This is a genomic window from Gracilibacillus dipsosauri, assembly GCF_003176895.1.
GTDB lineage: Bacteria > Bacillota > Bacilli > Bacillales > Amphibacillaceae > Gracilibacillus > Gracilibacillus dipsosauri.
Map to the genome: position 1 here is coordinate 806,423 of NZ_QGTD01000008.1, position 115,343 is coordinate 921,765.

The following is a 115,343-nucleotide window of genomic DNA, read 5'->3' on the forward strand; positions in this document are numbered from 1 at the left end:
CGGCGTGCTCCCATGCACCAAAAAACGCCAGCTGAAGTGTATCATCATTGCCAATTATTGACTGAAATATCCACTGTTCTCGTGGGTGCAGAAAATCTGTCAGTCGTGGAATGAAGCTTCTGTTGATCTCATCTTTCCAAGACATTACCTGATCAACGAAAGGTGCTTCCTCCTGTCTAAAATGTTGATAAATATCCATCTCCATCACCTAATATAAAATACTCATAAATAAATAAGCCAATCCTTGTCTCGCAAAGTGAAGTACAAAAAGTGCTACAATTGGAGAAATATCAATCATTCCGCCAATCGGAGGAATAATTTTTCGAAACGGCTCTAGGTATGGCTCTACAATTTTTGCTAATACCTGTCCAATGGAGGAATCTCTTGCCCCAGGGAACCAAGACATTAAGATATAAATAATAATCGCATAAGTATAAATCTCCATGGCGATATCTATCGTTCTAAACAACCAAAACATTAAATTACCACCTTTGCTCTGGATCTACATCTTCCATTACTTCCGTGATACTACCAGTTATTTCAATATTCTCAGGCGTACAAAGGAAGGTCTGTGACCCTAATTTTTTTATTTGGCCTGACACGGCATAAACAGCACCACTCATAAAATCGATTATCTGTCTTGCCTGACCTGTATCAACTCGCTGTAAATTAATCACAACAGAACGTCTATTCACAACATGCTCCGCAATATCTTGAACCTCATCGTACGAACGTGGTTCACACAATACCATTTTTGCGCTTGATTGAACGGATTTTAAGCTAACAACATTTTTCTTGGAGCGTCTTTCCTTTTGTTCTTCATCTGATTCTTCCATTTCTTCTTCGATGATTTCATATTCTTCATCTAGTCCAAATAAGTTTTTGAATTTCCCCTTCATTCCCACCGTGCATCACCTCGTTTCAGTTATCATATGGTCCAACTAATTCAGAGCCTATTCTAATATGGGTAGCGCCTTCTTCAATTGCAATCATATAATCATTACTCATCCCCATAGACAAAAAGGAGCATGGGGCATGCTGCCAATTATTCGCCATGATCTTATCACGTAAAAGTCTCAGCTCTCGAAAGGTATTTCGAATAAGTGCTTCGTCCTCCGTAAATGGTGCCATTGTCATTAATCCAACGACTTGAATATGAGGATAACTTGCAAGTTTTTCGATAAAAGGAATAACTTCATCCTTGGTTAAACCGTGTTTAGACGTTTCACCGCTTATGTTTACTTGAACAAAACAAGGCGTTTGTTTAGATGCCCTTTTATTAATTTCTTTTGCAAGAGATTGACGATCAAGTGAATGAATGAAGTCTACTTTATCGATGATATCCTTTACTTTACGTGATTGTAATGACCCAATAAAATGCCAGTGTACATCTTGTTCCAACTCTGCTTGTTTTTCTAATAATCCTTCTAAACGATTTTCACCAAGATTTGTAATTCCAGCTGCGAACGTTTCTTTTGCCCTATCTATTGTAACATACTTCGTTACACCGATTATCGTAATATCGTTAGGGCTTCGATCCACACGATCACATGCTTGTTCGATTTTTGTTCGGATGCCTGCCAAATTTTCTACTACCTTCATTTGTCAAAACTCTCCCTCTGTCATTTATGCTTTATCTATTTTGTGATGTGATAAAACCAATCATTCTGCCTGTCTTATTATCGTCTCTTCGGTGAGAGAAGAATTGCGAGTCATGAGCTGTACAATATTTGGAAACATATATATTGGATGATTGGATTCCCGCTTCTATTAGTTGGGCATAGTTAAGTTCTTTTAAATTTAGGAAATAGCTCGAATCTAATCTAGAATATACACTGCTGTATGTATCTGGCACGTGTTTAATTACTTGCTCACTTACTTCATAGCATTGCCCACATATGCTTGGACCAATCACTACCTCGATCTCTTCTAATGGAATAGATTGGTTTTGAAATGCTTGAATTGTTTTTGCTGCAATATTTCCGACAGTACCTTTCCACCCAGCATGAGATATTGCAAAGGTTAAATTCTTTTTTGCTAAAAAAAACAGAGGTACACAGTCTGCAAACAATGCAGCAATTAAAATATTTGATTTATTCGTGATTAGTCCATCCGTATTTCGTATAGCATCATTAAGTTTGTAGCTTCCTTTACCACAGTCAGAATCATCGACCACTTCCACATTGTTTCCATGTATTTGGTCGGCCAAAACCCAGCTATTAAGAGGCACATTTAGCTCTTTTGCTAAGATTTCTCTGTTTCTTAATACATATGCCGGATTATCATCTACGTGAAAACCAAAATTAAAGCTATTGTATGGACTTTCACTAACTCCACCATTTCTGGTTGAAAATCCTGCTAAAATATTAAATTTCTGTCTCCAATGATCTATATATAAAATATTATTATTTTTTCCAAGAAGAAATGGCTCTTTCATCGTAATCCTCCTATTTTTCATCATTTTACCACATTTTCTGAAAACATAACAATTTCATGTACATTACGAAGAGGAAAACGAATCAGACGCATGAATCAAGCAAGCTACTCCTTCACTCGGATCTGATTTGGTTCGTGGAAGGTATAGTTATCTTTTTTAACTAAAATAACATCTTGCCCTATTTTCATTACATTTTCCCAAGGGATGATAATTTCTCTTGATTCTCCAAAAACACCAAAAACTTTTGATTTTGTTGCGACAACTAAATTCGTTATACGCCCAATTTCAACATTAATTTCTATATCCGTTAAATTTCCTATTTTTGTTCCATCCTCTATAAACACAATATCCTTCATCTGCATAGCCGATAATGTAATCATTTTACCACCACCTTATAAACAATATATGTTGCTATTGATAAAATATGGTGAACCTTACAACAGATTTTTTAAAATTCATGAAAAAAATCGTATGACAAAACACTCACTGCAAATAATGATAAGGAGACTTTTACTTACTAGGATGGTTTGGGTAAAAGGCTTGATAACTAGCTTTAGGAGTTGATTAGATTGGGTAAGGATGAACATAAATTAAATAGTAATCGAAATAAATTAGCACAAACACCTAAAAATCAAATCGGGGATGGGTTAGATATTGAATTCTCTGAAGAGGTAGCAGATATAGAGGACAAACAAGCACAAGCACGTAGTAGAGCTGCTGATAAGCGTGTAAAAGGAGCTGCTTCTAGAAGTTAGTAAATAAATACAAAACCCTGTTTCATTATCGAAACAGGGTCGTATTTTTGTTACATTTTCACGAATCAAACATCTCTTTATTCATTTCTTTGATTGCGGCTTTTTCAAGTCTTGACACTTGAGCTTGGGAGATGCCGATTTCATCAGCAACTTCCATTTGGGTCTTACCTTGGAAGAAACGTTTATTTAAAATCATCTTCTCCCGTTTATTCAGTCGTTGCATTCCTTCTTTAATAGATAAGTAATTAATCCAGTCATTATCTTTTATGGAATCATCGCTTACTTGATCCATTACGTAAATCGGATCCCCTCCATCATTAAATATTGGTTCAAACAAGGACACAGGATCTTGTATTGCATCAAGCGCAAAGATTACATCTGTTACTGGAACATCTAGTTCTTCAGCGATTTCCATTGGAGAAGGATCTTTTGCTGTTTTACTCATTAACTTTTCTCTTGCATGTAATGCTTTATAAGCGATATCGCGAAGTGACCTTGATACTCGAATCGGATTATTGTCTCTTAAATAACGTCGAATCTCGCCAATTATCATTGGCACAGCATAAGTAGAAAATTTTACATTTTGACCAAGATCAAAATTATCAATGGATTTTAGCAGACCGATACATCCAACTTGGAATAAGTCATCACCGTATTCACCGCGATTGTGAAAACGTTGAATTACACTTAAGACCAACCGTAAATTGCCATTGACAAGCTTTTCTCGCGCTGTTTGATCTCCTTCATGCATTGCTTTAAACAGCCTTCTCATTTCTTCATTCTTTAATACTGGTAATGTAGATGTGTCTACCCCACAAATTTCAACTTTATGTCTTGTCATCATGCACCCTCCCGATTGGAGATCCTTCTCAAAAATCAGTATCACCAATCAGGGCGTTTTTATGCATACATAACTAGACCATCTTATTAAATTCCTTTTGCAATCGCTTGATTATTTTCTTCTCAAGCCTTGATATATATGACTGTGAAATACCTAGCATATCTGCTACATCTTTTTGGGTTTTTTCTTCATTATTTACTAGACCAAACCTAAGCTCCATTATTTGTTTTTCCCTGCCATTTAATTGATCTAAGGCATCCTTTAGTAGTGATTTATCAACACTTTGTTCTAAATCCTTAAATGTTACATCATCATCCGTTCCAAGCACATCTGATAATAAGAGCTCATTGCCATCCCAGTCGACATTTAACGGCTCATCAAAAGAGACTTCTGTTTTTAATTTATTATTTTTGCGTAAGTACATGAGAATTTCGTTTTCGATACACCGTGAAGCATAAGTTGCTAGCTTAATCTTCTTTTCTGGATTAAAAGTATTGATTGCTTTTATAAGTCCAATCGTTCCAATGCTAATTAAATCTTCTATATTGATTCCCGTGTTTTCAAATTTTCTTGCAATATAAACAACTAAACGCAAATTTCGTTCGATTAACATAGCGCGAGCAGATTTGTCTCCATTAGGTAATCGGTTAATTAATTCAAATTCTTCTTCTTTTGATAAAGGAGGTGGTAATGCTTCGCTACCACCAATATAAAAGATCTCCTCTTCAATAAAACCGAGCTTTTTTAATACCTTATAAAGAATCATTTTATATTTGTTTTGTACAATTAGCATTAATTCCACTCCTATCTCTATTTATCCTGCTTTTTTAAATAATCTGGGGTGAAGTAAGCATTGATAGCTGTTATCACCAACTAACCTCCCAAATTGAATACCAATAAGCACGTCTTCAATAAGCAAAGGATTTTGTTTATTCATATGTATTTGAATGTAATCAGGCTTAAATGCAAGTAACCACTCACTCTGACCTCCCACCCCTTTGAAAGGAATGATTCGAAAGAAGGGATAAGGAAATTCTTCTGCTTCACCATCTTTGAATTGTTGAAAGCTATCTTTTAATTCTTTGAATGATTGCTTATCGAACCATGTTTGCATTAAATATTCATCACCTATAATGACGGGTAGTTGTGAAATTGGTTCCACAAGCTGATTACCACTATCCATGTAGCCCTTGACATTACTGGTCTTTTCTCGCCAACAGACCGAAACCTCATAGAGATGATCTTTCTTAAATTGATAGTACTTGTGCTTGTCCATTCTCCACTTTGTAAACAGAAAAATTATTGGAAAGCCAACCCCTACAAAGACGACATGAATTTGGGTTGGTTCTAATTCGACATTTAATTGAGTAATGTCATAAGTAAACATATAATGTGCAGCCAATAAGCCACCACCTATTGCAAAAGTCATAAAATAGAAGGAAAAAAGCCTTTTGAGAAATACCGCTAAATTATGAAAACCAAATGCAAGATAGACAATGACGAAAGAATGAATGATTTTTATATACCAAGCACCTAAAGAAAGGTCTGGAAAAAGAATGGTTATTGGAACAATAATGGAACCAAAAAAGCCCGCAAAACCTATTCGGTACCATTTCGAGCTTGTAAGATTTATGGATTGTGTTAATAAAAGGATCATCCAATCAATTAGCCAATTTAGTAACCATATCAACTCAACATATATAATCACCTTTTCTATCTCTCCATTATAGGGATTTGTTAATCTTGTTTACCTAGTATAAATGACAAGCTGAAAGAAGTCTGTCAGAATTCGTATGCAAAAAGCCGCTTTTTTTTAGAACTTTTCACTTATTTTGTAGAAGCTTCTTTCTTGTAAATTGTGAGGCTATAGTGAGGCTAGAAACAGAGGATGGAAAAAAAGCAAAAGACCGGGGAAAATCCCCGGTCTAGTTGTTATCTTCTTCGGTTTCGGTTTCGTAAAAAGGTTGGTATGTCTAAAGTATCTTCTTGTTGTTTCGATCCTCTTGAAGAAGAGGAAATGCTAGCAGTAGATTGCTCCTGTGGCTTTTCTTGTACCTCACGTTGTTGTGGGGTATTTTGCTGTAACGAAGATGGCTTTGGTTTAGACTGTGCATTGCGAAGTTGCGATTCATCAAAGCCTGTTGCGATAACCGTTACGACAATTTCATCCTTGAGATCTTCATTAATGACAGAACCAAATATGACATTCACCTCTTGATCTGCTGCAGATGTAACAATGTCTGCAGCTTCTTGTACCTCATAGAGGCTTAAATTAGTTCCACCTGTAATATTCATCAATACCCCGTGAGCACCATCAATAGATGTCTCCAGTAATGGAGAAGAAATTGCTTTTTTGGCTGCTTCAGCTGCCCTACTCTCACCTGTAGCAATACCGATACCCATTAATGCCGAACCTTTATCCTGCATAATTGTTTTCACATCAGCAAAGTCTACGTTAATTAAACCCGGTGTTGCGATTAAATCAGAGATACCTTGTACACCTTGTCGTAATACGTTATCTGCTTCACGGAAAGCTTCTAGCATTGGGGTGTTTTTATCAATTATTTCTAGTAATCTATCATTTGGAATGACGATTAAAGTATCTACATTACTTTTTAAGCCTTCAATTCCAGAGACTGCTTGTGTTGCCCTTTTTCTCCCTTCAAAGGTAAAAGGTCTTGTAACCACACCAACAGTTAAAGCGCCTAATTCCTTCGCTACCTGTGCGATAACAGGAGCAGCACCAGTACCTGTTCCACCACCCATACCAGCTGTAACGAAGACCATATCGGCTCCTTTTAATACTTCTTCAATCTGTTCCTTGCTTTCTTCTGCAGCCTTTCTACCAACTTCTGGGTTTGCACCTGCACCCAATCCTCTCGTAAGTTTTGTGCCAAGCTGCATTTTCACTTCAGCCTTAGACAAATTTAATGCTTGTGCATCTGTATTAACAGCAATAAAGTCAACGCCCTGAACACCATGCTCAATCATTCGATTGACGGCATTACTTCCTCCACCACCAACACCAATTACTTTAATTGATGCTAGTTGATCCATATTCGTATCAAAGTCCAACATTTTATTTCCTCCTAATTTTGCTAGTTTACAGGTCTGTCTCTTTCTACGTGTATTATTTTCCAAAATCTACATTTCTCTTATTTTATGTAAGAGGCATATTCACATATAGTTATTGGAAAACAAAGCATTCCCTATTAATCAAAGAAATACTTAAATAAGTTTGCTAGCTTAGGTTCCTTTTTCTCTTTTTTCTCTTTTTCTTTTGGTTGTCTTGTTTTTACTTGTTCCTGTTGTCTTTGTTCAACAGGTTGTGAGACCTCTACTTGCTCTGAAACAGAGCTTGAAAATGCTTTCCCTTGTATTTTCGCATTCTTATAAGCAAATTTCAAGATACCAATTCCAGCCGTATATTGCGGATCTCTAACACCAATGTAATCCGGGATTGCAATTCGAATATTACTCTGAAAAAGTTGCTGTGCTAAATCGGCTGCACCAGGCATGCTCATAGTACCGCCAGTTAAAACAAGCCCACCAGGTATTTCATTATAGCCCATTTTTTGAATTTCTCTAGCACTATAAAGAAAAATTTCTTCTAATCTAGCCTCAATGATCTCTGCAAGATGCACTTGATTATAGACTTCTTTTTGGTTACTACCAATTATATTAACTTCAAAACCTTCCTCCTCATTGGCATCATCATAAAAAGCATAACCGTGATCTAGCTTAATATCTTCTGCTTCTTGAGTCGTTGTTCTCAGACCAATCGACAAATCCTTCGTAATGTTATCTCCACCTAATGGAATAACACTCGTACCTGTTAGCGTATCATCCTCGTATACAGATACAGTTGTACTGCCACCACCAATATCTAGTAAAGCAACTCCTAGATTCTTCTCATCTTTTGATAAGGCAATTTCACCAGTAGCAAGAGGGTGTAAGCATAAATCTAAGACATTTAATCCAGCTCTTTCTACACATTTTAACACATTATGTAGCATCGTTTTAGAGCAAGTGATAATCGTCCCTTCCATCTCCAGACGAACACCAATCATTCCCCTTGGATCACGGATTTCATCTAAACCATCCACGATAAATTGTTTTGGAATTACATCCACGATTTCACGTTCTGGTGGGATCGAAATTACTTGAGCTGCATCCATCACACGATGGATATCCTCCTCTTTTATCTCCTTGTCTTCACTAGAGACAGCTACCACTCCATGACATGGCTGTAATTCCACATGATTCCCATTAATTCCGACTACTACACTATCAATATGTACATCAACCATTCTTTCCGCTTGCTCTACTGCTGAGCGAATGGAATGAACGGTTTCATCAATATCTACAATTGCACCCTTTTTCATCCCTAGGGATTTCGCGGATCCAACTCCAATAATATTAAGTGTTTCTCCTACAACTTCGCCGATAATTACTTTAATTTTTGATGTACCTATATCTAAGCTGACCAAAATTTCATTGTTGTCCATGAGGCACCTCCTATTTCATACATTAATTAGTCTTATAGTGCATATAGTAAACTATGTTAAACACTATTATAATAAATGTCACGATATTTTTCATGATTTAATGAAAAAAATATCAAGAAAATTGAATTCTCCAAGATAATTCTACACTTTTTGACAAAAAACCGTTATTTTTTTATAAATCGGTACTTTTCCAATAGTAATCTTCTAATTATTGCCAAGTTCTGAAACAATCTCACACCAAATGCAAAAATGGCAGCAAGATATAAGTCAATTCCAAGCTGAACTCCTAGGAATGCTAAGAATGCAGCAAGTGAGACATTGAAGAAGAAGCCTGTTATAAACACCTTTTGATCGAATTTATCTTCAAGTTGTGCTCTTATACCCCCGAATAGAGTATCTAGTGCGGCTAATACAGCAATGGATAAATAATTGGCATATATATCAGGAATCGTTATATTTGTCAAAAACCCTAGAATTAATCCCAAAACTAAAAACAATGCAGGCAGCCACATCTATTCTTCACCTTCTTCAATGGAATCCAAAACCTTAAGCCCATCTAAATTAATAGGAGCGTCATATGCTGGTAATACAAGTTCGGTTACTTTTTTAATTTCTAATCGTATATCTTCTAAGGCAAAATAATCTCTGAGCTCACTAACTTCCATATGATCCATTAAATTATTGCTATCACTTGTTAGGACATAGATAGTTGTCGGCAAATCTCCGATTGAGCTTCCATTTACATACACATTATTATTGACATCACGTATTGGGGAAATATTGATGATTCGCTCATTTCCTAACGCAATATCAGTCGCTCCATAATCATTGAGTTCGTTAACTAAAAGCTGTAGTAACTCTGCATTGAGTTGTGGGTATTCAAGATTATTTTCCTTATTACTAAAAAGAGGTTTTAAGCTGATGGTTATACCTTGTCCCTTCTTTTCAGTCAAACCAGCATTTTCCTTTAAATCACCAATGGATTCTTTCAGTGAGGAAATTTGTTGATTTTCTGATTGCCCATTATATTCTTGAAGAACCTTTTCAGCTGTAGCAATTTCATTGTAAAGTGCTTCTTGTGATTCCTGTTCTTCTTTAATACTTGTACGAATTTCCCAAAGATCTCGAGTATCCCTCTGATCTGTTTGTTGATTAGTAACAAATAGGATGGCAATCATAAAACCAATGATTAGACAGATAAAACTAATCCATAGTTTTTCTTTATTTTTCAAGCGATTCATTTTCATCACGTTTCCCTTGCTAGCATCTCAATATTTGATTTTTTTTCAAGTTTCACCTCTACATTATCTTGCACAAGATTATCCACTACACCGTTCTGAAGATTTAAACTCACCTCTAAGGTGTGCTGATCTCCAATTGCTGTTATGACAAATGGTGCTGGGAAGTTGTTTCCATCAATAGAGATTACTGGTCCAACACAAGAGATAGAGCTGTGACGATAGATTCTTTGTCCATTTATCGCAATGGCCTTTGCACCTGCACTATACAGTTCGTTCACAACCTGATGAATGTGCCGGTCATGCACAATGTATTGATTGGCATGCTCTTCTTCTGGTATATAACTTGAATCACTTAACGTAACTGCTACCCCATCACCTGAAACAGAAAGCTCACCTACAAGCTTTTGTAGATTAAGCTTCTGGTCAACTAGATCCTTTAAAACATCCGCTTCATTAGCCAATTCCTGCTCTTGTGTCTGTATTTCTTGTCGGATATTAGCAAGCTCGTTTCTTAGTTGCTTATTTTTATCCTCTAATTCGATTAATTGTTGTCGATAGTAATAATCCTGCTCCCAATCTTTTTCACTTAGTTGCGTTACTTCATTTTTGGATTTAGTATACTGATAACTAAATGTTAACAAAAATCCAAGTACAAAGAAAACAAAAGCAAAAATAAGCTTCCTACTCTTCATCTTTTTCCTCCAACAATTTTTGTTCCTCTTCATTCACATCATATGGAGTAAAGACGGCACCTCCATCATCTATCTTAATGACCCCTTTCTTGTCGCCTTCTAATTGACTAACGATAGAAGGATAGGTTTTCAAGTTTGATGCAAAGTCTCTTGCCGTTGTTTCTACTTCGTAGCCATCATTCATATATAACCTTATAATATATGGATTAGTATCAGATGGTTCACTATGTATTTCTGAAATAAGTGTTCTAATATACCTCGGCAGCTTACTCAATTCATTAGCTAAGCTTTGAAGATTGTTCGCATCTTTAAACTGAAAAATCATAGGGACGCTGCCATCAATCACTTCTTTATTTACTTGCTCCAGAATAGTTCCATCCTCCAGTACAGGATACATCACTTGTTCAACTGTCATATAGCCTATATGTGTTAATTCAGTCACTTCAATTTTAATCGTGCCCGGTAACTTTTTTGAAACCTCTGCTTCTTTTATTTGAGAATGATCACGTAATGCTTCTTCTACTTTATTCGATTGTGTGCCCCAGAAATTGGTATCAAGATCTAATTTACTTGTTTCAATAATTTCGTCCTCTGTTAGAAATTGCTCACCCTCTACTTCAATTTTACTTATATTACTCAATGGAGACTGTAAGTAAATACCCACCAATATTAGAATGAAAAATATTACTATGTAAATAATTAATTTTCGATTTGCTTTTTTTCTACGCTCTTGCTTCAGTTTCGGAATACGATCCTCAATCGAAACTACCCTTTTCTCTTCCATTTTTGAACTTCCTTTTTTATCATTCTTTTTAATAGAATGGTATTTAACAATTATAGCTATCACAAAAATTATAACACATCCTCGTACACATGAAAGCATCCAAATTAATCAAATAGTATTTTTTTCAAAACATTCTCTCAAGGTAGTGAAAACCATCAAAAAAGCATTTGTCAAGAATGTTGACAAATGCTTTTTTCGCTTTATTTCCTATACTTGCTAATATTAATTAATATTCCTACTGAGCATAAGGTAAGTGTCAAGGAAGATCCGCCATAGCTTAAAAATGGCAGAGTAATTCCTGTTACTGGGATTAAACCAATTACAACACTAATATTGATCATAACTTGAATGGCTATCATTCCAACTATTCCAATAGCTAACAGTCTTGCAAATAGATCTGGAGCATGTATAGCTACTAAAATTCCTCTCCAAATAAATAAAAAGAATAATGAGATGACAAACATTCCACCAATAAACCCTAACTCCTCAGCTACAATAGCAAATATAAAATCATTATGAGGTTCAGGTAAATAGAAATACTTTTGAAGACTATTCCCAAAACCAACTCCAAATAACCCACCAGGACCAATTGCATAGAGTGATTGAATAATTTGGAAACCATTTCCTAATGGGTCCTGCCAGGGGTCTAAAAAGGCAGTAATTCGGTTAATACGATACGGTGCAGAAATGATTAGAAGTAAAAATCCGATCAAACCAAAGCCAGCTAAAAATACAAAGTGGAATATACGTGCTCCTGCAACAAACAATAATAAAAAGCTCGTAAGTACAAAAACCATACCTGTTCCTAAATCAGGCTGAAGCATAATTAATAAAAACAAAAGAATGATCATCGTAAGGGGTGGAATAAAGCCTTTTCTAAATTGTGTTAAAGTATTCTGGTGATGAACAAGATAACCACTTAAAAACAAAATCATACCTAGTTTCATAAATTCAGCAGGCTGGATACTAAAAGCACCTATTCCTATCCAGCTTCTAGCTCCACCTCTAACCATCCCAATACCAGGGATCAATACTGCAATAAGAAGAAGGATACATCCAATAAAGATCAATTTGCGATACTTGACCCATTGAAAATAAGGAATGTTAGAGACAATAAACATAAAAATAACGCCAATACCCGCAAACAGTAATTGTCTTTTTAAAAAGTAAAAAGAGTCGTTAAATTTATACTCCGCCCAAATGGAGGAAGCACTGTATACCATAAGAACTCCTATCGCTAAAATGGCTAAAATGACAATAATAAGAAAACGATCACTTGACTGTTTATTTGCTTGGACAGTATTTTGCATAAAAAAACCCCCAAATCATTATAGATCTTGGGGCTATGTTGATTGAAAGTCAATGAAGCTTAATTATAGTAGACATGCCCCTACTATAATTTATGCACAGACTCTACAAACATGTTTCCTCTCTCTTCAAATGTTTTGTATTGATCCCAGCTAGCACAGGCTGGTGATAATAGAATAACATCTCCTTCTTCTGAAAGCTTGAACGCTTCCTTAACGGCTTCTTCCATATTATTTACAGTTACAATACTTTCCAGACCAATTTTCTCAGCAAGTGCTTTTAATTTTGGTGCTGTTTCTCCAAAAAGGACGAAACTTTTTACATTTTTTAAATAGGGTGTCAAATCATCAAACTCGTTCCCTCTGTCTAATCCACCTGCTAACAATATTGTAGGCTGTTGAAAAGACTGTAATGCTTTGGAGGTTGCAAGGATGTTCGTTGCTTTAGAATCATTGTAAAAAAGTCTACCTTCGATATTGTCTACAAATTGCAATCGATGCGATACTCCAGTAAAGGTAGTAAGTACAGATTTTATTGCCTCATTAGAGATACCTTCCAGCTTTGCCACTGCTATTGCTGCCAAGATATTTTCAATATTATGCTCACCAACCAATGCTATTTTCTCAATCTCTATTATTTTTTCATTTTTATAATAAAGTGCTATCCCATCACTATATGTACCATTATCTAATTGCTCATTCGTACTGAACGGAACTAAGTTAGTCTCTGCCTGTTGAACCATTAATTCTACCAGTTGGTCGTCGGCATTGTATACAAGAAAATCACCTGTTGATTGGTTTTTAAAAATGTTCGACTTTGCCTCCATATAATGATCTAGCGTATGATGATAATCTAGATGTGCTTCGAAAAGATTTAGCACAACTGAAATACTAGGTTTAAAACATTGAGTTCCTAACAATTGAAAGGATGAAAGCTCTACAACTAATGCTGCACCGTCCTCTATGGTTTCTGCTACCTCTGATGCTACCAGTCCAATATTACCAGCAACCTCTACTTTACGACGATCTTGTTTATACATCTCGTAAATCAGGGTCGTAGTCGTCGTTTTTCCATTCGATCCCGTAATTCCAACTAATGAATCCAGTTCAAAATAATAGAGTAATTCAATTTCTGTAAGAACAGGTAGTCCTTGTTCCGTAGCTTGACGAACTAGGGGGTTCTCATATGGTATTCCTGGGTTTTTTATAATTACGTCAATACCATCTAATAAGGAGAGAGGATGCTCTCCTAAGATGATTTCCATACCTAGATTTTGTAGTTCTTGAACATGGGCATCAGATTCTACTGCCTTTAAATCATTTACTATCGTCTTTATGCCATTTCTATTTAGTAGTTTTGCAACAGCAGTACCACTTTTAGCTAATCCTAGTACGAGCACACTTTGATAAGGGAACTTTTTTAGTTTTCTCATGATGTCAACACCTCAATATAAATACCTAATATAGCAAATAGAATTCCAACTGCCCAAAATGTTGTAACAACTCTCCATTCAGTCCAGCCTTTTAATTCATAATGATGATGTAATGGGCTCATTCGAAACACACGCTTACCAGTTGTTTTAAAAGAAATGACTTGAATGATAACAGATAATGTTTCAATAACGAATACACCACCTATGATGACAAGAAGGACTTCCAGTTTTAGCAGAATTGCAATTGCTGCAATAACTCCACCAAGTGCTAATGATCCAGTGTCTCCCATAAATACTTTAGCTGGATGGGCATTAAACACAAGAAATCCTAGCAATGCGCCCACTGCACTTAGAGCAAACAAGGTAACCGTAAGATTTGGTGTACCATACCATGCTAAAATGGCAAAAGCTCCGAAAGCTATTGCCGCTGTACCTGCAAGTAAACCATCTAACCCATCTGTTAAATTGACGGCATTAGAGGAACCCACTAACATAATAATAATGAAAACAGCATAAAACCAACCTAGTTCAATATTTAATTCTGTTCCTGGAATAGAAATATTTGTCGGAAAATCTTGTTGTTTTAACACCACATAAAAAATGATCGAAATGATAATTTGCCCTAATAGCTTTTGCTTAGAGTTAAGACCTAAATTTCGTTTCATAACCACTTTAATAAAATCATCCAGAAAACCTAATAGACCAAACCCTAATAGCACTAAAAGTAAAAGGCTAATCTCGAAGTTCCAACCACTATTTACCTTTAAGGTTACGATTATACTTGTAATTGCAATACTAAGAATAATCATTAATCCACCCATTGTCGGTGTTCCCGATTTCTTTTGGTGTGATTTAGGACCTTCCTCTCGAATGCTCTGTCCGAATTTTAATCTCTTTAAAAAAGGGATAAAAATAGGGGATAGTAAGACTGTAATCAAAAATGCTATAGCTATTGTAATTAAAAAAGTATATTCACTCATCTATGTTCTCTCCAATCCACTTACATACCCTACAAAAGCATCATCATTCCTGTTCATGAATAATGAAACCCTTTAGGATGTTCCCAACTAAATTACTAATTAATCGAGGAAGTTAACCACGTGTAAGATTTGTCAAAATACGCTGTGCTATTTCTGCATCATCAAAATCTAATACCTCTTCACCGATAATTTGATATGTTTCATGTCCCTTACCAGCTATGAGAATGACATCACCTTCATTAGCAGAGTGTATTGCTTCTTTTATTGCTTCCTCTCGATCAACAACCACTTGATAATTGTCAGCATTTAATCCTTTTTCCATATCTTTAATAATCGCTAGTGGATCCTCCGAACGAGGATTATCTGACGTAAAAATAGCTTGATCTGCTAATTGACATGCAACAGAAGCCATTATTGGTCGTTTTGTTCTATCCCTGTCGCCACCACAGCCTACCACAACATAGATCTTCGCTTTACTGAATGATTTTATGGTTGTTAAAACATTTTGCAAAGAGTCTGGAGTATGAGCATAATCAACAATGACACCAATACCTAAATCATTCTCAATTGGTTGAAATCTTCCATTTACTCCATTTGTTTCTGCTAATACCTCTTGAATTAGTGGTAATGGTACCCCACTGTAAAAAGCAGCTGCTGAGGCAGCTAGCATATTGTAGACACTAAATAATCCCATTAGCTTACTATTTATTTTAACGATACCTTCAGGTGTTTTCATGTCAAAGCTGACACCATTTGCTCGAAGTACGATATTTTCAGCCCTAAAGTCAGCTTGCATCTCAATACCATATGTTACAACTGGCTGTGCTGTTGCTTTGATAATAAATTCACTATTTTTATCATCCATGTTGATAATGGCATATTTGTTTTTATCTACCTCATAGTGATTGCCTAATTGAGCAAATAATAAGCTCTTTGCGAATAAATAATGATTCATCGTTGGATGGTAATCCAGATGATCTTGCGTTAGGTTTGTAAATACTGCTATATCAAATTCTGAACCGTGCACTCTACCTTGGTCTAAAGCATGTGAGGATACTTCCATGATAGCCGTATCTACCTTTTCTGTAACCATTTGATGAAAGCTTTTTTGTAAAAATAGTGCATCAGGTGTTGTATTCTTCACTGGGTAAACTTGATCGTTAATTCGCATCTCTATTGTTCCAATAATACCCGTTTGTTGCTGATTTTTTTTACATATTTCATCAATTAAATGTGTAACAGAGGTTTTTCCATTCGTGCCAGTAACCCCGATTAATTTCAACCTTTGTGTAGGGTGTTGAAAAAAAGCATTGGCAAGTATTGGTAAAACCAGATCCGTATTTGATACTCTAACTACAGGTATGTCCACGTCTAGTTCTTTTTCTGCTACAATTACAGTAGCTCCATTTTCTACTGCTGATTGAGCAAAATCATGTCCATCAACCGTAAAGCCTTTTATACAAACAAATAGTGAACCTTTCTTTACCTCACGATTGTCCTTCTCCACACTTGTTATCATTATTTCATCGATATTATGATTGCATGTATAATTAGGTACATTTTTAAGTAATGCAGTTACATTGATCATCATTTGTCACCTTACTTTCTATTCCTTTATCCACAACTATAATATTATACCAAAACTTCTGTCACATATCGATAAATCTTTGTAACTATTTATCCCCAAGCACTATACGTATTTTACTACCTTCCTCTACCTTTTCTCCTGCATTTGGTGCTTGATCAATAATATAGTCTCCTTCCCCTAAAGTTTCAATTTGAAGAGATATCATATATTCTGGAAGCTCTGACTTTTTCATACCAATTAACTCAGGTACTTCAATCTTTGGATTTTCTGGCCATTGGTATTTTTTCTCGACTCCATTCTTTTGCTTTGGAACATCTAATGCTCGTAAGCTGTCATCAATTATCGTTCCAACTATTGGTGCAGCCACCACTCCACCAAACTGAACGGCTCCTTTAGGATTATCAATGGCAACATATACTACAATTTCTGGATCATTCGCTGGGGCAAACCCTATAAAGGATACAACATAATTATTCTCCATATACTGTCCGTTTTCCCCTACTTTTTGAGCAGTACCAGTTTTCCCTCCAACTCGGTACCCTTCAACATAAGCATTTCTACCAGTTCCTAACGCTACAACATGTTCTAAGGCATTACGAACTTCCTTGGAAGTCTCAGTGGAGATTACTCTTCTTTTTAATATTGGTTCATTTTCGTCGAGAACTTCCCCCGTTACTGGATCTAACAATGCCTTTGCAACGTATGGCTCATATAAATAACCTCCATTAACCGCAGCCGAAACGGCCATAACCTGCTGAATAGGAGTGACGGATACTCCTTGCCCAAAGGAAGTTGTCGCTAATTCTACTGGTCCTACATTTTCCAGATCAAATAGGATCCCACTTGCTTCTCCCTGTAAATCAATACCTGTCTTACTACCAAATCCAAAATCTTCAATGTAGGAGAATAGCTTCTCTTTGCCTAATTTTTGTCCGAGAACGATAAATCCAGGGTTACATGAGTTTTGGACAACCTCCAAAAAGGTTTGATGACCATGCCCGCCACTTTTCCAGCAATGCAAGTGAGTTCCACCAACCTCAATACTCCCATCATCGTTATACGTATCCTTTAATAGATCTACCTTTTGTTCTTCCAACGCCGCTGCAAGTGTTATAATTTTAAAGGTAGATCCCGGTTCATAAGTACTCCATATCGGTAAATTACGGTTGTACACCTCTGGATCGATTTCTTGATAGTTTGCTGGATCAAATGAGGGTCTTGATGACATACCCAACACACTTCCATCATTCGGATTGACGGCAATTGCAATGGCGCTATCAGGATTAAATTTTTCAACAGCAATATCTAATTCTCTTTCTATGATAGTTTGAACACGGTCATCGATTGTTAGCTGTAGGTGAGCCCCATCCTCAGGAGGTGTATACTTATCAGCCATTTGAGGCAAACGCATCCCCTTTGCATCACTATAAAATGACAAGCTACCTTCTTTACCACTTAGCTGATCATCATAGAATAGCTCTAATCCTGTTAATCCCTGATTGTCTATCCCACTAAAACCTAAGACGTGTGATAAATAATCACCATTAGGGTAGTGTCTTATGGAATCTTCGGCTATATAGACACCCTCTAAGTTAAGTGATTGTACTGCGACAGCTTTTTCCTCGGATATTTTTCTACCTTCCGGAATTTTTACGATTCTCTCCATTTTAGTAACATAATCCAATGCAGATTCATAATCCATATCTAACACTTTAGCAAGCTCTCTTGCCGTTTTTTCTGGTTCCGTTACTTGCCGAGGCACAACCATTACTGTGGGCGCAGAAACGTTTTCTGCTAACACTTCCTTATTCGTATCTAGAATTTGCCCTCTTTCTGGCTCAAAGACAATATCTCTGCTCCATAGCTCCTCTGCTTGTCCGATAAGAAAATCGGACCAAATAAACTGCACGAATCCTAGGCGAAATAGGATGATTAATAAGACGATAATCGCAAAAAGAAACACAGTGACAATTCGCTTTTGAACCACCATATTGGTAATACGCTTCATAGCAAATCTCCTTTAGCAAAAAGAAACTTTTTGTCCCAATATATGTGTGAATCAAAATGAATAGAACACTGTGATCATTCTCAATTAGCTTTCTTCTTCTTTATTACTACTTTCTTTTTTTGGCCCCGATAATTCTATCGTTAAAGTATCTTGACTCGTAATAGGTTTCCCTTTAGCTATACTTTGTTTCACGACATAGCCCTCACCGGACCAATCTAAATTAAATCCTAACATATCACGAAGTACTAAAACTTCTCTTCTTGACCAACCTGTAAGATCTGGTATTTTAGGTTGATCTGTAACAATAAATATTTTTTGAATTGGTGTAATTTGTTCACCAGCATTAACACTTACATCCATGATTTTGTTCCCGTCTCCAATTACCTCATAGGTTGCACCAAGGGAGTCAAGACTTTCCGTCAGCTCACTTGTTGACTTATTTTTCCATTCGGGCACTTCTATTACATTAACAGGATCTGTTTTTTCTTTATCTGCGTCAATATTTAAGTACCGCAAACTATTTTCCATTACATTTCTAAATATAAAGGAAGATGGTGCAGAATCTGGTTCATCATCCTCTAGCTCTGGTTGCTTTACAGAAACATACATCATAAGTTCTGGATTATCAGCAGGAGCCATACCTAAGAAGGAAAATACATAGTTTTCTCTTCCCGTTAAATATCTACCTGTTTCAGGATCAGGGATTTGTGCTGTTCCTGTCTTTCCTGCGACAGTATATCCATCCAAGTTGTATCGATTATAACCTGTACCTACTTTTGAAGTAACGACTGTTTCTAAAATTTTCAATGTCTTTTTTGCTGTCTCGCTTGAAATAGGCTGTCCGACGACCTCGCTTACACCTTTCGAAATCGTTTCACCTGATTCCGCATCCTTTATTTCTTTAATAATGTACGGTTTTAACATTTTTCCATTATTAGCAACCGCAGTAGCAGCCTGCATTAGTTGTATAGGGGTTGTGGTTGTCCCTTGTCCAAATGCTGTCGTTATTTGTTCTATCGGATAGTTATACAGAATGCTCCCGGAAACTTCCCCAGGAAGGTCAATTCCAGTTTTTTCTCCAAATCCAAATGCCTTTAAGTAATGTAAAAACTTTTCAGATCCGATTTTTTCATAGGCTAATTTAGCAGCAGCTACGTTAGAGGATCGCTGAATCCCCTCTAAATAGGAGATATTTCCCCACCCAGTCCAGTTATGATCACGAATCGCAGTAATATTTTCTCCACCTTTGTATTTTCCTGACTTAAATTTCTCATCTGGATTCCAAACACCTTCCTCAATAGCTGAAGCCAAGGTGAATATTTTCATTGTTGAACCAGGCTCAAATGGATTGGCTATAGCGTCATTGTACCAATTTTGGACATCGCCTAGATTATTTGGATTAAAGCTCGGTCGATTCCCCATTGCCAAGACCTCACCTGTTTTTGGGTCCATAACAATTGCTGTCACTCGTTCAGGATTATATTCTTTTACTACTTCTGTTAAGGAGTCCTCTAGTAATGTTTGAATTTTTTGATCCAAAGTTAAGTAAACATTGTCTCCATCATCTGCTTTATTAATAATCTCATTTGGGTTAAGAAGTTTCACGTTGAATTTATCTCTTTGGTAAGAAATACTTCCACTTTCCCCTGTTAAATATTCATCCATGGACCCTTCTACTCCACTAATCCCGATAATATTATTATCTTGTTTGTCTGTTAACCCAATGGTATGGGACGCGAAGGTTCCATTTGGATAGAAGCGAATCGGTTCCTCCATAAAATATATTCCAGGTAGATCTAGTGCTGCTATATCATCTTTTTGTTCTTGATTTAACTCCCTAGAATTGGAACCAAATTCAACCTGAAACCTATCATCTTCTTTTCCATTTTTTAAGATTTTAGCAATTTCGCTAGCTTCCAAATCAAGATGTGGAGCTAACTTCGCAGCAGTAGTCTGGATATCTATGACATGTCTTGGCTCGTCTTCATTTGTAGTATACTTCTCATCCAAGACTGCATACAAACGATAGACAATATGCTCCTGTGCTAAAGCCATTCCTTTTCGATCATAAATCGTCCCTCTTTTAGCAGGAATTGTATATTCATTTGTTCTCTTCTCAGCAGCTAATTTCTTAATATCTACTCCGTTCACTTCACCAGTTGCTTGGATATACACAAATCTCCCTACAATAATCAAAAAGGCAATAGAAAATAGACATATCCAAAGAAGAGGCATTATTTCTGTACTCTTTTTTTTCATATTCTTTTCACCTATTCTGCTACTTCACTTGCTTGCTTCACTTTAGCATTTTGAATTTCCAGGCCGTGTTTTTTGGCATTAGCAATGATGCGATCTGGTTGACTTAATTCCTTTACTTCATAAGATAAATTTTGATTTAAAGAAGTTTGTTGACTTATCTCCGTATTCATTGTTTGGATGTTACGGTTTAATTGATCGATGTGTGAGCTAAAATAAACCATGTAGGCAAGTCCTAGTAATAATCCGAAAGCAAATAAAGAGTACAAAAACTTTTCCCCACGAGTAATCCATCGCTTCTGAACGGCTACTCTTTTGCGTACAATATTGGGTTGCTTCGTCTGTTGATGCTCTTTCCAAGTTTCGTGATTTTGAAAATTTCTTGCATGTTGTGTGCTCATTTTTGTTCCACCCTTCTCCTAAATAGTTTCGAATTCAACTACTTTATTTTTTCTATAACCCTAAGCTTTGCTGATCTAGATCTTCTGTTTTCTGTCAATTCTTCATCTGAAGCTATAATTGGCTTTCTAGTCACTAATCGAAAAGAAGGCTGATGTTCCTCTGGTATTATAGGTAAATTTTTTGGAAGATCTGGTGCCTTACTCCACTTTTTGAAAATTTGTTTGCAGATACGATCTTCAAGAGAATGAAATGTAATGACCGATATTCTTCCGTTTACTTTTAATAGCCTGCCAGCTTGTTCGATAGCTTCATGAAAGGCAGTAAGTTCATCATTCACAGCAATTCGAATAGCTTGAAAGATACGTTTGGCAGGGTGACCGCCTTTTCTTCTTGCAGGTGCTGGTATTGCTTCTTTAATAATATCCACTAATTCATATGTAGTCTCGATTGGTTTTTCTTGTCTTTTTGCTTCTATTTTCCTTGCTATTTGCTTTGAGAATTTCTCCTCACCGTATCGGAAGAAAATAGAAACAAGTTCTTCATAGCTCCATTCGTTTACAACGGTATATGCATCTAATCCATGCTCTCTATCCATTCTCATATCTAATGGGGCATTGTGCTGATAACTGAAGCCTCTCTCTTCCTGATCCAGTTGCGGGGAGGAAACACCTAGATCAAATAATATCCCATCTACATTTGGTATAGCTAATTTGGATAACTCCTCCTCCAAAAATCTAAAATTACGTTTCACAAAAGAAATTTGATTTACAAAAGGTTGGAGCCTTTCCTTTGCAGCAGCTATTGCCTGTTGATCTTGATCAAAGGCGATCAATTTCCCTTTTTCATTCAGCTGTTGTAATAAATATTCTGAATGTCCACCGCCACCTAATGTACAATCGACGTATGTTCCATCAGGTTTAATATGTAAGCTATTCACTGTTTCCTTTTTTAGCACGGTATAATGTTCAAACAAAAGGTCACCTCTTTCTTGCTTTACATTTCGAAATCCAACATGTTTTCTGCTATTTCCGCGAACGACTCTTCTGATTCGTCAACAAATTCATTCCATTTCGATGCAGACCAGAATTCTACACGATTGGAAACCCCAATAACAGAACATTCTTTTTCAATTTGTGCGTATTTTCTTAAAGGTGCAGGAATATTTATTCTGCCCTGTTTATCAATCTCGCATTCCACTGCCCCTGAGAAGAAGAAGCGCGTAAAGGCCCTTGCATCTTTTTTGGTGAGGGGTAGTTTTTTTAATTTCTCTTCAAGCAGGCGCCATTCGTCCATTGGATAGGCAAATAAACATTGATCCAGTCCACGAGTAATCACAAATTGTTCCCCAAGGTTATCTCGGAACTTGGAAGGAACGATAATTCTACCTTTATTATCAATGTTATGTTGATATTCCCCCATGAACATGTTAGGCCACCCCACCTTCTTACCTTATCGTACCACAATCCCCCACTTTGTACCACTATTATTTCAAAAATTGTCCTTCCAATTTTTTATAGTCGTAAAATCCACTTTTGAGCAATAAAAAATAGAGCTAGCAAAGGCTAGCTCTATTTTTTATTGAATACCTATATATACACAATATAATGCTGGTCATTTACTTTGATCTGATTCGTCGTTAGTTCAGATATGATCGAATCTCCATAATGATTTAGAAAATAAATAATATTCCATATTCGTTCTTGTAAGCCATTTTGTGGACGTACATGTAATTGAATATAATCATACTCTTTAAGATTAATCTCATACTTACCTGCAATTTGCTTTTCTATTCGATGGGTCAATTGGTCAACATGATCAAACAGATATTGTAAATTCTTTTCTGCATACATTCCTAAATCATCTTGAACAGTTTTAGCATAACTCCTAATTGGTTGGTGCGCCTCAGCTATGACAGATTTTAATTGCTCTCCTAATAAGGAAACGGGAGGGTTTGCTTGTTGGGCTATCCAATTTTGTTTTTCCTTAGAGATACCGTACTCTATCGCGCTAGAGGCAGATATGCCATATTTATTTAATAGCTTTTGTACTTTTCGTTCCATAAATGTGATCGATACACGTGGTAAAACGGGAGGCATTTTTATTGCCACTGAATGGAAAGCTGGCTTCAGAATAGACCAATAAGCCACCTCACTTGGTCCGCCTAGAAATGCTAATGTAGGAAAGAGCTTTTCCTGCATAATAGGTCTTGTTACAACATTATTGCTTAGCTTCTCTGGATTAGAGTGCGCAATTTCCAAAATTTCAGCTTCTGACAACTGATATTCATAATTTTTGCCTACCCAATCTTGGTTTTCCCGTTTTAATAAAATCCGTTCATTTTGGTTGTGAAAGAATAGATGCCCATCATTCGCTTCAACATCAACAGAGATTGGATAGCCTTTTTGTCTAAGCTGGTTTAAAGCAGTATAAACCCCTTCACTTATAGGAGACTGTTGTTGAATAAGTTCTTGAAAATAACGAGACTCTAGCTTTCTAACTAAAGCATCACCAGAATCAATCAACACAATTCCCGAATCTTTAAATAAATCATGAATGAAATTCGCAAAAAAGTCTACAAGCGTGACAGATTTTTCTAAAAACGATACTAGTCTTGCATATAAATCCTTCGTATAAGCAGTCTCATCAAGAAAGTGGAACACCTCATCGAGCCAACGTTGGGCTTCTTGTTTGTTCCAGTTTCGATGAGAAACCGAAGCTTTTTCAGAGCCTTGATTGTCTAAAACAACTTTGTTCCATTTAAGGTGATCTGCTAAAAAAACATGATTCACTTCATCATAATCGTGATCTTCTCCCGCAATCCAAAAGACGGGAATAACCGGTATATTCAATTTTTGCTCTTGTTCTTTAGCGAACTGAATGATTGAGATAATTTTATGTATTGTGTAAAGTGGGCCTGATAATAGTCCCGCTTGTTGCCCCCCTATAACGACAACACTTTCTTCATTTTTCAACATTTCGATATTTTGAAAGGTAGCATTAGATCCATTCCACCTTTTATTAAGCGTTTTTAACACATTAGCTAAACCATCTCTATCGAACGTTCTTTCTTTCAAATCTTGGACACGTTGTGTATATACATCCTTATCATATGGTAAATAATCAAAATATTTCATCAATTCATCAGACTGTTTCTTGTAGTCTTGGAGGAATTTATTATTAGAATTGAGTCTAATTGGTTCGATATGCATCGATAACAGGCTCCTTTTATTATCATTATAAACTGTAGTAATTCATTAGTATTTTACATAATCCATTCTCTAAACGCACACATTTTGTTTTAGAATAGGGTTTTAAAATTCGATAAAGGAATAAGAACCTCATCCAATAATCAGATGAAGTTCCCTACTTAACGCATACCATTACATATTTTCTCAAGAATATTCTGCTACATTGTAATTCTTCACTTGCTATCATTTATACTTTTCTGAATGAAAATTAAGCTTCCCACTCATTGCCTTCTATTAATCAATGATTTTTCCCTTTTTTTCTCCATTTGTCCATAATGGCTTCAATCTCTTGAAACACTTGATTACATTCTTCTAATTGTTCCTTCAAGAGATCATTTTCCTTCTTTAGCAATGTAAGCTTTTCGGTAATGTCACTTTTTTGATAATAGGAAGATAATTTTTCTAATGAATGAATTAATGCGGAAATATTCGGTAAATCAGTTTCTGCCTTATCAAAAAATGGTTCTTCAGACATGGAAAGCTTTTTACGGTTACTCTTAGCTAGTTGGATCGCTTCCTCATAATGCTTCCTCAATGTAGCATTCCATCGAAAGCCACAAGCTGCAGATGTCCTTGATAACATATTACCTACCTTCTTAAATGCCTCTAATTGTGTTTTCCCCTCTCTTATATAGCGTAAAACAGTTTCTGCTAGTAATATGTCCTCATCCTTTGTCCACGCATCCTGACGATGTCCTTGCATTCATCCACCTCCTCTATATTTCTGCTATCAATGTATGCAATTAATAGAAGAGATAGACTCGAATCGATAAAAAAATAGTGTGAGCAACTTATAAAGTTACACACACTATTTTAGGAATTATTATTGTTCTACAACTTGTTTTCCATCATAATGTCCACAAGATTTGCATACATGGTGTGGCTTTGTTAGTTCACCACAGTTAGAACATTCAACCATACCAGGTACGAATAATTTTTTATGAGTACGTCGTTGGTTTTTAACTTTTTTTGAAGTTCTGCGCTTAGGTACTGCCATGCATTACACCTCCTTTAAGCAAAGCAAGGAACTATCCTTTACTATCTTCATCTTTACTGTTGTCATCTAATAAGGCTTTTAACTTCTCCAACCGAGGATCCACCTTTTTCGTTTGTTCCTCTTCTGTAATCAGTGTCCAGCCGTCACCTTCTTCTATCGTATTTGCTTCCAGCTCATCTCTGCTAGCAAAAACCCGAAAAGGTGTTTCTAATAATACATTTTCCTTGATGTATGGTACTAAGTCAAGCACCTCTGAGTCAATCACATGTACCTCATCATCTTGCTGATAAGGGGAAGTTGAAAAATTTTCAATAACATGAATAGAAAAATCATATGGCACATCCACTAAAGTTCTAGCACATGGTAAAATCATCTCACCTTTGATCGTAAAATCACACATTACTTCTGTGCCGTCTAATTTAGCAAAACCTTTCACTTTTACAGGGGTTATTTCTCTAATATCATTATCTAATTGAACGATATCTGAAATATTCACAACTTCTTCAAACTCCATTGGTTCACCATGGGATTGCTTTAATTTTTGTAAATAAATTTTGATATGAATCACCTCAAGGCAACAAGAAATATTTTAAAAGGAAATTACTAATTTGTCAATGTTTTTTCTTTACACAACAGGAATCTAAAAAATTCACGTACCCGAATAGAGGGCGTAAAGGGCCACCACCTCGATGCTTGGCGGTAAAAAGTTTTTCCAACAGACTTCCCTCTATGATATACTATCGACAAGAATTATCTTAATTCCTATATATTCCACTTTAACAATATTGAGTGGTTATTGCAAAAGTTTAGGGAGGTTATCATGAAGGCTTGTGGTTTGATTGTAGAATACAATCCTTTTCATAATGGTCATCTTTATCATGCGCGAAAGGCGAAGGAAATATCCAATGCAGATTGTACGATTGCAGTCATGAGTGGAAATTTTCTGCAACGGGGTGAGCCTGCTATTATCGACAAATTCTCGAGAGCAAAGATAGCTGTTGAACAAGGGATTGACCTTGTTGTCGAATTGCCATACTATTATGCAGTTCAGCATAGTGAATTATTTGCAAAAGGAGCTATTACGTTACTAAGTGCACTAAAAGTCCACTCTGTTTGTTTTGGTAGCGAGCATGGTGACATTGCAGGATTTAACCAAATACTAGGGCTTCTGAGCAACCATCAAGATACTTATATAACCTATTTCAAACAAGCCTTAACAGAAGGAAATTCTTATCCTAAGGCTCACGAAAAGGCCTTCTATCGGATTGGTGGAAAAGATCTCCCTGTTGATATTGCGAAACCAAATAATATACTCGGGTTTCAATATGTACACAGCATTAACGAAATTGATCGCTCTATTACACCACTTACCATTCAAAGGATCCAAAACGACTACCATGATCAAGTGATTTCGGAGCCAATTGCTAGTGCAACAAGTATTCGTAACGAATTGTTAAAAGAGAAGCTCCCTGACAAAATATTAAAAACTACCATTCCTAATACAACAAGAAGGATTTTATTAGAATATAAAAAAGATCATAGCTATTGGCATGATTGGGAAAAATACTTCCCGTTGTTAAGATATCGAATTCTAACAATGACGGCTGACGAAATAAGCGGAATTCATGGTGTGGTGGAAGGTCTCGAGCATCGATTAATAAATGCAGCGAAGGAAGCTATATCATTTGAGAGCTTTATGAAAGCAATAAAAACGAAGCGTTATACTTGGACAAGTCTTCAACGGGTTTGTACACATATACTTACCAATACCACAAAACAAGAGATTATTGCAAAGATCCATACCGAAATGGAGCCAATTCGTATATTAGCCATGTCTTCTGTAGGACAGCAATATTTAAATCAAAATAAAAAGCAAATCTCGGCATCTGTTTACACGAGTATAAAGAAGCCATATCCTAATCATTTGCTTGATGAGCGATTAGCAGCCGCTTATTACAGCATATTGCCAATACAAAGCCAACAAGAACAAATAGCACAAGATTACATGCCTCCTTATCGGCTGTAATCTTGTGTAAAAATATCAATTGGAGAGATTTTCTAAATATTCTACTGCATCCTTGAAGTGATCAACTGGAACAACTTTCATATCTGTACCTATCTCTTCTGCAACTTTTTTTGCCACTTGATAATTGGAGTTATCTCTGCCATTTTCATTTGGTGCAAAGAAAATATCGCTATTGGCACGATCGGCTGCTACCACCTTTTTGTCAATTCCGCCAATTCTCCCAACATTGCCATCATAATCAATCTCACCTGTTCCTGCGATTTGGAAGCCATGTGTCATGTCCTCCTCTGTTAACTGATCATAGATTTCCAAAGAAAACATTAATCCAGCACTTGGACCTCCTATATCTCCACTTGAGAAGTTGACTGCTGGTTTTTCTGTGACTTCTCGATTAGTGACTAACTGAATTCCAATTCCCGGTTTTCCATCTAGCTCTTCCATTTTTACTAATTCTATATTCTCGTTAAATTCTTTTCCATCTCGTTGAATTTTTAACTGTATAGTATCCCCAGGTTGTTTACTAGTAACAGCTTGGATAAGGTCATCCGCTTCTTGGATTTGATCATGATCGATTTCTATGATCTTATCTCCTGGCTTTAATATTTTTTCAGCAGGCATTCCTTCTAACACGGATACGACATACACTCCCTCATATTCAATATCGATCTCACGATTTGCTGCTTGATAAGCAACTACGGTAGCCGCTTCTTGGGAGCTTTCCATCATCATTAATTGTAGCTGATGATAACTATCATTAGACATCCCTTCTGGCAACACTTCCTCAATTGGCAGAATTTCATGATAGTCTCTCACTTTAGCTAATAAGTATTGAAAAGGAGTAGCTTGCCCTCCTTGAATTGTCACAAGATGCATATCCCCTTCACTTTTATATCCATCTGTTACTTGAACAACTGGATTCAAAGCGTCCGCACTTCCAGGTTTATGTATATAAAACGGTAACTGATAGCTGAAAAATAAAAAAATTGCTACTAAGGCTACGATATAACCAGTAAATCTAAGCGTCTTTCCCTGCATGAAATCCCTCTTTCTTTTTTTAACTTCCATTATCTCCATCAATATAAAAGTATATATTTCTATCGAGAATCATATATCTTGAATGATGGTTGTCCTAAAATTAGCCGGATACAATCCATGCTCATTTTACTACTTATTCCATTTTACGTACAGAATATTGTCGAAATAAGGAGGAAGCAATTTGAAGCAAAAAATCATCTCTATTATTTATGCTTCTTTTATTATATTTATTGCAGCATCCGTTATTTATTTTCCGCAGACTGTGTTAAGTGCTAGCAAACGAGGTTTAGAAATGTGGGCAGGTGTTGTTTTTCCCTCATTACTCCCGTTTTTTATTGTTGCTGAATTATTTATAGCATTTGGTGTCGTACATTTTATCGGTGTACTATGTGAACCGTTCATGCGACCATTATTTAATGTACCAGGTGTTGGTGGCTTTGTTTGGGTGATGGGTATGGCAAGTGGTTACCCGTCAGGTGCTAAATTCACAGCAAGATTACGTCAAGAAGGACAACTATCCCAAATTGAAGCAGAGAGACTAGTTAGCTTCACTAATTCATCTAATCCATTATTTATTATTGGTGCTGTAGCAATCGGTTTTTTTCATGATCAACAGCTAGGTATACTCTTAGCATTAACCCATTACATCAGTAATTTCTTTGTAGGTATCTGTATGAGATTTTATAAGAAAAATGAAAGGGAACACTACATAAGAGAGCCGTTTTCGATTAAACGTGCCTTCCAAAAACTCCATCAAACGCGAATGAAAGATAAACGCCCATTTGGAAAAATACTAGGTGATGCAGTTATTCATTCCATTCAAACATTACTATTAATTGGTGGTTTCATTATTCTATTCTCTGTTCTCATTAATATTATCCAGGAAGTAAAGCTTGCACTATTTTTCTCTCATTTTATCGGAGTTATTCTCAACTTTGCTGATCTTCCAAAAGAACTAGCGATTCCTGTCCTCTCAGGGTTGTTTGAAATCACCTTAGGAGCTCATGAGATTGCACTTGTCGAAAAATCCAGTATGTTAATGAAGGCAATTGTGATGTCTTTTATTTTAGCCTTTAATGGGATGTCTGTGCAGGCACAAGTAGCAAGTATTCTTGCTGAAACGGATATTCGTTTTCGCCCCTATTTCTTTGCACGACTCATTCATGGATTAATTTCTTGTATAGTAGTCATCGTATTATTTCAACCAATTTATCAACAAAAAAGTGCGATCCATACATTCTCCCAACAAGGAGTTAACTATTTAGAAAGTTCACTTGATTTACTACAAGCTACTGGTATTCCACTTACACTAATGGCATTGGTTATATATTTCTTCCTTATGTTTCAACAAAAAAACTAGCTAAATTTAGCCTTCAATGCTTTATCAACTGGGGGTGGAACAAGATCAGAGACATCTGCATGATACTTAGCTACTTCCTTTACCATACTTGAACTAAGAAAAGAATATTGATTATTAGTCATCATAAAAAATGTTTCAATTTCTTCGTTTAATTTTCTGTTCATTGAGGTTATTTGCATTTCATACTCGAAATCGGAAACGGCACGTAACCCTCTTAGTACAGCTTGAGCGTTCTTACTTTTGGCATAATCCATTACCAGTCCTGCACAGGAATCTGTTGAAACGTTCTCGAGGTGGACAGTTGACTGTTTCAATAACTCCACTCTTTCCTCTACAGTAAATAGAGGGGTTTTCGATTGATTATTAAAAACTGTTACGATTACTTGATCAAAAATCTTTGCACCTCGTTGTATAATGTCTAAATGACCATTCGTAATTGGATCAAAACTTCCTGGATAAATAGCTAGTTTAGTCATATGTTTAGTCATCCTTTCTTAAAATGGTAATTGCCGTCGTATTGCCATAATTATCTTGTTTCTCGACTTGATATCCTTTTATCGGTAATGGGAAGGAATAGTTAACGTCATGTTCGCAAACGACGATACCTTTATCTTTTAACAGGTTATATAAGTTTATTTCGTTTAAAATCTTTTCATATGGTATTTTTTGGTATGGTGGATCTAGAAAAATCATATCTAGCTTTAATTCCCGTTTCTTTATTGCCTTAAGTGCCCGTAAGGCATCGTTACGATAAATCTCAACTTGTGAATCGATTCCTAGCTGTCGAACATTTGTATGGATAACAGAAATCGCTTTAGGCTGTTTATCAACAAAAATAGCCTTTTCCATCCCTCTACTTATCGCTTCAATACCAAGTGCTCCACTACCAGCGAAAAGATCTAAACAAATTCCTTGATCGAAAAATGGACCAATTATCTGGAACAATGCTTCCTTTACTTTATCCGTCGTTGGACGTGTTAACTTATTTGGAACTGCTTGAATACGGTGCCCTTTATATTTTCCTGCAATAACTCTCAAATTATTACCTTCTTTCTAGCGTGAATCTATCTTACTATAGCACGCATTCAATCTTTTACTCAAATACTGATGTATATTTTTAAAAAAATTGTCCAAACTTTTAGTAGAGCAACTATTGGTTGCTTAATTCGGAGAAGACTTACATTTCCCCATAAGTTCTTCCTCCGGTTTCTCCTCTCCCTTTTCTTTTTATTTTCTGATAGAAAATAAAAAGAACCTGCAACAGTTGGTTGCAGGTTTTTTTTATTCTATAGGTATTAAATACCCATCTTATAATCATATTCTTTAGCCTTATCAATTGACGTACTCTCGAACTCTGTTTTGATAAAAGGCTTATATGATGGTTCTACCTCTGTAACGTAAGATAATTTCAATAATGCAGCCATTACTTCGTCTAATTCTTCTTGATTAACATAAATAATGGCATATTTAAGCTTTTTCGATACATGAATCAAATGACCATATCGTTTTAAATGCTTGACATGTTTCATTTGGTGGAACCATACAATGACTGCTTGGCGTTTTACTAGCATGATTATCCTCACCTTTTTGAAGATTTACCCCACAAATAACTACAATTAGACCTAGATTAAAAGCAAAAATCAAATAGAGTAAACTGTCATACCCTTTTCTCTAATCCATTAAGAAGCTCTACAGCCACAGCCTCCACTTCCAGAGCCACAACCACAGCCTCCGTCAGTTAATAAAGCTCCATCCTTTGGCACTTTCACTTTATCACTAACACTAAAGGCAACGATTTGACTAATTTCATCCAGTAATCCTTGAAGATTCGTTTCAGCAACTTTATATGTAGCAATAGTCTCGTGCATGTCCATCTCTCTTTTTGCTACACGCATCTCTTTCATAATTTTACTATAATCAGGGTGGTAACGACCGAATCGCTCTACTTCCTCATATAATTCTTTCATTTTATTAAATTCTTTTATTAGCTTCTGCGCATCATTATCTTGCTCCATGCGCTTTTTTGCCTCGTCATAAGCTTGTTTTACTTCAGATTGAAGTACCATTTGGCCTAAAGCCTCGGATTTATCTAAAATATCAACAATTTCCATTGTTGCTATCATCAAAACACCTCCATATTTGTATCATATCAACTTTTGGGCAAAAATAAAAGAGGCAGCATTCAATTAATCATTCATTGAACCTGCCATCTGCATTAGTAATTGCACTAATTGAATATTTTGCTGTGTCTTTTCAAGCCTCTGCGGAAGTGTCTTTCCGTAATATTGCTTCGATGTATATTCCAGTTCACGCAAACGATTCTTATCCCTTGATAAATAACGATACCATTCAGGATTTTTTCGAATGAAGCTCCACAAGTCTTCTCTTTGTTGCAAATAATGGTAAGTTTCTGGCTCCAATTTTATACCTCCTCTAATCTCGCGTTCTAAATGCAAATGGATCTGGTCTATTGGTTACGTCTTGATTAGAAGAGTTGGTATAATCCTTATACTGACCAATTAGACCGACAACCTGGTTAATGGCTCCACTCAAATCATTGATATGTTTCTCTACCTTGTCAAGATCTAATTGGCCTAGCTGCTTTAATATTTTGGCATGTAGTGAATCGCTTTCTTCCTTGTTATGTTCTGATTTGTTCTCCTTCCAAATGGGATCATCTTCACCAAGTAATACAAACTGCTCGTAAAGTTCCTGCCAAGTCGATTCCCCACTCCGAACTTTTTTCACCAGCTCAGGATGGTCTTTTATAAATGCTTTAAATTGCTTAACAGATGGATGGAGTGAATCAGTCATGATCGGACTTCCTTCCTTTTACTAGTATCCACTATAGTCTATGTTGAAAATAGTGACATGTGTCAATCCGTATTATTTTTGTAAAAAGTTTTGGGTATAGTAAAGGTGGTAGGCACCTGCTCCAAGATGGGTATATTCTTCTTTTAATAAGGCATCTCTATGACCTTCGCTATTTAACCAGCCATGAATGACTGCAGGTACATCAACATAGTTTGCAGCAATATTCTCTCCCGCAGATAAATAATAGGCATCTGCATTGGTTAAACGCTCCTTTAAACCGTCACCATTAAGACTATAATGAGAAAAATAATTCTGCTCGAACATATCCTTACTATGATCCTTGGCTGCTTTCGCTGCTAAATCATCCCAAGATAATTCACTCACGTTATACTGAGCTCTGATAAGATTAGTTACATCCAAAATCTGTTTCTCCATCCCTTGCTCAATCCCTTTCCATTCTTCCTTAGAAGGGTTTTCTGGCTCTGTTATCGTTCCAGCATAATAAAGCTCATAAGGCTTTTGTATCTCCATCAGTTCCTTGTTCATATACCGTACACCTGCTAAAATTTGTTCATATTGGTCAAAATATAATTGAACATAGTTGTTATCGGATAACTTTACAACAGGTCGTAACTTTAAATCCTTGTCTGATAATTTAAATCGCAAATTATCAAATTCTATTTCATTCTTTAATTCGTATGAGTCTGAAATTTCCTGATAGGCTTGACCAATTTTAAAGGGTTGGATGGAGATAGGTTCAGATGGTGTATAGATCGAAACTATCTTGTTTTCTTTAACACCTATCTGAAAGTATTGGTCTTTCTCTTTATAGATCCACCACTCGTATCCATAGGGTGTTGGATCTATTCGATCAGCTTCACCATAATTATCTATTACTTTTTGCACATCTTTGTTCATATATTTCCATATAACATGTTGATAGGCCATAATTGGATGATCTTTCGCTAAATTTTCCTTGTTCGATGGACCTTTGTTTGACACGACATTTTTTTCTGCACGAATTTCTACCATTTCCTCTTTCGTTAAATAAAAGCAAAGAAATACTACAACGGGGATGCCTATGATTAATAGTATCTTGATTCTTGTTTTCATCTATTACTTCCACCATCCTTTTCTATATTCCTATATTAAATATATAGAGGAGAAAAAGTTTTTATACTGATTCTTCAATATAAATTGCATCTTCCTGCAATTCATACTATTATAGTTTTAGTGATAATTTTAGATGGGGTGAATGTATGAAAATTCAAGACACAGGTTTAGAAGAATTATTGATTGATTTAAAACCATTAGATGATGGGATGGAACGCGCTAATTTTGTTCGTGCCGGTCAATGGGATTATGAGCGAGTTACATATGATTATAAAATTGGATCACCAGAAGAAAATGTAACCTATTACATTAGAATGCAAGGATATGCAGTAGAAGGAGATGTGGATCGTGGAGATGCGGTTATTAAACTACTTACTCCTTTAATCGGTAAACATTATTACCCACATGGTATTGAATATGGAGAAGAAGAAGACTTCCCAACAACTACTGTAGAACGCGCGAAAAAAATATTGAAAAATGTGAAGGAAAATATTCAACCATTTGCAAAATGATGTATGTAGTAATGCATATCCGGCTGTATACCTAATTATACAGCCGTTTTTTAGCAAAACTGATAAATAGATTGGCATCTAACACTGGGGCAATTATCCTGTGAAAGGAGAAATTGGTTTATTTTGATAAAAAATATTACAAAACAACAATGGAAGTTAATTATTTCGTTGATCATTATTGTCATTGCAGCTTTCTTCATTTTGCCTGTTTCCATACCGTTAATTATTGCTTTTATTACAGCACTGGTGCTAAATCCACTTATCCGCTGGTTCATGAGAGTAGCTAAAATGAATCGAAAACTTGCCGTAACAACTGTGTTTATTTTATTTCTACTCTTAATCAGTACAATCGGTACATATGCTGTTACAAAATTAATTACTCAAGTAATCCAATTCACCGAAAATTTACCTGATTATATTGTTCAAATAAATCATAAATTAGCAGAATGGGAAGCTAACCTAGAGCATGTTACAGAGGATTTGCCTGATGAACTGATGGATCAAGTAAAATCAGAGATTGAAGGTACATTACTCACTTTAAGCAATCAGTTACGAGAAATTCTTAACATAGAGAAAATCGCAAAAGCTATTAGCCTAGTTCCTGAATATCTTGTAAGCTTGCTTGTCTACTTAATCGGCTTATTTTTGTTTATGCTTGAATTACCAAAATTAAAATCGATCGGATATTCCCATTTAACGGAGAGAACAGCTGAAAAAGTAAAATTTATGAATGCACGTCTATCCTATGTGATTTTAGGATTTTTCAAGGCTCAATTTTTAGTTAGTGTGATTATTTTTATTGTCAGCTTAATTGGATTACTGATTATCGTTCCTGAATATGCGCTTATCATGTCCTTAATTATTTGGATCATCGATTTTATTCCAATCATTGGTTCTATCGTTATTTTAGGTCCTTGGGCTTTATATATGTTTATTGTTGGTGATCTATTTGTTGGGATTCAGCTATCTATTTTAGCTATTATTCTACTGGCTATCCGAAGAACAGTGGAACCTAAGGTGATGGGGAAACATATTGGCTTATCACCACTTGCCACATTGATTGCGATGTATGTAGGATTAAAATTACTAGGCCTGCTTGGTTTTATCGTCGGTCCGTTAATTGTTATTGCATTTAATTCAGCAAAAGAGGCAGGGATAATTAGATGGGATTTTAAACTTTAAAAAGAGCTACCCGCAGGGGTAGTTTTTTTATGTGTGGCTGGGACAAAAGAATAGTAAAGAAAGAAAAATCCGAACATTAATATTTCTGCACTGAAATCGCTCCGTCAAAATACTCCGCTTAGTCAGAGGATTGTTCGGATTCTCATTCGCTTTAATTAGTTATCTCCTAACCACTTTTATGTTCCTAAAATGGCTTTTATTAAACTTGTCGTTTTACCGCCATCATATAAGACGTATAGTAATAAATAGACCACAACTCCTGTAATTGCGGAGAAAAACCAGATTACACTTGTTATTGGTCCAATTTTCTGATGTATGGCAATTTTTCGCTTCAATGCTAAAATGATCGTTACAACACCAAAAACGGCACCTGTTGTGGCTAAAGTAATATGAAATATCAAAAAAATCGTGTAGTAAATTTTTAGATCATCTGGTCCACCAAAGCTTGTGTTTCCTAGAAATATCGTACGTGATACATAAATGATAAAAAACGCGAGTGCACTAAATGCCGCTGCCAACATTGCTTTTTTATGAGCTTTATACTTCTTTTTTATCACTAGTCTCCAACCGATGGCCACGAAAATAGCACTTATAATAATAAAAAGTGTACTAATTGTTGGTAATAGCTCCATGACAACCTACCTTTCCAATACATTAAGTTTGTTGCTCCGTTGGAAGTGGATCAATTTTGTCCGCACCACTTCTAAACCATGGGAAGAAAATTCTGGCAAGAATAATTCCGTAGATAATCTCCTGTGAAATCTTCATTAAAATACCGCCCAATTGCTGATCCTCCACGAGTTTAAGTGGTGAGAACATTTCAGGTCCACTTAATTCTAGCCCGCTAAGTACATTTGCTGGAACACATAGTGCCAGAGCTTGTATCCAACCACCGCTTGCCCCGTAAGTTTGATACAGTGCGTTTGGTGCGAAAATGATCAATGCACAGGCTGGGGTGATCAGAACACCATTTGCGACTATGTATCCAATTTTGAGAATTGGAGACAATGTATCCATTTCTCTAATCGGTGTAAAAACTGGCCACCACATTAAAAATGCTGCAATCAAAATGGTTACCGTAATGAAAGCATGAGCAAACACATCCGCCTTGGCGAAATCAAAAATGACTGGAATATGGTAAAAAGAAAATAAACCGTTAAAAACAATTAAAGCTATCAATGGTTTAGTGAGTAGTCTCAAAATATTCCGAAGAACTGGAACATTGAAAATACGCTCCCATGCCCATTTTGGAATCCCTTTAATAATTAAAATAGGGAAAAACAAATAATACAATGCCATTTGTACCATATGTGCTGTAAACATAATATGAGATAGTAGATCAATTGGAGACCCCTTTATAATGTATAGAAATAGCATTCCAATGTGAAAGTAAATGATTTGGTTTTTGGTTGCTCTCTTTTCCTCTCTTCGTTTAATAAAAAGAAGAAAATAAGCGAATATTAAAACTCCGATAAAAATTAAGTAATAGGGACTCCATAATGCTCTAAATCCAAAAATTTGTAGCTCTTGCCACATTTTTATCACTCCAATTTAAGTCGTCACACTAATGCCTATTATACCGAATATGAATATAATTAAAAAGCAGATAATCTGATTATTTTCTACAATTTCATGAACAAAACATCATACCCATTCTTCTTTGGTCTTTCCCCGTAATAGAAAGAACCTGTGAAATGTGTTGATCCACTTCACAGGTTCGAATGATTACCACCAAACTAATACAACTAACGCCAAAATCGTTAGAAATGCGGCAAATACTCCACCATAGAACATAAAGGCAGGCATCTCGTGCCCTTTATGACTCATATGCATGAAATAATAGAGTTGAAAGCCAACTTGTACCGCAGCAAGAACAATGATTACTGGAATAACGAATAACTTACTCATTTCTGCCATTACCATACCAAATGCAATAATGGTAAAAATAATCATTAAGGCAAAGGTAATCACTTGTTGCTTCATTTCTTCTTTTCTTTTTTGCTTTTCATATTCTATTTGTGCAGTAGTTGCAGATACTTTTTCCGCCATCGCTTAAAGCACCCCCATTAGGTAAACTACCGTAAAGATAAACACCCATACTACATCAATAAAGTGCCAGTAAAGACTTGCAATGTAAAACTTAGGTGCATTATAAAGATTAAGTCCTCTTTTCGCATTTCTAATCATTAATGAAACAATCCATAATAACCCGAATAGTACGTGGCCACCGTGAAAACCAACTAAAGTGTAGAAAGCAGATCCAAATGCAGAGGATCTTAATGTAAATTCATATTCATGAATATAGTGTGTAAACTCGTAAATTTCTAATCCAAGGAAAGAAAAACCTAATACTACAGTAATACCTAACCAGATTTGCATCTTTTTAAAGGCATTGTTTTTCATGTGATACATAGCATAAACACTAGTTAATGAACTTGTTAAAAGTATCATTGTCATGATAAAAACTAATTCTAATCCGAATAACTCTTCAGATGTTTTTCCACCATTCACAGAGTCATTTAAGGCCAAATAAGTTCCAAATAAGCTTGCGAAAAGAACAGTTTCTCCACCGAGAAAGAACCAAAACCCTACAAATTTATTTCTTCCTTCTAAAGTTCCCTTTTCAGGATTAAGAGGCATTTCTTTTGGATTTAGTACATCGTGTTCACTCATTTTATTCAGCCTCCTTTTCTAAATCCTTTTTGTGAATATGGAATCCTAGATCATCCTTTAATGAACGGATTAACATGGAGCCGAGAGTGATACCCATTCCAATAAAGAGGACCCATAGCCATGCAAGGTTATCTTTTTGATAAATAAATCCGAATCCAGCGATAAATAGACCAACAGACATAACAAATGGTAGTATCGTACTGTTTGGCATGTGAATATCGTTTACTGGTTCAGCAGGAGTCATGCCTTTTCTACCTTCTGTTTTTTCAATCCATAATGGATCTAAACCACGTACTAAAGGTAATTGTTTAAAATTATAAAATGGTGGTGGTGAAGGAATAGACCATTCTAATGTTCGCCCATCCCATGGATCTCCACTTACCTTCTCCCCTTTAACTTGTGTTACAACAATATTGTAAAGAAGGACAATGGTCCCGAGTCCCATTAGGAATGCTCCGGCAGTACTTATAGCATTCCCCAAATCTAATCCTTGATCCTCTAAATATACCCAATATCTTCTTGGCATACCCATCAAACCTAGGAAGTGTTGGATAAAGAAAGTAAGGTGGAACCCTACAAAGAATAACCAGAAGGTTAATTTTCCTAACTTATCACTTAATACTGTTCCAAACATTTTTGGCCACCAGTAGTGTGCCGCTGCAAATAAACCGAAGACAACTCCACCGACAATTACATAATGGAAGTGTGCGACAACAAAGTAACTATCATGATACTGATAATCGGCAGATGCTGCTGCGACCATTACCCCTGTCATTCCACCCATCGTAAAGGTTGGAATAAAACCTAATGCCCATAACATTGGAGTAGTCAATTGGATGCTTCCACCCCAAAGTGTAAAGAGCCAGTTAAAGATCTTAATACCTGTAGGAACCGCAATGGCCATGGTTGCAACCGCAAAGATAGAGTTAGCTGCTGGACCCATACCAACCGTAAACATGTGATGAGCCCACACCATAAAGCCTAAGAATCCAATTAATACAGTGGCAAATACCATTGCCGAGTATCCGAAAAGACGTTTCTTAGAAAATGTTGAAAAGATTTCACTAAAAATACCAAAAGCAGGAAGTGCCAGAATATACACTTCAGGGTGTCCAAAGATCCAGAAAAGGTGTTGCCAGATAACAGCATTACCACCCATATTCGGATCAAAGAAGCCTGAACCGAATAATCGATCAAACATCATTAGGAACAACCCAACTGTCAATGCCGGGAAAGCGAATAAAATTAGTGCGCTTGCGACAAATGCAGACCATGTAAATAATGGCATACGCATATAGGTCATACCTGGTGCTCTCATATTTACAATCGTTACAAGGAAATTAATTCCCCCCATTAATGTACCTGCACCAGATATTTGTAAACCTAGAACATAGTAATCGACACCTTCACCAGGTGACGTAGTGGATAATGGCGCATATGCTGTCCAACCAGCATCTGCTGCCCCACCTGTAAACCAACCAACATTAAGCATAATCCCACCGAATAAGAACAACCAAAAACCAAGTGAGTTTAAAAATGGAAAGGCGACATCTCTTGCCCCAATTTGTAAAGGTACTACCGCATTCATAAATGCAAAGATCAATGGCATTGCTGCCAAGAAAATCATGGTCGTCCCATGCATAGTAATAAGTTCATTGTAAAACCCTGCACTAACGAAGTCGTTCATAGGTTTTACTAATTGCCATCTTATTGCTAGTGCTTCTAATCCACCTAGAATGAAAAATAATCCACCAGCAACTAAATACAGAATAGCAATTTTTTTGTGGTCTACTGTCGTTAAGTAATCCCACAACACTGAGCCAAAGCTTCTTTTTTTCGTTGCTACCATTGTGCTCACGTTAGGTTAACCTCCCTTTATTTCTATCGTCCGAATCCTTTATTTTGCGCTTTCTGGAGTAATTTCAGAAGGCTTTAATTGCATTAAATAATCCGCAATCTTTTCTGCCTCTTCTTCACCAATTGTATCTTCATTTAAATAAGGTGCTTCAAGCATTCCGTTTCCAGGTTTCTTTTCTGCTGGATCTAGAATCCATCCGACTAACTCCTCTTTAGTATGCTCTAATACTCCAGCTACCATAGATCGGTCACCAAAATTGGACAAATTAGGTCCTACTGATGGAGTATTGTCAAGTGCATGACAGGATAAACAACTTTGTTCAAAAAGCGCCTTTCCTTCTTGAGCTGTCGTAGATTCAGGGGTTGCTTCTGGGTCTACATTTTGCATATCCTCCACCCATTGATCATATTCATCTTGACTTACTGCAACAATTTTGAAATCCATTAATGAGTGAGAATCTCCACAGAATTCCGCACATTTCCCCCAATAAACGCCCTCTTCATTCGCTTCAATATACATGGTGTTCTCATTGTCAGGGTTTACATCCATCTTACCAGAAAGTGCAGGCACCCAAAATGAGTGAATCACATCACTTGATAGCATATTCAAATAAACTTTTTCTCCAACAGGGATATACAAATCCTGACTTGTTTGAATTTGTTCCTCTGCATACTCAAAATGCCACCAGAATTGACTCCCCGTAACATTAATATTAATGCTATCCTCTTTTTTTGACTCGTCAGCTAAGTCATATGTAACGGCTATAGTCGGTACTGCAATTATGAGCAATAGTAAGATCGGAATTGTTGTCCAAACAATCTCAAGTGTTTTGCTACCTTCGACTTGTTTTGGAATTTTGTTTTCCTCACCCTTTTTCTGACGGAACTTCATGATGACGTATACGTAGATAATCATAACGATTAAAAATACTACAATCATCACTAAAGTAGAAATAATAATGACTTTAAATGATTCCTCTGCCCCGTATCCTTTTGGCATCAATGCAGTTAAATTATCTTTACCACAAGCCGAAAGAACTAACACCATCAATGAAAACAAGGACAGAGTTCGGATTTTTCCCATCCATTCTTTCATCTTTATACCTCTCTTTCTATAGATACATACTAAATTATTATTTAGAAAAACTTGATAAAAATCAAGTTCTACTGACAATAAATTGTGATTTACAATAAATTATTTGGCAATGTGAATAGTATCAATGATAGAAACATTACCGTAAGATAAATCAATGAATAGACAAACATCTGATTTGCCCATTTTTTGTCATCTTTCACAAAAAAGCCTTTTACAGATAACAAAAACCAGCCTATCGTTAGCAATGCTGCAAGAATGACAAACATATAACCAATACCATGTAGAAAAAATGGAATTGGTAGTAAGCAGGTTACATATAGTATCATCTGTCGTTTCGTGATCGCAAATCCATGAACTACTGGGAGCATAGGGATGTTTGCGCTTCGATAATCATCCACCTTTTTCATTGCGATAGCTAGAAAATGTGGTGTCTGCCATATAAATACTAATAAAAATAAAATCCAAGCAACTGGATGCAAATTAGGTTCCACACATGCCCAACCAATTAATGGGGGTACGGCACCAGAAAGGCTTCCTATCGCTGTATTAATGGTATATTTCCTCTTGGACCACATCGTATACAAGATAACATAACTAAACCATCCAATAAAACCATAAAGCGCGGCCTGAAAGGATGCTAGCGATAATGTTAATAGTCCTATTAGAGAAAAAGCTGTTCCTAATATTAATACATGCTGTAAAGAAACAGTGCCAGTAACAGTCGGCCTATTTTTTGTACGAGCCATCACCCGATCAATATCACGGTCATAATAGTTATTTAAAACACAGCCACCAGCTATCACAAAAGCTGTTCCAATCACACAAACTAACAGTAGATGCCAATTCGTCTTTAAGGAGGTTCCAGTATAATAGAGAGCTAGCCAAAATCCAGCAAATGCAGTCAACGTATTAGAATTTATTATGCCTATTTTTAATAAAGCTTTGAGATCAGACCATTTAAAAATATACTCACTAGACTTTGTTACAAATACGGAATCATTTGTCGATAACTCCATCTTATCCATTATAGTATTCCCTCCTTTCTACCATTACAAAACAAAAATAATCAATTATATCCAATGATATTGTATCACGGATTTAATCAGTGTGCTATTTAACTTTCATTTTCCATTGTAATTATGACATTTTTGTGAACTTTAACAGTTTCCTCCTAACCATGAACAAATCTATATCATTATTTGATATAATAATGATTCATGACAGGGTTTACTATAGGAAAATGGTGAGTTACAACATAATCTCACACACTATATAATTACTAGCATAATCTTTAAAGACTTTGCAAGAATTTTATGTCATTTTTTGTATCATTATGCTATGATGCCATTATAATCCATGCACAGGAGATTGGAAAGAGTGAATTTATGAGTAAACAAATGATTAAGTCATTAAAAGTTTTATCTATTATTACTACATTATGTATGATTTTCGTATTAGTAGGTGGGGCATTAGTTACGAAAACAGAATCAGGAATGGGCTGTGGGGCGAATTGGCCATTTTGTTATGGGGAATGGTCGAAAGAAATGTTCATTGAATTAAGTCACCGACTAGTTTCAGGGCTTGCTGGAATATTGGTATTAGCTTTATCGATTTTGTCTTGGAAATTTTACGGACACATTCGTGAAACGAAATTTTTAGCCTTCATATCCTTTTTCTTTTTAGTACTTCAAGGGTTAATTGGTGCCGCTGCTGTCCTTTGGCCTCAATCGGATTTTGTCCTAGCATTACACTTTGGAATATCACTAATATCCTTTGCTGCTGTCTTACTTCTGACATGTTTAATTTTTGAAATTGATCAAAAATTTGATGCGGATTCGTTACATATAACACCAGTTTTTAGACGTCAGTTTCTATATTTAACTATCTATATTCTAATTGTTGTATACACAGGGGCACTAGTAAGACATTTAGACTCAAGTCTAGCATGCCCGAGCTGGCCATTTTGTGACAACAGCACTCCCTTTTCCATTGATTATCACCTTGGTCAATGGGCACAAATGATTCATCGTGTGTTAGCTGGGGTTGCGTTTATTTGGACTTGGGTATTATTATTTTCTATTTTGAAAAAATATTCAGATTTTAAAGTAATGAAGCAAGGATGGATCATTCAGACTACATTCATCACTTTTCAAGTATTGCTTGGTGCATTCGTTATTTTTACAAGAGCTAACCTTATGATTGCTCTCTTACATGCTCTAGTAATTACTTTATACTTTGGATTTTTGTGTTACTATCTACTTCTATCTTACAGAAGCACAAAAAAAGGCGAGACCAATTAAGGTCTTGCCTTTTTTGTATTGATTCTTCTCGTAGATTGAGCTATTTTTCTTTTATTTTTCGTTTTAAAAGGATTAGCAGATGGTTGTTTTTCTTCTTCTGTTGTCAATTCCTTAAGATTTCGGTTATAGTTTACATGTCTTGCTATATTGTTTAGAATACCAACCGAAAATAATGATACAACCAATGATGTTCCACCATAACTAACAAATGGTAATGGCACTCCAGTAATTGGTAATAATCCACTTATTGCTCCTAAATTTATAATGGATTGAATGGCGAACATGGATGAAATACCAATTGCTATCAGAGCTCCAAACCTGTTTTCACATTGCTTTGCAATAAACAGTCCTCTTAGTACAATGATAGCTATGTTCACTACTACAAATAATACTCCAAATAAACCTAGCTCTTCGGCGATGACCGCCATGATAAAATCACTTTCCGCTTGAGTTAAATATCCTAGCTTCTGAATACCTTGTCCTATTCCAGAACCTGAAATCCCACCAGTAGCTATCGCGATATAGGATTGAATGAGCTGGTATCCACCATGATCTGGATCGGCAAATGGTTGGTAGGCTCCGGTAAATCGTGATATTTTTTCATCTGTTAACATATGGATTCCAAGCGCAATTAAAACTGTAAATCCTATGGAAATTAAGACAAACAGATGGCGAAATTTAATCCCTGAACTAAAAATAACGGAACAAGCAATGGCGAATATGATCGCACCTGTACCGATATCTGGCTGAAGCACTACTAGCCCAACTAATAAACTAGTAATAATAAGAGGTGGTAAAACCCCTTTAAAAAAATCACCTATGTATTCCTGCTCTTGTTTTTTCGTGTAAACAGATGCAAGATAGATAATGATGCCAATTTTAACAAATTCGGATGGCTGAATAGAAAATGAACCGATATATATCCATGATTTTGCGTTATTAACAGTCGCACCAAACAAAAGTACTGCGAATAAAGAAATAATCAATAATAAAACAATCCATTTAGTCAGCTTATGGTAAAATTTATAATTAAAAAAACAGGCAAATAGAAATCCTGCTAATCCAATTACAAACCACATTGCTTGTTTTAGCATTAATTCATAAGCTGGCTCTCCCTCTAAATAAGAAGTTACCATACTCGCACTATATACCATCACTATTCCAAATCCAGCTAACAATAGGGGTGGTAACATTAAGATAAAATCAAAAGTTTTCCGTTTTGGCTTCATAATGAATACCTCTTATATTTTAAATATAGTAGTCTACTGATTTACTACATACTCTATTCTATCATAAAATATAAAAACCTTGCCAATATGGCAAAGTTCCTAATTAAAAATATTATACTTTTTGTGATGCTTCATGCAATACATTCAATTGTCTCTCTAGATTCTCAAGCAATTCTTTTCCGTCTTTTTCATCTATTAGATTAAGTCTAACGGCAAAATCAATTTCTCTAGACAAACCAAACATTTGTGTATCTAATACTTCTTCGTATAGAGGACATTGCGGCATCGTTAAATTATCTATTTGAACTTTGATCAACTGTAAAATTTTATCTGCATCAGCCTTTAGAAGTGCATATGCCTGCTCTTCTTTACTAACCGCCACATCAGGTATCAAAAAAATCCCCTCCGTCAAAAACTTACTTCTATACTTTATATTATCGTGAATAAAGGAAAATTGCAAGATAATACAAGGTTGTTTACTAATATTCTATTCTATTAATTCACATTCATGCATTTTTTATTCCACTCTGCTATTCTTATATAGGGGTGATAAATTTGATTATACAAATTAAGGGAAATGTAAAATATCCAATTACATTGGACCCTAGTGTTTGGATTTTTGATGATCGAAAAATTCTGTTAGAAGATGCGTTCAAGGATAAGGTTATAGAAAAAAATGAGGAAGAATTTTCTGGACAAGATAGTAATCGAGTCAAGCCACAAGTACACAATAGTATTAAGAAATATAATAAAGATGAATTATTACATAGATCTTATGTAATGCCAATATACGATTTTATTGGTAATGCAGAAATAAATGAGGAAACTGAATCTGTTCAATTAGAAACATCAGAAGAAGTCATCGATATTACGATTGATCAACTGAATTCTGGCTTGCTTCTATTCTCGATCGAAGGTAAACAAATTAAAGAAAATGGACCTGCCTATTTCCTATTCGGTGATGGGTCTAATCAAGAGGCTCCCATAAAAGGACTTAAAGTCATCCACATACTATAATATTTAATATAACGTATCTACAGCTTTTAACTAAAAAGCCATTATCATCTGACAACCTTCTCTAAAAGTGTATGTATATTTTCAAACATAAAACGAAAAATATTCATATAAAGAGGAGGTTATTTTTTATGGTGAAATATATAACAATTGCTTTCGTTTTATTTTTTATGGTAGCCTGTGGTCAGCAACAACAGGAAAGTCAAACGAATGAACAAAATGATTTAGGAACGGTACAGCTACAAAATTCTGATCCAGCTCAACAAGAAAATATGAGTAACCAAGATAAAGCGAAATACCTAGCAAATGTGGCAAGTCAAGTGCCCGATGTCAATGACGCAACAGCACTCATCACTAATCGCGGCGTAATCATAAGTATTGACGTAAATGAAGACCTTGATCGCTCCGAGGTAGGTTCCATTAAATTTTCGGTGCTAGAAGCTATACAGCATGATCCATACGGAGAAAATGCCATTATTGTTGCAGATCCAGATATGCATGAAAGATTGAAAGGAATTGGAGATAAAATACAGCAGGGCCATCCAATTGAGGCAATTACTGAGGAATTATCCAATATTACTGGTCGATTAATTCCTGAAATTCCATTGAACGAAAAACAGTCCGAAAAAATAGATCAAAATAAGCAAAAAATGGACGAAGAAAAAGATCAGGAATTAGAAAATATTACAGATGAGCAATCTAATCATCAAAAGGATCGTTAATGCTAACGATCCTTTTTCCTTTCTTATTGTTTTGCTTTATTGTAATAGTTTACACCATATTGGGAACCTTCAGAAACCATTTCTGCATTTTCTAAGCTAGAATCCTCTGGATGTCCTGCAGAATTAATCGGCAAATCTGTATCCTTCTTTCTTAGAGAATCAGATATTTTTTGGAATTTATTTTTTATTTGAGCCCTTCTCGATTTTCCCATCAACGCATAGGATAATGTGACAACAGCTGCTCCACCGAGTGCACTTGTGATTTTTTTATTCATTTCTCTCACCCTCTCCTTACCTTCTGTTATAAGTTATATACCCTATCAAAACTAACTAAAACATTTTAGGTCTGACAAAATATGTTACAATAAAAAAAGAAAGTTTTATAAAAGTGACCAGAGGTGATTGAATGAGGGTAAAATGTGTCATCTGTGATAAAATCAATCGAATCGATAATGACTGCCCACAAGCAAAAAAGCTTAGAAATAGATTAATTCATACGTATATGTGCCCATCATGTCATGAGCGAATTACAAAAAAGACAAAAACAAGAAAACAATCAGGAAATTTTCGTCTATACCAAAATAAAAAGGTAAAGGATGAATTTCTCTCTTAAAGATAGCTATAGCTAAAATAGAAAAAGCCTGGGAGTCCCAGGCTTTTTCAAGTCGTACATTAAGATGGATTAATGATCATTTTGTGGTTGATGTTTCCGCTCTTGATGGAGTCTTAAACGATAAACTCCCATCACAATCGCTATTATAAATAAACTTTCTGCTAATGGTAAATTAAGACCAAAGATCAGCGTTAAGAAGAACATTCCAATAAACAGTAGTATATAAATGATCAATGATTTTAAAGGTGATAGTTTCTTCGCAAATCCGAACTTATATGCAATAATTGCGAATACGACAACAGTTAAGTATAAAAAGAAAAATCCTCTAATTAAAAGGCCCATCTCTTCATCATTGGCCATATTTACTTCTGTCCCTAAATCTCTCATAAAAAAGTCTGCAATTGGCCAAAGATTGTTAGGTACTTCGATAACCATATCCGTCTTCATTGTTAACCTCCATTATTTCTCTCCATAATCTCTATCATACTAAATAAGAATATGATATGCTAGTAAAATGAGAATATTGTTAAGGTTGGTGTGTCGAAATTGTCTACGATTCAATGGTCAAAATTATTTTTAGCAATATTTGTTATCCTATCTTTCTCTGCAGCAGGGGTTGGAATTGCCCTAAGAAATATTTGGGTTATTGTTGGATCCATTATTCTCGGCTTTTTGCTAATGGGATATGGTATAGCCCAAAAGAAAAAAACAAATGCTTAAAGTTAAAGAAAATTCGAATTAGTTCATCAGGATATGATCTAATTCGAATTCTTTATGTACAATATAATTTGCCTTATTTTAATTCAATGTAATCATTCATCAAACGTTCGTATATCTGTTTATTACAGGTTAAAATTGTATTATTATGCAGTAAATCTATTGGATTACCGTTTGCCTGAACGGTAATGCCACCTACCTCATTAACTAAGATAAATCCTGCTGCAAAATCCCAAGGCGCGAGCTGCATCGTTAAATATGCATCTATAATCCCTTCTGCAAGAAAAGCAAACTCTAGCGCCGCTGAACCATAGGATCTCGTTCCCCTACTATCAATAATCAGCTGTTGTATTTTCTTTTCATTGATGCGTTTATTTTCACAAGCTATTATACTGTTCATGGCAATAATACTTGTTTCTAAACGAACCTCATCATTCAGCGGTTTTAGTCTAGTATCATTTCGGTAAGCCCCTTGTCCTTTAACAGCGGTATAAAGCACATCATCCATTACATTATAAATGAGACCAATTTCACCAATACCGTCATGATAAATCCCAATAGAAATAGCAAAATTTCTTTTTTGGTGAACAAAATTCATCGTGCCATCAATTGGATCTATAATCCATACAATGCCATCAAGTGATTCCACCTTATCACCATAACCCTCTTCTCCTATTAACTTATGATCTGGGTAATTGGCTTTTATGTTCTCCACAAAAAATTGCTCAGTAGCTCTATCAACATCTGTTACGAGATCATTTGCATTTGATTTTGTATCGATTTTGAAGGCTTGCTCCATTTGTTCACGAATGTTATCTCCAGCTTGGTATATCCATTTCTTTGTATTGATTAGTAGCTCTTCTCGGATGGCATCATTCATTGCATTTCCTCCGTTCCAAAATATCAGTAGCTTCTATTTTAGCAAAAATTCAGAAAAATTGAAAATAGAACAGTATTAGTTGCAATCAAATTAGAATTAATATAAAATTATAATTATGTTAAATTAATCAGGAAGGTGACAGATATGACTTTTTCAGGTTTCGAAGCAAAGGATTTTGATACATTTACAATAGAGGGACTAGATGAAAGAATGGAAGCCATCCAAAAGCGAATTCAACCGAAATTCAAACAGATCAGTGAAGAAATTATTTCTGACCTAGAAGAAGCGGTTGGCCAAGATATGTACCTTCATATAGCCCGACATGCTCGTAGAACAGTTAATCCGCCAAAAGACACTTGGTCAGCTTATGCACATAATAAGAGAGGCTACAAAAAACACCCACATTTTCAAGTTGGATTGTGGCATGATCATGTTTTTGTTTGGTTAGCCTATATCTATGAATTACCACACAAAAGTGAAATTGCCAAGAAATTTTTGGATGAAATAGATGATATAAAAAGCACCGTACCAGTAGATTACCAAGTCTCTCTCGACCACATGGAAAACAAAGCAGAATCATTAAAACACATAAATTTAGAAAAGGCCCTGCAAAGATTTCAGAATGTGAAAAAAGGTGAATTTTTAATTGGACGACAATTTAAAGCAGATGACCCGATTTTAAGAGACGGAAAGGTATTTATTCAAGAAGTGAAAGACATTATTCAAACATTAGCTCCGCTATACAAGTCATCTCTGCTATAAATTAACGATCTCATGCTGCTCCAATGTCTTCGCCTTTTTTATGACGCGAAACGGGACATAACCTGATTGCTTTTCAAATTGTCGATCTAATTGCTTCTCTTCCGATTTTGATGGAACAATTTGTTTAAAGCGATGATAAGCAAGCATCAAATCCTGTTTCGCTACACCTTTTTCATAGACTTTTTCAATAATGGAATAATAATTAACAACATCAATAATTTCCTCTGTTGACCAACTTTCATTAAGTGGATAACTATAATTCATAAAAACACCTCTTTAACTATATCTATTCCTATTTTAGCATAATTCATAAATTTATCATAAAAGCTAGCTATTGCACGATCAATTTGCTATAATACATTTTGTTTTATTATTTTTCCGTGTAAAAGGAGCAACAATCATAGATGTTAACCCAAAATGAAACACCACTATTCAGTGGTTTAAAAGCACATATAGAGAAAAATCCACGCGCTTTTCATATCCCAGGTCATAAACAAGGAAAAGGGATGGATCCCAAATTTCGCAAATTCCTGGGTGAGAATACGTTATCACTTGATTTAATAAATATTGAGCCATTAGATGACCTACATCATCCTCGTCATATTATAAAAGAGGCACAAGAGTTAGCTGCAGAAGCTTTCGGAGCGGATCATACTTATTTTTCTGTACAAGGTACAAGTGGTGCTATTATGACGATGATTATGAGTGTTTGTTTGCCTGGTGATAAGATCATAGTACCAAGAAATATTCATAAGTCCGTTTCTTCTGCTATTATATTTTCTGGAGCTGTACCGATATTTATTCATCCCGAGCTTGACCATAAATTAGGAATTTCACACGGGATCACACCGAACGCTGTTCAAAATGCATTAGAAGCACACCCAGACGCAAAGGCTGTATTAGTAATTAATCCAACTTATTTCGGCATTGCTGCTGACCTAAAAAAAATCGTAGAAATTGTCCATCAATACCAGATCCCTGTACTAGTAGATGAAGCACATGGGGTGCATATTCATTTTCATGAAAGGCTTCCATTATCGGCAATGCAAGCAGGAGCAGATATGGCAGCAACAAGTGTCCATAAATTAGGTGGATCTTTAACACAAAGCTCTGTCTTAAATGTGAAGGATGGTTTGATTAATCATGAAAGAGTCCAAACAGTCATGTCTATGCTCACTACCACTTCCACTTCCTATATATTGCTTGCTTCATTAGATATTGCCCGTAGGTACTTAGTACAAAATGGGATGTCTTTATTATCTGAAACAATCGAAAATGCCAGATATCTTAGAAAGGAAATAAATAAGATACCTACTCTCTATTGCCCTGGCAGTGACTTACTTGGAACAGAGGCGACCTTTGATTACGATCCAACCAAGATTATTATCTCTGTCAAAAATTTAGGAATTACTGGGCATGAAGCAGAGATATGGCTACGCTTGAATTATCAAATCGAAGTGGAATTATCGGATATGTACAATCTTTTGTGTATTATTACACCTGCTGACAACCTAGAGGATATGAAGTACCTTCTTTCAGCTTTAAATCATTTAGTGGACACACATTATTCTTCAGCAAACGATACAACTGTAAAAGCACAAGTTCCCGATATTCCAATTTTAGCAGTAAGTCCTAGAGAGGCGTTTTATGCGGAATATGAAGTCATACCTTTGAAGAACTCCGCTGGTAGAATCAGTGCTGAATCGATTATGATATATCCTCCAGGAATACCTATATTTATACCTGGTGAAATTATATCTGAAGAAAACCTACAATATATTTATCATAATTTACAGTCGAATTTACCTGTTCAAGGTCTTCAGGACGAAAGCTTGCAAATGATAAGAGTTTTAAAAGAGCATAAAGCATTTAAATAGAGCTGTAGTTTTCTACAGCTCTTGATTTATGAAGTGATAGGACGTTAAGGAGTTTTTATAGTGGCAGGATCAGCTATTTCATATCCTTTATCCCTTAAGCCTTTTACAATATCAGCGAGTGCTTCGGAAGTCCAAGGTCTGTCATGCATTAATAGATTTGCACCATTTCTTAACTCTGGAGCATTTAACATAATCTCTGTTATTGCCTGCTTTGACTGGTATTCACTTACCCAATCATATCCATAGCTCCAGTTCATTAAAAGCATTCCTTCTTTTTCAACTAAGTTCTTCACAAAGTCTGTGTTGGCACCATTTGGCGCTCGGAAAAATTGTGGTTTTTCTCCAATAATTTCATTAATTAGAGCATTGAGTGATAATATTTCTTCTCTTTGTATTTCTTCATCTACTTCTGTTAAATTTTGATGATTAAACGTGTGATTCCCAATTGCGAATCCCATCTCGTGAATTTGTTTTAAAGTATTCTTTTTCTTTTCTGTTTCAAGGAAATGGCCATTCACAAAAAAAATCGCAGGTGCTTCTAATTCACTTAAGGTTTTTGCCATTTCTAGTGCATGGTCATCTGGTGCATCATCAATCGTCAAAAGAACGACCTTTTCGTTTGTTCCTTCCTTAATTGGCTCTAGAAACCAAACATCATTTATTATGTATAGTGGTTCTTTTTGAACAAGGTGATTAGACTCTTCTACTGAGTCCTGAGCAGAATCTGACTTTACAGGTGGATCCTGTTCATCTTTGTTGTTTTCTTCTGTTTTATCCATTACCTCTTCGTTTGAAGAAGCTATATTATCTTGTTCCTTTTCAGACGATTTATTTTCATTACTACAGCTACAAAGAAGCATCAAAACAAATACGATTATAGCTAAAAAGATTCCCTTTTTCATAAAGATCCCTCACTTTACAACAATTTACATAAACGACTAGAAAAAAGAGTCTGCTAGGCAGACTCTTATCCATTTATTTTACGATATGAATTGGTGAACCAATTGCTACTTCAGCAGCTTCCATCGTAATTTCACCTAGTGTTGGGTGAGCATGAATGGTTAAAGCTAAATCTTCAGCTGTCATGCCTGCCTCAATTGCTAGACCAATTTCAGAAACCATATCACTAGCATTTGGACCTGCAATTTGACCACCGATGATTAAACCATCCTCTTTACGAGTGATTAGCTTCATAAAACCATCCCCAGCATTTAACGAGAGTGCTCGACCATTTGCTGCAAATGGGAATTTAGATGCTACCACATCATAACCTGCTTCTTTTGCTTCTTCCTCTGTATAGCCAACTGATGCTAATTCTGGATCAGAGAATACAACAGCAGGAATCGCATTGTAGTCAATTTCTGCATTTTCACCAGCAATGGCTTCCGCAGCAATTTTACCTTCATAAGAAGCTTTATGCGCAAGCGGTGGACCTTCCACAATATCACCAATTGCATAAATATTTTCTACATTTGTGCGACATTGCTTATCGATTTTAATAAGTCCTTTTTCAGTCATTTCAATTCCAACTTGTTCAAGGCCTATTTCAGCTGTGTTAGGGCGACGTCCAACGGTTACTAATACATAATCTGCTTCAATTGTTTCTTCTTTTCCTTTTGCTTCATAAGTAACTTTCACACCATTATCGGTTTCTTCTACCCCTTTAGCTGTGGCACTTGTAATAATTGTTGCACCTTTTTTCTTCAATTTCTTCTTCACAAGTGCACTCATTTGCTTTTCAAAACCATTTAAGATATCTCTTAAACCTTCAATAATGGTTACTTCTGTTCCAAAGCTTGCATAAGCTGAACCTAATTCGGTACCTACATATCCGCCACCAATAACGACTAATTTTTTCGGTACTTCTTTTAAATTCAATGCTCCAGTAGAATCTAGCACACGATCAGAGAACTTGAATGTTGGTAATTCAATTGGTGTAGAACCTGTTGCAATAATGCAGTTTTTGAAGGTATAAGTTTGAGAATTTTTGTCATCCATTACCTTTGCTGTATTTTTATCAACAAAGTACACTTCACCTTTTACAATGTCTACCTTGTTACCTTTAAGAAGTGATTCCACTCCACCAGTTAATTTTTTAACAACAGAGCCTTTCCATTCTTGTACTTTGGAAAAATCAACGGAAACATTCTCTGTTTTGATGCCCATTGTTTCATCACCTTGAGCATATTCAGCACGGTGTCCTGCTTGGATTAGCGCTTTGGATGGGATACAGCCTACATTTAGACAAACTCCACCAACATTGCCTTTTTCTACTACAGTAACCTTTTGACCAGTTTGTGCTGCACGAATTGCTGCAACGTATCCTCCTGGTCCCGCTCCAACTACTAACGTATCTAGTTCAATTGGGAAATCTCCAACAACCATTATTACCCCTCCATCATAATTAATTGTGGGTCTTCAAGTAAACGTTTAATTTGATTTAATGCTAATTGTGCTGTTGCACCATCAACGATTCGATGATCAAAGCTTAATGATAATGCTAAAACAGGTGCAACAACAATTTCGCCGTCTCTTACAACAGGCTTCTCTGCTATACGACCTATTCCGAGAATGGCAGCTTCTGGATAGTTAATTACTGGAGTAAACCACTGTCCACCTGCAGAACCGATATTAGAAATAGTACAAGAAGCACCCTTCATTTCATTTGGAGCAAGTTTTCCTTCTCTTGCTTTAACTGCGAGCTCATTGATTTCTTTAGAAATACTGAAGATAGATTTAGCATCAGCATTCTTAACAACTGGTACTAGTAAACCTTTCTCTGTATCTGCAGCAATTCCAATATTGTAATAATGCTTTTGCACAATCTCATCAGTGTCATCATCAATGGAAGCATTTAAGATTGGGTATTTAGATAATGCAGAAACTAAGGCTTTTACTACGTATGGTAAGTAAGTTAACTTAATTTCTTGCTCTGCTGCAACAGGCTTGAATTTTTTGCGGTGAGCAACAAGTGCTGTAACATCAACTTCATCATGTAATGTAACATGTGGAGCTTTGTGCTTAGAATTAACCATCGCATTAGCAATTGCTTTACGAATTCCACTCATTTTCTCACGTGTTTCTGGATATTCACCTTCAGGCTTAGCAGCTGGTGTTGTTGTTGCTTTTGCTTCCTCTTTTGGTTGATCTGCAGATGCTTCTGCTTTTTGATCACCATTAATGAAGGCGTCAATGTCTTCTTTTAAAACACGATTATTTTTGCCTGTTCCAGAAACTTCTGCAATGTTAACATTGTTATCACGTGCATATTTTCGCACAGATGGCATTGCAATTACTCGATTATTTGGATCCTTACTAGACGCTTCAGTATCTGGTGATTCTTCTTTCTTTTCCTCTTGTTGCTCAGGCTTTTCCTCTTTTGGTTCATCTGGTTTTGATTCTTCAGCAGAACCTTCTTCACCCTCATAGCCTTCTGCATCAATAGTAATAATTGTTTCACCAACTGTAGCGACAGATCCTTCTTCAAAATGTACTTCCTTCACGGTGCCGTCCACTGGTGATGGAATTTCGACAACGGCTTTGTCATTTTGCACTTCACATAGCACATCATCTTCTTTAATTTCTTCGCCAGCTTTAACAAACCATTTTACGATCTCACCTTCATGGATACCTTCTCCAATATCAGGTAATTTAAATTCAAAAGCCATTCTATTGACCTCCCGTCCAGTATTAATTCATTAGAAATTGATGACTTTGTTTGCTTTTTCGATAATATCATTATAATTTGGAAGCCATACTTCTTCTGCTTGTGTAAAAGCATATACAGTATCTGGTGCAGCTACTGTCAAAATCGGAGCTTCTAAATGTAGGATTGCACGTTCTTGTACATTTGATACAATATAGGACGCTAATCCTGCTTGTCTTTGTGCTTCTTGCACCATTACCATACGGTTTGTTTTCTCGACGGATTGCACAATTGTTTCAAAATCGATTGGCATGACTGTGCGTAAATCGATAACTTCCGCTTGAATTCCGTCTTTTTCTAGTTCTTCTGCTGCTTTCAATGCAGAATGAACCATTGCTCCATATGCAACTAATGTTACGTCAGTACCTTCGCGTTTCACCTGAGCTTTTCCTAATTCGATTGTATAATCTTCCTCAGGCACTTCTTCACGGAAGGAACGATATAACTTCATGTGTTCCAAGAATACTACTGGGTCATTATCTCTAATAGAAGAAATTAATAAACCTTTCGCATCATATGGTGAAGATGGTATGACAACTTTTAAACCAGGTTGTTGTGCTACCAAGCCTTCAAGAGAATCCGCATGAAGCTCAGGTGTATGAACCCCACCACCAAATGGTGAACGAATCGTAATAGGAGCATTCATCGTATTTCCAGAACGATAACGCAAACGTGCCATTTGGCCATTGATAGCATCCATTGCTTCATAAACAAAGCCGAAGAATTGAATTTCAGGAACAGGACGGTAGCCTTGTGTTGCTAAACCAATCGAAATTCCGGCAATTCCTGATTCTGCAAGTGGTGTATCAAATACACGTTCTTCGCCAAATTCTTTTTGTAGACCTTCTGTAGCACGGAAAACCCCACCGTTTTGACCAACATCTTCTCCAAACACTAATACATTTTCATCATTTTTAAGTTCAACTCGTAAAGCATCAGTAATTGCTTGAATCATTGTCATTTGAGCCATCGTTTACTTCGACTCCTTTGCTTCATATTCTTCTAATTGTTCCTGCAAGTGTGCTGGAAGCTCTTCGTACATATTATTGATTAAATCAGATACCTTTTGTTTAGGCTGTTCATCTGTTTTCTTAATCGCAGCTTTGATTTCTTCTTTTGCTTTTTCAATTACTTTGTTTTCTTCCTCTTCTGACCATAATCCTTTTTCCTCAAGGAACTTACGGAAACGAACGATTGGATCCTTCTTCTCCCATTCGTTGTCCATATCTTCCGTACGATAGCGTGTTGGATCATCCCCAGCCATTGTGTGTGGACCATAGCGATAAGTTAAAGTCTCTATCAATGTTGGGCCTTCACCGTTTACCGCACGTTCTCTAGCTTCTTTCGTAGCAGCATAAACAGCTAGAACGTCCATTCCGTCAACTTGAATACCATCAATGCCAGCTGCAACTGCTTTTTGAGCTAATGTCTTAGCAGCGGATTGTTTTTCGACAGGCACAGAAATTGCAAAACGGTTATTTTGTACAACAAAAATCGCTGGTGCTTGATAAGCCCCGGCAAAATTAATTCCTTCGTAGAAATCACCTTGTGATGTACCACCATCACCCGTATAAGTTATTGCAACTGATTTTGCTCCACGTTTTTTCATTCCTATTGCTACACCTGCAGCTTGTGTATACTGTGCACCAATAATGATTTGTGGACTTAATGCATTAACACCTTCAGGCATTTGATTACCATGATAGTGTCCACGAGAGAATAAAAATGCTTGATAGAGTGGCAGCCCATGCCAAATTAATTGTGGTACGTCACGATATCCTGGCAATATAAAATCCTCTTTTTCAAGAGCGAATTGGGTACCTAATTGTGATGCTTCTTGTCCAGCAGTAGGTGCGTAGAAGCCTAAACGACCTTGACGATTCAACGCAATAGAACGTTGATCAAGGATTCTAGTGTAAACCATTCGATACATAAGTTCTTTTAATTCTTCATCTGATAAATCAGGCATTGCATCTTCGTTAACAACTTTACCTTCTTCATTCAGAATTTGAAACGTTTCAAATTGTTCTTCGATATTTTCGACTGTACGCTTCAAAAAGATTCACCTCTTCCTTTCTATAACCCCAAAATGTAATTTATCAAAAATAGCTTTCCCAAAAGATTAAAAAATCTGTACCAAAGTCATCATTATTGCTTTACCCGCTATCGTTACTACTAATCAATTTTGGGTCAAGAACATCTGTTACATATGATTTAAAAAATCAAATTGGTACAATTTTTATTCATGTATAGTTTAGCCTATTGAACGAAGATGGTCAAACACTTTGCAACAATTAATATAATTTTTTTGTGTTTTTCTATGTTTCGTTAACAGAAAAAAGTATCTCACTTTTTTAAAACTGTTTCATTATTAAATTATATCTGTACTATTTTATTCGTGCAAAATAAAGGCGATATAAGCAATTTTTTAGTATCCGCTTACATTGCTGCACTAAAAAACATCATATTTTTTCAATACTTTGGAGTATAAATCATAGCTTCGGCAAAATTTTTCTCTACTGAATTTAAAAATTCCAAAATGTGCAAAAAAACCTTCGAGTTAACTCGAAGGCTTATTCATACACAACATTCATTTCAGTTTCTTCATAAAATTGCTTTTTTAATTCATTATATGTATCTGTCTGTTTATTAAAGGTTTCATTTAATTGAATTACTTCTTCATACGTTTGATTTACTTTATCTATTTGGCTTCGCAATTCCTCTTCGGTCAATTCTTCCTTTGTAAATAGTTCATATAGCTTCTGATCTTCATCTAATGAGGATTGATAAGCTTTATTTAAATTTCCATAGCTAGCATATCTTTCCTCCATAGCTTTCACCATTTTCTCTGCCGTTCCTTGAAGGTCATCCTCTAAATCCTTGACCAATTCTTTTGCTTTAGAGAATTCCTTTTCTCCTGCATCAATGCTTTCTTTTTCTTTTTTTAATAGCTCTCTTCTTTCATTAATATTCGTAATTGCCTGCTCACTTAAGTCTGTAATTTCGTCCATCTGGTCTGAGGAAAGTTCAATGATTTGATTATAAACTTCTTGTTCTTTCTCTTCTAAATCTGCAAACGATTCTTGTTGTTCTGCAAAAGGCTGCTCTAATTCTACTGATTTTTCCAAATGCTCATACATTTTATTCGCAACTGAATCCCCACTACAAGCAACAAGTATACATGCAGCCAAAATGAATAAAAATGATATTTTTTTCATCTACTAAAACTCCTTTTAACAATTCTTCTCCTCTAATTACAACTATATTATTATAACATAAATAGTTTCCAAAAAAATTACTTTCTGGTGATTATTTATTGAAATCACAAGTGATTACTGTTTGTTTTTCTATATTTTTTTCCTGACATTATGTATTATATAGGATAAGATGAAATGTAAAGAGGTGTTATAATTGATAACAATGAAGGATATTATACGCGAGGGAGATCCCATCCTCAGAAAAGTAGCATCCGATGTAGAGCTTCCTCCAACAGCAGAAGAAAAGAATATCTTGGAATCCATGCTTGAATTCTTAAAAAATAGCCAAGATGAAGAATTAGCAAAAAAATATGATTTACGTCCAGGAGTGGGGCTTGCAGCACCACAAATCGGAATTTCTAAAAGAATGTTTGCTGTCCATTTTCAGGATTTCGATGGAGCTGAATATAGCTATGGTTTATTTAATCCTAAAATCGTCAGCCATTCTGTAGCAAAGACCTATTTATCCAATGGTGAAGGATGTCTATCAGTTGATAGAGAAGTACCAGGTTATGTGCCTCGTTATCAAAAGATCACATTAAAAGCAACTGACTTAAATGGAAATGAAGTTAAATTAAAACTAAAAGGCTATGCTGCAATTGTGTTTCAACATGAGCTTGATCATTTGAATGGAGTGATGTTCTATGATCACATTAATAAAGGCGATCCATTCTTCATTCCAGATAATACTATAGCATGTGACCAATAAGGTAATAGCTATCACTTAAAGCTCTTACTACGAGCATTTAAAAGCTTGTTAAAAAAGGTTCTTTGATGGGGAGTGGTTAACCCCCTCCCCTTTTAACCAAACGTTTTCTTTTTATCCCCTCTGTTATAACCTTCTATATAACCCATTCAGTATTTAAAAAGATAATTCCTTCAAATCGTTTATTTCTTTATTAGAACAAATATTCTTCAAAATCTCTCCATTGCCATTCTAATCCAAGTATACCTTGCTCACTAGTTTCTATTTATGACAATTACTATTTAGCCATTCGGAAGCTCTATAGTACAGCAAAAATAATTGGGTCGATCCTATTTATCAGTTGTTTACAGGTTGTAGAAAGAGGAAACACTTATATAAGATAATAAAGTAATAAAGGAGTATAAAATGGCTATTAAAAACGAAAACGACAATCGGTTTTATTACTCAAATCGTAACCTGTGGGCTGGAATTTTATTTGGAATCGGTATTGTGGCTTTTTTAGATGAAACAATTTTTCATCAACTATTACGGTGGCATCACTTTTATGACAAATCCACAACCGATATTGGACTGATTTCCGACGGTTTTTTTCATGCTTTTAGTTGGTTTGCGACTATTGGTGGCTTGTTTATCTATGCTGATCTTCGAAGGCGGAACGGACTATGGATCACTAAGTGGTGGGGAGGAGTATTGATCGGAGCAGGTGGGTTCCAGTTATATGATGGCATTATTCAACACAAATTGATGCGGATACATCAGATTCGTTATGTGGAGAATGTCATCATCTATGACCTGATATGGAATGTGCTAGCTGTTGTAATGATCGTAATAGGACTCAGTCTCATTAAAAGTAATAAACAACAGGCGAAGGAGGTTTCAGATGAACCTCAATAACTACATTCTTCATATCGATGGAGCTTACTTCTTTACTCAAGAGCAGTTGATACCTCAAATATTATTGGCGCTACCGTTTGTTTTAACTTTGGTTATGTATATCTTGGCTGTCATAGTCTCCAACCGGCGTCACAAGCGTTGGCCGTTATATCGCACTGTTTGTTGGATATTTGGCGTTCTTTTCGCAATTATTTCCGTTGCAGGCCCTTTAGCTAACCGTGCACTTGTAGATTTTACAGCCCACATGTTTGGTCACTTGTTTTTAGGCATGCTTGCCCCATTGCTGATGGCGCTTGCTGCACCGATGACACTTATGCTAAGAACACTCACGGTTCCCATAGCAAGAAGACTTTCCAAAATGCTAAGAAGTAGACTCTCGCGAATGCTTACCAACCCGATTATTGCTTCCGTTCTGAATATAGGAGGACTCTGGTTGTTATATACTACTAGTCTATACTCGCTTATGCATGATTATTTTCTATTGCACCTAATAGTGCATGTCCATGTTTTCTTAGCTGGCTATTTATTTACAATATCCATGTTCTATATCGATCCAATGCCCCATCGTGTTCCTTTTTTGTATCGCGCGATTGTATTATGTGTTGCCTTAACTGGACACGGTATTCTATCAAAATACATCTATGCACATCCACCTAACCATGTAACTATAAATCAAGCAGAACTTGGGGGCATGGTCATGTATTATGGAGGGGATATCATCGACATTGTTATTATCTTCATCCTCTGTTTACAGTGGTTTAGAGCAACCCGACCTCGAACTAGACTAGCTATATTCAGTAATTGTTTCATTTCATATTAACTTTTTTCGATTCAAAAAACTCTCCCTAAGGTAGGTACAGATTTTATTTTTCAATCTGTCCACCATAAGGAGAGCCTGTTATAAATGTATGTTTCTTCGATTATGCCAATTTATGGCCACAATTACCGCAGAAATTCATGCCACTTGTTTTATTACCACAATTGGGGCAAAAATTAGGGATCGCGTTATTTCCATTATTAGCGGGAGATGATTGTGGTGTGCTTGAATTATTTTGATTCATCCCTTTGACCATTTCCTGTGCCATGTTCATCCCCATCATCATACCTGCCATGTCTGTTGCAGTATTACCACCTTCTGATTTACCTTCTGAAATCGCATCAGTGAAGGCTACCTCTTTATAACGATTCATATCACCAATCATACTATGAGATGCAGATTTAGTAATCATATCTTGAATTTCTTTTGGATAATTAAAGCTCATAATAGTAAAACGAGTAATTTCAAATCCATCACTATTTATTTGCATATCTAAATCTTCTTGAATTCCTTTGCCTATTTCAAAGGAATTAGCTTGCAGGTTAAACATATCTTTTCCTTCTTTTGTAATCCACTTCATTAATAACTGATCTAGAATACTAGTTATTCTTAGACGAATGTCCTCCACTAGATAATTATCTTTTACTCCAGCTATATTATCGATTAATTTGACATAGTCAGTTACTTTGAATTGAAATGTTCCGTTCGCTCTAATTGGCATTCCGCCAGGTAATTGCTGTGTTGGAATATTTATTGCACTTTTCGTTCCCCACTTCACCGTAAACTCTTTTGTATTAACAAAAAGCACCTCTACACGCATGCCACTATTAAAACCAAATTTGAAGCCTTTTAATGTAGACAGAAAAGGAACAATTTCGGATTCGATTTCATATTCTCCTTCGTCCTTGAAGACACCTTCAATTTTCCCTTGATCAAAAAAGATGGCATCCTGACCAGGACGAATAATCAGTTTACTTCCTTTTTTTACTTCATCATTATTCCATTTCCAAAAAATCATATCCTCACGGAATTCATTCCATTCAATGACATCTGAAAGTTGCCCCTTAAAAAAATCAAACATGTATAACACCTTTCCTTTCTATTGTTCTATTAAAAGCCTCCACGACTTCCTGTATGAGAGTGACCACCACTAGTCACCCCTCCACCACCATTACCACTGCTATTGTTTTTCTGGATTTTCGTCTTAGAAACTGTTTTTCGCAAATATACATCTTTCCTGTTTACCACTCGAGAGTTTTTCGGATCGACATAGGTTTCATGCTTCACTGTAACACGACCACCCATATTAAAGATCATTGCACCTACAATAACTGCTCCAATTAAAACAGCAAGCAATAACTGAAACCAAGTTTTTAGAAAAATACTATCAGGACTAATGATCGGATTTACTCCAAGGTAAACTGGCACCTCACTAAAAAATTGCTTGGTTGCTTCTAAGAAGTTGTCTGCACTAAGATATGGCGTAATTTTTTCTCTTATTTCATCTAATCTCGAATCAGAAAGATATTTCTGTTTATCTCCAAAGCCAGATAAGTAAACCTCACTTTTGTTCATATCGATAGTAAGAATAACCGTATTTCCATGTTTTTTATCATATCCTGGTGCATTTTCATCATAGAAATCCTCTGTGTATTGTACTACGTCTCTTCCACCAAGATCATTCTCTGTTAAAACAAGGAATGATAACTCATTTTCTTCACTGTATTGTTTCGCAAGCTTCTCCAATTCCTCTTGTTCATCAGCATTAAATAGATCTGCTTCATCATAAATATACTGTTCTTCCGCACTGACAGGAATTGTTAAAAAGGAGAACAGTATTAAAAACAGAATAGATATTAGACCTTTTTTACTTATTCTCATATTAGATCACCACCTAACAGTAACGCAATCGTTTTTAAAACGACAAATGATCCGCCAGCAATACTTGCAAACCAGATCGCGGCCTTTTGATAGCTAAGTGGTGGTTTACCAACAATTTTACCTGTTTGACCATTCATTGCAAATGTATGCTCTTGTTTATCAAAATCATAGTAAACCATCCAAACTGGCAACAATACATAGTAACTATTTCTTTGCGTTGTGCGAATATTTTTCTGGTGGTAATCAACAGAAGAATATCCTGTAATGGTTGAGGAAATATAGGAGTCTATAAATGTTTTTATTTTATCTTTAACTCTACCAAATAATTCTTTATCTGTGTAATTATATTTTTCAGCTAAATATCCAGCTAAATAAGGTGTTTTAAATGCTTTTAATTCCTCGTAATGATAAGGTTCCAGCTTATCCATTAAAGTATCATCTAATTTTTCAGAAGCATCAACTGGTACCTTTAGATAGCTAACATCAATATCTCGTTCTACCCTGTAATAATGGGTTTCTGTATAGCGATATTCTCCACGCGTATAAGTATTAACTTTTGTTGCAGTCGCCTTTACCTCAACATCATTGTCTAAATCATACATCCAAAATGGAACATACATACCAGTGATGCCTTTCACTCGATCTGCAGTCATAAAACCTTTTGGGGTTAATCTTCCGTTTTTACACCATTTTCTAAAAGCCTCCATTGCCTCTTCCTTACTTATAGTAAACGGTATAACTTTAACAGGTGCTAAATCCCCTGACAACCTGTCTGCAAGCACTACCCCAGCACCACAGAAGCTGCAGGAGGTTGCCGTAGTATCCTTGTCTGTTAATACAACTGCACCACAGTTTTCACACTGGTACTCTTTGGCTTCATCTTCCTCGAACGATCTTTCTATATAAATATCATCATATGTATCAACATGCTCTTCTCTTCCACAGCTGTCACAGCTCAAATGGCCTGTTTCACTGTCAAATGCCATATCTGAGCCACAACTAGGACATTTATAATGTACTAGCATCCCTTTCATCCCCTCTAATAATTTGTATCCTTTCGTAATTCAAGCAATGCTTCTGCTTCTGCTAGCTCTCTTCTCACTTGGTTTTCATAACTTTGCATTTCATTAGATAAATCAGCTATTTTTTTCTTTGTCTGTGCTTCCGTACTCAATGTCTTTAAGTATTGCATACTTTCACTCTGGCGATATTGAAGTCCCTGGAAAGCTTTTAATAAGTTATCATGCTTTTGCTGTAATTCTGTTCGCTCTATCAGCAGGTGGTCAAGTTTGCTTTTGGCAGTCTCTTTTTGCATACGGAAGGAAGCCTCCATCGAAGCATCTGTTGCCTTTTGTTCATAGCGAGTAAATTTAGCAATGTCTTTCTCAAGCTCCAATACTTGTTGTTCTGTTCTGCCTAACTGGACTTGAGCAGTCTCTACTTTGGCTTTTAGCTCACGTATTAATTGATCCATATCTTTTTGAACCTCGATCATCTTATTCTTATCGGAATGGATATTACTTTTTAAAATAGTGCCAATTCTTTTAAAGATCCCCATACCTCTTTCACCTCTCTGCAGTACTATCTCTAGTATATACGAAAAAGATAGAAATTTGTTTCATTTTTCAGAAATTCCTGACAGCTGCTTTTAGCATAATTCTTCCAAAAGTTTTGCATAGTTATATTTTTGTTTGTAAATGCTAATAATGACCACTATGCAACGCCACTTATTACACCCTATTTTGAACCATATCACAAAATTATTTTTAGAGATTTTAGCTTTTTTGTTTCAAAATAACTGAAATCATACTATACTAATAAGTAATAGGGATTGGATCGGTTCATTGAGTACTTGCTTTTCTTTTCTAATCAATTAGGAAGGAGTTGGAAGTGACTATGCTTAAACGTTTGAAGGAAAAACTAAAAAAACGATGGCGAGATGTCTTGAGAAGACGTGTACCAACTACAATGCAACGTTCTAAATTTGATACAAAGCTTAAACGAACTATGGATTCGAAAGAAAAATAATACAAGTATGTAAAGTTGAAGGAGAGATAAAATGGTATATAAAGTACTATATCAAGAGAACGCAAGTGAAATACCCGTACGCGAGAATACGAAAAGTATATACGTACGTGCAAACAATGAACGTGAAGTACGTACGTTAATAAAAGAAAGAAATTACAACATCGAATTTATCCAATTATTAGATGATGAACACCTTGCATATGAACAACAATCAGAATTCTTCCAGTTGGAGAATGCCTAAAAATGAAGTTTGTTAAGAATGATCAAACTGCAGTTTTTGCACTTGGTGGTCTTGGTGAAATTGGTAAAAACACGTATGGTGTGCAATTTCAAGATGAAATCATTCTCATTGATGCAGGGATTAAATTTCCTGAAGACGAGTTATTAGGGATTGATTATGTCATACCGGATTACACATATCTTGTGCAAAACCAAGATAAGATTAAAGGGCTGTTTATTACACATGGTCATGAAGATCATATTGGTGGCATCCCCTATCTACTAAGAGAAATTAATGTTCCTATTTATGCAGGGAAATTAGCAATTGGATTAATTAAGAACAAATTGGATGAACACGGATTACTCAGAAGGGCTAAATTACACACCTTTCAAGAAGAAGACATTATCAAATTTAGAAAAACAGCTGTATCATTTTTTAGAACAACACACAGCATTCCAGATTCCTATGGCATTGTAGTAAAAACACCTCCTGGAAATATTGTTCATACGGGAGACTTTAAGTTTGACTTTACTCCTGTTGGAGAACCAGCTAACTTAACAAAGATGGCTGAAATCGGGAAAGAAGGCGTACTATGTCTCTTGTCGGATAGTACGAACAGTGAGGTACCAGATTTTACACTATCAGAAAGAGTAGTCGGGGATAGTATAAATGATATCTTCTCAAGAATTGATGGCAGATTAATATTTGCAACCTTTGCCTCTAACATTCATCGTTTACAACAAATGGTAGAAGCTGCTGTCAAGAATAACCGAAAAGTCGCCGTTTTTGGTAGAAGTATGGAAGGGGCCATAAAAATCGGACAAGAATTAGGATATATCCGTGCCCCTAAAAATACGTTTATTGATGCAAATCAAATTAATCAACTACCAGCAAATGAAGTAGCCATTCTTTGTACTGGTTCACAAGGCGAGCCAATGGCAGCATTATCAAGGATTGCAAATGGTACCCATCGCCAAATACAAATTATACCTGGTGACACTGTTGTATTTTCTTCCTCACCAATCCCTGGGAATACACTTAGTGTCAGCAAAATTATTAATCAGCTTTACCGAGCTGGAGCAGAAGTCATCCACGGTAAATTGAATGATATTCACACATCTGGACATGGTGGCCAACAAGAGCAAAAGCTTATGCTGCGCTTAATTCAACCTAAGTACTTTTTACCAATTCACGGTGAGTATCGTATGCTTAAAGAACACACGAGATTAGCTGAAAGCTGTGGAATCTCTATAAAAAATAGCTTCATCATGGATAATGGTGAGGTCTTAGCACTCGGAAAAGACTCTGCTGGTCTTGCTGGTAAAATTCCATCAGGATCTGTTTATGTAGATGGTAGTGGTATTGGAGATATCGGTAATATTGTATTACGAGATCGACGAATTTTATCAGAAGAGGGACTCGTTATCGTAGTTGTTAGTATCAATATGAAGGATTTCAAGATCGCATCAGGTCCTGACATTATATCTCGTGGGTTTGTTTACATGCGAGAGTCAGAGGATCTCATAAATGAAGCTCAAAAAATTGTCTCTAAGCATTTAAATAAAGTAATGGAGCGTAAAACAACGCAATGGTCTGAGATCAAGAATGAAATAACAGACACTATCGCACCATTTCTATATGACAAAACAAAACGTCGTCCGATGATATTACCTATTATAATGGAAGTATAAACAGGGACTTCCATCAGGAGTGATTCTTAGATCGCCTCTGGAATAAAGCAAAGGCACCTTGGGTATAAAATCCCAAGGTGCCTTTCTATTAGTTTCCAGCTAAAAGAACGATCATTCATCAAGGACTAATTGTTTTTCAAATCTAGAAATATCCTTGTCTGCTCCAATTACGATGAGAACATCATCCTGATCTATTATTTGGTCCGCCATTGGAGAAACATTAATTTGTTTATCATTTGCTTGTTTAATGGCAACAACGTTACAACCAAACTGTGCACGTATATCTAACTCTATCAAGGTTTTTCCATGCATTCTACTTCCTGCCTTTACTTCCACAATACTGTGATCATCAGACAATTCGAGATGGTCTAAAATATTGGTTGAAATAATATTATGAGCAATTCTTCTTCCCATATCTCGTTCAGGATGGACAACATGGTCTGCCCCTATTTTATTCAATACTTTCTCGTGATAATCATTTTGAGCTTTTACGGTTATTTTTTTTATCCCTAATTCTTTTAACATCAATGTAGTCAAAATACTTGCTTGAATATTCTCGCCAATAGCAACAATAACATGCTCAAAATTTCTAATTCCTAATTCTTTTAACGTATTTTCATCTGTAGTATCCGCGATAACAGCATGAGCAACAATATTTTTATATTCATTAATTTTTTCTTCATGGATATCTATTGCTAATACATCCATACCTTCTTCACTTAATTCACGGCAGATACTTCCACCAAATCGACCTAACCCGATCACTGCAAACTCTCTCTTCATGACAAATCCTCCAAAAAAATCTTTATATCCGTTATTTTAGCATACCATGTAACTCTATTGCATTTTTTTATTAGACATTCTAATAGATAAACTCGCATTCGCTCTTTCTTTCTAAGTCGCAAAAAAGGCAAGCCATCATGTAGCTCACCTTTTTTGAATTATAATGCATCAAGCATATCAAATTGTGATTTGACTAATTCGTAATATTCCCCTTTGCTTTGCATTAATTGTTCATGATTTCCTTGCTCTAGAATTCTTCCGTGTTCTAAAACAATAATATTGTCAGCTTCTCTAATAGTAGATAACCTATGGGCAATCATAATGGCAGTTCGCCCTTCCAGCAATTTTTTAAGTGCAAGTTGAATTTTGACCTCGGTTTCTGTGTCAATACTCGCTGTTGCTTCGTCTAAGATTAATATTCTCGGGTTAGCTAGCAGTGCTCGAGCGAAGGAAAGCAGCTGTCTCTCTCCAGCAGATAGAATATTCCCTCTTTCTTCTACCTCTGTCTCATAGCCATGAGATAAGCGCTTGATGAAGTCATTAGCTCCAACTACTTTTGCAGCTTCTTTAACCTCTTCGTCCGTCGCTTCAGGTCTTCCAAAGCGAATATTCTCCATGATTGTACCAGAAAAAATGAACGTATCCTGGAGTACGACGGAGATATTTTCGCGTAGGCTAGTTAAATTCATATCTCTCAGATCGTTGCCATCTATTTTCACTGATCCTTTTGTCGGATCATAAAAACGACTGATGAGATTGGCAATAGTGGATTTACCCGAACCTGTATGGCCCACAAGTGCAACTGTTTGGCCTTGCTTCATCTCAAGTGAAATTTCATGTAAAGCTATGCGATCCTGATCATATGAAAATTGAACTTTATCAAATACAATGTTTCCTTTCATATTTTCAAATTTCTTCGCATGTTTCTTTTCCATTACGTTTGGTTGTTCGTCCAAGAATTCAAAAATACGTTCTGAGGACGCCATTGCTACTAAAAGCTGGTTATAGATCTGGCCAAGTCTAGAAATCGGCTCCCAAAACATACCTAGATAAAAAGCAAAGGAAACGAACGTACCAACGACAATATCACCTGTGATGATGAGATGCGCACCATAGGAAATTAATATTACCGTACCTATTGCATTACTCAATTCTACAAAGGGACCAAAGTAAGCACTTTTTTTCATCGCTATTCGTTCATTTTCATAATTATCCGTGTTTACTCCATTAAAAAATTCAGTATTTTCCTTTTCTTGTGAAAAAGATTGTGTTATTCGAATGCCCTGCATGCTCTCATTTAAATGGGAGTTTAACCTCGATTTTTGGATACGAACAGACTGCCAAGCACGACGAATCGTCCTTCTTAGTTTTGTTGAAATAAGAAACATAATTGGTAGAATGACGAGAACTGCCAGTGCTAGTTTCGGACTTAACACAAACAGTATAACAATAATTCCTGATAACATGATAATATCCATTAATAAGTTAATTATCCCGTTCGTAAACAATTCCTGTAAGGAGTTAACATCATTTAGAATTCTAACTAAGATGGATCCTGCCGAACGTTTATCAAAAAAGTTATGAGATAGCCGTTGAACGTGTGAAAATAAACTTTTCCGCAGATCATATATCACTCTTTGACCAAGGATATTCACTAACTTTATGCGAAACATATTGGCAATATAACTTATTAAATAGAGAATCGATATCCCAATAATTAAATAAGTAAGTAAGCTAACATTCTCATCCTTTATCGCCATATCTATTACTACCTTACCAATCAAAATCGGAACAATTAAACGAACAATCGTGGAAAGTAGCATCGCAAGGATCGCACTAGGTAGTAAATTTTTCACATATGGCTTCAAATAATGTAATAATCGAAGCATTTGCTTCCAATTAAAAGGTTTCTCAACGGCCTGGTCTAATGGATAATAGAATCTTTTTAAATGTGGACTATCCTTTTTCATTTCTTTTGCAGTCAATGACTTTGCCAAATTTTCTCCCTCCCTTTCTATAATGACTCCATTACAATATCCTTATCTTTGTATTGAATATCATAAATTCTGCGGTAAGAGCCATTCTGCTGGATTAACTGATGATGAGTTCCTCGCTCCACTATTTCTCCTTCATCTAAGACGAGAATTTCGTCTGCATGTTTTAGAGAAGAAATTCTGTGGGCAATAATAAAGGTCGTTCTATCTTTCATTACTTCTTTTAATGCTTTTTGTATTTGAAATTCAGTTTCCATATCTACTGCTGATGTTGCATCATCTAACACTAGAATGCTCGGATCAATTAAAATAGCACGTGCTATCGCAATTCGTTGCTTCTGTCCACCAGATAGACCCATACCTCTTTCTCCTAGCATGGTGTCATATCCATTAGGCATTTCCATGATAAAATCATGTGCTTGTGCTCGCTTAGCTGCTGCGATAATTTCTTCCATGGATGCATCAGGATTCCCATAAGCGATATTGGCTTTAATCGTTGTAGAAAATAAGAATGACTCTTGGAGTACAAAACCAATGTTCTTTCTTAACCATTTTAAAGGATAGCTACTTGTAGGTTTTCCATCTATAGTAACTTCTCCTTGGTCTGGTTCATAAAATCTAGTCATTAATTGAGTAATACTCGTTTTCCCTGCACCTGTTGGTCCTATTAGACCAATTACCTTTCCAGGTGGTGCATCAAAAGAAACATTTTTTAATGCGGCATCATCATCTTCAATATAAGTTAATGAGACATTCTTAAAGGTAACATGTCCTTTAAGTTCTTTTGGCTGAACAGGATCCTTTTCATCCATAATATCTTCTTTTGCTTCTAAAATTTCCAGTAGCCTCTCCCCAGATGCTTTCGCTTGTGAAAACATATTCACAACAAACCCTAATTGCATAAGTGGTCCGAGTATATAAGTTACTAAACTAAAGAAGGCGACAAGCTCCCCTAATGCTAATTGATTATTAATCACTAAGTAACCACCATAAACTAGTAAGGCTACCATACTAACATTTCCAATAAACTCCATTAGCGGAAAGTACCTCGCCCAAATATTAGATGTATGAATATTTACTTCACGATAGTTGGTGTTATTTGTTGTAAACCGATCAATTTCAAAATCTTCCTTTGAAAGTGATTTAACAGTATTCATTCCACTAACATTTTCTTGAATTCTAGTATTTAACCTACCTAATGATTTTCTAATGCTACGAAAAGCGGGATGTACCTTTCGATCAAAACGAAATACTACGACCGCCAAAAATGGCATTGCCGCCATAGTAACAACGGCTAATGGAACCGAATAATAAAACATGACACTTAAACTAATGACAATTAACAATAGAACACGAATAAGTTCTTTAAAACCTGCTGCAAGGAAAAAGCGAAAGCCTTCTACATCCATTGTTAAACGTGACATCAAGTCCCCTGTTCTCGCATTATCATAGTAAGTAAACGAAAGCCTTTGCAATTTTTTGTACAATTCATCCCTTAACACATAAACTGATTTAATGCCAAACAAATCACCTAAATACTGTTGAAAAAAGTTTGCAAAACCCTTCAATATCATCAATCCAATAAAAGCAACGGAAAGATATGGAATCAATTGATATTCAGCCGGTGTGACGACATCATCAATTGTTATTTGAAGGATAATTGGGTATACAACAGTGATAGCGGTTACGATTAATACAAAGATGACTGACAAGAAGAAGTATGACTTAAAAGGCCAATAGAATTGCTTCAATTTTTTAAATGTTTCCATTTTAGATTTGCACCCCCTATTTTTTTACGTAAATATAAATATAACGGTATCCGAAATAAATTTCCACCTTTTCGACTTAATTTCTAATAATTTTTTTTTGCTGGTTTGTCTAGCATGGGATGACAAGGTCACGTATGCAAGAAAAAATAAAAAAATGCCCTCAGAGGAGGACATTTTTTTATTTTTCTGTTATTCCCAATACTCTGTTAACTCGTTTGCGAAGCATTTTCATACCGCCACCGCCAGCTTGGAAATGTCGTAAATTTCCCTCAGCATCAAATACATAATATGCTGGCACATATTGGTTTTCAAATGCATCCGTCAATGTATGTTTATTATCAACGAAGATTGGTTGCGTAATATCGTGTTCACTTGCTACTTCTTTAATTTGATCAATGTCTAAATCCTTTTCAGATCTTGGCATATGCACCGCAATGACGTTAAGCTCATCTTTATATTCATCACGGAATTCATTTACGTTTGGCATTGCTTCTTTACATAAGCCACAGCTTACCGACCAGAAATGGATTAAAGTAGGCTTATTTCCAATTAAGTCCTCTCGTGTCACCTCACCATTTAACCATTCTGTCGCGCCATTTAATTCTGGCATTGGAGCTCTTAATTTCATCCTAAAAATCCTCCTAGGTTTATCTTTTTGGCAAAATACTACTTAGTTTTTTGCACGATGTCCAAAAGTCAAAGCAATAATTATATATGTCTATCTAAACATAGACAAAGGTCTAACAATGGTTAGACCTTTTGGTTAGACATTATAATGTTTCTTGACCAGGCTTCCAGTTAGCTGGGCAAAGTCCACCAGTTTGCAGTGCTTGTAGAACTCGTAATGTTTCATCTACATCACGACCGATATTATTATGATTAACAACTTGGTATTGAAGTTCACCCTCAGGACTAATAATGAAAAGACCTCTTAATGCTACACCTTCGTCTTCAATTAATACACCGTATTCCTTTGAAATTTGGTGATTTGTATCTGCTGCTAGTGGATAATTTAGATCTCCTAAACCATTATCCTCTCTTGCAGTCTTAATCCAAGCTAAGTGTGTATGTATTGTATCAGTAGAAACACCGATTACCTCTGCATCTAAATCTTCAAATTCATCATAACGATCAGACAAAGCGGTTATTTCCGTTGGACATACAAAAGTAAAATCCATTGGATAAAAGAATAACACTGTCCACTTGTCATTTTTCATATTCTCTTCTAATGATACTTTCCCAAACTCTTTGTTAGCAAGAACTGCCTCCATTTCGAAACGAGGTGCTTGCTTTCCTACCATACGTTCAGCCATTTAAATTATCCCTCCGTACATTTTTCTTATATCTCTACGAATAAAATTATAATTTAACTGGATGAACTAGTCAACTAATCTACTAGTTACAATGAAAAGGAAACAATAAACGAATGGTGAGAGATAAATCGCTTTTAAAGACTTCTAATCATTTCTACCACTGAATTTACCCCTACTTCTATTGCTCCTTCCTTTGGATTGAGCATACTATGATGCAATCCATATGCCGAGTCCACGCCTAACCAAAACATAAATCCCGGGTATTCCTTCAGAAAATATCCGAAATCCTCACCAGTCATAGCTGGATTTGCATCAATGTAAGAATAGCCTAGGGATGTTACGACATTTGAAAACTGCTTGACATACCGGTCTGTATTTTCAACCTGATAATAATTTGCCCCATAATCAACATCTATTTTGCAGTCAGCACTTATCTCAAATCCTTTTATGAACTGCTCAAGCTGATTTTTTATTTGATTCATTGTTTCAGGCTTTAAAGTTCTTATTGTTCCCTCTAGACGAGCAGTTTCTGCAATAATATTTTGAACAGAACCTGCTGTCATCTTCCCAATGGTTATCACACCACTATCTAGAGGATCGACCCTTCGTGAGATAATTTGCTGTAGCTGTGTAACAAAAGCACTTGCTGTTACAATCATGTCTTTTGTTAGATGTGGGTATGCAGCATGTCCACCTTTACCTGTGAAATCTAAATACAACTCACTAGTATTGGCGAATAGAATTCCAGATCTACACGAGATCGTTCCTACTGGAAGCTCTGGAGCAATATGAAGAGCGAAAATCATGTCTAATTGCCATTTATCGAGCAGTTTTGAGGCAAGGATAGGTTCTGCCCCACCAGGACCTTCCTCAGCTGGTTGAAAAACAATTAGAACATTTTCTTCGATTGGATTATGCGCTAATCGATCTAAAACTCCTAATGCAATTGTCATATGCAAATCATGGCCACATGCATGCATATTACTTGGGTGGATAGACGTATAAGGTAAACCAGTTTGTTCTTGGATTGGTAGCCCATCCATATCAGTTCGATATCCAATCGTTCTGGAAGGATTTTTTCCTTTTACTAGAACAAAAATCCCTGTTTTCCATTGTTCAATTTCTAAATTCGATTGATCCATATTTTTAATCACATTTAATAGATATTCTTGTGTTTTAAATTCTTGAAAACCTAACTCAGGAATTTGATGAAGATCTTTTCTAACCTGGAGTAATTGATCCGTATTCATCTATATCCCCCTTTCACTACCATAATGACATTCTCTAATAAAAAGGCTGTAACTCATATCTGAGACAGCCTTTTTATCCTTACTCGTCTAATTTTCTTAAAGCTTCCATAATTTCTGTTTTAGATTTCGTTTGATCATCGATTTCTTTTAATACTTTGGCAGGAACACCCGCAACTACTGTATTCGGTGGAACGTCCTTTGTCACAATTGCACCTGCAGCAACAACCGCTCCTGCTCCTACACGCACTCCTTCTAAAACTACGGCATTTGCTCCAATTACAACACCGTCTTCAATGATGACAGGTTGCGCTGAAGGGGGTTCTATAACTCCAGCAAGGACTGCACCTGCACCAATATGGCAATTCTTTCCTACAGTTGCTCTTCCACCAAGACAGGCATTCATATCGATCATAGTTCCTTCACCAACAACAGATCCAATATTGATCATAGCACCGAACATAATGACCGCACCATCACCAATTTCGACCTGTTCTCGAATAATCGCACCTGGTTCAATTCTTGCATTAATATCTTTCATATCTAATAACGGAATAGCTGAATTTCTACGGTCATTTTCAATGACATAATCCGTGATATCATTCTTATATGTATCTAATAATTCTTGAACTTCCTTCCACTCACCGAATACTACACCATTTTGATCATTTAGAAAGGTTTTCACATCGCCTGTAGCTTCAATTTTATTTAAGTTTTCTCCTTTCACATATACTTTAACTGGTGTTGATTTTTTACTATTTGAAATAAATGAGATTATTTCATTTGCATCCATCATTTTCATAAATCCGACTCCTTCATAAAATTTTACTTACACAATTTATCAAAAATCTGAATAAATGTCCAAGGTTGTTATCTAAAGATACATGGATTTATTGACTTCTTTTAAAATAGCTCGACGTGTAATGATGCCAACGAAATACCCACCCTCGTCCACCACACAAGCGAAAGCATGATCAATGACAACCTTTAAACAGGTTAAAAAATCGGTATCTTTTGTTATGGTCGGTTGGTCCTTACGCATAACATCCTCTACCTTTTTCTCTGATAGTATTTCCATCTCAAAACGTTCTATCCCCATTACACTTTTTAAGATAGGTGTTTTTCCAATTGTTCCACGATATTTATAATCAATATCTAATACCGGAACAGAAGAGTATCCTGATTCTACTAAAACCAATAAAGCGTGTTCGATAGGGTTTCCTATTTGTACATGTGCTACCTTTTCAGCTGGTATCATGAAATCACGGACCGTTAAATCTTCAAGATTGCGCTTTATTACACTAGACATGTTGACACTCCTTTTGTAATTGGTGAAGGAGTTTGAAATAATCACCTCGTTTATTTTATCATAAATTTAAAAATTATGTGTACTTTATCGTTCCGTGCAGATAATCGCACTATATCATGTTATAATAGAGGCCAATATCGTGAGAGAAAGGTTATCTTATAATGAAGCGTCGTACTTTTATAAAAAGATTACTCGCAGGTATCGTATCAATCTTCGGTTTGGGTGGAGGAACCTATTATTATGCCCGCGAGATGGAACCAAAAATGTTAGAAGTTCATCGTATAGCAATAGAATCTAGTAAAATCCCAAACAATTTTGATTCTTTAAAAATACTACAATTTTCAGATACACATATCGGATTTCATTATACAGTGGAGCAATTACAAAAATTAGTACAGAAAATAAATGCATTAAATCCTGATATTATTACCTTTACTGGTGATCTAGTGGACAATCCACAAACCTATAAATGGAATAACGATATACCAAATATATTAAATCAATTATCCGCTAGACACGGAAAGTTCTGGGTTTATGGTAACCATGATCATGGAGGCTATGGTACAGATATTGTGAAACAAACGTTTGATCAAGCAGATTTTCAATTGTTATTAAATAATAACCATATCATCGAAAGAAATGGTGAAAAAATCATGATTGCAGGTTTAGATGATTTAATATTTGGTAAACCAGATTTAGATAAAACCTTACAAACATCATCTAATCCAGATTTCACTATACTATTGGCACACGAACCAGACATTGCTGATAGAGTAAAGGACTATCCGGTTGATGTCCAAATTTCGGGACATAGCCATGGTGGACAAGTACAACTACCATTTTTCGGCTATATTTATACCCCTTATTTAGCTGAGAAATATGTAGAAGGGAGTTATCAAATTGGTGTAAAGCCACTTCAATTATTTGTCAGTCGAGGGATCGGAACAACCAGATTGCCTTATCGATTTTTTTGCAAGCCAGAAATAACATTATATGAACTTAGAAAGGTTGAATAAAGTGAATAAAAATTACCGTTTATTATTATTGCTTATATCACTCGTCACATTATTAACAGCTTGTGGGAATAAATATGAAGGAGATTTTTCGTTTGAAATAGAGGATTTCACCTACACAAATCAAGATGGGGAAGAATTTTCGAAAAGTGATTTAGAAGGAGAATTTTGGGTAGCGAGTATGATCTTTACGAATTGTAATACAGTCTGTCCACCAATGACTTCTAATATGGTAAGATTACAAGGAATGCTAGCAGATGCTAATATAGATGCACAGCTTGTATCATTCTCTGTTGATCCTGAGGTAGACACACCGGAATTGTTGAAGCAATATGCAGCAGAAAGAGGTGCAAGCTTCGACAATTGGAACCTCTTAACAGGCTATACTTATGAGGAAATTAAAGAGTTTGTTAAAAAATCTTTTAAAGCCCCACTAGAAAAACTAGAGGACGATCAATATATGCATACAACTAGATTTTACATTGTTACACCAGAAGGAAATGCAATAAAAGCATATGACGGTTCCAAGGCTGCGAATATGGAAAAAATAGTTGAAGATATCCAAGCAATGAATTAAAGTATTGGTAGAAGCACATTGTGCTTCTACTTTTTACTTGATGAAAGGAAGTGAACTAATGATGACAAATCATACTGAGCAGATAGGACAAGCCCTCTTCGTTGTTAATCGTCATGCGAAAACTGCGATCGATCCTTCCTTCTTATATCAACTGAAAAAGGAAACAATGAATAAGCTTTTAAAGGAACAAAAAGCCGTAAAAGTAGGCTTACATTTTTCGAATAACCCAAAAAATAGTAAACAACATTCCGTCATGCTTATAAAAGTTGGGGATTACTACTTTCACTTACCTCCTTCCAAGGAGGATATGAAACAACTTGAACATTTAGGTAAACTAGATGAATCCTATCGTAATCCAAGACCGAATCTTTCTTTAAATAAAGCTAAAAATATTTTAGCACATTATATAAACAGGAAAATTCCTAAAAATAAGGTTAAACCTACCTCTGCATTCCATCGTTCTCCTATATCCAACCATTCACGTTTCTTTCATAAGAAATAATAGGAAGGTAATTGGTCAGCAGAAACTCATCTTTTCCAGCATAGTAAGCCCTACTCCTAGGTGTGTATGAGTTAATGATGCTATCTTTTTGTTGACCTTGTCACTAAAGAAATTGGCACAACGTAAGAATTCCTATATTTAGTCTTTTTTAAGTAAAGCCACACTTCTGCGAATTGCTATATAGATGGAGAAAGCAACAATTGTATATATCAAGTACTCCTTTTCTATCATAACTGGAAGTCTTTGCAAGATGAAGACACTTAGAATAATCGCAATAAAAAAGGAAAGGAACAATTCCCATTCTAGCGCGATTAATAATCGTATAATAGGTTTGATAACTAGATAGATAATGAGAATAAATAAAAATACAGTTAAGAAAATGAATAATTCCTTTCTCATTGTTAAAAAAATAAAATCACTTATACGAACAAATTGATTCCAAATAGTTTCCCACATTTTTTCTCTCCTCTTTCATTTATGATAAAATATCAGACAATACTATTCGCATTATTTCCAAATTATTATTTTTATATAAGGAATGATCGAATCTATGGAGGTTTGGAAATGGAACATAGAATCAACAATGAGGTAAAGTCAATAGAAATCTCAGGTATAAGAAAATTTTTTAATCTAGTTAATGACTATGATAATATGGTATCTTTGACAATCGGGCAACCAGATTTTCCTACACCCGAGCATATTAAAAAAATGACGATAGAGGCCATACATCGTAATCATACAACATATACCCATAATGCGGGAATATTATCTCTCAGAACTGCAATATCTAACTATGTTAAAGAAAGATATCAACTTGATTATCACCCAGAAGAGGAGATTTTAGTTACGGTGGGAGCATCAGAAGCGATTGCCGCCACACTAAAAACGATTCTGGATCAAGGAGATGAGGTTATCTTGCCTGGACCAGTTTACCCAGGATATGAACCGTTGATCACACTTAATGGTGCCAAGGCAGTTTATGTAGATACACGACAAAGTAAGTTTAAATTAACAGCTGAATTGATCGAGCCTATGATCACTAGCAGAACAAAAGCAATATTAATACCCTATCCGTCTAATCCTACTGGTGTAACTTTGTCTGAAGAAGAACTGAAGGCTATAGCTTCATTACTCGATGATAAAGACATATTCCTTATTGCAGATGAAATCTATAGTGAATTAATTTACGAAAAGGATCATTTCTCGATTGGAAGATGTAGGAAAATCAAGGATAAAACAATTATAATTAACGGAGTATCTAAATCACATTCCATGACAGGTTTTCGTATTGGTTATATTTTAGGTCCTGCTTGGTTAATTCAACATATCCTAAAGGTCCATCAATACTATGTTTCGTGCGCAACATCAGTTAGCCAATATGCCGCCTTAGAAGCATTAACAAATGGCAAAAATGATGCAGAAGTTATGCGTGATGCATACCGAGAAAGAAGAGATTTTGTCTATAAGAGGTTAGTGGAAATGGGTATCTCTACTTATTTACCCGACGGAGGATTTTATTATTTTATTCCTCTATCATCGAGTTCTAAGTCTTCATTAGAGATCGCTCTAGAGCTCGTGGAAAAAGAGAGATTAGCACTCGTTCCTGGAAGTGCCTTTTCAAAATATGGGGAAGGATATTTAAGATTATCCTATGCCTATGATTTGGATACACTAAAAAAAGGTTTAAATAGATTAGAGCAATTTTTAATAGATTTTTAATAAAGCTAATGAAAGAACTTAAATATTAAGTCACAAGTGAAAGAAAGGTATGTGCCTTATACAAGGTATGATTCCTTTCTTTCACTTATTTTCATTCCTGTCGTTTTCGTCTGCAGCTTTCTTTTGTTTTTTACTTTCATAAATATTTAATAACTGATCAAGTTCCTGACTTATTCCTAACGATTCCTCGCTTGTTATCCCTTTTTTTAGAGCAACATCGGTCATTTGCTTTCTAAGTCTTTCAATTTTGTACATTAAGGATTGATTAGACATAGTACCGTGTTACCCCCAAACCATTATCCATTATTTTTTAGCTCCTTACAGAAAACGTTAAGCGATTTTGATTATCCCAAAAATTAGAACAATTGTAAAGATAAGCGCAAAAATAGACAAAGAAGGATAAAATTCATGATAGAAAAATCCACATTTCCATTTTTTTCGACATTTTTCATTTTTTTCAATCATGGAACAAAAAAATAACTACTCCCCCAAATAGAAAGTAGTTACCTCCTCTACCATTATACACGGTCGAAAATACTAAAGCCCATCAATGCAATAAGTAATATTATAGAGACTATACCAAAAATTTCACCCATGCTTAACACTCCTTATTTCGTTCATTTCTTTCCTATATTATACCGAATATTTTATAATTAACAAGTGAACATTTCGTCAACTAACAATACGGGCGAATATTAGTATTCGTCTATTCATGATATAATATAGCTAGATATTACAGAAAGTGAGCGATTCCCATGGCATTTTGTCCATATTGTGGAAAGAAAGTACAACAAGACGAAAATTATTGTGCAAGTTGTGGAGAATCTCTTCCCCATGATTTACTTGATCGTGCTCCCAAGCGAAAAATAGCCAAAAGATTGATTTTTATTCCTATATTGGTCACTTCTTTATGCTGTTGTTTTTTATTAGCGCTCTTTGCTTTTTATCAATATAACGAAGGTAAGGCTAAAACCTTATTTTCACAAGCGGAAGAGATGGCTTTAATTGGAGACTACGAGCAAGCAAGCCAATTATTAGAAGAATCCATCCAAGTGAAGGATAATTTCCCTGCAGCAAAAACTGCACTTCAATTTTTTAACAAGGTTTCCATTATTCAGGATAACTTTAAACAAGTAGAACAATTCAATCAAGACAATAAATATGACCAATCTTTAACCTTATTAAAACAAACGGAAAATGTCATGAGAAATTATACTGGTAGTTTAGTAGATCAATTAACAACTAAAACGAATGATCTAAGGACAGATACGATGACTCAACAAATTGCTTATCATTTAAGTAATGATCCAGATATGGAGGATTTGAAAGCAATTATTTGGAAAGTGGATGGTATGGAGCATGATCGGGCCAAACAATTAGCAGAAACCGCTCGCCAAAACCTATCCTCTATAACGTACCAAAAAGCAACTTTATTACTAAAGGAAAAACAATTTAATCAGGCTATATCATTAATCGATGACACTTTAACGTATGTAGATTCTTCTAAGCAATTAGAAAGCTTAAAGACTACGATTAATAAAGAAAAAACTGTATTTGAAACAGCACAACAAGAAAGGTTAGAACAAGCGATGAGCTTGGTAGAGGAGGAGAAAGAATTAAACCAGAATAATGCACTAAAAGAAATAGATTCAACTATTGACATACAAGGAGAAAAGGTAATGATCAAAGGCGAGTTGAAAAGTGTTGCAACCATACCTATTCACTCTATAAAAGTAGCGTATTCTCTTTACTCAGAAGACGAGAAAAAAATATTATCCAATGAAGTTTTTTTGATTCCAGACACCTTGTATCCACAAGAAATTGGTCAGTTTGAATTCAGCCATTTCGATATTGAGAAACAGTATTTAAAAGACAAGCTTTCTCTAAAAATCGAAGAGATAACATGGTATCTTAACTAACCTTGGAGGAACACTATGAAAAATAAAACAAATCGATTAACTTTAATAATATCCTTCCTCATCTTACTAGCAACGATTGCAGTAGCAGTATTCTGGATTATTAATCGCAATGGAGAACCTTTACAAGTAGAAAATAATTTAGTAACAAATGTTTCTAGTGAAAATAACCACACTAATCTAAAATCCATTATTCATAATGCTCAAAAAGCAATTGTACAAATCCAAACGAATAGTGGTGTGAGTCAGAAAACAGGCTCAGGATTCATCTTTAATTCTAAAGGGGATATCGTAACAAATGCACATGTTGTAGAAGATGCCGATAGTATTATCGTAAGTCTCTCTAATACGCAAAAATACCCCGCGGCCTTAGTAGCCATTGGAGAAAAAGAAGATATTGCCATCATCCGTGTTCCTGAGCTAAAATATCTAGATCCACTACCATATGAAGAAGATTATCAAGCTGAAATTGGTGATGAGATCATTGCAATTGGGAGTCCAGTAGGAATTCAGAATACTGTATCGCTTGGATTAATTGTTGGGACTGACCGATCTTTTACAATTGAGCAGTTTCAGTATGACCATGTCTATCAAATCTCAGCTAATATTACTCATGGCAATAGTGGTGGGCCATTGATTCTCCGAAAAAACGGTAAGGTGATTGGAATTAATTCTGCCGGAATAGATGACACAGATATTGGTTTTAGTATTCCGATGAATAACGTTTTTAAGCAATTAAAAGATTGGACTGAATCCGTGGATGAGGAGAAATTAGATTACCAAATGCCAACTACTGCTACGATCAATCAAGAAAAATTTAAAGAGGATGCCAAGTATATTACGGAGTATTTCTTCGATAGTATTAACCTTAGAGATTATATTAATGCCTATACGTTACTTGATAGTGATTTACAATCCAAAGTAACTTACACGAAATTTAGGGAAGCATTCTCACCTATTGTTAAATTAAATGTAAATGAAGTACTTATAGAAGACCGAAATGAAGAACAATTGAAAATTGTGGCAAAATTAGAAATCACTACAAGAGATAAATCATATAATGAGAAGAAAGAAACTCATGACTATCCCTTAATAATTGGTCTTGAAAATGATCAAATAAAGATCTTAAAATATGGCGATGATAGGTAAAGTTAATTAAAAAGAGATCCCATTTATTCAAATAGGATCTCTTTTTCTGTTTTGATATTAATCCATTTTCCTTCCATCATAAACTGGGTGTGAATATACAGTCGATGGCTTCCTTTTTCCAAATTTTCTAAGTGTAAGGGTTCTAATGGATTATATTGATTTCCTGGCCTTAACACCATGTTGCGATGGCTTCCTGTGAAGACAGCATTGTCCTTATCTATTGTAATTTGTGTTAATGGGGTACGGTGCTTTATTTCGACCATTTCATCTCCGATATATTCCAATGATCTCAGCACTTGAAATCCATCTTCCGTATCTTCCACTCGAATATGTATAATAAAATCCTGATATTGTTCTTTTATTTGTACCGTTTCTACTAATGATGCCTCAGAGCCTCTTATCAAAAAAATCGTAATGATCAATCCAATAGCAATAAATAAAATAATGACGATTAGAGGTTTCTTCTTCACTTCGTCACCCCTCCCCCAAACTTTCCTACATATATTGACGAATTTCGATGTTAAAAAGTTTCATTTTATTTGCAAAAATTGGATTATTTCATATCTATTCACATTATTAAAGTTTTTCTCATCAAAAAATAATGCATATTTTTATCAAATTATTGCAAGATATTGAAGAGTTAAAAATCTTGCCATAACTATTTTGGATTGGAAGGAAGTAAGCTAATGCATTATGTTAAATTTCTCATAATCCTAGTCTTAGTAAGTCCTTTATTTGTGAGCTGTAATACTAATGATCAGCATACAGAACAGAACGATACCAACATGGATGAAACCAAACAATTGTCTACATCCGATCAATTACAACCATATGAAATTCCTCCTGTTGCTCAACAAGTTCTTGATGAAAATGCAGATGTCATTCATCAATATAAGGCCGTTTCCCTTGAAAAAGATCTCTTTATTGCCATAGAGGTGAAGAGCCTACGCCAAGGAAAGGAACAAGACATTGCTAAAAAAATCCAAAAGCAAATAAAGGATAAATTAAAAGGAAAAAAAGTAAACGTGACATCTGATCAAAAGTTTTTTATCGAAATCTCTAAAACACAGGAAAATGGTATGAACGATAAAGAGAAACTGAAAAAAAAGCTAAAAAAATGGAAAAAATTAATAAAGGATAAAGCATAATGGTGGTGAAAAAATGAGTAATGACCCTATTTATCAATCACAGGAAAAGAATGCAGAACCAAAGCGACCTATTTTTAAAAATTGTTTAAAAGCTTTTCTGATTGGTGGTCTCATCTGTGTTATCGGACAAGCAATTTCCACCTTTTACATGTATTACTTTGACTTCACTGAGCAAACAGTTGGAAACCCAACAACCGCTACATTAATTTTTATAACGATGTTGTTGACTGGCTTTGGGGTTTATGATCGTATTGCTCAATTTGCAGGGGCAGGGACGGCTGTACCTGTTACAGGATTTGGTAATGCGGTCATCTCGGCAGCTATCGAGCACCGAACAGAAGGATTCGTGCAAGGTGTCGGAGGTAATATGTTTAAACTTGCAGGTTCTGTTATTCTGTTCGGAGTATTCTCCGCCTTCCTTGTCGCACTGATTAAAACAATTTTTTCTTATTTGGGAGGGTCTTAAATGTTACAAGGTAAAGCAACTTGGAATTTTCAAAACCCTGCCACCATTATTTCAAATGGTACAGTGGGAGGCCCATTTGAAAAGCAAGGAAATATTAACAAGGATTTTGATTCCTTTTTTAGTGATCAATGGATGAAAGAAAAATCCTTTGAACAAGCACACCGTCTCTTAATCGAAGAAGCCAGTGATATTGCCTTAAAAAAAGCAAATTTGAAAACATCGGATATTCATTTTTTTCTCCATGGTGATTTGATTAACCAAATTACTCCGACTAGCTTTGCAGCGAGGTCTTTAGAAATACCTTATATAGGCTTGTTTAGTGCATGTGCAACCTCAATGGAAGGTTTGGCACTATCCGCACTACTAACTAGTGGAGGATATGCGGAAAAGGTTTTAACAGGCGCTGCTAGTCACAATTCTGCAGTAGAAAAGCAATTTCGCTATCCTACCGAATATGGTTCTCAAAAACCAGATACTTCCCAATGGACGGTTACAGGTGCTGGTGTGGCCATTGTAGCAAGTAAAGGTGAAGGACCAAAAATTACGTCTGCCACAATTGGCAAGGTTGTAGACAAAGGCTTAACAGATCCATTTAATATGGGGGGAGCCATGGCTCCTGCGGCCTTCGATACCATTTCTCAACACTTACAGGATCGAAATATAGATATTAATTACTATGATTACATTTTAACAGGGGACTTAGCAAAAATCGGCAGACGGGTGTGCCTAGACTTATTGAAGGAAAATAACTTTCAAGTAGTAGAGGAAAAATTCATTGATTGCGGATTAACTATATATAATAAGGATCAGCCAGTTTTTGCTGGAGCAAGTGGACCTGCATGCTCTGCGATCGTCACCTACGGCCATTTCTTGAAAAAGTTAAGGAATAAAGAGTGCAATCGCATCTTAGTAGTGGCGACTGGTGCACTCTTATCCCCGCTAACCGTACAACAAAAACAGTCAATCCCGTGTATTGCACATGCTGTATCCATTGAAAATAATTAGAAACAGAATGCCATCAGTTAGAGCATTATCCAACTGATGGTTAAGAAAAACTTCATGATGGAAAGTAGAGGTGATCATTAAGCATGGTATTTCTCTGGTCATTTATTGTTGGAGGTCTTATATGTGTGATTGGTCAATTATTATTTGATGTTGCTAAATTAACACCTGGTCATACATTAAGCTTATTAGTAGTAGCTGGAGCCATCTTAGATGGTTTTGGTCTTTATGAACCTTTAATTGATTTTGCAGGAGCTGGTGCGACAGTCCCTATCACAAGCTTTGGTAATTCATTAGTTCATGGAGCATTAGAAGAGGTAGAGAAGCATGGAATTATTGGGGTCGTTACAGGAATGTTTGAAGTGACAAGTGCTGGTATTTCTGCTGCTATTATTTTTGGTATGATCGGTGCTATCTTCTTTAAACCAAAAGGATAACCCTCCCCTTCCGTTACTTTTGGGGAGGGTTATCCTAAGAATTGTTACTCAAATGTAATCGCAATTTTACCAAGCTGCTTCTGCTTATCTAAATAAGCAAATGCTTGATCGATTTCTTTAAAAGGAAATGACTTATCCAATAATGGTCTAATCTGATGCTTTTCGATAAAATTTAGCATTTCTCTTAATTCCTCCCTAGAACCCATCGTGGAACCAATTAATTGGTATTGACCATAAAAAAATTCACGCAAATTTAAAGTCATTTTATCTTCCGTTGAAGATCCGAATGTTACGATACGTCCACCTTTCTTAAGTACGTTTAATGAACGATTAAAGGTTGCGCCACCAATACTTTCTATCACAAGATCTATCTCTTCCTTCTCGAGTAATTTCTCCCAATCATCATCGGTTAACAAAGCACGATCAAAGCCTAGTACTTCCGCTTCCTTCAACTTATTTTTATCCCGTGAAGTCGTAATCACTCTTGCACCTATTGCTTTTGCTAATTGAATAATAAAGGAATTTACCCCACTCCCAACACCTGGGATAAACAGCGTTTGTCCTGATTTTATTTCACCTTGGGTAAACAACGCTCGAAATCCTGTTATACCAGAAAGACATAGTACCCCCGCTTCTTCCCATGTTAAATAGTTAGGCTTAGGCTCTGCGAAATCTTCAGAGATGATAATATATTCTGCAAAAGTACCAGAAAAAGGAGCTCCAACGATTTCAAATTCTGCGGGTGGGGCTGCACTCTTTTCATACCAATTTAAGCTTGGATTAATCATTACTTCATCGCCAACCTGAAATCGTGTAACTTCTGTCCCAATCTGATCCACGATGCCTGCCCCATCAGAGCCCAATATGTAAGCATCTGTGTTATTGGCAAACCTTTCTTTGATCATTAAATCTCGATGATTAAGTCCAGCACTTGTTAGTTTAATTTTAATTTGTTTATTTCCAAGTCTTGGATTGTTAACTGAAATAAATTGATAGCTACCATTTTTCACTACATATGCTTTCATTTCATCACTCCATTTCTGTATGCAAAATTTGTTTATTATCTAGACTGTCCTTTAATAATTTTTGCATCTCCCCTATTCCTCTTGTTCCCAATAGTGGAAATTCTATCTTGTTGGCATAAGAAAAAGCCTGATTGATGATTGGCTGATATTTCTTTCCGGTCAATACAACGATATGTTGATAATTTTCTAAACCTTTCCTCTTCAGTTGTTCTTTAAGCGTATCCACACTTACCACACTTCTATGATTAAGGTGAAATGTTAAATCATAATTACCTGGAACCATATCTGTTGGTAATAAGAAACCATGTTTAGCAGAGAGCGTCACCCAGCAGTCAAAATGTCTCTTTGCATAACGCATACATAAATTGTGAAATGTTCCGATATAAGCATTCTCTGCCATTATTGCCCCTAGGTTCGGATGTTTATCCCAAATTTTTCTTTTTCCACAAGGAATAATACATAATGCATCCATTTATAGCCCCCTCCTCCCTTTCATTATAATGGAAGAACAGATCATACCCAAGCTATATCCTCGTTTGTTTTCATTCTACAATTATTTTTCTGTTTTCATATCTTGTATTGTTTTGATTAAAAAATAGGCAAAAAAATTTCATAGTAGAATTTGTGATGAATAATGGATTGTAATCGCTTACTAACAGAGTGTTAATTTTGAAAAGTCAGAAAATTATTAAAAAACGGTTGACCAAACGCTCAAATGGTTGTATTATTGTCGTCAATCAGATATTTATCAAATGTACTTTTTATACAAAAATCCATGGACAGGATAGTATGTTTCGTATAGTATAGAAGATAATGATTATCATATAGAAAACGATGAAGGGAATAAAAGTGAAGGAAATTGTATTTCTAGAGAGCCAAGGTTGCTGGAAGCTTGGTAATACACCCTACACTGACTACTCATCCCTGAGTGTTAAACTGAAAAGTATGGAGCTTAGTAGGTTTAGCCAGGTGTGAACGCACCTGTTACCAAAATGAAGCTATTTGTTTAGCTTCATAAGGCAATATTTGTAAGAATATTGTGAAGCAGGGTGGTACCGTGAAAAGAAGGCCTTTTCTCCCTTGTTTATTTGTTAGTAATTTTAGCAATGAACAAGATAGAAATAGGCCTTTTTTTAATATACTTTCGTTTGATGTTATGATGATGAATTATGCGATTCAAGGTAATTTATAGGAGGGATTAAAATGGAAAGAACACAAAGCCATACAGAAGAGGCAAAAATAACTAATGAGCCAAAAACAGGTGCCGATCTACTCGTGGAATCATTAATTAACGAGGGTGTAGATACTTTATTCGGTTATCCAGGAGGTGCCGTTTTACCTATCTTTGATGCCCTATATAAAGCAAAGGGAAGTTTTCATCAAATTTTAGCAAGACATGAACAAGGGTCCATCCATGCTGCTGAAGGTTATGCACGTGTTTCCGGAAAACCAGGAGTTGTCATTGCAACTTCAGGACCCGGGGCTACTAACCTAGTCACCGGTATTGCGGATGCGATGATTGACTCCCTCCCACTTGTTGTAATTACAGGGCAAGTAGCTCAAGGAGTTATCGGAACGGATGCTTTTCAAGAGGCAGATGTAATGGGCATTACAACTCCTATAACGAAACATAATTATCAGGTAAGGGATATTGCTGATCTACCTAGAATCGTAAAAGAAGCTTTTCATATTGCGACAACTGGTAGACAAGGACCTGTTCTAATCGATATACCAAAAGACATTTCTGCTAACGTCATTTCGGATAATATTACATTAGATGTGGAATTAGATTTGCCTGGATATCAACCAACAACCAAACCGAACCCACTCCAAATCAAAAAATTAGCAGAAGCAATTGGAAAAGCAAAAAAACCGATTATTTTAACTGGAGCAGGAGTACTATTTGCCAAAGCATCTAGGGAAATAAAGGAATTTGCTGAAAGCTATTCCCTACCAGTTACTTCTACCCTATTGGGTTTGGGAGCTTTCCCTGGTGATCACCCATTATTTATCGGGATGGCTGGAATGCATGGAACATACACAGCAAATACTGCTCTATATGAATGTGATCTATTAATTAATATTGGTGCAAGATTTGATGATCGTCTAACAGGAAATTTAGCCTCTTTTGCACCAAATGCAACAATTGCTCATATTGATATTGATCCTGTTGAAATTGGTAAGAATGTACCAACACAGATTCCTATCGTTGGAGATGCAAAAGAAGCGTTAAAAAAGTTATTGGAGCACGCCATCGAGAAACCAGAGCACGAGAATTGGTTAGTAAGAATTCACGAAAACTTGGAAAATTATCCATTATGGTACAACAACCTTGAAACAGAAATGAATGGCCAATGGGTCATTAAGAAAATCCATGAAGCAACTGATGGAAAAGCCATCGTTACAACTGATGTTGGGCAACATCAAATGTGGACTGCTCAATATTATAAATTCAATACACCTGACCGTTGGGTATCATCTGGTGGACTTGGAACAATGGGCTTTGGCTTTCCATCCGCAATTGGAGCTCAATTAGCCAAGCCGAATGATACGGTTGTAGCCATTGTAGGTGATGGTGGTTTTCAAATGACCTTGCAAGAGCTTTCTATCCTTCAGGAACGTGGTTTACCTGTTAAAGTAATCATTGTAAATAATCAAGCATTAGGAATGGTAAGACAATGGCAGGAAGCTTTTTACTCTGAACGTTATTCGGAGTCCATCTTCAATATTCAACCAGATTTTGTTAAATTAGCAGAATCCTATAATATCAAAGGGATGAAACTAACAACACAAGAAGAATTTTTAAATGCATTGCCTGAAATATTCGATTATGAAGGTCCTGTAGTAGTGGATGCACGTGTCATTCAGCAAGAAAATGTTTTTCCTATGATTCCTACAGGCAAAGGATTAAACGAAATGATTGGGGTGAAACCATGAAACGAATCATAACAGCAACCGTCAGAAATCGCAGTGGTGTATTAAATCGTGTAACAAGTCTTCTACAACGACGTCAATTTAATATTGAAAGCATATCTGTTGGAAGAACGGAAACAGAAGGAATGTCCAAAATGACATTTGTTGTAGATGTAGAGGATTTTCAAAAGCTAGAGCAGGTGACGAAACAATTAAATAAGCAAATTGATGTCATTAAAGTGTCTGATATTACCGATAAGGCCATTGTTGCTCGCGAGCTTGCCCTCATTAAAATCGTTAGTAACAGCCAGTTGCGTGCGGAAATTCAAGGTATTATTGAACCATTCCGCGCATCCATAATTGATGTAAGTAAAGACAGTCTATCGATCCAAGTAACAGGGAAACCGGATAAGGTAGAAGCTTTAATTGAGCTCCTACGTCCATATGGAATCAAAGAACTAGCCAGAACAGGCTTAACCGCTTTTGTTCGTGGTCAACAACCAAACATACAGGATGGTACTGTGCAATCCCTATTAGGATAGTAATAATATAAAAATTATTATATAAAAAAATAAATCAAATTGAGAGGATGTAATTTTCATGACAAAAGTACTTTATAACAACAATATTAACGAAGAGGTATTACAATCTAAAAAAATCGCGATCATTGGCTATGGTTCTCAAGGTCATGCCCATGCTTTGAACCTAAAAGAAAGTGGATTTAATGTAGTAGTAGGACTTAGAAAAGGTAAGTCTTGGGATAAAGCAGTGGAAGATGGTGTAGAAGTTAAAACAGTAGCAGAAGCTTCAAAAGAGGCAGATGTGATTATGATTCTACTTCCTGATGAAAACCAACCTTCTATTTATAAAGAAAGTATTGAACCAAACTTAGAAGCTGGTAATGCACTAGTATTTGCCCATGGATTTAATATTCACTTTAATCAAATCGTTCCACCGAGTGATGTGGATGTATTCTTAGTAGCACCTAAAGGACCTGGTCATTTAGTACGTAGAACTTACGAAGAAGGTGCTGGTGTTCCTGCACTTTATGGAATTTTCCAGGATGCTACTGGTCAAGCTAAAAACGTTGCGTTAGCATATGCTAAAGGCATTGGTGCTGGTCGCGCTGGTATTCTAGAAACTTCATTCCAGGAAGAAACAGAAACAGATCTATTTGGTGAGCAAGCGGTACTTTGTGGCGGAACTTCCGCATTGGTTAAAGCAGGTTTCGAAACATTAGTAGAAGCTGGATACCAACCAGAAGTCGCTTATTTTGAATGTTTACATGAGTTAAAATTAATCGTTGACCTTATGTATGAAGGTGGATTAGAAAACATGCGTCACTCTATTTCTGACACTGCTGAATGGGGAGATTTCATGTCAGGTCCACGTGTTGTAGATGAAGGTACGAAAGCACGTATGAAAGAAGTATTATCAGATATTCAAACAGGTAAATTTGCTCAAGGCTGGATTTTAGAAAACCAAGCAAACCGCCCTCGTTATACAGCAATTAAGCGAGCGGAAAGTGAACATACAATTGAGAAAGTAGGTAGAGAGCTACGTGAATTAATGCCATTTGTAAAGCAAAAGGCGATTAATAAAAAGGAAGTGGTCTCTAATGACGCAAATTAAGATTTTTGATACAACACTTCGCGATGGTGAACAATCGCCTGGTGTCAATCTTAATCAGCTAGAGAAACTAGAGCTTGCCAAGCAATTAGAACGCCTTGGAGTAGATGTGATGGAAGCAGGATTTCCTGCTTCCTCCCAAGGTGATTTTGACTCAGTCAAACAGATTGCCGAATCTGTTAAAAACGTATCTGTAGCAGGATTAGCTCGTGCTGTTAAGTCAGATATTGACGCATGTAGAGAAGCATTGAAAAATGCTGCCAATCCTAGACTTCACGTTTTTATTGCCACCTCCCCTATTCATATGGAATATAAATTAAAAAAGACTCCTGATGAAGTAATCGATACCGCTGTCGAAATGGTGAAATACGGAAAACAATTCTTCGATCATGTTGAATGGTCGGCTGAGGATGCTTCACGTTCAGACCTAGATTTTTTAGCAAAAATTATTGAAAAAGTTATTGATGCTGGTGCTACAGTCATTAATTTACCAGACACGGTTGGCTATACAATGCCTCGTGAATATGGGGCGATGTTTCGTTACATGAAAGAAAATGTCCCAAATATCGACAAAGCAGATCTATCCTGCCACTGTCATGATGACCTTGGAATGGCACTTGCAAATTCCTTTGCTGCAGTAGAAAATGGTGCAACACAGGTAGAAGGAACGATTAATGGAATCGGGGAACGTGCTGGGAATGCTTCTTTAGAAGAATTTGGTGTTGCATTAAATATTCGAAATGATTATTATCCTTATCATACTAATTTAGTGTTAAAAGAAATTAAACGTACAAGCGACATGGTAAGCAAATTTACAGGTATGACAGTGCCAGGTAATAAAGCGATTGTTGGACGTAATGCTTTTGCTCATGAATCAGGTATTCATCAAGATGGTGTCTTGAAAAATGCGCAAACATATGAAATTATCACACCAGAATTAGTTGGTGTCCAATCCAACAACCTTGTGTTAGGGAAACACTCTGGGCGACATGCCTTTACAGATAAAATTAAGCAGCTTGGCTTCACTCTATCCGATGATAAGCTGAAAGAAGCATTTGTTGCCTTTAAATCATTAACAGACCGAAAAAAGGAAGTAACAGATGATGACCTATTTGCCATCCTAACAGATATTCAAACAGATACATCTAATGTTAAAAGATATACATTAGTAGATTTTAAGGTACAATATGGTTCTTCTGATAAGCCAAATGCTACTGTAACATTAAATACACCTAAAAATGATCAACAACTAACGGATTCAGATACCGGGCAAGGTAGCGTCGAAGCGCTTTATAACACATTAGACAAAATCATTTATGAGGATACTCAACTAACCGATTTTCAATTGAACTCAATTGGTAAAGGAAGAGATGCCTTGGCAGAAGTCCACGTTAGCCTAACCGTAGATGGTATAGCAGTAAGTGGACGTGGTTCTGCACAAGATGTATTAGAAGCAGCTGTTCAAGCATATTTGAATGGTGTCAATAGAGCAATCTATCAAGTAAAAGCAATCTAGGATAGTTCATAGGGGGTAGAACAAGTGGCTAATAAAATTGTATTGCTTCCTGGTGATGGAATTGGAGCAGAGGTAATCTATGCTGCAAAGGACGTATTAGAAGCAATTAGCAAAAAATTTGGAAAAGAATTTGAATTTTCTTCTCATGATATCGGTGGTATTGCTATCGATAATCATGGCACTCCCCTACCTGATGAAACAGTTGAAGCTTGTAAAAAGGCAGATGCAGTTTTGCTTGGGGCAGTTGGTGGACCAAAATGGGATAATAATCCCTCTGATCTAAGACCAGAACGCGGGTTGCTTGGGATTAGAAAGGCACTTGATTTATATGCCAATCTTAGACCAGTGAAGGGATTTGATAAATTATTACACGCCTCTCCCCTTCGTCCTGATATTATAAATGGTAGTGACCTATTAATTGTTCGGGAGCTTACTGGTGGATTATATTTTGGGAGACCAAGTGAAAGGCAAGATAACGGTAACGCTGTAGTAGACACCTTAACATATACACGTAAAGAAATCGAAAGAATTGTAGATAAAGCCTTTCAAAGTGCTCAATTAAGAAAGAAACATCTTACATCTGTAGATAAAGCAAATGTGCTGGAATCTAGTAAACTATGGAGAGAAATTGTGGAAGAAAAGAAAGCACAATATCCTGATGTCACAGTTGAGCATGTTTTAGTGGATGCAGCAGCAATGAAGCTAATCACCAATCCAACACAATTTGATGTCATTGTTACAGAGAATATGTTTGGTGATATATTAAGTGATGAGGCTTCTGTCCTAACAGGCTCTCTCGGTATGCTCCCTTCTGCTAGTTTGGCTGAAGACGGGGTTGGACTATATGAACCAGCACATGGATCTGCTCCTGATATTGCAGGCAAAGGGATTGCTAACCCTATTGCCATGATCCTATCAGCAGCGATGATGCTTCGATATTCCTTTCAAATGAATGAAGAAGCACAAACCATTGAAGACGCAGTTGAACAAGTGTTAAACCAAAATTATCATACAGCAGACCTATATAATAAAAATGGAGAGCTTGTAAATACAAATGAAATGACTCAATTAATTGTTGAAACCATTGAATAAGGAAAATTTTTCGGCGTCGACTATTTATCCATAGCATGCGCCGATATTTTTCTACAAAAAGGAAAACAAAAATATAAAAAGGAGTGAAATTGATGAGGAATCCAAAGACGATTATTGAAAAGATTTGGGAGAAACATGTCGTACATCACGAAGAAGGTAAACCGGATCTATTATATATCGATTTACATCTAGTCCACGAGGTAACCTCTCCACAGGCATTTGAGGGTCTTCGTATTAATAATCGAAAAGTTCGCCGTCCAGATTTAACATTTGCGACAATGGACCATAATGTACCGACCATTCATCGCAATGTGATAAAAGACGAAGTTTCCAAGACACAAATGGAAACACTTAAAACAAACTGTGACGAATTTGGCGTACCTTTAGCGGATATTCATCATCCTGATCAAGGGATCGTCCATGTTATTGGTCCTGAATTGGGTTTAACCCAACCAGGTAAAACGATCGTATGTGGAGATAGCCATACTTCTACACATGGTGCATTTGGTGCTTTGGCTTTTGGTATTGGTACTAGTGAGGTCGAGCATGTCCTAGCCACACAAACCATTTGGCAAGCAAAACCGAAAACACTAAATGTTAAAGTGAATGGAAAATTAGGGACAGGTGTTACGGCAAAGGATTTAATCCTAGCAATTATCGGAAAATTCGGTGTAAAATTCGGAACTGGCTATGTTATTGAGTATACAGGCGAGGCAGTGCGTAACTTGTCCATGGAAGGCCGAATGACGGTATGTAACATGTCTATAGAAGCCGGTGCTCGTGCTGGATTAATCAGTCCTGATGATACGACAGTTGAATTTTTACGAGGGAGACGCCATGTTCCAGACGGTGAAGCCTTTGAGCAATTAGCGGAGGAATGGAAGGCTCTTGCTACAGACGAAGGGGCGATATATGATGAAGTAGTGGAAATCAATGCAGAAGAAATTGAGCCACAAGTAACTTGGGGAACAAACCCTGGGATGTGTATTCCGGTTAGTGCAACCGTCCCTACTCCAGAGGATGGAAAAAATGCTATTGAAACAGATGAAATTAAACGTGCATTAGAATACATGGGACTCCAAGGAGGCGAACCAATTTCTTCTGTAAGCATTGAGCATGTGTTTATCGGTTCCTGTACTAATTCCAGATTAGCTGATTTAAGAAAAGCTTCAGAAATTGTAAAAGGACAAAAGGTAAATCCAGGTGTTCGAGCAATCGTAGTCCCTGGTTCTCATAGTGTGAAAGCACAAGCAGAAACAGAAGGAATTGATCAAATCTTTAAGGAAGCTGGATTTGAATGGCGAGACGCAGGCTGTAGTATGTGTCTAGCAATGAACGATGATGTCGTACCAGAGGGTGAACGTTGTGCTTCCACTTCTAATCGTAACTTTGAAGGTCGACAAGGAACAGGTGCACGTACCCACTTAGTTAGTCCTGAAATGGCGGCAGCAGCAGCTATTAAAGGTCATTTCGTAGATGTACGTCACTTGAGTGTAGCTACACCAAGCTAAATTCGTTTTATAGGGGGTAACAAAATGGAACCAATTAGAAAACATGAAGGGCTTGTCTATCCATTAAACCGTGCTAATATTGATACAGACCAAATTATTCCTAAGCAATTTTTAAAACGGATTTCACGACAAGGATTTGGCCAATTTGTATTTTATAATTGGCGATTTGACTCTAAAGGAGAGTTGCGAAATGATTTCTCCTTAAATCAGCCTAAATATGAAGACACTTCAATCCTTGTTGCTGGTGAAAACTTTGGCTGCGGCTCATCTCGTGAGCATGCACCATGGGCTCTACAAGATTATGGATTCCGTGTCATTATTGCACCAAGCTATGCAGATATTTTTTATAATAATTGCACAAAAAATGGTATCTTACCAGTTAAATTGGCAGATGAAGAAGTCCAAACAATAATTAAAAATGCTGAGAGTGACAAATATTATTTAACCGTGAACCTAGAAGCAAAAAAAGTATATGATAATCAAGGATTTGAAGCAGTATTTGACCTAGACGATTATAAACGTGAAATGTTACTAAATGGCTGGGATGATATTGCTGTTACACTCAGCCATGCCGATAAGATTGACCAATTTGAAGCAACTAGAGCATAATAAGAATGTGAAATTTTTATCATTGGAGAATTTTCCCTTTTGATGTGATTTAGCTGATTTTTCTGTTAAACAGAAGATCAGCTTTATTTTTTGTCATTTTTATTTTTTTATGTATAAACAGCTTTGCCAATAACTGATTTAATGGAGTTAAACGCAACGGTTATACTAAAAAGGATCAGGAGGTGAACTGATGTTAAACCGAGCGCAATTAAATGCTTGTCAACGCGAATTGGTCAATCGAAAAAAGGAGCTAGAAAATCATCTGCAGGATCACTTTGGCTTAGACCAAGAATTGTTGAAAGAATCTGTATCCGAGCTCTCTAATTACGATAATCATCCAGGAGATCATGGTACAGAGCTTTTTGAAAGAGAAAAAGACATTGCCTTGAATGATCATTTAGAAAAGGAATACAAGGATATTAAAGATGCCCTTGATTCGATAGATGCAGGAACTTATGGTATTTGTATCGAATGTGGTGAAGAAATAGCAGCAGACAGACTGTTAGCAATGCCTACCACTCAGAAGTGCTCCAAACATGCAGAAAAATATATCGATAAAAATCGTCCAATTGAGGAAGAGGTATTACAGCCAAATTTTCAAAACTTTAATAATGAAATAGCCAACGAAGACACTACGTTTTTCGACGCAGAAGATTCCTGGCAGCGCGTAGAGCAATATGGTTCCTCTGATGGCCCGTCTGACTTTTATGGCATGGAGGCTAAAACATATGACGATATGTTCTTCCATTCAGATGAATTGGTGGGTAGCGTTGAGGAGTTAGAAGGATTTTTACTCGCAGATATGGAAGGGAAATATATAGGGGTAAATGAAAAGCATGAAAAATACGAAGATTATTTAGATGAACAGGATATTGAATCGATTTTATCTACAGAAAAATAATATGCTGGGCCTCCCAAATAATTGGGAGCGTCCCTTTTTTTATTGAGAATCTCCGCTTACATCGGCTTTGTATATTGATACTTCTAGTAGCCATACTAAAAAAATCAGTATTAAAAATTGCAATATAGGACGTGAAAAATTATGCCCTTTACTAAGGAAAAACCACATATTTATTATGAAGTAAAAGGAAACGGTCCAACGATTCTATTTATTCCACCCCCTGCCATGGGACATCTTACCTTTCGTTATCAATATAAGTTGAGTGATCATTATCAAATTATCACATTAGATATTAGAGGGGATTGTAAAAGTGAGAAAGCTCTACCTGTAACGATGGAACTATTCGTTAGTGACATAAAGAGAGTTTTGGACGAACTTCAAGTAGAGAAAGCCATTATTTGCGGATATTCTAATGGAGGAGTTATTGCTCAAGCATTTGCAGCGAGCCATCCTAATCGAATTATAGGACTCATTTTGATAGGTGGTTATTATGAAGTAGCTAGTTTTTGGCTAAAGAAGGAATATCAATTAGGAATATGGATTGCCAAGCAAAAATGGATGTCTTTATTGGCAAGCGCATTATCTTTTAATCATTTTTCGAGTAAAAAAGCTGCAAACGAAATGGCTATAGAGATGAAGCAAACAGATCCCGATATGTTAGAACAGCAATATGCTATTGGTATGAACTACAGCAATAAACACAGTCTTACTAAATTAGATGTCCCCCTATTACTTATATATGGTGCAAGGGATATTTACATTCATCACTATCAGCATTTGTATCAAGAGGTGATAAAGGATGTGGAAATCGCCTATATCGATAAATCCAAACATCAAGTTCCTACAAAGCATGATCATGAATGTAATGCGATTATCAAGCAATGGATTAGGAGCAAAGATTTAGCAAAGGAATAGAGGAGAAGGCTTTCTCCCCTTTTCCTCCAATTTAGTAATCACTTTGAGACTCTTCCCCATTTACAATGGCAACACTGGCACTTGCCCCTATTCTAGAAGCACCAGCCTTCACCATTGCTTGAGCAGTTTTAGCATCACGCACACCGCCAGAGGCTTTTACTCCAATATTAGGACCAACGGTTTTACGCATTAAAGCAATATCTTCTATTGTTGCACCACCAGTCGAAAATCCAGTAGATGTTTTGACATAGTTAGCCCCTGCTGCAACTGCTAGTTCGCATGCTGTTACTTTTTCTTCATCAGATAAAAGACACGTCTCAATAATCACTTTCACTAATGCTTGCCCTTTCGTTGCATCCACTACTGCTTGAATATCATCTTTAACAGCCTCAATCTCTCCTGATTTTAGTTTACCAACGTTCAGCACCATATCTATTTCTGTGGCACCATTATTGATGGCATCTTCTGTTTCAAACGCCTTGACCTCGGAAGTAGAAGCTCCTAAAGGAAAGCCTATTACTGTACATACGTCTACATCAGTACCTTTGAGTAATTCCGCAGCATAAGCTACCCATGTTGGATTAACACAAACAGAATAAAATCCGTTAGCCTTTGCTTCTTCACATAATGTTTCAATTGCTTTTTTTGGTGTATCTGGTTTTAATGCAGTATGGTCAATCATATTCGCTATCATTTTGATCCATTCCTCCCTTGTCATTTCACGTTGGACATGTCATCCGCTATAAAAGCACCCGGAAGCAAGTCACGTACCGTAGTCTCTAATATGTCTCCATCTAAGTTTGTTAATATCACTTTCATTTCTGGATGACAAAGCTCTGCCATTACTTGGCGACAAGCACCACATGGAGAAACCGGTCGATCGGTATCTGCTACAACTGCCATCATTTTATATTCAGTGGAGCCCGTTGCATATGCATGAAATAATGCTGTCCTCTCCCCACAATTACACATGGAATAGGCTGCATTTTCAATATTACATCCATGATAAATATTTCCTTGAGCATCAAGTAATGCTGCTCCAACGCTAAACTTAGAATAAGGCACATAAGCTTTTTCCCTTGCTTTTTTTGCTTCTTCTATCAATTTTTCTTCCACAAACGTTCCCCCCTATTCGTTATCCAATCTCTTGAACTAATTGTTTCACAAATTGTAAAAAGGAATCACGTACTTTCTCAGTTGTCTCCATTACTTCCTCATGTGTTAACGGTTGATCGAGAATCCCTGCTGCCATGTTAGATATACAGGAAATACCTAAACAGCGAATGCCAGCATGTCTTGCTACTGTTACCTCAGGCACTGTAGACATACCAACAGCATCTCCACCTATCGTTGCAAGCATCTTTATTTCAGCTGGTGTTTCATAACTTGGTCCTGTATTCCAAACATAGACACCCTCTTTTAGATTCAAATTTAACTGTTTAGCAACTTGTCTTGCCGTAGTTTGCAATTTCTTATCATAAGCACTCGACATATCCGGGAAGCGTACACCATGTTCCTTCACATTCTCGCCTATTAAAGGATTTTGACCAGTATTGTTTATATGATCTGTAATTAACATTAAATCCCCTGGTTCAAGATTTTGATTAACACCACCAGCAGCATTAGTTACTAGTAATTTTTCAATACCAATTTCTTTCATCACCCGAACCGGGAAAGTAACCGCATCTAAGCCATATCCTTCATAATAGTGAAAACGTCCCTGCATTGCAATGACCTGGACCCCTTCTAATTCACCTATTACTAGTTGTCCTGCATGACCTTCCACTGTCGATAAGGGAAAACCAGGAATATCTTGATAGATAATTTTTGTAGGATTTTTAATTTCATCTGCTAGCATTCCTAGACCTGAGCCCAATATAAGGCCAATTTGAGGTTTCTTATCTAATTGTTGCTGTAAATACTTGGTTGCTTCCTGAAGCTTATGCATTGAATAATCCTCCTTTATTTAATATCGTGTAGGAAACTTTTCCCGTTTAAAGGTAATGTTACACCAAAATTGTCTGCAATGGTAGCGCCAATATCAGCAAACGTCTCTCTCAATGGTAATTGTTTTCCTTCTGTGATTTGATGGTGAAAAACTAATAGTGGGACATATTCTCTCGTATGATCTGTACCATGATGTACTGGATCGTTTCCATGATCAGCTGTAATCATTAATAAATCATCTTCTTTCAATTTATTAATGATGTCCGGTAATCGCTGATCAAATGCTTCCAGAGCTTCTCCATACCCTTTTGGATCTCGACGATGACCATATTTCGCATCAAAATCGACGAGATTGAGAAAATTCAGGCCATGAAATTCCATATCCATTGACTGAATAAATTTTTCCATTCCATCCTCATTATTTTTTGTTCGAATCGATTCCGTTACACCCTCGCCGTCATAAATATCAGAGATTTTTCCGAGGGCAATAACATCGAAACCACCGTCAGCTAGCTCATTCATCACTGTCCTACCAAACGGTTTTAGGGCATAATCATGACGATTAGAAGTTCGTTCAAAATTACCAGGTCTACCTACAAATGGTCGTGCAATTACCCTGCCAATCATGTACTTATCGTTCATGGTTAAAGCTCGAGCTTTTTCACAAATGTCATATAGTTCATCTATTGGAATGATGTCTTCATGGGCACAGATTTGCAGCACAGAATCTGCAGATGTATACACAATGAGATCTCCTGTTTCCATATGATGCTCGCCTAGTTCTTCAATAATAGCAGTACCAGACGCCGGTTTATTTCCTATAATTTTCCTTCCTGTTTCCTTTTCTAACTGTTTTATTAAGTCATCTGGAAAACCATCCGGGAATGTTTGAAAAGGTTGCTCGATCTTTAACCCCATTATTTCCCAATGACCAGTCATTGTATCCTTTCCATTAGAAGCCTCTTGCATTTTGGTATAGTAGGCCTTAGGCTTTAACGCCTTCCTAATACCTTTAATTTCCCGAATATTGCTTAATCCAAGTTTTCCAATTTCCGGCATAGTTAATCCATCCATATGCTCCGCAATATGTCCTAATGTATCTGCTCCCGTATCATTGAAATCGGCAGCATCTGGTGCTTCACCTATCCCAACCGAATCTAATACAATTAAAAATATCCTTTTAAAAGATTCCAATAGTATTCTCCTTTTCTCGAAGTAATATAGCGCAAAAATTATTCTATCAACAAATCAACTCTTATTGTACTTTTTCTGAAGTAGGATGTCCAACCTCTTAAAAAATTAATGAATAATATCATATATCAATGGTATAGCATAATGCGCTTTATCAGAGATTGTATAGGCTTGTTGAATCTTTTCTTCCACATCATTTATATTAGGGGTATTACTATGAATGGTGACTATAGTATCACCAGTTTTTACTTTGTCACCTAATTTTTTCTGCAACTCGACACCTACAGCCAGATCAATTTGAGAATCCTTTGTTAAACGACCAGCTCCAAGAAGACTTGCTGCTGTGCCTATTTCATCGGCAGAAATGCGATTAATCGTGCCTGAAGCTTTTGCCTTCACTTCTATCGTGTATTCTGCCTTAGGTAGTTTCTCCGGATGATCAATTACAGAAGGATTACCTCCCTGAGAGCTCACAAAGGTTTTCAACTTATCAATAGCTTTACCTGAATGAATTGCATCTTTTAACATTTCTCTTGCTTCTTCAATGGATTTTGCCTTTTTGGCTAAATAGACCATTTGACTACCTAAGGTAAGGCATAATTCTTCTAAATCCTTTGGACCTTTACCTTGCAAGGTATCGATGGCTTCTTTTACTTCTAATGCATTACCTACTGCAAATCCAAGCGGCTGATTCATATCTGAAATTACGGCAACCGTCTCTCGTCCCGCTCCATTACCAATGTCAACCATTGCCCTAGCTAAAGCTTTAGCATCTTCTAAATCAGTCATAAATGCCCCTGACCCTGTTTTTACATCTAATACAATAGCATCTGCTCCTGCTGCAATTTTTTTACTCATAATCGAGCTAGCAATCAATGGAATAGAATTGACTGTTGCTGTTACATCACGTAAACCATATAGCTTTTTATCAGCAGGAGTGAGGTTTCCGCTTTGTCCAACTACAGCTATATTATGCTCATTTACCAGTTGATTGAACCTTTCTGCAGTTAATTCTACTTGAAAACCATCAATGGATTCTAACTTGTCAAGTGTTCCACCTGTATGTCCAAGCCCTCTACCAGACATTTTTGCAACTGGGACACCTACAGAAGCTACTAAGGGTGCCAAAATTAAAGTGGTTGTATCTCCAACTCCACCTGTAGAATGCTTATCCACCTTAATACCTTGAATATCTGATAAATCGACTTGATCTCCAGATTGTACCATTGCCATAGTTAAGTGAACTCTCTCTTCTGTTGTCATTCCTTGAAAATATAATGCCATGGCCATTGCCGACATTTGGTAATCAGGTATTTCTTCCTTTGTATATCCTTTGATCATAAAATCAATTTCATCTTTAGTTAATTCCTTACCGTCTCTTTTTTTCACAATTAAGTCTACCATTCTCATATTTCTTCTTCCCTTCAAATATAAAATATCTAGATACGAATGCTTTCAATGTTCATTTAGAAAAACATACCTGCTACCGCAGCACTTAATAATGATGCTAGCATACCAGCTGCTACTGCTTTTATACCGAGTTTCGCAATGTCTTTACGTCTATTTGGCGCTAATCCTCCTAAACCACCGAGTAGAATAGCCATGGAGCTCAGGTTTGCAAACCCACATAAAGCAAAACTTACAATTAAATTTGTCTTATCAGATAGATTCACCATTTCAGGTGCAAAGGATGCATAGGCAACAAATTCGTTTAATACAAGCTTTTGTCCAATAAATCCACCAGCGATAACTGCTTCACTCCAAGGTACTCCTACTGCAAATGCGATTGGGGCAAATACATATCCCAAAATCGTTTCTAAGGTAATATCACCAAAAATACCGAGAATACCATTAATTAATGCGATCAGTGCAATAAAGGCTAGTAACATCGCACCAACGTTCAGTGCCAATTTCAGTCCGTCTGATGCTCCTTTTGCCGCCGCATCAATCACGTTAACAGACTCTTGATCTTTTTCAATTTCTATATGGTCTGTTGTGACAGATTTATCTGTTTCCGGTACCATTATTTTTGCCATAATAAGACCTGCTGGTGCTGCCATAAAACTCGCTGCTAGTAAATATTCTAATGGGACTCCTAGAAGCGAATAACCAACAAGTACTGATCCTGCCACCGACGCCAATCCACCGGTCATGACAGCAAATAATTCGGATTGTGTCATCTTATTTAGAAATGGTCGTACAACAAGCGGTGCTTCTGTTTGACCAACAAAAATATTAGCCGCAGCAGACATGGACTCAGACTTACTTGTCCCTAATAATTTAGATAAACCTCCACCGAGTATTTTGATGATCCACTGCATTATACCTAAATAATAAAGAACAGATATTAACGATGAAAAGAAAATAATAATTGGTAGCACATGAAACGCAAAAATCGAACCAAATTCTTCACTATTTGCTAACGAACCAAATAGAAAACTGATTCCCTCATTAGCATAGTTAATAATATCCTGTACACGTAAAGTAAACCATTGTAATGCTGATTGACCTGCCTCCCACTTTAATACAATAAATGCGAATAGAATTTGTATGGCTAATCCACCGCATATTGTCCGAATGTTAATCGCTTTCTTTTTTGATGATAGTAGTAAGGCAAGTCCTAATATAACGACTATACCTAATATTCCCCACAATAAGTTCATGTGGCTATCCCCTTTCGTTTATTTATTGATTGGACGTCCTACCACTTTCTACGCTAAAATACTTCTACTCACACGTCCGTTAGCGAATGCACTTCCATACTTTTATACTAAGAGATGTAATTCCACATCGTCAATTCACCTCTGTAGAATATGAATAGTCTCTATTGTATAAATGAAACCCCTTTCTATGGGTACGAAATCATTATAAAGGTTAGACGTCCTACAAGTCAACAACTATTTTTAGATAATGTTCCGAATGGGACATTAGCAATAGTAATAAGGAGCGTGTTCCCTATCCCTCTATCTTTGGACAAGTTTTCCAGTTTTCTTTACAATAGAAAAACTTCGTACTTCGCTCGTCCTTTAGAGGATGAGTTAGCTTTTCTTGTACTTTGATTGAACTTCAAAATTTTTATGCTTTCCTAATGTATAAAAAAACCATCCCCAATGGAATGGCATTAAAATAAACGCTTTCGAAATACACTAAAACTGACCTGATCAGATCGGAAAAAATTAATCGAATACAATATAGGTTTGTCATGAAGATCGTAATGGATCTGCTTCAAAATCAATAATGGTTGATTTTTATCACTATTCAATATTTTAGAAATCTCGTCATGATAACCAATTGTTTTTATTTCTGCTTTTGCATAGCTGATCGTTATCCCTTTTTCTTCTTGTAGTGACTGAAGCATCGATTGTTGATTAAAATGAAAATCTTCCCCGACTAAGGACAAGGGAATTTTATCAATACAGTAAACAAGTGGCTCACTATCTGCTGTTCTAACTCGTTTGACCAGATATACATTCTCATCTGTACTCAGCTGTAATTCCATTTTATCCTCACTAAGCGCTTGTTTTGCTCCATGGAATAATAATTCTGTCCCAGGTTCTTTCCCTTCTCTTTTAATGAAATCTGTAATACTAAATAGCTCTTCTATCCCGCCTGAAAAAACAGGCTTTTTGTTTATAAACGTACCAATACCGTGTCTTCGTATAATGACATTTTCTTCTTCTAAAATCCTAAGTGCTTCCCTTAATGTGTTACGGGAAACATTTAACTGCTTGGCCAATTCCATTTCAGACGGTAATCGTTCTCCAGCTTCTAATTCCCCTTCATTTATTTTCGTTTTGATTTGCTCTATCACATATATGTATCGAGGCGTTTGGTAATCAAAGGCCATACGAATCCCCCCTGTTTGTTTGTACGGACGTTTGTCATATTTATATCATAGCATAAATGATAAAAAATTCTGATACTTTCTAAAATAAGCGATCAGTAGCTTGAAGTCAAATCGTTCTTATGCTTGACACACCAATACTTTTGTGATAATTATTATGTGTTAGCACTCTGACGTATGGAGTGCTAAGTTACATATAAATCGTTTAAGGGAGGAAATGAACAATGGAGAAAAAACAATTTCAAGCTGAGTCTAAACGACTTTTAGAAATGATGGTCCATTCCATTTATTCACAGAAAGAAATCTTCTTACGTGAACTAATTTCGAATGCTAGTGATGCTATTGATAAAATTTATTATAAAGCATTAACGGATGACAGTATCTCCTTTAATAAGGATGATTACTATATTCGTATCGAGCCTAATAAAGATAAGCGTACACTAACCGTTAAGGATACTGGAATAGGTATGACAAAAGAGGAATTAGAAGAAAACTTAGGTACGATTGCCAAAAGTGGTTCCTTAGCCTTCAAAAATGAAGTAGAGATGAAGGATGGTCAAGAAATTATCGGTCAATTCGGTGTCGGTTTCTACTCCTCCTTTATGGTAGCAGACAAAGTAACGGTTTATACTCGTCCTTTACATGGCGAAGAAGGCTACAAATGGGAGTCTGACGGGGAAGATGGTTACACAATTGAACCACATAACAAAGAGGATGTTGGAACAGAAATTATTATTCAATTAAAAGAAAACGCAGATGAGGAAAATTACGATGAATTTTTAGAAGAGCATCGTCTTCAATCTATTATAAAAAAATATTCAGATTTTATTCGTTATCCGATTAAGATGGATATTACTGAAAAACGTCCAAAAGAAGATAATGAAGAAGAATTAGTAGATGTGACAGAAGAACAAACGGTTAACAGCATGGTCCCGATCTGGCGAAAAAATAAACAAGAGTTAACAGATGCAGATTACGAAGCATTTTATCAAGAAAAGCACTTCGGATTTGACCAACCATTAAGCCATCTCCATATAAGTGTAGACGGCATGGTAAGATTTCAATCGATTTTATATATCCCTGAGCAGTTACCTTTTGACTACTATTCTAAAGAATTTGAAAAAGGTTTAGAGTTATACTCTAATAGCGTATTAATTATGGATAAATGTGCTGATTTATTGCCAGATTATTTTAGTTTTGTCAAAGGGATCGTCGATTCTGAAGATTTATCATTAAACATTTCTCGTGAAATTTTACAACAGGATCGTCAAGTAAAGCTAATTGCCAAAAATATTGAAAAGAAAATTAAAAATCACTTACAAAGCTTGTTAAAAAATGACCGTGAAAAGTATGAAAAGTTTTACGATGCATTTGGTCGTCAAATAAAGTTTGGTGTATACAGTGATTTTGGCGCGAACAAGGACAAGCTTAAAGATTTGTTACTATTCTATTCCTCTAGTGAGAACAAATTAGTTAGCTTGAAAGAATATGTCGAGCGTATGCCAGAGGATCAAGAGCACATTTATTATGCGACTGGAGAATCACATGAACGTATCGAAAAACTCCCTCAAACTGAAATGGTCAAAGATAAAGGCTATGAGATTTTATATTTCACAGATGAGGTAGACGAATTTGCGATTAAAATGTTGATGTCGTACGAAGAAAAAGAGTTCAAATCTGTATCTAGTGGTGATTTGAATTTAGAAGACGAGGAATCAAAAAAAGAAGCAGAAAAACAAAAAGAAGAGCATAAAGACTTACTTACAGAGATGAAAGAAATACTTGGTGATAAAGTAAAGGATGTTCGACTCTCCACCCGTTTAAAATCTCATCCTGTTTGCTTATCAGCTGAGGGTGATGTTTCAATTGAAATGGAAAAAGTATTGAAGCAAATGCCAGATAGTCAAAACGTTGAAGCGAATAAGGTTTTAGAGATTAATAACAAGCACGACATTTTTCAGGCTTTAATCCATGCACAACAAAAAGACAAAGAAAAAGTCAAGCTCTATACTAATATCTTATATAACCAAGCATTGCTTATAGAAGGTCTTCCAGTTGAGGACCCTGTTGCTCTAACTAACGATATGTGCAAAGTAATGGTTTAATTGGTTGAAAAAGGCCTCCCTACTCGAAGGGTGGCCTTTTTTATTGTAAAAAATCTCTAAAGCTTGCTACATGTACCAACATTATTTATTTTTTCTTGTATTTGTAGCTAGCCTCATGAAAATTACTATTTCGAACAACCTCACCTTTCCACATATTCACTTAATTTTATTATTTTCCATGTTTAATATTTCCCAAAAGTGAAATAGTAAAAATAAAATGTACTGTTATCAACCTATTTAAGGAGGGAGAAAATTGGCGAAGAATGTTGCACATAAATTAATAGCATCACATCTCGTATCAGGTGACATGGAAGTCGGTAAGGAAATTGGATTAAAAATAGACCAGACGTTAACACAGGATGCTACTGGAACAATGGTCATGCTGGAGCTTGAAGCTATGGGACTTGATCAAGTAAAAACTGAAGCTTCTGCTCAATATGTGGATCATAATCTAATCCAAGAGGACTACCGTAATGCAGATGATCACCTTTTCCTAAGAAGTGCCGCTCAAAAGTTCGGTGTTTATTACAGTCGACCTGGAAATGGTGTTAGTCACCCAGTTCATATGCAACGTTTAGCAAAGCCAGGTAAAACATTACTTGGTTCTGACAGCCATACCTGTGCGAATGGTTGTATGGGAATGCTAGCTATTGGTGCGGGCGGGATTGATGTGGCCATGGCAATGGCAGGTGAGGCTTACCATGTAAAAATGCCTAAAGTTATGGGAATCAAGCTCATTGGCAAGTTACCAGATTGGGTTAGTGCTAAGGATGTTATTCTAGAAATGTTACGTCGTCATAGTGTCAAAGGTGGTGTTGGTAAAATCTTAGAATATTACGGACCTGGTTTAGAAAGTCTTTCTGCAATGGATCGACATGTCATTGCTAATATGGGCGCAGAATTAGGTGCCACTTCTACTGTATTTCCATCTGATCACATTATCAAAGATTTTTTAACCCAACAAGGACGTGAAGAAGATTGGATCGAATTAAAAGCTGACTATGGAGCTACTTATGATGAAGAAGATGAAATCGACTTATCGACACTGGTACCATTAATTGCAAAACCTTCTAGTCCCGATAAGGTGGTACCTGTATCTGAAATAGCTGGAGAACCCATTTACCAATCTTATATAGGATCCTCTGCCAATCCTGGATACCGAGATTTTGCAATTGCAGCTGAAATTGTGAAGGACAAGCAAATCACTCCAGGGGTTTCACTTGATATTAATCCGACATCCAGACAATTGTTAGAGCAACTAGTGAAAGATGGCTATATTGCCCAGTTAATTGGAGCTGGAGCAAGAATGCATCAAGCAGGTTGTAATGGCTGTATTGGAATGGGACAAGCGCCTGCAACGGATCGTAATAGCTTACGAACCACTCCGCGTAACTTTCCAGGTCGATCTGGTACGAGAGAAGATAGTGTATTTTTATGCAGTCCAGAAACAGCAGCAGCCTCCGCTTTACATGGTGTGATTACGGACCCGAGAACTTTAGAAATGGACTACCCGCTTATAAAGGAGCCGACAGAGTTTCCTGATGCTGGAATGCTTGAAGCACCACCAAATTCGTATGATAAAATCTCGCTGGAGAAAGGCCCAAACATTACATCGATTCCTGACTTTGCACCGATCGAAAACAATTTCGAGGTTCCTATATTATTAAAAATGGGAGATAATATTTCCACAGACGAAATTTTGGCTGGAGGATCACGTGTTCTTCCATATCGAAGTAATATTCAAAGGATTAGTACCTTTGCTTTTGAAATTGTTGATGACACTTATTACGAAAGAGCTATGAAGGCTAGAGATGATCATGGTCATGCAATTATTGCTGGAATTAACTATGGGCAAGGCTCCAGTCGTGAGCATGCCGCACTAGCCCCAAGATATCTAGGGCTAAAAGTGGTGTTAGTAAAAGACTTTGCACGAATACATTTACAGAATTTGATTAATTTCGGGATTCTGCCACTAAGATTCGCTAATAAAGAGGATTATAAAAAAATCGAAAAAGGCTCGATCTTACAATTTCAAAATGTGCATGATTCCTTGAAAAAACTAGAAAAAATAAATGTAAGGATAAAAGACACTGATGAGATGATTGAAGTAGAGCATGATTTAACGAAAAGACATATTGAGCTTATACTTCAAGGTGGAGTGATTAATTGGATTAAATACAAAAAAGTATAAGAAGGGAATGAATATAGTTGGGGTCACAAGAAATGAGATGTAAAGCGTGTGAAGGTTCCGGGCTACTAATGGATGATGAGGAATGGCACTATACTTGTACCATTTGTAATGGTGATGGTTTTGTATCCCGTTATGAAGAAAAAGAAATGAGAGAAACCGATCCAAATAATCGCATCATTGATTAATCGCATAAGTCAGCGACATAGCTAAATAAGGAGAATAAATCCGAACAATCTTCTGATTAATCGTAGGCAAAATACGTAGCTACCTATGGGAACGGCATGAGCTAGAGCCCTGCCACGAAAAACGAGCTATTTTGACAGAAAGGTTCGGATTATTCCTTCTTTACTATTTATTTGTTCCATCCACATTCGCTATTAATGAATATTTATTTTCCTAAAGTTTCCACCCTTTACTTCCGCCACATCATATACGATTACAAAAGCACTTTCATCAATTTCCTGAATAATCTCTTTTATTTTACTTTCCTCTAATCGGTTAATAACACAAGTAATCTCTTTAAATTCTTCATTGGAATAACCGCCTTGAACTAAATTAAATGTAGCGCTACGCCCTAAGCGATCACGAATAGTTTCTACCATTAATTCTGGCTTGCTCGTAATAATTTTAAAGGTTTTAGAGCCACTAAGCCCCTCCTCTACTATATGTATCACTTTAGAGGCTATAAAATAAGCTATACCTGATAAAAAGGCTCCAGTAAGACCAAACACAAATGATACAACAACAAAAACGAATAAATTTAAAAACAGGATAAGATCACTTGTTCCAAAAGGAGATTTTCTTGAAAGCAGTACTGCTAGCATATCAATTCCGTCTAAGGCACCACCATTACGTAAGGCAAGCCCCATACCAAATCCAATAATAATACCACCAATTACAGTAACTAATAGTGTATCACCTTCAATAATGGGAGGTATGTGGTGCATCACACTTGTACTAATGGCAAGGGAAGCAATTCCAATGACAGAATATATGGCGAAGCTCCTTCCTATCTGCTTATACCCGAGAAAAACGAAGGGAATATTTAATATTGCAATTAATATACCAAGGGGTAAGCCAATTAACTGTGATCCAACAATACTGAGGCCCGTTACCCCACCATCTGATACACTGTTAGGAATTAATACAGCTTCTAATCCATAGGCAGTGATAAATGCTCCCACTATAATCAAAAATCCTCTTATCATCTTTATAATAATTCGTGTTTTTTTCGATTTTGTCTTGTTTTTCATCCTCAACATCCTCTACTCTTTTTTATCGTTCCATGATTGTTCTGCTAGATCCCTTAAATACCATATAACAAAAAAATAGTTCGATCAGGTATGAATGATTGGTCACCCTAATCGAACTACTTCCCTCATTAGTCATTTAAGAATTTGACACAAACTGCTTCAGGTGCTTTTACATCTTTTTGAAGTAAAGAGAGTTGTCCAGTTTCTTGATCTCGTTCAAACAATGTTAATGTACCTGATTCTTGATTAGAAGCAACGACGAATTTCTCCGTTGGATCTAGTACAAAGTCTCTCGGCCAATCTCCTTCTGTGCTTGTCCATTCGATAAAGGTAAGTGTATTATCTTCATTAACCTTATAACTAGCAATGGAATTATGTCCACGATTGCCAACGTAAACAAATTGTCCATCAGAGGATAGATGAATAGCACTTCCTTGACTGTTTTCCGTAAAATCTTCTGGGATCGCAGAAAGATATTGTACCTCTTCGAATTTACCTTCTTCGTAACGTAAAGCGATAACCTCATTACTTAATTCTGTCATGACATAGGCAAACTTGCCATTTGGATGAAAGGCAATATGTCGCGGACCACTTCCAGCCTTTGTTTTTAGAACATTCACTTCCTTTAATTCTCCATTTACAGGACGATAAGTCGTAATCGTATCTGTTCCTAGATCTACTACAATGACAAACTGCTCATCTGGTGTAAATCCAGCATAATGAAGGTGCGGTTTCTCCTGACGCTCATGGGGACCACTACCTTCGTGTTCCTGGGCTTTTGATGGTTGTAATGATCCGTCATCATTTGTTAAAAATGCTTCTACTTGCGTTGTATGATAATTAGCGGATACGATTAAGCTTTTGTCGCGATTAACACTAACGTGACAAGGAGCAGATCCAGGAGTTGCTTGACTGTTTAATTTTTCTAGTCTTCCATCTTCTTCATTAATTCGAAAAGCAGTAACGCCACCACTATCTCCTTCTTTAGCGACAGCATATAAATTTTGGTTATCTTCACTAACCGTGACATAGGTTGGATTATCTAACTCAGCCGCCAGTTCGACATTCTCAATTTTTTTTGCTTCATAATTTAATTCAAAACGATAGACACCTTTGCTCTCTTTTTTTGTATAAGCTCCGATGTATCCTATAGAACGATTATTCCCCATAAAAATACCTCATTTCTTTAATATGTATGGTTAACATTATAGCAGAATCGCTTCCAATGATCTAATATGAGGCTAAATGGATATAACCCGAACTTTGAAAGTCCGGGTTATTGCAGAGATAGCTAATCATCATCTGATTAGACGCCATCCAACCTCATCCATTAAAATTGGCCCATATTGGTCTGATTTTTCCCTCTACGCATTTGATAATAAGCATATGCTCCAATACCGACAGACGCTAACATTGGCAAAACAGCAAATCTTTTTCTCATGTGTATCCCTCCTATTTCAATTGGGTACACAGTTAGTTTTTCCACTTCTCCATCACTTATCCTGAGCAAAAAATGGATTATTTGAATTTATCACCAATAAACAAGAAAAACAAAATAAATAACCCTATGGTGAATGGTAATGCACCGATTAAGCTAAGACTCATTCCGTTATATCCACCAACCATTTCATTTCCTATAAGGTAGATAATAACTCCTGCAGCACAGCTCAGAAACCCCCACCAATAAGGCATTCGCTTCCAGAGGCTTATCACTACCCCAATCACAAATAAGCATAAAAATATCCATGGAAGCACAACATAAATTGCAAAACTCATCGTAGTCATCCTTTATTGTATCCGTATTCCTTAATTATTATATACCTTTTCTCGAAAAGAAAAAACCAGAAGCTTTGTTTAGGCCCCTGGCTGCATTTCATATATCCCTTGCTTTTTTATTAATTGTCTTGCACGAAATAACCTTGTTTTTACAGCAGATTGAGTGATTCCTAACACTTCTGCTATTTCGGCATCCTGAAATCCTTTAATAAATTTCATATGAAAAACTGCTTGTATCTTTTTACTCGCTTTACATAAGCATTCCGATATTTCTTCCATAGTACATTGGATATCGAGAGACTTTTCAATATGCTCCGTTGCACATAATGTAGTGTTTTCTAAAGTCGTCTCTTCATCTAAGAGAACAGATCTGGATCGTTTTTCTTTTCTTAACAAATCGATAGCTGTACGAGATATTATTGTGCGTAACCATGCACCTAATTGATCAATTTTTTCAAGCTTTATTTGGAAACGAAACACTTTAATCCATGCCTCTTGGACTGCATCCTCTGCTAATTGTCGATCGTGTAATATTTTTACAGCAGTAAAAAACATCATTTCTTGATATTTCTCAACCATTTGATCAAAACTTTTGGTCTGTAACATGATCCTGTTGTTCACATCCTTTCCATTTCATTCATTGTTCTGTTATGGAGTCTTAATTAAAATTCTCTGAGATAAATTCTAAAGTGTTCTCATATGATGATGGTACTTCCATATAGAAAAAGTTCCCCTGCTCATCCAAAATCAAATCGATCATAACTGTAGCATTGCTTATTTGCTGTACTTCTTCATAATTTAAAGCCAAATAATCTTTTCTAATCTGTTCAACGATTTGTTCTATCATTCTCGGATCAAAGATGTTTTGTGGTTCCCTATCCCTAACATGTATCGTTATTTGACTATAATCGGCTTTATCCAAAAATAACCATGGTCGGTTCATTTTCTTAAAAACTTCTTCTTCATAAATCGGAGCTAGCAATTCTTTAAACTCCGCTGTATCTGGAACACAATATTGTCGTTTCATCTTATTACCATTTTCCAAGTAATAAGTGAAGTACAATTTGGAAATATAATCTTTATGGTATTGGGTGTTTTCTTTTACTAGATCTGAGGCTATCAGTGCTTCATGTAAGTCAAGAATTGCCTCTATATCGGCTTTAGCTGTCATTATGCTCGGGTCATCTATCTCCAGATCTAAAGCATTGTGATGAAACATCATTTCATCAATAACCTCTATTCCTTCAATGGAATGTGCTTGTGGTACACGATCGACATAGCCAAACCAATCAAATACAATGGAAGCAAGTACGATCATGGAGATACTAATATAAATCAATAACCCCTTCCACTTCCCCCAAATTCTCCAGGTTTTTTGAATCAGCATTTCAGCTAACAGGTAACCTAAAAATGCACCAAATATATAACCAAAAGTGATCCAGCCGATGTAGTTTCCTGGTACAGATTCAAAGTAGGCACCACCTAATAGCATAAAACAAAATGTCACACCAAATTTGAATATCGGCTTCAGAAATGGAAACGCTAATGCTTGAGATGCTGCTTCAATCGAACGTACTCGATATAGGACTAATGCAAGAACATAACATACGATAGCGAGAATTGAGAAAATCCATAGCTCTACATCCTTTACTTCAAAATTAGACATTTCGATACTCCGTGAAATCGGTGAAAACCGGTATGCTTGATCCTGCCAATTAATACCCGGGCTGAACCCTTTAAGTAACATTCCCAGATTTCTGTACAGAAGTGTCAAAATGCCTGCTGGAAAGATGAGAAAGATATAGCTTAAGACAAGCTGCACAGCGGAAATACCTGTTATCATTCCTACCAAAACCGTAAAGGAATAGATGATACTGACCATTACAATCGAATAGATTAACCATGAACCAATATCATGAGTACTAAAAAATTCATCTACATTCATCGTTCTTTCCATCATGTACATCAATAATCCATTTAGAAGTAATGGGATAAGAAGATTTAAATACCCCATCATAAAATGCTGATGAAATAAACTGCTCCTTTTTATAGGTAGACTGTGGACAAAGTCAGCAAAGCCTCTAACTTGTAAATAACGAAAAGCAAACAATGCTGCTAGTACTGGTACGGTAATCATTAATAAAGCATGCAAGACACCATTTGTTTCAAAGATATTTTCTACTCCTTCATAATATAAAGGGTCATGCTGCAGTTCTTCACTTGTCACATTCATTAAAATCTGTAAAGGAAATAAGAAAACAAGAACAACAAAGTATGCAATGCCGATCCATCCAGTAGAACGAAAGCTTTGTTTTAATAGTTCTTTTTTAAAGTAGAATGTTCTCGATTGCATACCCCGCACCCTCCATTTCGTAGATGAAAATCTCCTCCAAAGTTAGTGGCAAAATATCAAAAACAACAGGATCGTATGTGGATACCTTTGCCTCTATCCCCTCATATTCGCCTCTTACGATACAAATATGAACACTTCCTCGCTTTTCATGATGTAATAGCTGTAGATCTTGGAATAATTCTTCTGACACATCTTGTTTAAATGCTAATTGCACTTTATGAATATCTGACTTTAAGTCATCTAAATCTTTTTCGAGAAGTAATTTACCGCGATGTAAAATTCCAACAGCGTCACATATATCCTCTACTTCCTTTAAGTTGTGAGAGGAAACCATAACCGTCATTTGTCTTTCTGCTACATCCTGGATCATCCATGATTTTATTTTTTTGCGAATTACAGGATCTAAACCATCGAATGGCTCATCTAAAATGAGGTAATCTGGCATGGCACAAAGCGCTAACCAAAAAGCTACTTGACGTTGCATCCCTTTTGAAAAACGATGGATCTTCTTGTTAGGATTTAAATCTAAGAGCTTTTGCATTTGGTTAAAACGTTCTTTATTCCATTTTGGATAGATATTTTCATAAAAGCTTGCCATTTGCTCTACGGTATAATGTGAATAAAAAAATAACGTATCAGGAATAAAGATTAGTCGTTCTTTCAATGAAATATTTTCAAAAATTGCTTTCCGTTCTATCTCGATTGCTCCACTATTTTGTTTGAAAATTCCAGCAATTGTTTTTAACAAAGTTGTTTTTCCTGCACCATTCGATCCGAGTAATCCGTAAATAGAACCTTTGTTTATCATTAGGGATACATCATTTAATACCATTTCCTTACGATATCGCTTATTCACGTTTTGTATTTGGATCATGATGCGCACCCCCAATGATTTCATTCAATATCTCTTTTAAATCTTCAACGGTTAATCCAATATATAATGCTTCCGCTATTTGTTTTTTTAATTGTTCTTTTACTTTTTTTATTTCGGCATGATTTGCTTCTGGCACCATAGAATTTACAAAACTTCCTTTCCCCTTCACAGAATAGATATATCCTTGTGCTTCAAGTTCTCGATACGCTTTTTGAATAGTGTTCGGATTAATAGATAATTGCTGAGCCAGCATACGAACTGAAGGTAGCTTTTCATCTTGCTTAAGTACATCATGGATGATTAATTGTTTAAATTTGTCTATTAACTGCTCATAGATTGGCTTTCTACTTCTTAGATCAAGTTCCAGCATTTCACCCCTACCTTTCACTGTATGGTGTGTATGAATTGTATTAACTGTATTAATATATTTAGTACAGTTATATTATAATCGAAAAAAAATTCTTTTCAAGCATTTTTACAAAAAAAATTAAAAAACGAACGATCTAATAATTATTAGAATCGTTCGTTAGCTACCGTTAGCTTTGGCGATTGTACATCATTTTTTATAGTCATATTCAGTATTATCTTTATCCTTCAGCTATATCTCGATTTTTTTCATACCATGTCTTTGCAGCTTCTACCTCTGTTCGGGATAATTGATGACCATTATTTTCCCAATGTATTTGTACAGACGCTCCATTTTGGCTAAGTATTTTTTCTAAATCCAACGACTCTTGTTCTGTACATAACGGATCATTGCGTCCAGCTGTGATAAACACCTTAGTATTAGTCAAGTCCGGGAGGCCGATTCCTCTCCTAGGCACCATAGGGTGATGAAGAATTGCTTCAGCTAGCCCATCTTGATAATGGAATAGTAAACTAGCTGCAATATTCG

At 36.1% G+C, this 115,343-nt stretch carries 127 protein-coding genes (2 of these 127 running past the window's edge); 40 read left to right on the top strand and 87 right to left on the bottom strand.

Features of this window, described 5'->3' with window-relative positions:
• The 6 genes from DLJ74_RS11025 to DLJ74_RS11050 all read right to left on the bottom strand — a co-directional run.
• Positions 1-199 carry the beginning of a YlmH family RNA-binding protein gene (locus DLJ74_RS11025; RefSeq protein WP_109984478.1) on the bottom strand. The gene continues 575 nt to the left of window position 1, outside the view, so the window shows 199 of its 774 coding nt (coding positions 1-199); it begins with the start codon at positions 197-199; the stop codon falls past the left edge of the window.
• Positions 200-208: 9 nt separating this feature from the next.
• Positions 209-478 (bottom strand): YggT family protein, encoded by a 270-nt coding sequence (locus tag DLJ74_RS11030; protein WP_054787596.1) that lies wholly within the window; start codon positions 476-478, stop codon positions 209-211.
• A gap of 4 nt (positions 479-482) precedes the next feature.
• The gene (locus tag DLJ74_RS11035; protein WP_109984479.1) at positions 483-905 is read right to left on the bottom strand and encodes a cell division protein SepF; all 423 of its coding nucleotides are present in this window, start codon (positions 903-905) and stop codon (positions 483-485) included.
• A 16-nt stretch (positions 906-921) separates the two neighbouring features.
• Positions 922-1,602: a YggS family pyridoxal phosphate-dependent enzyme gene (locus DLJ74_RS11040; RefSeq protein WP_109984480.1), complete on the bottom strand. Its 681-nt coding sequence runs from the start codon at positions 1,600-1,602 to the stop codon at positions 922-924.
• Positions 1,603-1,633: 31 nt separating this feature from the next.
• Positions 1,634-2,437, bottom strand: coding sequence for a peptidoglycan editing factor PgeF (pgeF, locus tag DLJ74_RS11045; protein ID WP_181397512.1), 804 nt, complete (start codon positions 2,435-2,437; stop codon positions 1,634-1,636).
• A gap of 104 nt (positions 2,438-2,541) precedes the next feature.
• The gene (locus tag DLJ74_RS11050) at positions 2,542-2,817 is read right to left on the bottom strand and encodes a YlmC/YmxH family sporulation protein (protein ID WP_054787599.1); all 276 of its coding nucleotides are present in this window, start codon (positions 2,815-2,817) and stop codon (positions 2,542-2,544) included.
• Between the two features lie 189 nt (positions 2,818-3,006).
• On the opposite strand from DLJ74_RS11050, the gene DLJ74_RS11055 reads away from it, so the two are divergent.
• Positions 3,007-3,192, top strand: coding sequence for a YfhD family protein (locus DLJ74_RS11055; protein ID WP_054859541.1), 186 nt, complete (start codon positions 3,007-3,009; stop codon positions 3,190-3,192).
• A gap of 58 nt (positions 3,193-3,250) precedes the next feature.
• Here DLJ74_RS11055 and sigG read toward each other — a convergent pair whose 3' ends face one another.
• The 22 genes from sigG to DLJ74_RS11165 all read right to left on the bottom strand — a co-directional run bounded on the left by sigG (position 3,251) and on the right by DLJ74_RS11165 (position 26,045).
• A complete protein-coding gene (gene sigG, locus DLJ74_RS11060) occupies positions 3,251-4,033 on the bottom strand; it encodes an RNA polymerase sporulation sigma factor SigG (RefSeq protein ID WP_054787601.1) in 783 nt (260 codons plus the stop codon).
• A gap of 73 nt (positions 4,034-4,106) precedes the next feature.
• Entirely contained in the window at positions 4,107-4,826 is a 720-nt protein-coding gene (gene sigE, locus DLJ74_RS11065; protein WP_054859543.1) for an RNA polymerase sporulation sigma factor SigE, read from the bottom strand.
• Between the two features lie 21 nt (positions 4,827-4,847).
• Positions 4,848-5,741, bottom strand: coding sequence for a sigma-E processing peptidase SpoIIGA (gene spoIIGA, locus DLJ74_RS11070; RefSeq protein ID WP_109984482.1), 894 nt, complete (start codon positions 5,739-5,741; stop codon positions 4,848-4,850).
• A gap of 224 nt (positions 5,742-5,965) precedes the next feature.
• Positions 5,966-7,111 carry a cell division protein FtsZ gene (ftsZ, locus tag DLJ74_RS11075; RefSeq protein WP_109984483.1) on the bottom strand — a complete coding sequence of 382 codons (1,146 nt, stop codon included), beginning with the start codon at positions 7,109-7,111 and terminating at the stop codon, positions 5,966-5,968.
• A 134-nt stretch (positions 7,112-7,245) separates the two neighbouring features.
• Positions 7,246-8,541: a cell division protein FtsA gene (ftsA, locus tag DLJ74_RS11080; protein WP_109984484.1), complete on the bottom strand. Its 1,296-nt coding sequence runs from the start codon at positions 8,539-8,541 to the stop codon at positions 7,246-7,248.
• Between the two features lie 164 nt (positions 8,542-8,705).
• Entirely contained in the window at positions 8,706-9,053 is a 348-nt protein-coding gene (locus tag DLJ74_RS11085; protein ID WP_109984485.1) for a small basic family protein, read from the bottom strand.
• Positions 9,054-9,788 carry a DUF881 domain-containing protein gene (locus tag DLJ74_RS11090; RefSeq protein WP_109984486.1) on the bottom strand — a complete coding sequence of 245 codons (735 nt, stop codon included), beginning with the start codon at positions 9,786-9,788 and terminating at the stop codon, positions 9,054-9,056. It lies immediately after the preceding gene.
• Entirely contained in the window at positions 9,788-10,474 is a 687-nt protein-coding gene (locus tag DLJ74_RS11095; protein WP_054787604.1) for a DUF881 domain-containing protein, read from the bottom strand. The genes DLJ74_RS11090 and DLJ74_RS11095 overlap by 1 nt, the downstream gene beginning before the upstream one ends.
• Positions 10,464-11,258: a cell division protein FtsQ/DivIB gene (locus DLJ74_RS11100; protein ID WP_109984487.1), complete on the bottom strand. Its 795-nt coding sequence runs from the start codon at positions 11,256-11,258 to the stop codon at positions 10,464-10,466. Before DLJ74_RS11100 ends, DLJ74_RS11095 begins: the two co-directional genes overlap by 11 nt.
• Before the next feature lie 200 nt (positions 11,259-11,458).
• On the bottom strand, positions 11,459-12,568 hold the full coding sequence (spoVE, locus tag DLJ74_RS11105; RefSeq protein WP_109984488.1) for a stage V sporulation protein E: 1,110 nt from the start codon (positions 12,566-12,568) through the stop codon (positions 11,459-11,461).
• 83 nt (positions 12,569-12,651) lie between these two features.
• Positions 12,652-13,998 carry a UDP-N-acetylmuramoyl-L-alanine--D-glutamate ligase gene (gene murD / locus DLJ74_RS11110; RefSeq protein WP_109984489.1) on the bottom strand — a complete coding sequence of 449 codons (1,347 nt, stop codon included), beginning with the start codon at positions 13,996-13,998 and terminating at the stop codon, positions 12,652-12,654.
• Positions 13,995-14,978, bottom strand: a complete 984-nt coding sequence (gene mraY / locus DLJ74_RS11115; RefSeq protein ID WP_109984490.1) for a phospho-N-acetylmuramoyl-pentapeptide-transferase — start codon at positions 14,976-14,978, stop codon at positions 13,995-13,997. Before mraY ends, murD begins: the two co-directional genes overlap by 4 nt.
• A gap of 112 nt (positions 14,979-15,090) precedes the next feature.
• A complete protein-coding gene (locus tag DLJ74_RS11120) occupies positions 15,091-16,563 on the bottom strand; it encodes a UDP-N-acetylmuramoyl-L-alanyl-D-glutamate--2,6-diaminopimelate ligase (RefSeq protein WP_425454581.1) in 1,473 nt (490 codons plus the stop codon).
• Positions 16,564-16,651: 88 nt separating this feature from the next.
• Positions 16,652-18,574: a stage V sporulation protein D gene (locus DLJ74_RS11125; RefSeq protein WP_109984492.1), complete on the bottom strand. Its 1,923-nt coding sequence runs from the start codon at positions 18,572-18,574 to the stop codon at positions 16,652-16,654.
• A gap of 84 nt (positions 18,575-18,658) precedes the next feature.
• Complete coding sequence (locus tag DLJ74_RS11130) at positions 18,659-20,833, bottom strand: penicillin-binding protein (RefSeq protein ID WP_109984493.1); 2,175 nt, start codon at positions 20,831-20,833, stop codon at positions 18,659-18,661.
• A gap of 11 nt (positions 20,834-20,844) precedes the next feature.
• Positions 20,845-21,231: a cell division protein FtsL gene (ftsL, locus tag DLJ74_RS11135; RefSeq protein ID WP_109984494.1), complete on the bottom strand. Its 387-nt coding sequence runs from the start codon at positions 21,229-21,231 to the stop codon at positions 20,845-20,847.
• A 38-nt stretch (positions 21,232-21,269) separates the two neighbouring features.
• A complete protein-coding gene (gene rsmH, locus DLJ74_RS11140; RefSeq protein WP_109984495.1) occupies positions 21,270-22,205 on the bottom strand; it encodes a 16S rRNA (cytosine(1402)-N(4))-methyltransferase RsmH in 936 nt (311 codons plus the stop codon).
• 20 nt (positions 22,206-22,225) lie between these two features.
• Positions 22,226-22,657: a division/cell wall cluster transcriptional repressor MraZ gene (gene mraZ, locus DLJ74_RS11145; protein ID WP_109984496.1), complete on the bottom strand. Its 432-nt coding sequence runs from the start codon at positions 22,655-22,657 to the stop codon at positions 22,226-22,228.
• Between the two features lie 161 nt (positions 22,658-22,818).
• Complete coding sequence (bshC, locus tag DLJ74_RS11150) at positions 22,819-24,441, bottom strand: bacillithiol biosynthesis cysteine-adding enzyme BshC (protein WP_109984497.1); 1,623 nt, start codon at positions 24,439-24,441, stop codon at positions 22,819-22,821.
• Between the two features lie 277 nt (positions 24,442-24,718).
• Positions 24,719-25,183 (bottom strand): RsfA family transcriptional regulator, encoded by a 465-nt coding sequence (locus DLJ74_RS11155; protein WP_109984498.1) that lies wholly within the window; start codon positions 25,181-25,183, stop codon positions 24,719-24,721.
• 120 nt (positions 25,184-25,303) lie between these two features.
• A complete protein-coding gene (gene rpmF / locus DLJ74_RS11160) occupies positions 25,304-25,477 on the bottom strand; it encodes a 50S ribosomal protein L32 (protein ID WP_054859554.1) in 174 nt (57 codons plus the stop codon).
• Positions 25,478-25,508: 31 nt separating this feature from the next.
• Entirely contained in the window at positions 25,509-26,045 is a 537-nt protein-coding gene (locus tag DLJ74_RS11165; protein ID WP_342767743.1) for a YceD family protein, read from the bottom strand.
• A gap of 252 nt (positions 26,046-26,297) precedes the next feature.
• On the opposite strand from DLJ74_RS11165, the gene DLJ74_RS11170 reads away from it, so the two are divergent.
• Positions 26,298-27,503 carry a nucleotidyltransferase gene (locus tag DLJ74_RS11170; protein WP_054787606.1) on the top strand — a complete coding sequence of 402 codons (1,206 nt, stop codon included), beginning with the start codon at positions 26,298-26,300 and terminating at the stop codon, positions 27,501-27,503.
• A 15-nt stretch (positions 27,504-27,518) separates the two neighbouring features.
• On the opposite strand, the gene DLJ74_RS11175 is transcribed toward DLJ74_RS11170, so the two are convergent.
• Entirely contained in the window at positions 27,519-28,538 is a 1,020-nt protein-coding gene (locus tag DLJ74_RS11175; protein WP_109984499.1) for a SepM family pheromone-processing serine protease, read from the bottom strand.
• A 181-nt stretch (positions 28,539-28,719) separates the two neighbouring features.
• Between DLJ74_RS11175 and ylbJ the strand changes: the two genes are divergently transcribed.
• Positions 28,720-29,898, top strand: a complete 1,179-nt coding sequence (gene ylbJ / locus DLJ74_RS11180; RefSeq protein WP_109984500.1) for a sporulation integral membrane protein YlbJ — start codon at positions 28,720-28,722, stop codon at positions 29,896-29,898.
• Here the strand turns inward: ylbJ and coaD are convergent.
• The 7 genes from coaD to DLJ74_RS11215 form a co-directional block, all read right to left on the bottom strand.
• Positions 29,895-30,374, bottom strand: coding sequence for a pantetheine-phosphate adenylyltransferase (gene coaD, locus DLJ74_RS11185; RefSeq protein ID WP_109984501.1), 480 nt, complete (start codon positions 30,372-30,374; stop codon positions 29,895-29,897). The genes ylbJ and coaD overlap by 4 nt on opposite strands.
• A gap of 4 nt (positions 30,375-30,378) precedes the next feature.
• Positions 30,379-30,936, bottom strand: coding sequence for a 16S rRNA (guanine(966)-N(2))-methyltransferase RsmD (gene rsmD / locus DLJ74_RS11190; protein WP_054859557.1), 558 nt, complete (start codon positions 30,934-30,936; stop codon positions 30,379-30,381).
• Between the two features lie 257 nt (positions 30,937-31,193).
• Positions 31,194-31,469, bottom strand: coding sequence for a YlbG family protein (locus DLJ74_RS11195; RefSeq protein ID WP_054787607.1), 276 nt, complete (start codon positions 31,467-31,469; stop codon positions 31,194-31,196).
• Between the two features lie 108 nt (positions 31,470-31,577).
• A complete protein-coding gene (locus DLJ74_RS11200; protein ID WP_109984502.1) occupies positions 31,578-32,021 on the bottom strand; it encodes a YlbF/YmcA family competence regulator in 444 nt (147 codons plus the stop codon).
• A 63-nt stretch (positions 32,022-32,084) separates the two neighbouring features.
• Positions 32,085-32,318: a YlbE-like family protein gene (locus DLJ74_RS11205; protein WP_054787608.1), complete on the bottom strand. Its 234-nt coding sequence runs from the start codon at positions 32,316-32,318 to the stop codon at positions 32,085-32,087.
• A 13-nt stretch (positions 32,319-32,331) separates the two neighbouring features.
• Positions 32,332-32,712, bottom strand: coding sequence for a spore coat protein YlbD (gene ylbD, locus DLJ74_RS11210; RefSeq protein WP_054859560.1), 381 nt, complete (start codon positions 32,710-32,712; stop codon positions 32,332-32,334).
• Positions 32,713-32,784: 72 nt separating this feature from the next.
• Positions 32,785-33,825 (bottom strand): CAP domain-containing protein, encoded by a 1,041-nt coding sequence (locus tag DLJ74_RS11215; protein ID WP_109984503.1) that lies wholly within the window; start codon positions 33,823-33,825, stop codon positions 32,785-32,787.
• A 146-nt stretch (positions 33,826-33,971) separates the two neighbouring features.
• Between DLJ74_RS11215 and DLJ74_RS11220 the strand changes: the two genes are divergently transcribed.
• Together DLJ74_RS11220 and ytvI are read left to right on the top strand one after the other, a co-directional pair.
• Positions 33,972-34,337, top strand: a complete 366-nt coding sequence (locus DLJ74_RS11220) for a YugN family protein (protein ID WP_054859561.1) — start codon at positions 33,972-33,974, stop codon at positions 34,335-34,337.
• 123 nt (positions 34,338-34,460) lie between these two features.
• Positions 34,461-35,519 carry a sporulation integral membrane protein YtvI gene (gene ytvI / locus DLJ74_RS11225; protein WP_109984504.1) on the top strand — a complete coding sequence of 353 codons (1,059 nt, stop codon included), beginning with the start codon at positions 34,461-34,463 and terminating at the stop codon, positions 35,517-35,519.
• Positions 35,520-35,695: 176 nt separating this feature from the next.
• On the opposite strand, the gene DLJ74_RS11230 is transcribed toward ytvI, so the two are convergent.
• The 7 genes from DLJ74_RS11230 to cyoE all read right to left on the bottom strand — a co-directional run bounded on the left by DLJ74_RS11230 (position 35,696) and on the right by cyoE (position 42,170).
• A complete protein-coding gene (locus DLJ74_RS11230) occupies positions 35,696-36,151 on the bottom strand; it encodes a DUF420 domain-containing protein (protein ID WP_054859563.1) in 456 nt (151 codons plus the stop codon).
• 22 nt (positions 36,152-36,173) lie between these two features.
• Positions 36,174-37,055, bottom strand: coding sequence for a cytochrome c oxidase assembly factor CtaG (gene ctaG, locus DLJ74_RS11235; RefSeq protein WP_109984505.1), 882 nt, complete (start codon positions 37,053-37,055; stop codon positions 36,174-36,176).
• Positions 37,056-37,244: 189 nt separating this feature from the next.
• Positions 37,245-37,568, bottom strand: coding sequence for a cytochrome c oxidase subunit IVB (ctaF, locus tag DLJ74_RS11240; RefSeq protein WP_054859565.1), 324 nt, complete (start codon positions 37,566-37,568; stop codon positions 37,245-37,247).
• A gap of 3 nt (positions 37,569-37,571) precedes the next feature.
• On the bottom strand, positions 37,572-38,192 hold the full coding sequence (locus DLJ74_RS11245; RefSeq protein ID WP_054787614.1) for a cytochrome (ubi)quinol oxidase subunit III: 621 nt from the start codon (positions 38,190-38,192) through the stop codon (positions 37,572-37,574).
• A gap of 1 nt (position 38,193) precedes the next feature.
• Complete coding sequence (gene ctaD / locus DLJ74_RS11250; RefSeq protein WP_181397534.1) at positions 38,194-40,041, bottom strand: cytochrome c oxidase subunit I; 1,848 nt, start codon at positions 40,039-40,041, stop codon at positions 38,194-38,196.
• A gap of 48 nt (positions 40,042-40,089) precedes the next feature.
• Positions 40,090-41,145, bottom strand: a complete 1,056-nt coding sequence (gene coxB / locus DLJ74_RS11255) for a cytochrome c oxidase subunit II (protein WP_109984507.1) — start codon at positions 41,143-41,145, stop codon at positions 40,090-40,092.
• Between the two features lie 89 nt (positions 41,146-41,234).
• On the bottom strand, positions 41,235-42,170 hold the full coding sequence (gene cyoE, locus DLJ74_RS11260) for a heme o synthase (protein ID WP_109984508.1): 936 nt from the start codon (positions 42,168-42,170) through the stop codon (positions 41,235-41,237).
• A gap of 360 nt (positions 42,171-42,530) precedes the next feature.
• On the opposite strand from cyoE, the gene DLJ74_RS11265 reads away from it, so the two are divergent.
• Entirely contained in the window at positions 42,531-43,445 is a 915-nt protein-coding gene (locus DLJ74_RS11265) for a COX15/CtaA family protein (RefSeq protein WP_281269922.1), read from the top strand.
• Here the strand turns inward: DLJ74_RS11265 and DLJ74_RS11270 are convergent.
• Together DLJ74_RS11270 and DLJ74_RS11275 are read right to left on the bottom strand one after the other, a co-directional pair.
• Positions 43,442-44,674: an FtsW/RodA/SpoVE family cell cycle protein gene (locus tag DLJ74_RS11270; RefSeq protein ID WP_109984509.1), complete on the bottom strand. Its 1,233-nt coding sequence runs from the start codon at positions 44,672-44,674 to the stop codon at positions 43,442-43,444. The genes DLJ74_RS11265 and DLJ74_RS11270 overlap by 4 nt on opposite strands.
• Before the next feature lie 112 nt (positions 44,675-44,786).
• Positions 44,787-45,068, bottom strand: coding sequence for an Fpa/YlaN family protein (locus tag DLJ74_RS11275; RefSeq protein ID WP_054859567.1), 282 nt, complete (start codon positions 45,066-45,068; stop codon positions 44,787-44,789).
• Positions 45,069-45,229: 161 nt separating this feature from the next.
• Between DLJ74_RS11275 and DLJ74_RS11280 the strand changes: the two genes are divergently transcribed.
• Both DLJ74_RS11280 and DLJ74_RS11285 read left to right on the top strand, forming a co-directional pair.
• Positions 45,230-45,691 (top strand): hypothetical protein, encoded by a 462-nt coding sequence (locus tag DLJ74_RS11280; RefSeq protein WP_109984510.1) that lies wholly within the window; start codon positions 45,230-45,232, stop codon positions 45,689-45,691.
• 128 nt (positions 45,692-45,819) lie between these two features.
• A complete protein-coding gene (locus DLJ74_RS11285; RefSeq protein WP_109984511.1) occupies positions 45,820-46,410 on the top strand; it encodes a YhcN/YlaJ family sporulation lipoprotein in 591 nt (196 codons plus the stop codon).
• A 23-nt stretch (positions 46,411-46,433) separates the two neighbouring features.
• On the opposite strand, the gene DLJ74_RS11290 is transcribed toward DLJ74_RS11285, so the two are convergent.
• Complete coding sequence (locus DLJ74_RS11290; protein WP_109984512.1) at positions 46,434-46,685, bottom strand: hypothetical protein; 252 nt, start codon at positions 46,683-46,685, stop codon at positions 46,434-46,436.
• A gap of 131 nt (positions 46,686-46,816) precedes the next feature.
• On the opposite strand from DLJ74_RS11290, the gene DLJ74_RS11295 reads away from it, so the two are divergent.
• Complete coding sequence (locus tag DLJ74_RS11295) at positions 46,817-47,023, top strand: YlaI family protein (protein WP_109984513.1); 207 nt, start codon at positions 46,817-46,819, stop codon at positions 47,021-47,023.
• Positions 47,024-47,092: 69 nt separating this feature from the next.
• On the opposite strand, the gene DLJ74_RS11300 is transcribed toward DLJ74_RS11295, so the two are convergent.
• On the bottom strand, positions 47,093-47,470 hold the full coding sequence (locus DLJ74_RS11300; protein WP_109984514.1) for a YlaH-like family protein: 378 nt from the start codon (positions 47,468-47,470) through the stop codon (positions 47,093-47,095).
• Positions 47,471-47,569: 99 nt separating this feature from the next.
• Between DLJ74_RS11300 and DLJ74_RS20450 the strand changes: the two genes are divergently transcribed.
• Positions 47,570-47,743: a DUF5325 family protein gene (locus DLJ74_RS20450; protein WP_245902313.1), complete on the top strand. Its 174-nt coding sequence runs from the start codon at positions 47,570-47,572 to the stop codon at positions 47,741-47,743.
• Between the two features lie 73 nt (positions 47,744-47,816).
• On the opposite strand, the gene DLJ74_RS11305 is transcribed toward DLJ74_RS20450, so the two are convergent.
• Entirely contained in the window at positions 47,817-48,620 is an 804-nt protein-coding gene (locus tag DLJ74_RS11305; RefSeq protein WP_109984515.1) for an inositol monophosphatase family protein, read from the bottom strand.
• 144 nt (positions 48,621-48,764) lie between these two features.
• Between DLJ74_RS11305 and DLJ74_RS11310 the strand changes: the two genes are divergently transcribed.
• Positions 48,765-49,382: a DUF1054 domain-containing protein gene (locus DLJ74_RS11310; RefSeq protein ID WP_054859570.1), complete on the top strand. Its 618-nt coding sequence runs from the start codon at positions 48,765-48,767 to the stop codon at positions 49,380-49,382.
• Here DLJ74_RS11310 and DLJ74_RS11315 read toward each other — a convergent pair.
• A complete protein-coding gene (locus tag DLJ74_RS11315; RefSeq protein WP_054787620.1) occupies positions 49,377-49,646 on the bottom strand; it encodes a UPF0223 family protein in 270 nt (89 codons plus the stop codon). The genes DLJ74_RS11310 and DLJ74_RS11315 overlap by 6 nt on opposite strands.
• Positions 49,647-49,786: 140 nt before the next feature.
• Here DLJ74_RS11315 and DLJ74_RS11320 point away from each other — a divergent pair, with 140 nt between their 5' ends.
• The gene (locus DLJ74_RS11320; protein ID WP_054788639.1) at positions 49,787-51,259 is read left to right on the top strand and encodes an aminotransferase class I/II-fold pyridoxal phosphate-dependent enzyme; all 1,473 of its coding nucleotides are present in this window, start codon (positions 49,787-49,789) and stop codon (positions 51,257-51,259) included.
• Between the two features lie 44 nt (positions 51,260-51,303).
• Here the strand turns inward: DLJ74_RS11320 and DLJ74_RS11325 are convergent, their stop codons facing one another.
• From DLJ74_RS11325 to DLJ74_RS11350, 6 genes are all read right to left on the bottom strand, one after another.
• On the bottom strand, positions 51,304-52,161 hold the full coding sequence (locus DLJ74_RS11325; RefSeq protein WP_109984516.1) for a polysaccharide deacetylase family protein: 858 nt from the start codon (positions 52,159-52,161) through the stop codon (positions 51,304-51,306).
• A gap of 73 nt (positions 52,162-52,234) precedes the next feature.
• Complete coding sequence (lpdA, locus tag DLJ74_RS11330) at positions 52,235-53,644, bottom strand: dihydrolipoyl dehydrogenase (RefSeq protein ID WP_109984517.1); 1,410 nt, start codon at positions 53,642-53,644, stop codon at positions 52,235-52,237.
• 2 nt (positions 53,645-53,646) lie between these two features.
• The gene (locus tag DLJ74_RS11335) at positions 53,647-54,927 is read right to left on the bottom strand and encodes a dihydrolipoamide acetyltransferase family protein (protein WP_109984518.1); all 1,281 of its coding nucleotides are present in this window, start codon (positions 54,925-54,927) and stop codon (positions 53,647-53,649) included.
• Between the two features lie 30 nt (positions 54,928-54,957).
• Positions 54,958-55,935 (bottom strand): alpha-ketoacid dehydrogenase subunit beta, encoded by a 978-nt coding sequence (locus DLJ74_RS11340; RefSeq protein WP_054788638.1) that lies wholly within the window; start codon positions 55,933-55,935, stop codon positions 54,958-54,960.
• Positions 55,936-55,938: 3 nt separating this feature from the next.
• Positions 55,939-57,021, bottom strand: a complete 1,083-nt coding sequence (gene pdhA, locus DLJ74_RS11345) for a pyruvate dehydrogenase (acetyl-transferring) E1 component subunit alpha (protein ID WP_109984519.1) — start codon at positions 57,019-57,021, stop codon at positions 55,939-55,941.
• Between the two features lie 517 nt (positions 57,022-57,538).
• Entirely contained in the window at positions 57,539-58,183 is a 645-nt protein-coding gene (locus tag DLJ74_RS11350) for a YkyA family protein (protein ID WP_109984520.1), read from the bottom strand.
• A gap of 193 nt (positions 58,184-58,376) precedes the next feature.
• Here DLJ74_RS11350 and def point away from each other — a divergent pair, with 193 nt between their 5' ends.
• From def to DLJ74_RS11365, 3 genes are all read left to right on the top strand, one after another.
• Entirely contained in the window at positions 58,377-58,931 is a 555-nt protein-coding gene (def, locus tag DLJ74_RS11355) for a peptide deformylase (protein WP_109984521.1), read from the top strand.
• Positions 58,932-59,333: 402 nt separating this feature from the next.
• Positions 59,334-59,822, top strand: a complete 489-nt coding sequence (locus DLJ74_RS11360; RefSeq protein WP_054859577.1) for a DUF2243 domain-containing protein — start codon at positions 59,334-59,336, stop codon at positions 59,820-59,822.
• Positions 59,823-59,916: 94 nt separating this feature from the next.
• Positions 59,917-60,642: a cytochrome c oxidase assembly protein gene (locus DLJ74_RS11365; protein WP_425454582.1), complete on the top strand. Its 726-nt coding sequence runs from the start codon at positions 59,917-59,919 to the stop codon at positions 60,640-60,642.
• 100 nt (positions 60,643-60,742) lie between these two features.
• Here DLJ74_RS11365 and DLJ74_RS11370 read toward each other — a convergent pair whose 3' ends face one another.
• Genes DLJ74_RS11370 through DLJ74_RS11385 form a run of 4 tightly spaced genes read right to left on the bottom strand, consistent with a single transcriptional unit; the run spans position 60,743 to position 64,078 of the window.
• Complete coding sequence (locus tag DLJ74_RS11370) at positions 60,743-61,720, bottom strand: SPFH domain-containing protein (RefSeq protein ID WP_109984523.1); 978 nt, start codon at positions 61,718-61,720, stop codon at positions 60,743-60,745.
• A gap of 29 nt (positions 61,721-61,749) precedes the next feature.
• Positions 61,750-62,520 (bottom strand): TPM domain-containing protein, encoded by a 771-nt coding sequence (locus tag DLJ74_RS11375; protein ID WP_109984524.1) that lies wholly within the window; start codon positions 62,518-62,520, stop codon positions 61,750-61,752.
• On the bottom strand, positions 62,517-63,545 hold the full coding sequence (locus DLJ74_RS11380; RefSeq protein ID WP_109984525.1) for a TFIIB-type zinc ribbon-containing protein: 1,029 nt from the start codon (positions 63,543-63,545) through the stop codon (positions 62,517-62,519). Before DLJ74_RS11380 ends, DLJ74_RS11375 begins: the two co-directional genes overlap by 4 nt.
• 14 nt (positions 63,546-63,559) lie before the next feature.
• Positions 63,560-64,078 (bottom strand): PspA/IM30 family protein, encoded by a 519-nt coding sequence (locus DLJ74_RS11385; protein ID WP_109984526.1) that lies wholly within the window; start codon positions 64,076-64,078, stop codon positions 63,560-63,562.
• A 332-nt stretch (positions 64,079-64,410) separates the two neighbouring features.
• Between DLJ74_RS11385 and DLJ74_RS20455 the strand changes: the two genes are divergently transcribed.
• The 3 genes from DLJ74_RS20455 to rnjA are packed head-to-tail and all read left to right on the top strand — an operon-like array spanning position 64,411 to position 66,459.
• Positions 64,411-64,548, top strand: a complete 138-nt coding sequence (locus tag DLJ74_RS20455) for a hypothetical protein (RefSeq protein ID WP_181397514.1) — start codon at positions 64,411-64,413, stop codon at positions 64,546-64,548.
• Positions 64,549-64,579: 31 nt separating this feature from the next.
• Positions 64,580-64,789, top strand: coding sequence for a DNA-dependent RNA polymerase subunit epsilon (locus tag DLJ74_RS11390; protein WP_054788632.1), 210 nt, complete (start codon positions 64,580-64,582; stop codon positions 64,787-64,789).
• 2 nt (positions 64,790-64,791) lie between these two features.
• Positions 64,792-66,459, top strand: coding sequence for a ribonuclease J1 (rnjA, locus tag DLJ74_RS11395; protein WP_109984527.1), 1,668 nt, complete (start codon positions 64,792-64,794; stop codon positions 66,457-66,459).
• Positions 66,460-66,570: 111 nt separating this feature from the next.
• Here the strand turns inward: rnjA and DLJ74_RS11400 are convergent, their stop codons facing one another.
• The 8 genes from DLJ74_RS11400 to cbpB all read right to left on the bottom strand — a co-directional run bounded on the left by DLJ74_RS11400 (position 66,571) and on the right by cbpB (position 74,874).
• Complete coding sequence (locus DLJ74_RS11400) at positions 66,571-67,242, bottom strand: potassium channel family protein (RefSeq protein WP_109984528.1); 672 nt, start codon at positions 67,240-67,242, stop codon at positions 66,571-66,573.
• Positions 67,243-67,400: 158 nt separating this feature from the next.
• The gene (locus DLJ74_RS11405; protein WP_109984619.1) at positions 67,401-69,212 is read right to left on the bottom strand and encodes an ABC transporter ATP-binding protein; all 1,812 of its coding nucleotides are present in this window, start codon (positions 69,210-69,212) and stop codon (positions 67,401-67,403) included.
• Positions 69,213-69,256: 44 nt separating this feature from the next.
• Positions 69,257-71,005, bottom strand: coding sequence for an ABC transporter ATP-binding protein (locus DLJ74_RS11410; protein WP_109984529.1), 1,749 nt, complete (start codon positions 71,003-71,005; stop codon positions 69,257-69,259).
• Positions 71,006-71,183: 178 nt separating this feature from the next.
• On the bottom strand, positions 71,184-71,633 hold the full coding sequence (locus DLJ74_RS11415) for a TlpA family protein disulfide reductase (RefSeq protein ID WP_054788631.1): 450 nt from the start codon (positions 71,631-71,633) through the stop codon (positions 71,184-71,186).
• Positions 71,634-71,775: 142 nt separating this feature from the next.
• Positions 71,776-72,318: a peroxiredoxin gene (locus tag DLJ74_RS11420; protein WP_054788630.1), complete on the bottom strand. Its 543-nt coding sequence runs from the start codon at positions 72,316-72,318 to the stop codon at positions 71,776-71,778.
• 134 nt (positions 72,319-72,452) lie between these two features.
• The gene (locus DLJ74_RS11425) at positions 72,453-73,568 is read right to left on the bottom strand and encodes an N-acetyldiaminopimelate deacetylase (RefSeq protein ID WP_109984530.1); all 1,116 of its coding nucleotides are present in this window, start codon (positions 73,566-73,568) and stop codon (positions 72,453-72,455) included.
• Positions 73,569-73,647: 79 nt separating this feature from the next.
• Positions 73,648-74,367, bottom strand: coding sequence for a 2,3,4,5-tetrahydropyridine-2,6-dicarboxylate N-acetyltransferase (dapD, locus tag DLJ74_RS11430; RefSeq protein WP_181397516.1), 720 nt, complete (start codon positions 74,365-74,367; stop codon positions 73,648-73,650).
• A 72-nt stretch (positions 74,368-74,439) separates the two neighbouring features.
• Positions 74,440-74,874, bottom strand: coding sequence for a cyclic-di-AMP-binding protein CbpB (cbpB, locus tag DLJ74_RS11435; RefSeq protein WP_054788629.1), 435 nt, complete (start codon positions 74,872-74,874; stop codon positions 74,440-74,442).
• Positions 74,875-75,035: 161 nt separating this feature from the next.
• On the opposite strand from cbpB, the gene DLJ74_RS11440 reads away from it, so the two are divergent.
• The 3 genes from DLJ74_RS11440 to DLJ74_RS11450 all read left to right on the top strand — a co-directional run bounded on the left by DLJ74_RS11440 (position 75,036) and on the right by DLJ74_RS11450 (position 76,966).
• Complete coding sequence (locus DLJ74_RS11440) at positions 75,036-75,890, top strand: metallophosphoesterase (protein WP_054859584.1); 855 nt, start codon at positions 75,036-75,038, stop codon at positions 75,888-75,890.
• 1 nt (position 75,891) lies between these two features.
• Positions 75,892-76,464 carry an SCO family protein gene (locus tag DLJ74_RS11445; RefSeq protein ID WP_245902314.1) on the top strand — a complete coding sequence of 191 codons (573 nt, stop codon included), beginning with the start codon at positions 75,892-75,894 and terminating at the stop codon, positions 76,462-76,464.
• A gap of 61 nt (positions 76,465-76,525) precedes the next feature.
• The gene (locus tag DLJ74_RS11450) at positions 76,526-76,966 is read left to right on the top strand and encodes a YkyB family protein (protein WP_054859702.1); all 441 of its coding nucleotides are present in this window, start codon (positions 76,526-76,528) and stop codon (positions 76,964-76,966) included.
• Positions 76,967-77,104: 138 nt separating this feature from the next.
• Here the strand turns inward: DLJ74_RS11450 and DLJ74_RS11455 are convergent, their stop codons facing one another.
• The gene (locus DLJ74_RS11455) at positions 77,105-77,422 is read right to left on the bottom strand and encodes a hypothetical protein (protein WP_054859586.1); all 318 of its coding nucleotides are present in this window, start codon (positions 77,420-77,422) and stop codon (positions 77,105-77,107) included.
• 108 nt (positions 77,423-77,530) lie between these two features.
• On the opposite strand from DLJ74_RS11455, the gene DLJ74_RS11460 reads away from it, so the two are divergent.
• Positions 77,531-78,685, top strand: coding sequence for an aminotransferase A (locus tag DLJ74_RS11460; RefSeq protein ID WP_109984533.1), 1,155 nt, complete (start codon positions 77,531-77,533; stop codon positions 78,683-78,685).
• Between the two features lie 81 nt (positions 78,686-78,766).
• On the opposite strand, the gene DLJ74_RS11465 is transcribed toward DLJ74_RS11460, so the two are convergent.
• Positions 78,767-78,958 (bottom strand): aspartyl-phosphate phosphatase Spo0E family protein, encoded by a 192-nt coding sequence (locus tag DLJ74_RS11465; RefSeq protein WP_054859587.1) that lies wholly within the window; start codon positions 78,956-78,958, stop codon positions 78,767-78,769.
• 482 nt (positions 78,959-79,440) lie between these two features.
• Between DLJ74_RS11465 and DLJ74_RS11470 the strand changes: the two genes are divergently transcribed.
• Positions 79,441-80,604, top strand: a complete 1,164-nt coding sequence (locus tag DLJ74_RS11470; RefSeq protein WP_109984534.1) for a zinc ribbon domain-containing protein — start codon at positions 79,441-79,443, stop codon at positions 80,602-80,604.
• A 15-nt stretch (positions 80,605-80,619) separates the two neighbouring features.
• Positions 80,620-81,750 carry a S1C family serine protease gene (locus DLJ74_RS11475; protein ID WP_109984535.1) on the top strand — a complete coding sequence of 377 codons (1,131 nt, stop codon included), beginning with the start codon at positions 80,620-80,622 and terminating at the stop codon, positions 81,748-81,750.
• A 23-nt stretch (positions 81,751-81,773) separates the two neighbouring features.
• On the opposite strand, the gene DLJ74_RS11480 is transcribed toward DLJ74_RS11475, so the two are convergent.
• Positions 81,774-82,220: a hypothetical protein gene (locus DLJ74_RS11480; RefSeq protein ID WP_054788624.1), complete on the bottom strand. Its 447-nt coding sequence runs from the start codon at positions 82,218-82,220 to the stop codon at positions 81,774-81,776.
• A 216-nt stretch (positions 82,221-82,436) separates the two neighbouring features.
• On the opposite strand from DLJ74_RS11480, the gene DLJ74_RS11485 reads away from it, so the two are divergent.
• The 4 genes from DLJ74_RS11485 (at position 82,437) to spoVAE (ending at position 84,803) form a co-directional block, all read left to right on the top strand.
• A complete protein-coding gene (locus DLJ74_RS11485) occupies positions 82,437-82,898 on the top strand; it encodes a YhcN/YlaJ family sporulation lipoprotein (RefSeq protein WP_109984536.1) in 462 nt (153 codons plus the stop codon).
• Positions 82,899-82,911: 13 nt separating this feature from the next.
• The gene (gene spoVAC / locus DLJ74_RS11490; RefSeq protein ID WP_054788622.1) at positions 82,912-83,364 is read left to right on the top strand and encodes a stage V sporulation protein AC; all 453 of its coding nucleotides are present in this window, start codon (positions 82,912-82,914) and stop codon (positions 83,362-83,364) included.
• Entirely contained in the window at positions 83,365-84,369 is a 1,005-nt protein-coding gene (gene spoVAD / locus DLJ74_RS11495) for a stage V sporulation protein AD (protein ID WP_109984537.1), read from the top strand.
• A gap of 83 nt (positions 84,370-84,452) precedes the next feature.
• Positions 84,453-84,803 (top strand): stage V sporulation protein AE, encoded by a 351-nt coding sequence (gene spoVAE, locus DLJ74_RS11500; protein WP_054788621.1) that lies wholly within the window; start codon positions 84,453-84,455, stop codon positions 84,801-84,803.
• A 44-nt stretch (positions 84,804-84,847) separates the two neighbouring features.
• Here spoVAE and DLJ74_RS11505 read toward each other — a convergent pair whose 3' ends face one another.
• Both DLJ74_RS11505 and DLJ74_RS11510 read right to left on the bottom strand, forming a co-directional pair.
• On the bottom strand, positions 84,848-85,828 hold the full coding sequence (locus DLJ74_RS11505; protein WP_109984538.1) for a zinc-binding dehydrogenase: 981 nt from the start codon (positions 85,826-85,828) through the stop codon (positions 84,848-84,850).
• A gap of 4 nt (positions 85,829-85,832) precedes the next feature.
• On the bottom strand, positions 85,833-86,300 hold the full coding sequence (locus tag DLJ74_RS11510; RefSeq protein WP_054788620.1) for a DUF6884 domain-containing protein: 468 nt from the start codon (positions 86,298-86,300) through the stop codon (positions 85,833-85,835).
• Between the two features lie 731 nt (positions 86,301-87,031).
• Between DLJ74_RS11510 and ilvB the strand changes: the two genes are divergently transcribed.
• The 9 genes from ilvB (at position 87,032) to DLJ74_RS11555 (ending at position 96,914) form a co-directional block, all read left to right on the top strand.
• On the top strand, positions 87,032-88,765 hold the full coding sequence (ilvB, locus tag DLJ74_RS11515; RefSeq protein ID WP_109984539.1) for a biosynthetic-type acetolactate synthase large subunit: 1,734 nt from the start codon (positions 87,032-87,034) through the stop codon (positions 88,763-88,765).
• Positions 88,762-89,283 carry an acetolactate synthase small subunit gene (ilvN, locus tag DLJ74_RS11520; RefSeq protein WP_054788619.1) on the top strand — a complete coding sequence of 174 codons (522 nt, stop codon included), beginning with the start codon at positions 88,762-88,764 and terminating at the stop codon, positions 89,281-89,283. Before ilvB ends, ilvN begins: the two co-directional genes overlap by 4 nt.
• 58 nt (positions 89,284-89,341) lie before the next feature.
• Positions 89,342-90,373: a ketol-acid reductoisomerase gene (gene ilvC, locus DLJ74_RS11525; RefSeq protein ID WP_109984540.1), complete on the top strand. Its 1,032-nt coding sequence runs from the start codon at positions 89,342-89,344 to the stop codon at positions 90,371-90,373.
• Positions 90,360-91,886 carry a 2-isopropylmalate synthase gene (locus tag DLJ74_RS11530; protein ID WP_109984541.1) on the top strand — a complete coding sequence of 509 codons (1,527 nt, stop codon included), beginning with the start codon at positions 90,360-90,362 and terminating at the stop codon, positions 91,884-91,886. Before ilvC ends, DLJ74_RS11530 begins: the two co-directional genes overlap by 14 nt.
• A 24-nt stretch (positions 91,887-91,910) precedes the next feature.
• Positions 91,911-92,978, top strand: coding sequence for a 3-isopropylmalate dehydrogenase (gene leuB, locus DLJ74_RS11535; protein ID WP_109984542.1), 1,068 nt, complete (start codon positions 91,911-91,913; stop codon positions 92,976-92,978).
• Between the two features lie 92 nt (positions 92,979-93,070).
• The gene (leuC, locus tag DLJ74_RS11540; RefSeq protein ID WP_054788618.1) at positions 93,071-94,489 is read left to right on the top strand and encodes a 3-isopropylmalate dehydratase large subunit; all 1,419 of its coding nucleotides are present in this window, start codon (positions 93,071-93,073) and stop codon (positions 94,487-94,489) included.
• A gap of 24 nt (positions 94,490-94,513) precedes the next feature.
• Entirely contained in the window at positions 94,514-95,098 is a 585-nt protein-coding gene (leuD, locus tag DLJ74_RS11545) for a 3-isopropylmalate dehydratase small subunit (protein WP_054859598.1), read from the top strand.
• A 190-nt stretch (positions 95,099-95,288) separates the two neighbouring features.
• On the top strand, positions 95,289-95,999 hold the full coding sequence (locus tag DLJ74_RS11550) for a TraR/DksA C4-type zinc finger protein (protein ID WP_109984543.1): 711 nt from the start codon (positions 95,289-95,291) through the stop codon (positions 95,997-95,999).
• A 141-nt stretch (positions 96,000-96,140) separates the two neighbouring features.
• Positions 96,141-96,914 carry an alpha/beta fold hydrolase gene (locus tag DLJ74_RS11555; RefSeq protein WP_109984544.1) on the top strand — a complete coding sequence of 258 codons (774 nt, stop codon included), beginning with the start codon at positions 96,141-96,143 and terminating at the stop codon, positions 96,912-96,914.
• A gap of 31 nt (positions 96,915-96,945) precedes the next feature.
• On the opposite strand, the gene deoC is transcribed toward DLJ74_RS11555, so the two are convergent.
• From deoC to DLJ74_RS11590, 7 genes are all read right to left on the bottom strand, one after another.
• On the bottom strand, positions 96,946-97,608 hold the full coding sequence (gene deoC / locus DLJ74_RS11560; RefSeq protein ID WP_109984545.1) for a deoxyribose-phosphate aldolase: 663 nt from the start codon (positions 97,606-97,608) through the stop codon (positions 96,946-96,948).
• A 20-nt stretch (positions 97,609-97,628) separates the two neighbouring features.
• Complete coding sequence (locus DLJ74_RS11565) at positions 97,629-98,030, bottom strand: cytidine deaminase (protein WP_109984546.1); 402 nt, start codon at positions 98,028-98,030, stop codon at positions 97,629-97,631.
• Positions 98,031-98,049: 19 nt separating this feature from the next.
• Complete coding sequence (locus DLJ74_RS11570) at positions 98,050-98,862, bottom strand: purine-nucleoside phosphorylase (RefSeq protein WP_109984547.1); 813 nt, start codon at positions 98,860-98,862, stop codon at positions 98,050-98,052.
• 14 nt (positions 98,863-98,876) lie between these two features.
• Entirely contained in the window at positions 98,877-100,055 is a 1,179-nt protein-coding gene (deoB, locus tag DLJ74_RS11575) for a phosphopentomutase (RefSeq protein WP_109984548.1), read from the bottom strand.
• Between the two features lie 105 nt (positions 100,056-100,160).
• Positions 100,161-101,462 carry a pyrimidine-nucleoside phosphorylase gene (locus tag DLJ74_RS11580; protein ID WP_109984549.1) on the bottom strand — a complete coding sequence of 434 codons (1,302 nt, stop codon included), beginning with the start codon at positions 101,460-101,462 and terminating at the stop codon, positions 100,161-100,163.
• Positions 101,463-101,518: 56 nt separating this feature from the next.
• Complete coding sequence (locus DLJ74_RS11585; RefSeq protein WP_109984550.1) at positions 101,519-102,715, bottom strand: NupC/NupG family nucleoside CNT transporter; 1,197 nt, start codon at positions 102,713-102,715, stop codon at positions 101,519-101,521.
• A gap of 458 nt (positions 102,716-103,173) precedes the next feature.
• Positions 103,174-103,899 (bottom strand): GntR family transcriptional regulator, encoded by a 726-nt coding sequence (locus tag DLJ74_RS11590; protein WP_109984551.1) that lies wholly within the window; start codon positions 103,897-103,899, stop codon positions 103,174-103,176.
• 221 nt (positions 103,900-104,120) lie between these two features.
• Between DLJ74_RS11590 and htpG the strand changes: the two genes are divergently transcribed.
• The 3 genes from htpG to DLJ74_RS20460 all read left to right on the top strand — a co-directional run bounded on the left by htpG (position 104,121) and on the right by DLJ74_RS20460 (position 108,377).
• A complete protein-coding gene (gene htpG / locus DLJ74_RS11595) occupies positions 104,121-106,001 on the top strand; it encodes a molecular chaperone HtpG (protein WP_109984552.1) in 1,881 nt (626 codons plus the stop codon).
• Between the two features lie 253 nt (positions 106,002-106,254).
• Complete coding sequence (locus tag DLJ74_RS11600) at positions 106,255-108,192, top strand: aconitate hydratase (RefSeq protein ID WP_109984553.1); 1,938 nt, start codon at positions 106,255-106,257, stop codon at positions 108,190-108,192.
• A gap of 32 nt (positions 108,193-108,224) precedes the next feature.
• Positions 108,225-108,377: a DnaJ-like cysteine-rich domain-containing protein gene (locus DLJ74_RS20460; protein ID WP_181397538.1), complete on the top strand. Its 153-nt coding sequence runs from the start codon at positions 108,225-108,227 to the stop codon at positions 108,375-108,377.
• Between the two features lie 192 nt (positions 108,378-108,569).
• On the opposite strand, the gene DLJ74_RS11605 is transcribed toward DLJ74_RS20460, so the two are convergent.
• The 8 genes from DLJ74_RS11605 to DLJ74_RS11640 form a co-directional block, all read right to left on the bottom strand.
• Positions 108,570-109,445 carry a YitT family protein gene (locus DLJ74_RS11605; protein WP_109984554.1) on the bottom strand — a complete coding sequence of 292 codons (876 nt, stop codon included), beginning with the start codon at positions 109,443-109,445 and terminating at the stop codon, positions 108,570-108,572.
• A gap of 128 nt (positions 109,446-109,573) precedes the next feature.
• Positions 109,574-110,614, bottom strand: a complete 1,041-nt coding sequence (locus DLJ74_RS11610; RefSeq protein ID WP_054859604.1) for a lactonase family protein — start codon at positions 110,612-110,614, stop codon at positions 109,574-109,576.
• Between the two features lie 349 nt (positions 110,615-110,963).
• A complete protein-coding gene (locus DLJ74_RS11615) occupies positions 110,964-111,221 on the bottom strand; it encodes a hypothetical protein (protein ID WP_054787471.1) in 258 nt (85 codons plus the stop codon).
• Positions 111,222-111,299: 78 nt separating this feature from the next.
• Positions 111,300-111,827, bottom strand: coding sequence for an RNA polymerase sigma factor (locus DLJ74_RS11620; protein ID WP_054859605.1), 528 nt, complete (start codon positions 111,825-111,827; stop codon positions 111,300-111,302).
• 52 nt (positions 111,828-111,879) lie between these two features.
• Positions 111,880-113,574: a DUF6449 domain-containing protein gene (locus DLJ74_RS11625; protein WP_109984555.1), complete on the bottom strand. Its 1,695-nt coding sequence runs from the start codon at positions 113,572-113,574 to the stop codon at positions 111,880-111,882.
• Complete coding sequence (locus tag DLJ74_RS11630) at positions 113,549-114,448, bottom strand: ABC transporter ATP-binding protein (protein WP_109984556.1); 900 nt, start codon at positions 114,446-114,448, stop codon at positions 113,549-113,551. The genes DLJ74_RS11625 and DLJ74_RS11630 overlap by 26 nt, the downstream gene beginning before the upstream one ends.
• The gene (locus DLJ74_RS11635) at positions 114,423-114,818 is read right to left on the bottom strand and encodes a GntR family transcriptional regulator (protein WP_109984557.1); all 396 of its coding nucleotides are present in this window, start codon (positions 114,816-114,818) and stop codon (positions 114,423-114,425) included. The genes DLJ74_RS11630 and DLJ74_RS11635 overlap by 26 nt, the downstream gene beginning before the upstream one ends.
• A gap of 217 nt (positions 114,819-115,035) precedes the next feature.
• Positions 115,036-115,343, bottom strand: the final stretch of a protein-coding gene (locus DLJ74_RS11640) for an alpha/beta hydrolase (protein WP_054859609.1). 313 nt of this gene lie beyond the right edge of the window; the window shows 308 of its 621 coding nt (coding positions 314-621); its start codon lies beyond the right edge, outside the window — the gene reads right to left on this strand; the stop codon is at positions 115,036-115,038.

What these genes read in the sequence shown, in the direction of transcription:
- DLJ74_RS11030 (WP_054787596.1), bottom strand. Translation starts at nt 478, where the DNA reads ATGTTTTGGTTGTTTAGAACGATAGATATCGCCATGGAGATTTATACT.
- DLJ74_RS11040 (WP_109984480.1), bottom strand. Translation starts at nt 1,602, where the DNA reads ATGAAGGTAGTAGAAAATTTGGCAGGCATCCGAACAAAAATCGAACAA.
- pgeF (WP_181397512.1), bottom strand. Translation starts at nt 2,437, where the DNA reads ATGAAAGAGCCATTTCTTCTTGGAAAAAATAATAATATTTTATATATA.
- DLJ74_RS11050 (WP_054787599.1), bottom strand. Translation starts at nt 2,817, where the DNA reads ATGATTACATTATCGGCTATGCAGATGAAGGATATTGTGTTTATAGAG.
- sigG (WP_054787601.1), bottom strand. Translation starts at nt 4,033, where the DNA reads ATGACAAGACATAAAGTTGAAATTTGTGGGGTAGACACATCTACATTA.
- sigE (WP_054859543.1), bottom strand. Translation starts at nt 4,826, where the DNA reads ATGCTAATTGTACAAAACAAATATAAAATGATTCTTTATAAGGTATTA.
- ftsZ (WP_109984483.1), bottom strand. Translation starts at nt 7,111, where the DNA reads ATGTTGGACTTTGATACGAATATGGATCAACTAGCATCAATTAAAGTA.
- ftsA (WP_109984484.1), bottom strand. Translation starts at nt 8,541, where the DNA reads ATGGACAACAATGAAATTTTGGTCAGCTTAGATATAGGTACATCAAAA.
- DLJ74_RS11085 (WP_109984485.1), bottom strand. Translation starts at nt 9,053, where the DNA reads ATGTGGCTGCCTGCATTGTTTTTAGTTTTGGGATTAATTCTAGGGTTT.
- DLJ74_RS11090 (WP_109984486.1), bottom strand. Translation starts at nt 9,788, where the DNA reads ATGAAAATGAATCGCTTGAAAAATAAAGAAAAACTATGGATTAGTTTT.
- DLJ74_RS11095 (WP_054787604.1), bottom strand. Translation starts at nt 10,474, where the DNA reads ATGAAGAGTAGGAAGCTTATTTTTGCTTTTGTTTTCTTTGTACTTGGA.
- DLJ74_RS11100 (WP_109984487.1), bottom strand. Translation starts at nt 11,258, where the DNA reads ATGGAAGAGAAAAGGGTAGTTTCGATTGAGGATCGTATTCCGAAACTG.
- spoVE (WP_109984488.1), bottom strand. Translation starts at nt 12,568, where the DNA reads ATGCAAAATACTGTCCAAGCAAATAAACAGTCAAGTGATCGTTTTCTT.
- murD (WP_109984489.1), bottom strand. Translation starts at nt 13,998, where the DNA reads ATGAGAAAACTAAAAAAGTTCCCTTATCAAAGTGTGCTCGTACTAGGA.
- mraY (WP_109984490.1), bottom strand. Translation starts at nt 14,978, where the DNA reads ATGAGTGAATATACTTTTTTAATTACAATAGCTATAGCATTTTTGATT.
- DLJ74_RS11125 (WP_109984492.1), bottom strand. Translation starts at nt 18,574, where the DNA reads ATGAAGCGTATTACCAATATGGTGGTTCAAAAGCGAATTGTCACTGTG.
- DLJ74_RS11130 (WP_109984493.1), bottom strand. Translation starts at nt 20,833, where the DNA reads ATGAAAAAAAAGAGTACAGAAATAATGCCTCTTCTTTGGATATGTCTA.
- ftsL (WP_109984494.1), bottom strand. Translation starts at nt 21,231, where the DNA reads ATGAGCACACAACATGCAAGAAATTTTCAAAATCACGAAACTTGGAAA.
- mraZ (WP_109984496.1), bottom strand. Translation starts at nt 22,657, where the DNA reads ATGTTCATGGGGGAATATCAACATAACATTGATAATAAAGGTAGAATT.
- bshC (WP_109984497.1), bottom strand. Translation starts at nt 24,441, where the DNA reads ATGCATATCGAACCAATTAGACTCAATTCTAATAATAAATTCCTCCAA.
- DLJ74_RS11155 (WP_109984498.1), bottom strand. Translation starts at nt 25,183, where the DNA reads ATGCAAGGACATCGTCAGGATGCGTGGACAAAGGATGAGGACATATTA.
- rpmF (WP_054859554.1), bottom strand. Translation starts at nt 25,477, where the DNA reads ATGGCAGTACCTAAGCGCAGAACTTCAAAAAAAGTTAAAAACCAACGA.
- DLJ74_RS11170 (WP_054787606.1), top strand. Translation starts at nt 26,298, where the DNA reads ATGAAGGCTTGTGGTTTGATTGTAGAATACAATCCTTTTCATAATGGT.
- DLJ74_RS11175 (WP_109984499.1), bottom strand. Translation starts at nt 28,538, where the DNA reads ATGCAGGGAAAGACGCTTAGATTTACTGGTTATATCGTAGCCTTAGTA.
- coaD (WP_109984501.1), bottom strand. Translation starts at nt 30,374, where the DNA reads ATGACTAAACTAGCTATTTATCCAGGAAGTTTTGATCCAATTACGAAT.
- DLJ74_RS11195 (WP_054787607.1), bottom strand. Translation starts at nt 31,469, where the DNA reads ATGCTAGTAAAACGCCAAGCAGTCATTGTATGGTTCCACCAAATGAAA.
- DLJ74_RS11200 (WP_109984502.1), bottom strand. Translation starts at nt 32,021, where the DNA reads ATGATAGCAACAATGGAAATTGTTGATATTTTAGATAAATCCGAGGCT.
- ylbD (WP_054859560.1), bottom strand. Translation starts at nt 32,712, where the DNA reads ATGACTGATTCACTCCATCCATCTGTTAAGCAATTTAAAGCATTTATA.
- DLJ74_RS11215 (WP_109984503.1), bottom strand. Translation starts at nt 33,825, where the DNA reads ATGAAAACAAGAATCAAGATACTATTAATCATAGGCATCCCCGTTGTA.
- DLJ74_RS11220 (WP_054859561.1), top strand. Translation starts at nt 33,972, where the DNA reads ATGAAAATTCAAGACACAGGTTTAGAAGAATTATTGATTGATTTAAAA.
- DLJ74_RS11230 (WP_054859563.1), bottom strand. Translation starts at nt 36,151, where the DNA reads ATGGAGCTATTACCAACAATTAGTACACTTTTTATTATTATAAGTGCT.
- ctaG (WP_109984505.1), bottom strand. Translation starts at nt 37,055, where the DNA reads ATGTGGCAAGAGCTACAAATTTTTGGATTTAGAGCATTATGGAGTCCC.
- ctaF (WP_054859565.1), bottom strand. Translation starts at nt 37,568, where the DNA reads ATGGCGGAAAAAGTATCTGCAACTACTGCACAAATAGAATATGAAAAG.
- DLJ74_RS11245 (WP_054787614.1), bottom strand. Translation starts at nt 38,192, where the DNA reads ATGAGTGAACACGATGTACTAAATCCAAAAGAAATGCCTCTTAATCCT.
- ctaD (WP_181397534.1), bottom strand. Translation starts at nt 40,041, where the DNA reads ATGGTAGCAACGAAAAAAAGAAGCTTTGGCTCAGTGTTGTGGGATTAC.
- coxB (WP_109984507.1), bottom strand. Translation starts at nt 41,145, where the DNA reads ATGAAAGAATGGATGGGAAAAATCCGAACTCTGTCCTTGTTTTCATTG.
- cyoE (WP_109984508.1), bottom strand. Translation starts at nt 42,170, where the DNA reads ATGGATAAGATGGAGTTATCGACAAATGATTCCGTATTTGTAACAAAG.
- DLJ74_RS11265 (WP_281269922.1), top strand. Translation starts at nt 42,531, where the DNA reads ATGAGTAAACAAATGATTAAGTCATTAAAAGTTTTATCTATTATTACT.
- DLJ74_RS11270 (WP_109984509.1), bottom strand. Translation starts at nt 44,674, where the DNA reads ATGAAGCCAAAACGGAAAACTTTTGATTTTATCTTAATGTTACCACCC.
- DLJ74_RS11285 (WP_109984511.1), top strand. Translation starts at nt 45,820, where the DNA reads ATGGTGAAATATATAACAATTGCTTTCGTTTTATTTTTTATGGTAGCC.
- DLJ74_RS11290 (WP_109984512.1), bottom strand. Translation starts at nt 46,685, where the DNA reads ATGAATAAAAAAATCACAAGTGCACTCGGTGGAGCAGCTGTTGTCACA.
- DLJ74_RS11295 (WP_109984513.1), top strand. Translation starts at nt 46,817, where the DNA reads ATGAGGGTAAAATGTGTCATCTGTGATAAAATCAATCGAATCGATAAT.
- DLJ74_RS11300 (WP_109984514.1), bottom strand. Translation starts at nt 47,470, where the DNA reads ATGAAGACGGATATGGTTATCGAAGTACCTAACAATCTTTGGCCAATT.
- DLJ74_RS11305 (WP_109984515.1), bottom strand. Translation starts at nt 48,620, where the DNA reads ATGAATGATGCCATCCGAGAAGAGCTACTAATCAATACAAAGAAATGG.
- DLJ74_RS11310 (WP_054859570.1), top strand. Translation starts at nt 48,765, where the DNA reads ATGACTTTTTCAGGTTTCGAAGCAAAGGATTTTGATACATTTACAATA.
- DLJ74_RS11315 (WP_054787620.1), bottom strand. Translation starts at nt 49,646, where the DNA reads ATGAATTATAGTTATCCACTTAATGAAAGTTGGTCAACAGAGGAAATT.
- DLJ74_RS11320 (WP_054788639.1), top strand. Translation starts at nt 49,787, where the DNA reads ATGTTAACCCAAAATGAAACACCACTATTCAGTGGTTTAAAAGCACAT.
- DLJ74_RS11325 (WP_109984516.1), bottom strand. Translation starts at nt 52,161, where the DNA reads ATGAAAAAGGGAATCTTTTTAGCTATAATCGTATTTGTTTTGATGCTT.
- lpdA (WP_109984517.1), bottom strand. Translation starts at nt 53,644, where the DNA reads ATGGTTGTTGGAGATTTCCCAATTGAACTAGATACGTTAGTAGTTGGA.
- DLJ74_RS11335 (WP_109984518.1), bottom strand. Translation starts at nt 54,927, where the DNA reads ATGGCTTTTGAATTTAAATTACCTGATATTGGAGAAGGTATCCATGAA.
- DLJ74_RS11340 (WP_054788638.1), bottom strand. Translation starts at nt 55,935, where the DNA reads ATGGCTCAAATGACAATGATTCAAGCAATTACTGATGCTTTACGAGTT.
- DLJ74_RS11350 (WP_109984520.1), bottom strand. Translation starts at nt 58,183, where the DNA reads ATGAAAAAAATATCATTTTTATTCATTTTGGCTGCATGTATACTTGTT.
- DLJ74_RS11360 (WP_054859577.1), top strand. Translation starts at nt 59,334, where the DNA reads ATGGCTATTAAAAACGAAAACGACAATCGGTTTTATTACTCAAATCGT.
- DLJ74_RS11365 (WP_425454582.1), top strand. Translation starts at nt 59,917, where the DNA reads ATGTATATCTTGGCTGTCATAGTCTCCAACCGGCGTCACAAGCGTTGG.
- DLJ74_RS11370 (WP_109984523.1), bottom strand. Translation starts at nt 61,720, where the DNA reads ATGTTTGATTTTTTTAAGGGGCAACTTTCAGATGTCATTGAATGGAAT.
- DLJ74_RS11375 (WP_109984524.1), bottom strand. Translation starts at nt 62,520, where the DNA reads ATGAGAATAAGTAAAAAAGGTCTAATATCTATTCTGTTTTTAATACTG.
- DLJ74_RS11380 (WP_109984525.1), bottom strand. Translation starts at nt 63,545, where the DNA reads ATGCTAGTACATTATAAATGTCCTAGTTGTGGCTCAGATATGGCATTT.
- DLJ74_RS11385 (WP_109984526.1), bottom strand. Translation starts at nt 64,078, where the DNA reads ATGGGGATCTTTAAAAGAATTGGCACTATTTTAAAAAGTAATATCCAT.
- DLJ74_RS11390 (WP_054788632.1), top strand. Translation starts at nt 64,580, where the DNA reads ATGGTATATAAAGTACTATATCAAGAGAACGCAAGTGAAATACCCGTA.
- rnjA (WP_109984527.1), top strand. Translation starts at nt 64,792, where the DNA reads ATGAAGTTTGTTAAGAATGATCAAACTGCAGTTTTTGCACTTGGTGGT.
- DLJ74_RS11400 (WP_109984528.1), bottom strand. Translation starts at nt 67,242, where the DNA reads ATGAAGAGAGAGTTTGCAGTGATCGGGTTAGGTCGATTTGGTGGAAGT.
- DLJ74_RS11405 (WP_109984619.1), bottom strand. Translation starts at nt 69,212, where the DNA reads ATGAAAAAGGATAGTCCACATTTAAAAAGATTCTATTATCCATTAGAC.
- DLJ74_RS11410 (WP_109984529.1), bottom strand. Translation starts at nt 71,005, where the DNA reads ATGGAAACATTTAAAAAATTGAAGCAATTCTATTGGCCTTTTAAGTCA.
- DLJ74_RS11415 (WP_054788631.1), bottom strand. Translation starts at nt 71,633, where the DNA reads ATGAAATTAAGAGCTCCAATGCCAGAATTAAATGGCGCGACAGAATGG.
- DLJ74_RS11420 (WP_054788630.1), bottom strand. Translation starts at nt 72,318, where the DNA reads ATGGCTGAACGTATGGTAGGAAAGCAAGCACCTCGTTTCGAAATGGAG.
- DLJ74_RS11425 (WP_109984530.1), bottom strand. Translation starts at nt 73,568, where the DNA reads ATGAATACGGATCAATTACTCCAGGTTAGAAAAGATCTTCATCAAATT.
- dapD (WP_181397516.1), bottom strand. Translation starts at nt 74,367, where the DNA reads ATGAAAATGATGGATGCAAATGAAATAATCTCATTTATTTCAAATAGT.
- cbpB (WP_054788629.1), bottom strand. Translation starts at nt 74,874, where the DNA reads ATGTCTAGTGTAATAAAGCGCAATCTTGAAGATTTAACGGTCCGTGAT.
- DLJ74_RS11440 (WP_054859584.1), top strand. Translation starts at nt 75,036, where the DNA reads ATGAAGCGTCGTACTTTTATAAAAAGATTACTCGCAGGTATCGTATCA.
- DLJ74_RS11450 (WP_054859702.1), top strand. Translation starts at nt 76,526, where the DNA reads ATGACAAATCATACTGAGCAGATAGGACAAGCCCTCTTCGTTGTTAAT.
- DLJ74_RS11455 (WP_054859586.1), bottom strand. Translation starts at nt 77,422, where the DNA reads ATGTGGGAAACTATTTGGAATCAATTTGTTCGTATAAGTGATTTTATT.
- DLJ74_RS11460 (WP_109984533.1), top strand. Translation starts at nt 77,531, where the DNA reads ATGGAACATAGAATCAACAATGAGGTAAAGTCAATAGAAATCTCAGGT.
- DLJ74_RS11465 (WP_054859587.1), bottom strand. Translation starts at nt 78,958, where the DNA reads ATGTCTAATCAATCCTTAATGTACAAAATTGAAAGACTTAGAAAGCAA.
- DLJ74_RS11470 (WP_109984534.1), top strand. Translation starts at nt 79,441, where the DNA reads ATGGCATTTTGTCCATATTGTGGAAAGAAAGTACAACAAGACGAAAAT.
- DLJ74_RS11475 (WP_109984535.1), top strand. Translation starts at nt 80,620, where the DNA reads ATGAAAAATAAAACAAATCGATTAACTTTAATAATATCCTTCCTCATC.
- DLJ74_RS11485 (WP_109984536.1), top strand. Translation starts at nt 82,437, where the DNA reads ATGCATTATGTTAAATTTCTCATAATCCTAGTCTTAGTAAGTCCTTTA.
- spoVAC (WP_054788622.1), top strand. Translation starts at nt 82,912, where the DNA reads ATGAGTAATGACCCTATTTATCAATCACAGGAAAAGAATGCAGAACCA.
- spoVAD (WP_109984537.1), top strand. Translation starts at nt 83,365, where the DNA reads ATGTTACAAGGTAAAGCAACTTGGAATTTTCAAAACCCTGCCACCATT.
- spoVAE (WP_054788621.1), top strand. Translation starts at nt 84,453, where the DNA reads ATGGTATTTCTCTGGTCATTTATTGTTGGAGGTCTTATATGTGTGATT.
- DLJ74_RS11505 (WP_109984538.1), bottom strand. Translation starts at nt 85,828, where the DNA reads ATGAAAGCATATGTAGTGAAAAATGGTAGCTATCAATTTATTTCAGTT.
- DLJ74_RS11510 (WP_054788620.1), bottom strand. Translation starts at nt 86,300, where the DNA reads ATGGATGCATTATGTATTATTCCTTGTGGAAAAAGAAAAATTTGGGAT.
- ilvB (WP_109984539.1), top strand. Translation starts at nt 87,032, where the DNA reads ATGGAAAGAACACAAAGCCATACAGAAGAGGCAAAAATAACTAATGAG.
- ilvN (WP_054788619.1), top strand. Translation starts at nt 88,762, where the DNA reads ATGAAACGAATCATAACAGCAACCGTCAGAAATCGCAGTGGTGTATTA.
- ilvC (WP_109984540.1), top strand. Translation starts at nt 89,342, where the DNA reads ATGACAAAAGTACTTTATAACAACAATATTAACGAAGAGGTATTACAA.
- DLJ74_RS11530 (WP_109984541.1), top strand. Translation starts at nt 90,360, where the DNA reads ATGACGCAAATTAAGATTTTTGATACAACACTTCGCGATGGTGAACAA.
- leuC (WP_054788618.1), top strand. Translation starts at nt 93,071, where the DNA reads ATGAGGAATCCAAAGACGATTATTGAAAAGATTTGGGAGAAACATGTC.
- leuD (WP_054859598.1), top strand. Translation starts at nt 94,514, where the DNA reads ATGGAACCAATTAGAAAACATGAAGGGCTTGTCTATCCATTAAACCGT.
- DLJ74_RS11550 (WP_109984543.1), top strand. Translation starts at nt 95,289, where the DNA reads ATGTTAAACCGAGCGCAATTAAATGCTTGTCAACGCGAATTGGTCAAT.
- DLJ74_RS11555 (WP_109984544.1), top strand. Translation starts at nt 96,141, where the DNA reads ATGCCCTTTACTAAGGAAAAACCACATATTTATTATGAAGTAAAAGGA.
- deoC (WP_109984545.1), bottom strand. Translation starts at nt 97,608, where the DNA reads ATGATAGCGAATATGATTGACCATACTGCATTAAAACCAGATACACCA.
- DLJ74_RS11570 (WP_109984547.1), bottom strand. Translation starts at nt 98,862, where the DNA reads ATGCATAAGCTTCAGGAAGCAACCAAGTATTTACAGCAACAATTAGAT.
- DLJ74_RS11580 (WP_109984549.1), bottom strand. Translation starts at nt 101,462, where the DNA reads ATGAGAATGGTAGACTTAATTGTGAAAAAAAGAGACGGTAAGGAATTA.
- DLJ74_RS11585 (WP_109984550.1), bottom strand. Translation starts at nt 102,715, where the DNA reads ATGAACTTATTGTGGGGAATATTAGGTATAGTCGTTATATTAGGACTT.
- DLJ74_RS11590 (WP_109984551.1), bottom strand. Translation starts at nt 103,899, where the DNA reads ATGGCCTTTGATTACCAAACGCCTCGATACATATATGTGATAGAGCAA.
- htpG (WP_109984552.1), top strand. Translation starts at nt 104,121, where the DNA reads ATGGAGAAAAAACAATTTCAAGCTGAGTCTAAACGACTTTTAGAAATG.
- DLJ74_RS20460 (WP_181397538.1), top strand. Translation starts at nt 108,225, where the DNA reads ATGAGATGTAAAGCGTGTGAAGGTTCCGGGCTACTAATGGATGATGAG.
- DLJ74_RS11605 (WP_109984554.1), bottom strand. Translation starts at nt 109,445, where the DNA reads ATGAAAAACAAGACAAAATCGAAAAAAACACGAATTATTATAAAGATG.
- DLJ74_RS11610 (WP_054859604.1), bottom strand. Translation starts at nt 110,614, where the DNA reads ATGGGGAATAATCGTTCTATAGGATACATCGGAGCTTATACAAAAAAA.
- DLJ74_RS11615 (WP_054787471.1), bottom strand. Translation starts at nt 111,221, where the DNA reads ATGAGTTTTGCAATTTATGTTGTGCTTCCATGGATATTTTTATGCTTA.
- DLJ74_RS11620 (WP_054859605.1), bottom strand. Translation starts at nt 111,827, where the DNA reads ATGTTACAGACCAAAAGTTTTGATCAAATGGTTGAGAAATATCAAGAA.
- DLJ74_RS11625 (WP_109984555.1), bottom strand. Translation starts at nt 113,574, where the DNA reads ATGCAATCGAGAACATTCTACTTTAAAAAAGAACTATTAAAACAAAGC.
- DLJ74_RS11630 (WP_109984556.1), bottom strand. Translation starts at nt 114,448, where the DNA reads ATGATCCAAATACAAAACGTGAATAAGCGATATCGTAAGGAAATGGTA.
- DLJ74_RS11635 (WP_109984557.1), bottom strand. Translation starts at nt 114,818, where the DNA reads ATGCTGGAACTTGATCTAAGAAGTAGAAAGCCAATCTATGAGCAGTTA.